The organism is Halorussus marinus (assembly GCF_004765795.1).
Lineage (GTDB): Archaea > Halobacteriota > Halobacteria > Halobacteriales > Haladaptataceae > Halorussus > Halorussus marinus.
Window position 1 is genome coordinate 56,099 of sequence record NZ_SBIV01000007.1, and the last position, 114,135, is coordinate 170,233.

Genomic DNA, 114,135 nt, shown 5'->3' on the forward strand with positions numbered 1-114,135 from the left:
GGCCGTCTGGTCGGGGAACGCGGCCCCGTTTGATCTCGTGATCGACGCGACGCAGGTGTTTACAGCCGCCCTCGGGTGAACGCTGCTGCCAGTCGGGACAGGTACACGACTCGTCGATGACGTCGACTTCGTACCGGTTCCCGGACGCGGACTGTACCTCATAGCGGCCACCTTTCGAAAGGAGCGAGACGTCCATCGCTTCGGCGACGGCACGCCTCGTGCGGGGCTCGAGTTCGTCCTTCGACTGTGCGTTCTCGTCGACGACCAGTCGGTCGCGAACGTCGCCCGTTCGGCCACCGTCGGGAGCGACGACTTCAGTAGGGCCACTGAGGCGCTCGTGGAGCACTTCCTCCACCGTATGGCCTTCCGGCCAGAGGTAGTGGATCTCACGGCGCTCGCGATGGTCGTAGGAGCCGCACGCGGCTGCGCATCCAGTCCAGACGCGCCAGGCCCCGAGCGCGGCCATCACGTCGACGATGTCGCGGGGAACCGTCTGGTGGTCGTCCGGGAAGAACACCCGGAAGCGGGTACACGCCTCCTGTGGCGGGACGGTCTCCCACCAGTCTTCGCTGGAGCCCCAGCTATCGAACATCGCCTCGTCGTTCCCGTAGCCGACGGTCACGCCGTCGATCGGTGTAAAGTCCGCCGGGAGGTGTTCTGCCTCGCCTTCGAGCACCCGGAGGACGGCGTATCGGAGGTACTCGTGGGCTTGGTTGTCTGTCGTTCGGGCGACCTGGTCGTGTTGCTCGGCAACGTGCTCGGCTTCCTCGAGGACCGTCGTGAGATAGGGTTCAGTCATGATTCGACGGAGGTCAGAACGCGCCTCCGCCCCTCCGCGGGCGTGAAAAACTTAACCAACAGAGCGGAAGGAATCAATCACTCTGTTGGTTAACTGGATTGGGACGAAAATTCGCTTTCGAGCACGTCGATGAGCTCTTCTGCTGTGGAACTGATCCGTCCGAGCCGATCGTGAACGACCTCGGACTCGTCCGACTCCCACGCAGCGAGGTAGAACGCCGACCCACTAGTGTCGAGCCCGCAGTACCGCCCGACGACGTACGCGACGGCTTCGGCCTCGACTTCGCGTTTCGAACGCTCCGTGTCGTCGTCGACGTCGAAGTGGAGCAGAGCGTGGGCGTACTCGTGAATTAGCGTCCGCGCGAGGTCCGCCTCGTTCGCCCGATCACGCACCTCGACGAGCGGTTGGACGTCGACGAGGCTCAGCTGCTCGCAGATGCCCTTCGCCTCGCCGTGGGTCCACTCCTCGGCTGGAACGATCCGCACCGTCACGCCGAGGTCGTCAGCGGCGTCAGTCAACTGTACGACGAGGTCGCCGGCGTCCCCATTCGCTTCCGTGTCCAGGTCGGGAAGCGGTTCGCCCTCGGTCTGGGAGACGTCGAACACCGGCGCGGGCTTGAACCCGACCAGCCCCTCGGACCACTCCTCGGGTGGCGTCTCATCGTAGTCACAGTCGCTGTCCTCGTGGTAGCTCGGGGAGTTCTCGCACTCCGGGCACTGTTTCGCGATGATTGGCGCCCAGATCCAGATGGCCGACTCACCCTCCGTGACGTGACGGTCGAACTCCTCCTGCCACGTCCGGTAGCCAGCCACGCGGGTTGCCTCGGGACACTGCCGCTTGATGAGGAGCGTGTTCCGATACGAGTAGTCGTGGAAGCGACTCTGGACGTCAAGCCACTCCTGGAACTCCGCGCTGGCCTGCGCGTCGTCGACGCCGGCGACGAGGTCGTCGATCCACTGTTCGATCGTACTGTTCATCTCGTCGGATCGCGTGTCGGTCTGGTCGAAGGAGACCGACGAATCACTGGTCGTAGCCATTGTGTTCACCGAATCAAGTTCACGGCAACTGCGTCTGCTCAGACCGCGCCGCACCCCTCAGGGGCGTTCAAAAAACCGCTCTGTCGGTCAGCGGAGCTCGTGGCGTTCCTCCGCAAAGCCAACCGAGACGAGGTACTCGAGGAACTCGTCGAACCGCTCGACGTCACTGGGCGTGTCGGTCGCAAGATGACGCGCCCACTCGATGGCCCACTGGAAGGCGGGATCCGTGCCGCCCTTGCCGTGAATGTACCACCACCGGGCCGCCTTGAGAACCACTATGGGATTCGTCGGCGGCTGCTCACCGGCGAGCCCACGGGTGATGGATTCGATTTCGTTGGGGATGTCGGCGGGATCGACCTCCGCTGATTGCGTGTTGTCGATATCGACGGGAATATTGTCGACCGAGACGTTGTCGGGACTCTGTTGTTGACTCACTGGAAGTCACCTCTGAGAGCTTTCGAAGGAGCCCTCGCCCCTCTCTGGGGGCACGAAAAACAGGTGGCGAAGTCACGTCGGCGGGAGGTAGACGCTCTGTTCGCCGGCAGATACCTTTGTGCTGAACGTGGGACTTCGCTTGTTAGTCAACTACTGGTTGGACTGGCAGCCGTTCGAGTCGGCGATGGCACGGGATACAGAGAGTCAGCAGGTTACTCGGTACATCTGCATCGTCGACCGACTGGTCTGGGTCGTTGTAGAACCGGCGTCGAGGAATCCGGTGGTGAACCGGGAGATCACGACCGAATTTCTCGCGGTGAGCTTCACGGCCCATACCGCAGCGCAGGCAGGACTCGTTGTCACGGGTGATGATCTCCTCACGAATCTGTGGCCAGTTCGAGCCAAACGGAACTATCTCAGTATCTGACTGACGGTAGTTTTCTAGATAGTCCGGGTCGGCCGCTTGAAGGGCCGTTCGCCACGTTCCGAATTCACGCTGATACGGATCGATGGTAAACTTCCCGTGTTCGTTCATTTCCGTTGTTGTCGGTGGGTGGCCCAGCTCATTCGCAACAGCCCGCAGTTCGGCTAATAACTCCTCCCGTGGAATTCGCCACCGCTCATTCGGCTCGAAGCCGGCAGCTCGGAGAGCTTCATTCCACGAACCGAATCGCTCCTGATAGACTGCTGCACTCCATTTCCCTTGGTTTCGCATTTCATCCTTCCGAGGGACATGGCCTAGCTCTTCGGCGAGACGGTTGAGTTCGGATATCAGATCCTCCTCGCTCACATCCCATACGGAGTGGACTTCCAACTCAGCCTGTCGAAGAGCACGATTCCAGGTTCCAAACGCTCGCTTGTACGAATCCGAGGTGTAGGGGCCACTCCGGTCCATTTCATCTGTTGTGGGCGGTCGACCCAGTTTCTCAGCGAACCCCTGTAAGGCAGTAATGAGTCTCTCTTCGGAGAGGTTCATTTCAACGTTCGGCTCAAAATCGGCCGCCCGTAGTGCTGCATTCCACCCTCCAAATCGCTTGCAGTATGTCTTCACCGAATACTTTCCGTGAGCACTGTATTCACGCTCTGACGGGGTTCCTCCCACGATGTCGGCAACCGATTTGAGATCAGTAAGGAGGTCCTCTTCGGACGTCGATGGTCGTCCGTCTGGATCATTCGTTCCGGTTTGAAGTCCGGCAGCCTCGAGTGCGTTATTCCACGACTCGAACCGATTCCCGTACGTCTTCGAAGCATGAGGTCCTGAATCGTCCATCTCACTCTGCGATGGGGGACGACCGAGTTCCTCAGCGAACTTCTGGAGCCGATTGAGGAGTTCATCGTCTGAGTACAGCTTCTTGCCCATGATTTCTGAGGGGATTGAGTCACTCAGTTTGGTCCCGACTCGGTATTTGAATGTCCGCACTCACTCATTCCGGATATTGATCGGAACGGCGACTCAAGGGGCGATCCTCGCGAGTCGTATGGCAGCCACCCCCACTTTTTGGAAGCGACGGCTCGCCGACTAGGATATACTGAAATTCAGTACTAAGACGTCTTATTCGACGGTTTATGGATAGGCAGTTCGACGACGAAGACTGAACCAGTTGGGTCGTTGTCCTCGACCCATACGTCACCACCGAATTGGTCCGTCAGGAGATGGACGAGATATAGACCAATCCCTGATCCTGGACTGTCCAATCCTTTCTCCCCTTTCCCGAAGATTTGTTCTTTCTGTTGGTCAGGAATGCCAGGTCCATTATCTGTAATCCGGTACCGGACAGTCTCTGAGTTCTCTTCACAGGAGACGGTGATCTCAGGGGTCTCTTTGTCGTTGTGTCGGACCGCATTCTCGAGGATATTCCGGAAAACCGAAGAAAGCATCTCGTTTGCCTGTACCGACACGTCGCAGAGTTCACCCGATACGTGAAACTGCGCGTTCGGGAACGAATCACGTACTGCAGCGAGCTCAGCGTCAAGAAGTGGCTGAAGCTGGATTTCTTCTAATTCAGCTGTTCCTTCTTCTGAGAGTGATTCAACGAACTCACGTGCGACCTCTGTGAACTGAATTACGTGCCGGGACTTCTGTAACACTCGGTCCAGAGCGTCTTCCCCATCTTCATCGATATGGTCTTTGAGGATCTCGGCCCATCCGAGAATCACGGTCATATCGTTCCGGATATCGTGTCGAACCACGCGATTTAACGCCTCGAGTTGTTCGGTTTTCTCTTCGAGTCGCTGTCGATATGACTCGCGTTCAGTTACGTCGGTAACCGTCACTAATTGGCCGGTCGTTACCTCACCTGCTAAGAATGGCGTGCTCGACACGTCATAATACCGTGTTTCACCTTCCTGCGTAATTGTCAGGATATCTTGTTTGGTGAGATGATCTGCGAGTGCGGTATTCACAGCCTCAAGCGGTTCGCCAAAGGAATCCTCAAGGGTTGGAAACAGTTTGCGAGCCGCTTGATTGTAATCCTGAATCCGGGTTTCTTGGTCGAGGAAGATTGCGGGTTTCTCTGACTCCCCGGTTAATCGGATTGCCTCAAACCGTTGTCTGTAGAAGAAGAGCGTTCCAACGGCGAAGAGGGCGACGCCAGGCGGCTCATACATTAATGGGAGCAGCCAGTCGACCTGGCCGCCAATAATCGTTGCAACAGCTGGGAGGCCTGAGAGTCCAACGAGCACGACGAGCGGACGGCTGTCACTCCCAGTATGATGGAACCGCTCCATCAGTACGAAGAATCCGACAGCGATGGCGGCATATGATAACCCCAAGACGATCCAGTAGAGCAGTTCGTGATGGATCACGAGGTGTGGGAATGGTTCTGTGATCCATTCCGTCGTAAAGTAGAGATTGTGGAGTGGATTCGTGACTTTGAGAGCGGTGAAAAAGAGGAACGTCCCGAGAATGAGGTTTCGGAATGGGGCGTGTCGAGGTGGCCGACCGGTATATGCAGCACAAAAGTACAGCCAGGCCCCAACGGCGACGAACGCAAAGATGAAGCCAAATATATAGAAAGCGAGTTTCCCGGCACGCGTCGGTGCGAGAAGATAGCCAATGTACCCTCCAGACCACAGAGCAACGGAACCGAGGAAGACGATCAGTCCTTCACGTGTCTCCGGATGCTGTATCTTCCGTGCTTGTGGAATAGTCGCCACGCAGGCAATCGCAGATAGTGCGAAAATTATGACGTGACCTAGAAGGAGGGGATTCATTATCCAGATAAAGGGTTGTTCTCGGGGTATTAAATAACGGTTTGGAACAGCCCTCTTTCAGGGGGATATCGGGCTTCTTCCGGCCACTAGGCATTCCTTCTCTCGGTCGATTCCCAGAGTTGGCGTCCAACTCATAAGGATCCAACAGTACTGGTACAGCGGATTAACCAACAAGGGGGAAATTCACGCGGAGTGTGTTGGTTAAGATTAGAGCTTACTCTTCGTTCTCACGCAGCTCTTCAGCCTTCCACTTGAGCCGGCGCAGAATTTGCGTTCGATTCTGGTGGGCGTTCTCGTAGGCAACGCACTCCTGGAGGGTTTCCATATCCGGAATCGTCGCGATTCCTGCCTTGATCAATCGGTAATTCGATGCTTCGAGACGTTTCCCAGGTGGGAATTCGTCGTCACTCCCGTCGCTGATCGTGGACTGTTCCATCTCTAAGGCCCTCCACCCCTTGAGGGCGAGAAAGACAGAACAGACGACTACGTCACCACGTGGCGTCAGGCCATCGCCTCTTCGAAGCACTCGCGAAGCCCATAATATCACTGACCAAACTGATTGGTTTTATTTGATGCCGGTGTTATCGAGTGGTTCCAGTCGTATAGTTGCGAACATTCGGTAACTCCCATCCATATCTGACTGCAATAAGTCGTGATCCCACTGTCATGGTCGCACATCCACCGGCTGCGAGCGCACCGGTTCCAAAATGAATCGACAGTAGCCAGTAGAGACCTCCACCAAGCACGGCACAGCTCGCATAAAAGTCCTGAAGTAGAATAAACGGGGGACGATCAAGAAGAATATCAGCGAATGCTCCTCCGCCAACGGCATTAATTGTCGCGACAGCAACTACGCCGAAGGGAGACACTCCGGCATGGGTCGCCACGATTGCTCCGGTGGTTGCGAACGCGCCAAGGCCGATTGCATCGGCAACCAGTGAGACCGGATGCCGATGCGGCTCATCGAGGAGCACCGAGAGTGCTGCGGCTAAAATCACTCCAAGCACTCCAAACCCGATATTTGAAAGTGTCTGGAGCGAAAGTGGGATTCGCAAGACGAGGAGATCCCGTGTTGTGCCGCCGCCAAATGCAGTAACGAGCCCAACCACACTGACGCCAAACGGATCAAATCCCTCTCGAATGGCTTTACTGGCACCAACGAGTGCAAATGCGACCAATCCGACTGCATTTGCAACCCAGAACAATGCGTTTTCCAACATCAATCACTACGAACTTCGTGGTCCGTATGTGCCGATGAATCTGTTTCTCGGAGGCTGACAATCGCTTGGCGCATTGTGGAACGACTGACAAGTGTGAACCCTGCAGCCACGGCCACAAACCCGACAACGGTTGTCATACTAATTGTTTGGCCAAGGAGTAGGACTGATACGACCGTTGCAGCTACTGGTTCCAGATACGCGACAAGTGTCGTTTCAGTCGCGCCAACCTCTCTTACCAACCGGAAGTACAATAGATACCCTCCGGCTCCAGCGACGAGAGTGATGTATACCAACGAGACAACTGCTACTGGGGAAAGCGACTGTACATCCGGCACCGATTCACCACGAAGAAAGCTACCACAAAACAGGAGTGTTGCCCCAACTAGCATTGCCCACCCTTGGAGTGCTTCCATAGGGAGCCCTTCGTCGAATAACTGGATTGTCACAGATCCAACTGCAAACAGTATCGTTCCGAGAAAGACCAAGCCGACACCGAGTGCCGTCGACGATAGTGATGTAGTACCCACTGATGGTTGTGAGAGAACTACAACGCCACTTATGCCGAGACAGAACCCAATCACGTCGGGAAGTCCACGGGATTCCCCGAGGATGGGGACTGCAACAAGAGCTGCGACGACTGGCGACATCGTGGTGACGACGGATGCGACGGCGCCTGTAATGTGCTGTGTGCCCAAGTAGAGACCCGCTTGATAGCCACCAAACATGAACCCGCCAACGATGCTGATACTCAGGAGTTCGCGTGTCGTTTCTGGTCGCAACCGGTCCGTAGTCAATCGTGCATACCCGAGGACGATACAGCCAGAGACAGCATATCGAATCCCAGCAGCACCTAGTGGGGGAAGCTGTGAAACGACGATGTCAATTGCGGGGAACCCGGCTCCCCAGAGAAGACCCAACCCGATGATAGCTAAGCCTGCCGGAATGTGAAATCGGAATGTGTTTGGGGCCCCCATATTCTGTTGGTCGAGGGTATGTGGTAGATTGGGAATAAGTGAAGGAACGCGGCATTACTCCGAGCGTATTACGGTAAGTTCGTCATCTATTCGAAACTGAGGCCGCATTTAGTGAATAAGCTGAAGTAGCTACGAACTATGGCATGAGTCACAGCGTATGGACGAGAAAGATATCCAGATTTTGAAATCGTTAGAAGAACTCGAGACGACGAGTACCGAAGCGGTGAGTGACGCAACGGGGATTCCGTTATCGACCATTCATTACCGCCTCAACAATCTCCGTGATGCTGGGGTCATCACAAACGAACGATTAGACCTCGATCTCGACGAATTCGGACTTGGAGTAACAATCCTTGTACAGATATTTACGAAGGATGATCAATCCCATACCGAGAGTGGGCAAGCTATTGCGGGTATTGAAGGGGTAACAAAAGTCTTCTTCACGATGGGGAGTACTGACTTTATCGCGTTAGCACGGTTGCCAAACAGTGACAGCGTGGAGCGATTGATTTCCGATTTTGAAGCGCTTGACGAGGTTGCTCGTACTAACTCAACGTTTGTCATCGAACGGGAACTCGATAGTCACTACCCCCTCCAACAGTACAGCGAAGAGACTCTCGTTGAAGAAGTCGGGTAGTAGTTTAACTGACGCGGTCGTATCATCCAGATAGGGGAGTTGCGCGTTGCCACAAGACATTCAATTGTCGCTCGAATCTATAGACGATCTCTGCCTCTATCACACCTACTACACCAAACCAGAATTCGAAGTTTGTCGTATTCGCGGTTCCGCTCGCCGACGAGACTCGCCATCTCATGTCCACCGAGGAATTCGCCGCGATGCGCGACGACGCGATTCTGATCAACGTCGCGCGTAGCCCTGTGGTCGACCAGGCGGCGCTCGTCGACGCTCTCGAAGCTGGGGCGCTCGGTGGGGCTGCACTCGACGTCTTCGAGGCGGAACCGCTGCCCGAGGAGTCCCCCCTTTGGGAGTTCGAGGAGGTTCTCATCACTCCCCACTGCGCAGGATTCACTGAGGACTACTATCGGAACGTCGCGGATCTCGTCCGGGAGAACCTCGCCCACATTGACGCTGGCGAGGAACTCGTCAATCGGATTGTGTAGCCGAGTGGCTTGGGATTACGCAGATCGCACAGGCCGAACAGAGGCACACGATAGACTTCCACTATAGCTGTTCAGTGATATGTTCCTTGAGCAGCGTCCGGTGACAGCGTTTCTGGTCGGTGTTCTCGAAACAGACGAAGACGAGGTGTTCGTCGTCACGAAGCCGATCCGTGAGCTCAGCAACTGCCTCCTGAGCATCCGCTGCTTCGGTGAGATGTGTTCGGTACCGGTCCTCGAATCGGACCTCGTCCCAGGCAGCATTATGGGCGCCTTCGTCACACATCCCCTGCATTTTGAAATCCTCGTGGCGCTGTTTGAACTCGTCGAGGAAGTCTGGGGGTGGACCGAGTGCCGGGTAGTTCTCGTCGATCGTCGTTCTGAACCAGCCAGTTGGCCGTCGTACCACACCCACGAACGTAGCCTCCGGGGAGATGTCTACGAGATCATGCTGTAGCGCTGCGACGTACGTGTCCTCGAGGAGGTCAGAGGTGGTCACGATCTCTGTCTTTGCCGTTCGGCGCCCAGCGTAGTCAACCTCCCGGTGGATGTCTATGGCCCCTGCCCGCTGGGGGGTTTTGTGATCGTTCGCAGAGCGAGAATATGGCCGGGCTATGCTGTCGAGACTGTCCAGCGGGTAGGACGACCGACATTGATTCGGGCAGCGGATTGACGCATTACTGCCGGAGTACGGTTCAAATAGAGACTGCACGTCCAACAGGTATCGAATCGACGGCTGTCTGCCGATATCGAAAGCTATAGTCCGATTTGTGAGCAAGAGCTAGGGGAATGTCGTGGATCTTGCTCTTTGTAGCTGGCCTGTTCGAGATCGCTTGGGCAATTGGCTTAGAGTATTCTGACGGCCTCTCAGAACCAATCCCGACAGCGGGTACAGTCATCGCGCTCATCATCAGTATGGTGTTACTCGCGAAAGCGATACAAGACCTGCCGATCGGGACCGCGTATGCTGTGTGGACGGGGATCGGCGCCGTCGGAACCGCGACACTCGGCATCGTCTTGTTCGACGAGCCAGCGACGAGTGCCCGCCTCCTCTTCATCTCCGTGATCGTTTTCGGGATCGTCGGTCTTCACTTCGTCTCTGGAGGCCACTAACGACGACTCACCGAACGGAGTCCGGCGGTTACCAGCCGTACTCCTGGTGGACCTGGCGACCTTCTTCGTTCAACAGTGGTCCGACCACATCGCTGACGCCATCCAGAATTTCCGCGCACCGAACTGTTGGCTCGCTCCCCGTGAACGCCGCGATTTCATCACTCCCGACACTGTAGACGACGCGACCGAACCCAGCTGTGGCCATCCCGCCAGCACACATCGGACACGGCTCGGTGCTCGTATACATGACCATCGCAGCGCGCTCATCAGCGTCGTACTCTCGGCACGCGCGGTACGCGAGATGGAGCTCGGGGTGGCGGCGGATATCGTCCTCCGTACTCTCGCGATTCGAATCGCTCATGATGACAGTATCGTCGCGGACGAGCACGGAGCCGAACGGTTTGTCGCCACGAGCGGTAGCCTCGCGCGCTAACTCGAAGGTATCGCGCATATGTGCGTCATGATCGAACTCGTCGAAATTGGGAGCTGCCATAGCTGTATGGTAGTCTCTCTGGGTGAAGTACTTGGTTGGAACGGCGACTCAGGCTTCGTTTGGCCTGTGACGGTCCCTGTCGGTTGGTCTATCCTTCGGGAGGTGATGACGGTGATTTTTCACCCCGCTGCCAGCCTACCCTCTGACCTCCAGTATTCTAGATGTAGAGTGGTTAAGAGTCTGCAACGCGGACCTACCGACTGAGGAATGATTCTAAGTGACGGATAGAATGAAGGCTGTTCGCATGCACGAGTTCGGCTCACCGGATGTCCTCAGATACGAGGATGCGCCCCGTCCGGATCCGCTCGATGATGAGGTTCTCGTTCGGGTTCACGCAGCGGGTGTCAACCCAGTCGACTGGCGGATTCGTCAGGGAATGCAGCTGGTGTCGATGCTGCCCGAGAATCCGTTTCCCCTCATTCTCGGGATGGACGTTTCAGGCGTCGTCGAGGAGACCGGCGCGTCAGTCACTGAATTTGAGACGGGCGATGCAGTGTTCGGTGTCAACGGGTTCCCAGAGTTAGGTTCCTATGCGGAGTATTCGGCCACACCTGCCGAGCAACTAGCCCCGAAGCCCAAATCGCTCGATCACGGGGAGGCAGCTGGCGTGCCGGTCGTCACGCAGACCGCTTGGCAAGCGTTATTCGAGTATGCTGATTGCACGGCCGACCAGCGAGTTCTCATCCACGGTGCAGCAGGTGGTGTCGGACATATGGCCGTCCAGCTGGCGAAATGGAAGGGGGCCGACGTAATCGCCACAGCGTCGGGATACAGCGAAGACTATCTCCGGGAGTTAGGCGTCGATGAGTTCGTGAACTACCGCGAGGAGCGCTTCGAGTCAGTGATTGATGAGGTCGATATCGTGGTAGATACAGTCGGGGGTGAAACCCCAGCACGCTCAGTTGACGTGCTCAGGAAAAAGGGGGTGCTCGTTTCAGTCGTTGGACAACCATCCGGAGCGCTCACCACCAACCACGACATTGATGTACAGGTGGTAAGTGGGCGGTCGAATTCCCCATCGCTCCTAACAACGATTAGCGAACTGATTGACGCCGGAGAAGTGCGCCCCACGATCAGTGCCGAATTCCCACTCGAAAATACAGCTCAGGCACACGAAGTAGGTGAGACAGAACACGTACAAGGGAAACTCGTTCTCAGCGTAGCGTGATTCGACGTGTCGTACATTGAATTGAGATCCACAGTCAGTATCGAGTGGATCTCCCACTCCAATTCTTGTGACAATAGAATTAGAACTATTTCTCCAACACGGATTAGCGTGGCCACCGCCCTGTAGCGGATGACTTACGGGGAGCACTTACCGAGAGAGTAATAGAACGGATGGAATGGATACGGAAACTCCGGAATTCGCCAGCAGCGGCCGTGATTTTCGCGAGTACCCTCGTCGCTGTCATGGGTGTCTCACTCATCAGCCCTGTACTCCCAGCGGTCCAGGAGGCATGGAACATTTCGGAGGCACAGGCCAGCCTCTTGCTGTCGGCGTTCACGCTCCCCGGAATCTTTCTCACTCTCCCGATTGGACTGCTAACCGACCGCATCGGTCGAAAACCGATTCTAATCCCGGCGCTCGTTGTCTTCGGACTCAGTGGTGGCGGTATCATCTTCATTTCCGACTTCACCCTGATCTTGGTCCTGCGAGCCATCCAAGGGGCGGCGAGTAGTGCGATTGCGATGCTCACGGTCACGCTCCTCGGCGACCTCTATTCCGGTGAACAACGACGAGTGCTAATTGGGACCAACGCGGCGATTCTCGCGGTGGGTGCTGCTGGCTATCCGTTACTCGGCGGTGCGCTCGCGACAGTCGCTTGGTCGGCGCCCTTCGCGTGTTTTCTCCTCGCGCTGCTCGTCGCTGTACCCGGCATAACCTTGCTCGAGGAGCCACAGCGCGACGAGAACAATACGAATTCGAGTATCCGTGCATTCCTCACCGGGCCCACATCGATGACCCCCTTCGTCGTGCTCTATCTCGCAATCTTCGGTATTTTTGTCATCCTCTATGGTGCGCAGCTCACCGCCGTTCCGTTCCTACTCGCCAACGAATATCAGCTCTCTTCAGCCGGTATCGGCCTTCTCGTGGGATTACCAGCAATTTCAATGGGAGCGACAGCAATGCAAGGTGATCGCGTGCTTCGGTCGCTCACGAGCTTCCAATCGATCGCGCTCGGATTCGTGAGTTACGGGATCGGACTCGTCATTGTCGCCGTCGCGGACTCCATATACGTAGTTGCTGGTGCACTCCTTCTATTCGGACTTGGTCAAGGACTTGCAGAGCCGATTACGGATACGGCACTCAACGAACGAGCACCGGACGAATTCCGCGGGAGCATTATGAGTATTCGGACGAGTGTTCTCAGACTCGGCACGACGGTCGGTCCGCCGCTTAGTGTCGGGGCTGCAGCACTGTTCGGCTATCGTCAAACCCTGTTAGTGTCTGGTGCCGCTGCCTTCTTGATCGGAGTAACGTGGTTTACGGTGAGACGTCAGTGAACACTCAAAGTCAGCTAACAGATTGGAGACGGAATGTGTTCATTGGTGGGTATCCAGAATTCGACGTACGGTGACCTCGGCAAGCTGTGTGAAACCCACTGTATCCGGCATAACATCGACAGCGATCCCATGCTTGTCGACAGCACGTTTTGTTGGTGCTCCTATCGCTCCAACAATCGTCTCCTCTAGCTCGCGTTGGAGTGCAGCGACAGCGTCACGTTCAGTCGCAATTTGAACGAAGTACTCTACCGTCTTTGGCGAGGTGAACAGTATACCGTCCAGCTTACCGTCTACCGCAAGTGAAACCGACTGTCCCGCAGTCTCCGGTCGTTCCAAGCGATATAAGGATGTTTCGCTGACAATTGCACCAGCTGCTTCCAGTCCTTCAACAAGTACTTCGCTGCCGTGTGCACTCCGAGCAAGTTCAACGGTTTGGCCCTCGACATCAGTAGATAACTCGTCGACGAGTCCTGTGGATGTGAACGTCGATGGAACGATATCGACTGAATAGCCCCGATTGCATAATGCGGTTGCAGTCTGATCTCCGACAGCACAAACAGTGGTTCCTCGTTGTTTCCATCCTGCTGTCGCAGCTAGATCGACACCGGTCTCGCTTGTGAAGATACAGTAATCCGCATGTTGGGGAACCTGACCGGTCGGTGTGATTGCCAGCATCGGGTCTGGAATCGGGGATACATCGAGTGACTGGAGATACTCGACCGCCTCAACGATACGGCTGTCGTCGGGTCGGAGAACAGCCACCGTCGGCTGGGACATATTGAACAGTTAGCCGATGCTGGACTTGTGTGTATCGAGAATCGGCGACCAGTCTCGAACGATTCAAACCGGCATCCTGCTAATTGCCGGTATGGACGAGGAGTCTCACGACCACGTTGTTCCCGGAAGTGATGAAGAGTTGACCACGCCAGACGTGCAGGGCTACGACTTCCGTGGCGAATTCGATTTTCAGGAGATGCTGGAAGCGTATGCAACGACGGGCTTTCAGGCGACGCAACTCGCAGAGGCCATCGACATCGCCGAGCAAATGCAAGACGCCGATGCCACGATCTATCTCACATGCACGTCGAATATCATTTCGTCGGGATTGCGTGAAGTCGTCGCCTACCTCGTTCGTGAAGGGTACGTCGACGTGCTTATCACGACCGCGGGATCGCTGGCGGAGGATGTTATCAAAACGGCGAAGCCGTTCAAAATGGGAGAGTGGGATGCGGACGAGGCCGCGCTCCGAGAACAGGGAATCAACCGTCTTGGGAATCTCTTTGTTCCTTCCGACCGATACGTCTGGTTGGAGGAGTACCTGTACGACTTCTTCGAGGAGTTCTTCGCCGACGAAAAGGTCCGGACGCCGACGGCGTTTGCCCGCGAGTTAGGGGAGACACTCGACGATCCCGATTCGGTCCTGAAGCAAGCGGCGGACAACGACGTTCCCGTGTACTGTCCAGCGCTGACGGACGCCGAAGTTGGGAACTTTCTCTACTATTACAGACAGGGATACGACTCGGAAGTCGGCATCGAAATCCTCGACGATTATGACTCGCTTATCGAGGACGGGATGCTTGCTGACACGACAGGTCTGATCGCAGTTGGAGGGGGCGTCCCGAAACACCACGCGATTATGACAAATCTGTTCCGTGGCGGGGCGGATTACGTCGTCTACATCTCGACTGGTATGGAAGGGGATGGCTCACTCTCTGGAGCGCCCCCGAACGAGGCAGTATCGTGGGGGAAGATCAAAGACGATGAGCGGACGAATTACACGCAGGTTGAAGCAGAAGCAACGCTCGTCTTCCCACTGCTTGTAGCGGGTGCTTTCAGCGAGTGAGTGCGATCTGCTGATTAAACTGGCGCTGTAGCAGACTGTAGCTAGAAAGCGTAGTAGGGTGGTTACAGTTGATGCTTGGCGGTCAACCGTTCAGTCCGAGTGTGCGGGAGATCCAAGTTGATCGTTGCCTTCGCTAGAGTCGGTTGCAGCCACCTGATCACCGTTCGCCGAGAGCAGGTGGCGCTTCGAGTTGAAGACGACGATGAGACTACTGACCGCCATCATAACGGCGGCGATCAACGGCGTGATCACGCCAGTCATTGCCAGTGGAAGCGCGATCGCGTTGTAGCCAGCCGCCCAGAGCAGGTTCTGTTTGATTCGGCCTCGTGTTTCACTCGCCAGCTCGAAGACCTCAGGAACGGCGTCGAGACGGTCGTCCAGTACTACCGCGTCGGCCGCCTCGATCGCCAGATCGGTGCCGCTCGAGACCGCGATCCCGAGGTCTGCGCTCGCGAGGGCGGGCGCGTCGTTCGTTCCATCGCCGATCATTGTCGTCGTCCCGCGCTCCCGGAGACCCTGGACGATCGCTTCCTTGGACTCGGGGCGCACGCCTGCAAATACGTGATCGATCGCTGGATGGTTTGCAAATGTTTCGGTCATCCGTTCGTCGTCGCCGGTCAGCACGACGATTTCCCGGTCCGCATCCGTGAGATCGGAAACCACGCGTTCCCAGTTCTCACGCGGCGTATCTCGGACCGAGACGATCCCCTGGACGACACCCTCCCAGGCAATCGCCGTCGGATGATTGCCCGATTCGTAGGCGTCCGTGACGGCTGTCTCGATCTCTGCAGGTATCGTCCACTCGTCGGCGTCAAAGGAGTCTGGATGGCCGATAACCACGCGGGTATCGTCGACGAGGGCTGACACGGTACGGTCGGCGCTCTCGAAACGCGACACAGAGCGTGTGGTCGGCGGGGCGGCATCGTCGATCGCAGCGGCGATGGGGTGGCTCGACCGGCGTTCGACGGCGGCCGCCATCGCAAGCACTTCGTCAGGATCGTCGCCAGCGACGTCCACAAGCTCCATCTCCCCCGTGGTGAGCGTCCCAGTCTTGTCGAACACGACGACCGCGGAGTCGTCGATCCGCTCGAGCACTGTCTCGTTGAGAACGAGTATGCGATTATCGGTGGCATCGCGGGTGGCCGCCGCGAGTGCAAGCGGGGTCGCGATCCCGAGCGAGCACGGACACGAGACCACTAACACAGAGACACCGACCATTATAGCTGTATTCGGGTCGTTGCCGAGGACGAACCAGCCAGTGGCAGTTAGCACGGCAAGCCCGAGTACGAACGGAACGAACAGTACCGCAAAGCGGTTGACAATATGCTGGACACCCGTCGCAGAACTCTTGACGTTCCAGAGGAGTTCGACGAGGCGATCCATCGTGCTGGTGTTTTCTGGACCAACTTCGACGACAACCGCATTGTCTGTGGGGATCGACCCGCCGAGTACAGTGTCCCCGACGGATTTCCGTTGCGGGAGAGATTCACCTGTGACGAGTGCCTCGTCGATCGCGGCAGTCCCGTCGACAATCTGGCCGTCGACTGGGACCCGTTCGCCAGGTTTGACTAACAGGTGATCGCCAGGCTCACACGCTTCAATGTCGATGGTTTCGGTGGCCTCGCTGTCGTCGTCGAGCCGGCGGGCGTCATCGACGCGTGAATCTGTGAGGTCAGCGCGATTGCCGAGTGCAGCGCGTTTGACCCGTGACTCAATATGGTTGCCGATAGTGACGATCGCGAGCACCATCACTGCGACGTCGAAGTACGGGTCGCGCCCGCCCGTGAGGTAGGTGGCCAGCGAGTAGAGGTACGCTGCGAGCACCGCGATGGCGATCAACACGTCCATGTTCGGGCGACCGACTTTCAGGCTCACATAGGCCCCACGGAAGATCGGATATCCCAACCCGATGACGATGAGCGTACTCCAGACAGCGAGGGGCGCGAACACCATCGCCTCAACGGTACTCCCGTAGAGAAAGCTCTCGGGATAGATGCCGAGGTATACCGGATAGATGAACAGGACGTAGAGAATCAACACGGGCATCATCAGTACCGCCGCGAGCACTGCACGGTATTTGCCGAACTCGACGCGCGAACGCAGCGAGTCGTTTTCCTCGTCAGGACCGTGGGCCTGATAGCCCAGTCGACTGAGTGCAGCGGAGATCGCGTTACGGTCGATCTGGGCAGGATCGTACACCACCTGCGCCATTTCAGTGGCGTAGCTCGCACGCGCCTCGTGAACACCGTCCTCTTCCTCGGCAAGGAGTTCGATGAATCCTTCGCAGGTCTGACAGTGCATTCCGTCGATCGAGAGGTAAGCCGTTTCGGCATCCTCGGGGACATCCGGTCGAGAATCCTCAGCCTCGACGCGGTCACGGACGGCCGCAATCGAGAGGTCGACGTCCTCACCGTTGTCAACCAGGCGTGCGACCTCTAGACAGCCCCCACAGCAGAATTCGCCGTCGATGGCCTCGTCGATGATTGGGTCTTCGGCGGGGAGGTCACAGAGTGTGCAGGTGGACATGTTACGCAACCGCCTCCGAGCCGGAGATTGGTTGATAGTACGGGATGTCGGGCAACGGGAGCACGACGCCAAACCGCATGAGCCCCATCGCTAACAGGACGTATCCGAGCCCAATGAACAACACACCGAGTCCATAGTGGACCACCTGTCGCTGGCGGGCGCTTACTGACTGGATCACCGTTCCGTAGAGGAACACACTAGGAATCGTCCCGAGCCCAAGCGCGGCGAGCGAGAGGAGACCATATACAGGCGAGCCCTGTGCGAACGCATACAGGAATGCGGGATAGAGAAGCATACACGGCAACAACCCATGAAGCGCGCCAAGCCCGACGATGCCGATGCCGTTGACCCAGCGGTCGATCCGTGTCGAGATCACTGTGTAGGTTCGCGCGAATACTGATCCGATACCAGTATCGGCAATCACACCTTCGACGGCTCCTTGTTGGTAGCCGGCCAATCGGGTGATCCCCATCCCGAGGATTGCCACGCCGATGCAGATGCCGACGACACCTTGGACTGGCCCGAGAATCCCGGCGAGCCCGATCGTCCCATAGAGCAGCGCGCCAGCAGCCCCGAAGACAGCCCCGATGAGGGCGTAGCTCATCGTCCGGCCGAGGTTGAACAGCGCGTGCTGCCGCACTTCATAGAGAGTGAGTGCGCCAGACCAGCGGTCGTCGGTTTCCATACGCTCGGCGTAGGTTGCAACGAGCGGGCCGCACATTCCAATACAGTGTGCACCGCCGAGGAGACCAATCAGAAAAAACACCACCAGTCCGTAGCCACTCGCGATGCCGATCTCACTCAGTTGTACTAGGACTGCCGAGATCATACTCACGGCTGGCAAAGCCAGCATAGATTAGAGTATACCACCCGTCCTGTGTAGTTGGTTTCGGTTCGGGCCGTGACTTCGAAGGTCACTGATGAGAGTGAATGTTACCCCGCGCACGGTGGCGCGGGGAATCCTGCTCTCACGAGGGCAGGCTTCCTGTTTCGATGACGTGACGTGCAGACACAAACTCAAACTGAGTCGTGTCCGTAGCGGTCACAGTCTCCACAGGCGTGTCTTCGGGCCATCCCAGCCCTAGTTCAGCAAAGCCGCGTTGGAGGATGTTCATTGCCGCGTTCGCATCTCTGTCCGTCTCGAACCCACAACTCGGACAGGAGTGTTCCCGAACCCAGATTGGCTTCAGCGTCGCCACATCACATCGGGCGCACTCCTTCGTGGTTCCCTTCGTCTCGACCTGCACGACGTGTGTGCCGTACAAGTTTGCTTTGTATTCAAGAATCTGGATGAACTGTCGCCATGCCGCATCCTGCTTGTTGCGAGCGTTGCCGTCGCCCTGAAGCATCCTCTTTACGTCGAGGTCTTCCACGAACACGGCGTCGTACTCGTTGACGAGCCACGTCGTAAGTTTGTGCTGATAGTCCAGTACTTTCCGGCGAATCCGGTACTTCACTTTGGCGACCTTCTGGCGTTGCTTCTCGTAGTTGCGACTCCCGTGGTCTTTCCGCGAGAGTTTTCGTTGCTCGCGCCGCAGACACTCGTAGTCGTCTTCGAGATCGAGCCAATCCACGGTTTTGCCATCGCTGGTATGGATGTAGTTCAGGATACCGAGGTCAATCCCGACGCTATTGCTCGCATCCAGCGAGTCAACGTCGGGCTTCTCGGGGAGGTCGGCGTCTTCGGTTTCCAGCCCGAAGGAGACGAACCACTCGCCAGTCGTCTCTTTTTTGAATGTGACTTCTTTGATGGTGGCGTGGTCTGGAATCGATCGGGAGTATCGGATTTTCACCCAGCCGATTTTACTGAAGCGGACGTATGCGTACTTGTCGTGGCCCCTCTTTTCATCGAGGTCGAAACCAGACTGATTGTACGTCACGCTTCGATATTCGGCGGGTGCTTGCCGTTTGAGACGACCGACGCTGTACCCCTTTTCTTTGAGTTCACTCAGGACGGTGAGATTGTGATGGAAGCGGGCGACGGTGGCTTGTGCGGCCTTCGAGTGTAGTTCACCGAACACCGGCCACCGTTGCTTCCACTCAGGGAGTTTGTTGTTCTGGTCGTACTCACTCGGCCTGTCGTCTTCGGGACTGTTCTCGTAGTCCCAGCGGACGTGGTTGTAGAGTTGGCGATGAACATCGAGATGGTGTTCCAGTCGTTCCGCTACCTCTTGTGTCGGATAGGCGTGGTAGCGGTGACTGTATTCCATTGACGTCTGTTGATTACCGATGTGTTCACTTAATGGTTTGTACCACGAGTTGTCGGCTTCATCCCCGACCACGGCGGGTCGGGGTATTCGCCTCGCTGACCAGTATAAATAGGAACACACAGCCCGAATGTTCATTAGATATGCCCGAATTCATGCAGCGATCGGCACGGGAACTTGCGTCTGAAATCCGTACTGGACGTCTATCTGCCCTTGCCCTCCTCGAGTCAACCCTAGAGCGTATCGGAGCAATCGATGATTTGAACGCGTTCATCACGATCACTGAGAAATCGGCACGGGAGCGTGCTCACGCGGCCGACGCTGCAGCGGCCCGTGGAGAAGACCTCGGCCCACTTCACGGTGTGCCAGTCGCAATCAAAGATCTTCGGAGCCGGAAAGAGGGTGTCAGGAATACAATGGGACTCGCACCATTGGCCGATAACGTGGCCGACGAGGATTCCATCACAGTCGAACGACTAGAAGCTGCCGGTGCCGTCATCGTCGGTACGACCAACACACCGGCACTCGGTCACACTATTAAGACAGAGAATCGGCTTGTTGGAGCGACCCCGACCCCGTTCGACCCCGATCATTCCGCTGGCGGCTCATCTGGTGGCTCGGCAGCGGCGCTTGCGGCGGGTATAGTACCGCTTGCCACCGGGTCGGATATCGGTGGCTCGCTCCGGGTTCCGGCCTCCTGTTGTAACGTCATCGGGCTGAAACCGACGTTCGGGCTTGTTCCCGAACGTATCCCATTCGACGGATTCGGCACCCACTCTCCATTTTTTGTGGGTGGGCCGATGGCACGAACAGTTGAGGACACAGCTCTCTTACTCGATGTCCTCGCAGGCTATGACGACCGAGACCCATTTAGTGTGCCCCGTTCAGAGACGGAATACGTCGAGGCCACTAACCGGCCGACTTCTGAGCTATCGGTTGCGTACAGTCCGAATCTGGATTTACAACCAGTTGCATCGGCAGTGCGTGAAACAGTTGATGCTGCCGTCACGGACCTAGCGGCCGGCGGTGCGACAGTCGATACTGTAGACGTCTCGCTCCCGTCGTATGAAGAGCTCTCGATGGCATACGTCACGCAGGTTGGCGCCTTCTTCAGTGCATTCGCTCAACAAATCGAAGACCGGTACGACATCGACTTCGAGACGGCAGATGTCGAAGACACGGTTCGATCGACGATCGCATTAGGAACAGAGACCGACGCTGCCGACAATCGATTACAGAACGCGCCACGGACTGATGCATACGATGGCATTCAGGACGCGCTGACTGGCTACGACGTTCTCGTGACACCCACTCTTACCGTCCCACCGTTCAGCAAGCATCTCACCGACGGCTATCCAACGGAAATCAACGGTCAATCCGTGATTGGTGTCCCGACAGACGTGATGTTGACATGGGTGTTCAATATGACTGGCCACCCTGTGGCGTCAGTTCCTGCTGGGATTACCGACAACGGGCTTCCAGTTGGATTACAGATTGTTGGCCGGCGGTTTGCTGAAGCAGATATTTTGAGCGTCGCTGCAGCGCTTGAACGATGCCGGCCGTGGATGGATCAGTATCCTGTACGGTGAACTGACCAGTCATCGGTGGCTGACACAGCGTCTGAATCTCTTGAGCAGTTCCCGAGATCAAACACAGTAACTGGTTTTCTCATTGTGCGAAATTATTTTTCATTCCTATAGAAGACTGCTTACTATATCAGCGAGATATACTTGGACAGCCCCAAATGTGACTCGCATAGTAGCGGCCCCAAATCCAAGAGCGATGAAACTCATAATGACAACGAAATTGGCCTTCGAATCGTTGGGGCTAAGCAGGAGCGTGAGTACAGCAAGCGTTCCCGCCATCGTACTGATGAAGAATCCTGCCAGAAATGACAAACCCGTGAAAAATGGGTCAGTGAAATCCATCACGGAGTACGCTGGATCATAGATCCCGACGACGGATAAGCTAAAGCCGATGACGACGTATCCAACAAAGCAGATAGTAACGAGGAAAGCCCCGGGGCTAGCAAGTTGATACAGTCGAAATAGTCCTCGTTCAAGCGGGGTGGTTGGCTGTCGAATCCGTCTGAATGGTCGATGATCCATCTCCCTACGGCCAGAGCCCCCGCGCCTCGTGGGCTTCAGCGATTCGTGAGAGTGCGACAATATAGGCAGCATCGCGCCACGTGACGTCGCGGTTCTCGTATTCGTCTTTGACTGCTCGCCAGGCAGCCTGCATCTCCGCTTCGAGTTCATCGTTGACTCGTTCGAGCGACCACGCTCGCCGATTAATGTCCTGGAGCCACTCGAAATAACTCACCGTGACACCGCCTGCGTTGGCGAGAATATCGGGAATCACGGCGACATCCCGGTCGGCGAGAATCGAATCAGCCGTAGACGTCGTCGGGCCGTTCGCGCCCTCGACGACGAGATCGGCGGCGATTGCTTCCGCGTTCTCTTTCGTGATCACGTTCCCCAGGGCGGCCGGAATGAGGACATCGACGTCGAGGGTGAGAAGCTCCTCGTTCGAAATCACGGTGTCCGCGTACGTGGTGACGGCTTCCGGCTCTTCGTCGTGGGACGGAACTGAAGCTGTATCGATTCCGTCCGGCTCGTACATCGCTCCATTCACATCGCTGATCGCGACGATGGTCGCGCCCCACTTGTCGAGGAGTCGGGCCGCATTCGCTCCGACGCTCCCGTACCCCTGAACTGCCACAGTGGTCTCATCGAGCGGCTGGTCGTAGTACTCGCAGACCAACTGTGTGATGATCGCAACGCTCCGTCCGGGGGCTTCTTCACGCCCTTCGCTGCCGCCGACCACTGGCGGTTTTCCGGTGACGACGCCCGGTGTTGTCTCGCCTTCCTGCATCGAGTACGCGTCCATCAACCACGCCATCGTCTGCGGATCCGTCCCCATATCCGGAGCGGGGATATCTTGGTTGGGCCCGATAACGTCGCGAATTTCTTGTGTGAACCGACGGGTGAGCCGCTCCTTCTCTTCCGGACTCAGCTCCTTCGGGTTGACCGCGACACCACCCTTGGCTCCGCCGAACGGGAGGTCCATGACGGCGCATTTCCAGGTCATCCACATGCCGAGGCCAACACACTCGTCTCTGGTCACGTCGGGGTGGTATCGCAACCCGCCCTTGTATGGCCCTCTGACGCTGTCGTGCTGCGCGCGGTAGCCCGTGAACACCTCGACCGTGCCGTCATCCCGTTCGATGGGGATCGTCACCTCGTGGACCTTTTTGGGATATTTGAGCCGTTCGACGATGTTCTGGTCGATATCGAGATAGCTGGCAGCATGGTACAACTGGCGGCGGGCGGTTTCGAGTGCCGATTCGGGTTCGGTCGAATCTGCCGCCTCGTCGCCTGACTCGTCGTGGGTGCTATCAGATTTCGATGCCATGGTCATTCGAGCGGCATTCGACGGTTTCGCATCGGGCCGCTACAGTCGGGACACTGGCCCGGGCTATCCTCCGCGATGATGATTTTGCCACATTCGAAGCACTCGTAGGGGGTTTCTTCGTCTGATTCAGGGTCGACATCTTTCATTGTGAGTTCACGAGTGCCGCCAGGCGGAGTGGCGCACTCTATAAGGTGTAATAAGTGTATAAGGAAATACTCGGCAGTTGATTACCAAACAGCACTCCAACCAGTGGATTTGTTATTGAACTGTCTCCGCTTGGGCCGCCACCGGGAGATTGTTCTCTTCGAAGAGTGCAGCAAACAGTTTCCGTTGGACGGTCCGCGCGTGTTGATAGAACGCGGGTGGGGAGATGCCGAGTGTCTCCGCTACGTCTTCGCCCGTGCTCTCACGGGGCGACTCGAAGAACCCACTGTAGTACGCCGTCTGGATCACCTCCAGTTGCCGCTCCGTCACTGAATCGAGGAACTTCGAGTAGAGATTGTGTTCTGCGGTCTGATCGAGCGTCTGCTTGGCACGGAGTTCAGCGCCAGCGAACGTCTCACGGACGAGCTGCGTGATCGTTCGGACGTCGATGCTGTCCGGGATATCGATGACGAGCGTCGTCGTGGTTGGATCAGCGGTCGCTTCGCGGAAGACGGCACCGTGATCGGCCAGCTCCAAGGCGAGGAACGGTTGTGTGAGCCGGAGCCGTAGAACACCCCCCTCGCCGTCCGCGCTGATCTGCTGCACGTCGTCGATACCGACCAGTTGCGAGGCCGCGTCTGCCACGTCAGTTACCGCCCGGTCTTCGACGGTCACGAACACGTAGCTGCCTTCCGTGGACTGCTGGACGCCACCCTGATACGAGAGGGTGCACTCCGCCTCCGCTGCGAGCCGTGAGAGGACAAACTTCGGGTCCTCGATGGTGAACTCGACACATGTCATCGACGTCGTGAGCAACGCATTCTTCCGTTCGATCGCACTGAGAGCGGACGCGATGGTTTCGCCGAGTTCTCCCAGGACGGCCTTCGCCGTCTCGTCGAACGCATCCTGGGTCGGTGCGTACACCGTCAACACACCGTGGGTAAGGTCGTTGTACACGAGCGGGATGCTCAATACGGACAGGTAGTCCCGGGAGATGGCGTCTTTCCGCCACGCCTCGTCACGGAGACCAGCAGCGACGTTCGTCACCATCGTCACGTCGCCAGTGGCTGCGGTTTGTCCGGCCGGTTCTGCACCCGATGCCTGGACGGCGAACGACTGACTATCCAAGTACCCCTGTTCGGTCCCGGCCCAGGCACGAGGCTCCAAGGTGTCGGTCGTCGGATCGATCGTCCCGATCCAGGCGAACCGGAACCGGTCGTCGGCGGTCAGCAGTTCACAGACCGTGTGATCGATTTCCTCGCGCGTCTCCGCCTGTACGAGAGCCTGATCGATTTCCCGTATCGTCTCGTTGATGCGGTTCAGGGCGGTCAATTGCTCGTTTTGCGTCTGGAGTGTTCGGTCCTGTTCCCGGAGTCGTGATTCCCGTGTGACGCGGTCGAGGGCTGCTTCGGCAGTAGCCGCGAGCAGATCGGCCAACTCTCGCGTCACCTCATCGAATGCACCGACCTGGTTCGAGCCCGCAACGAACACCCCGTGGTTGCCGAGCGGGATGTAGGCCGCAGTTCGGAGGTCAGTTGCTCGATTTTCGAGCCGATCTGCGTCGTGAACGTCGTCGAAGAACAACGCTTCGTCTTCAACGAAACTGTAGCTCGGGAGCGTTTCCCCGTCGGCGTGCACGGTCGGGAGTGGGCCGTTCAGCTCGGTCATCGTCGCCGAGTGGGCTGCGGGTCGAAGATTGTTGGCCTCACCGTCGAAGAGGTAGACCGCACTCGCATCGAGAGTGAGCACACCAGGTGTGTCGTCGACGACGTGCTGGGCGATTTCTTGGTGAGTTTCGGCGTAGAGGAAATCGCGGGCCGTCTCGTGGAGCGTGGCGAGTGCCTCTTCGCGTTGCTTGCGTTTCGTGATGTCCCGACAGCTGAAGAGGAGAGTCCCGTCCTGGATCGAGACTTCGCGCACGTTGACGAGGAGCGTGTGCTCGCGCCCGGCTTTATCGGTCGCCGTCGTCTCAATGTTCTTGAGGACGCCGTCTTCCGCGAGTTCCTCCCGGTCGAAGAGGTCGTCGCCGAGGAGGTCATTGATCGTTCCGAGATTCCGGATCTCGTCGACGGTGTAGCCGAAGATGAAGTGGACGTTGGGACAAACGTAGGTGTACTCGCCGGCTTCGTCCGTGATGAGGACGGTATCGGTCATGTTGTTGAGCGTGACCCGGTGCAGTTCTTCGGACTCTCTGAGATTCCGTTCGAGATCGACGCGCTCGGTGATGTCGACGCCTTCGACGACGATAGAGACGAGATCGCCGCGCTCGTTTTCGACCGGGCGCACGGAGAGATCGATAACGCGCGGATCATCGACGTCTGGCAGCTGTGGGACGACCGCGTTGCCGAACGTCCCGTCGAGTGCTTTCTCCACGAGTTTTTGGACATCCGTGTTCGTTGTACCAGCTTGTGACCACCACGGAAGCGTCCAGAACGGTTCGCCGACGAGCGTGTCGATGGCTTCATCGACCATCTCTCGTGCTGTTTCATTCACACGGGCAAGTGCACCATCCGGGTCGAGCACCCACGTCGCAGTTCGCGAATCGTTGAAGATCGCGTCGAACTGTCTGGCCCGGTCCCGTCGCGTGGCCGACCGCTGTGCGGCCCGGATCGCACGCTCGGTTCGTTCGATGAGTCCGTCGGTCATCTGTGCTGGCGGGTCCGAGAGCGCGATGTAATCGGTGACACCGGCTTTGATGGCCTCGCTGGCGATGGCTTCGCTCCCGGCAGTAGTCCCGAGGAGGACCGGGAGCGCAGGCGATTCCTCGCGGATTTCTCGGAGGAGGTCGAGTCCGGTTGTCTCTTCGAGTGCGTACTCGGTAATGAGGCAGTCCGTAGGGTGCGTCCGGATGATGTCGATTGCCTCCGTCTTGGTTCGAACGTGGTGTACGCTGGCATCAGTCCGTTTCTCGAGCGTCGTGGCGAATTGTGTGAGCCAGTCGTCTGTCCCGACGAGCAACACCGTCGACGCATCCAGAATGGGTGGGGTAGCGGTCATTATTCGACCATTGAGGGACGGCGAATGGTCCTCTCGGTGCCGATGCGAACTCGCCTCCAGCTCCGGTACTGGCCCGGATCGGAATGTACGTCCATTGCTAGTTAACTATCTAACCGCCCCGCGCCAAAGACGTTTGTTGTTTAACCCCTTGCGATAGGGGGCGCGCTACGGAATATGAAAACGCGATTATCGGGACTTTTCGCGGTCGACCGACTCTTCCCGATTTCAGCGTTCCGCTATCCAACCAGACTCTCGAGGAATGACTACCCGACCTCCCACCACCCAGCCCGAAGACGCCACGAGCAAGGAACCGCAACAGCAGCGCCAGTCGGCGTGGAGACTCGTCGCTGGAGCGAGTCTCATCTCGACGGGGCTCGCTGCCTATGAGATCGTCCCGGCGAGTGTTACCCCGCTCATTCGCGACGCACTGAATATTGGGCCGACGATCGCAGGGTTCCTGGTCGGGGTCATGTTCGGCACCGCGGTGATCGCAAGCCTCCCAGCTGGAGCGGTGCTCGACCGGACGGATTCCAGGACTGCGATGGCACTCGCAGTGCTGACACTCGTTGTCGCCGGGACGTGGGGATGGATCGCTGGGCGGCGAGGGGACTATCGATCTGTGATCGCGTCACGAGCGCTTGGTGGGGTCGCCTACGTCGTCGTCTGGAACGCTGGCATCGACATCGTGAGTCGGGCAGCGACCAGCGAGAATCGAGCGACTGCTGTCGGCATCTTCACTGCGAGTGGCCCGATCGGATTCGCGCTCGGTCAGGGGACCGGGCCACTGATTGCGCATCGGTTCGGGTGGCCCGCCATCTTTGTCGCATTCACCGGCCTCACGGTCGTCGGCCTCGTCCTGTTCTGGCCGGCCAGTCGCGGACTCGGAACGAGCCAGGGGGACGCTCCCTCAATTCAAGAGTTCGGTGCGGTCCTCCGGAACCGGAGTGTCTGGTCGGTCGGGCTGCTCGGCTTTCTCGGCTATTCATTATACCTATTCGTGAATAGCTGGGGTGCGTCGTATCTCACCGCCGAACTTGGCCTGTCACTCGCAGTGAGTGGCCTCTTGGTGGCAGTATTCCCCGCAATCGGGGTGGTCTCCCGGATCAGTAGTGGTCTCCTGTCTGATCGTGTCTTCGGTGGCCGTCGCCAACCCATCGTCCTCGGATCCTTCGCAGTTGCGGCTCCGCTCGTGCTCGTCTTTACGCGGTTTCGGTCGCTGCCCCTACTCGTCGCGCTCCTCCTCCTCACTGGATTTGCGGTCCAGTTGACGCTCGGCCTGTCCTTTACGTACGTCCGGGAGGTGGTTGATTCGCGGGTCGCCGCGACAGCGGTCGCGTTCCAGACGAGTATTGGGTTGGCAGGCGCGTTCCTTGCCCCGATTGCAGGCGGGGTTGTTGTCGATCTGGCCGGCTTCGATACGGCGTTCCTCCTCGCTGGACTTCTCGCTCTCTGCGGGATCGCAGTCGCGTGGCGAGCACCTGAGCCAGCGCGTTTGTAGCAAAAACTTCGCTATCGAACGGGGTCGACACCTGAGAGCACAATCACAGCTACGACGACGTGACCCGGTCGCTGCTGAGTCTCACCTGGGACGCTCATCACGGCCGCGAATCACTCGTTGAGGCCACCTTCTCGGTGTCTGGATGCTTGAGAAGTCCTTTCCAGTCGCTACTGAGGCATACGACTCCTGCCAATCCTTGAGATTAACCATCGGCCTGCCGGTGCCGGCGTACCTGCTCTGGATTCGGCACCCACGGATGGGCATCCCAGCAGTGGAGGGCGTGCTCTCGTGGTGTTTCGAACAGCGCCTCGCATGACCCACACACGTAGGTGGTTTCGGGCCAGCGTTCGGTGACGAACATCGCGGTCACCGTCGTTCTGACCGGGTCTGGGGCGGTCGCCCGCCGAACGTAGTTGTACCCGATCGTCGTCCGTCGACGAATAGCTGACCGCACCAGCCGTTCGGGCGATCTCGGTTGGCTTGTCCTCGGGGAGATACACCCAGCGAACGAAGTCGTCGACCGATTTCTTGGCTGAGGGCTGGAGGATGAACCATCGCTCGTGGTCATCTCGGAATAGGTAGCGTTCGGTCCCCCTGTTTTGGAGGTATATTGGGTCACCCCTGCCCGGTACGAGCCGTAGTCCGAGCGACGGCGATACCGGTTTCAAAAGCTGGTCGACGACCGATGGGCCGTCATCTGTCTGGCTGTCCGAATCAGCCTCCGCTACGAATTCATCGAGACTGGCATTCGTGGTCACGGGGACCACCTCCCGAGTGAGGCCTGTTCCCGGTCGGACTCAGCTGGAACTTCGCAGAGAAACCGCCACTTTGGCTGCTCTCGGATCTGCTTATCGGGGCGATTTCCCGCTTGGCCGGGGTCCGTTTTACCGGCACAGTGCCAGCCCTTGTCTCTGAGCGCTTTGATCATCGAGCCGTCGAAGTCGGCTCGCACGAACGTCAGCAGGAGCCGAACGCCTCGTCGCCGACCGTGCCGACGCACGAATCGTTCCATCGACCGGGCGAGGGCGGCAGAGGCGAGATTGGGGAAATCGACGCCGATGCAAATCCGTGCTGCCTCGACGATTTCGTCACCCTCGAATCGCGTCCCGTCGTACTCCAGCGAGCGAATCAGCGGATAGCGCCACGTAATCGCACCTAGTAGCTGGTCCTGGTAACAGAGTCCGTGATGGACGAGATTCGTCCGGGGGATATCGTCCATATAGGAGTGATGCGCTTCGTAGATCGCGCCGGCGACGTGGCGCGGGATCGATTCGATATGGACGCGCTCTGCGAACCCCAAACCGAGCGGCGCCGTGACCGGCTGGCCTTCCCGATGGATGGGACACGAACACCCATCGGGGGTAGGCGTATACTGGAAGCCGGTACTCCGTATTTGGTCTAGAGAGTGAGTTTCGGTCACGAGTCGGTGTCGTCGGTGCGCTCCTGTCGGTCGTTGTATCGCTCCAGTTCGCGCCCGATATTCTCGAGCGCCTCGACACCTCGTTCGAGGAGCTGGTGGGTGGCTCGCGCCAGTCGAAGCGTCTCCATCAGTGCTTCCTCTCCGGGGGTTCGATGAGGTCGTTGCTCTCTTCGGCGAGTTCCCGGATTACCTGTTCCACGTCAGCCTCTTCGGCAACCGTCCGATGTGCGAGCGGGGCAGGATATGCACGGTCGCCCTGACTGCAGAGCACGACCAGCCACTCGTCGCTTCCATCCCCGAGTACGATGTAGTGGTCGCGATCAGCGCGCTGGAAGACCCGCCGGTCCGGACGGGAGACGGTTCGCCAGTTCTCGGGGAGCGTCGGCGACGGCCGTCCGCCGTCGGGGAGGTCGACGACATCGTCGGGAGGGTCGCCATCGCGGCGTCGAGCTCCTCGCCGGTTCGGGGCCGCCTCGCGTGGGTCTCGACGAGGAATGTCGAACTTCTGCATCCACTTCGAGACCGTCTGTTGTGTACAGCCTAGTTCATCCGCGATCTTGACCGTGCTCAGCTCCTGTTTCCAGTAGAGTTCGTGGAGGAGCGATTCGTCTCGCCAGGGGTGATGTGCATCTGTCATAGCTGTGTTCGAAAGTGTCCGTTAAGGGACTCCCGCCCCCTTCAAGGGGGAAATAAACCTCTCTGCCGCAGTAATGGCGGCTGTTCAAGCGGCTCTTTGACTCTCCAGAAAGCGTTTATCAGCCGCTTGAAAACAGGGAACTATGCGCCGCCGCACTGTCCTCGCAAGTCTCACTGCCGGCATCGGATCACTTGCCGGGTGTAGTACAACGCTCGGCGGGACAACGGAGACACCGACTACGACACCAACCGAACAGCCAACTGAATCACCGACACCGACCTCCAATGATCCCAGTGAAAACGAGGAATGGGAGCTCGGGGCCGCGAGCATCATCGACCTGACGACAGCCAACCGTACCTATGCACTTGCGCCTCTCCGCTATCGCTCCGACGATGGCGCAAGCATCAGGATGCGGTTCTCGTCGACGGCGACATCGGAGGGACCTGCGACGGTCGAAGCAACGCTCACCAACGAGAACCCCTTCGAGAACACATTTCGGTTGGACTGGACGCCCCCTTTCGGGCGACTCTTTAGCGATATCCCCCATCCGATGGGAGAACGGAGTGGCGACTTTACGTATCGTGTCGGGTTGATATTTGCTCCGACGGCGAACCACGATCTCGTCGAGGATCCGCCTGACATCCAGCGTGCCGACGATGGCTACTGGCGACTTGCCTCTGATACAACCCCGGAACTCCCCGAGCGAGTTCGCCTTTCGCCGGGTGAAACTATCCATGGAGAGTACGCTCTGGTCGGTCGCGCCGAAGGGGTGGGACGTGGACGGCCACCAGGCGTCTACGAGTTCTCCCGAGCGGGCGAGCGGCCGCTTCGAGTGGCTGTTTGGCCGACCGACTCGCCCGGCCCAGCCACCGACTCGCAGTTCGCAGGCATGTCGGTTCCTGCGCTTCCGGGTGACAGCGATACGGCATGGTTCCACAACGCTGACGCGAGTTCACCGACGTTCGTCCGCCCAAGCACCGAGCAGACGAGTTTACCAGCCCGTATCGAGTTCACGTTCATTAATCGGGCTCGGGAGGCGGTGGGGTGTGGCCACTGGAACGTCTACAAACTTCAGGGTGGAGAATGGTTCCACCTCGGTCCGTACGTTCAGGATGCTGTCTGCCATCGCCTCTCACCCGGACATGCAGAAACCTGGGCTCTGCGGGCTGCGACTTCCGAGATGGCTCCGTGTGAGGCGCAGAGCTATCCGTTCCTCGGCGGCGGACGTTACGCCGCCGTCGCGGGCTACGGCCACGCGACAGCCCAAAGTGGAGCCCTCGTCGAGATTGACGCGCCACCAGTGACTGTCGTCCCGACCGATGATGTCACGACCCAGCGTGACAGCGGAACAGTGACGGCGACCTCGGATCGCTGGCGAACGGCTCCCGACTCTGAGGGACGTTCACGCGTGTCCCTTGTGCTCGAACCGGTAGGCAATGCTAACCGACGGCTTATCGCCGAACAGGTGATGCGCCGCCGCTATCGCGGGTATCGGAATACCCTCGCGTTTGTTGCCTCGGACGTGGAGCGTGTCGTCCTTCGCACAGACGACCGAACGGCTGACTGGACCGCTGGTTACGACGATGGGACAGCCCAGTTCCGATACGAAGAGCAAGCGTACCGCATTACGAAGCGTACACCCTGACTATTGTATCCGTTTCAGGGTTCGTATACCGGCTAGAATCAGCTCGATTTCGGGGTCAGAATCGGCGACACATTCTCGCGCCGGTTCAAATGCAAGTTATGGTGGGAGGTGACGGTCGTAGATATTCCGGCGATGCCCAACCGCCTCAACGATCAGGACATCCTCATCCCGGTCCCAGGTGATGATCGCACGATAGTCGCCAGCACGAAGCTTGTAGTATGGATACCCGGTGAGCTTTTCGAGACGATGAGAGGTCCAGTCCTTTGCTTCGTCGAGTTTCTTCACCAACCGCTCTTGGGCTTCCGATTCGAGCCCCTCCAGCAAATCGAGTGCTTTTGGCGTCCACTCGACCTCAGTCATCGATGCCCAGCCGGTCCTTCACGTCGTCCTGCGACACCGTCTCGCCCTGCTCCCGCTGTTTGCGGCTCTCGGCCAGATGATCCAGGGCTTCCTCGGACAGCTGCGTTGGCGGATTGACGGCGTCCCGAAGCGCGTCGCGGATGAACTCGGATTTGTTCGCGTAGCCACGCTCCTCCCAGACGTCGTCGACCTGTGCCAGCAGCGACTGTGGCACGCGGACGTTGATCTTCTCCATCTCACCGTCGCCGCCGGCATCGCTGTCAGTGCTCATATGCTGTGATACGCCTGTATCACGTAAGTAGCTTCGGTTGGATACGCGAACTGTGGTTAACGAGGTCGAGACTGCGTGCGAGGGAGAGCCGCCGATGCTCCGAGAAGTTCAGGACGACGGCTTGGCCGTCGACGCGGAAGCCGACGTATTCGACTGCGTCTCGGTGAGCCTGACCTGGCGATGCGACTGGAACCGATTCCGAACTGGCCATAGGTACATTCCCGTTCATTCGTTGCTCGCGGGCGGTTCGGTGACCCCCGCACCCCTCTCGGGGGCAATAAACACCACCAGCCCAGAATTGTCCTTGAGTTACAACGGATCCGCTGATTTGCTCTACGAGGGTGGAGCTGCTCAGACCATTTCCTGTTGGAGTAATTCCTGTAAACACGGGAGTCCCGAACGTTAACTACCGGGGAAGCATAGGTCTATGTATGACAATTACGACTGAGTTTTCCCTCAGTTCACCGTCTCTCCCGCTGGTCAGTATCACTGAGAGACTCCCACCGGACCAAATTGAGTGCGTCCATGGGCTCTGTTTCGAACAGGACGCCCGGATGTTCATCGTCAAAATCGATTCCGATGTCAACGTTTCAGAAGCCGACTTGGAATCGCTGGACGAAGTCCAAGAGGCGACAACGATCGGCTACGCGGGCGAGCAAACCGTCCACAACCTTACGATAGACCTCGCCGACGCGATCTCGGAAGTATTCAGTGGTGGCAGTTCCGTAGCGGCCAAACTCGAGCCGACCGTCGTCACACCGGACGGATGGTACGAAAGGAAAGTGTACAAGGACCGTGATGCGTTCATGGAGTCCCGGATCCGCTGTGAGAACTACGGGATCTCGCTCGACCTCATCTCGATGACCTCCACTTCCGCTGCATCGGACGATGCTATCCCGTTTGGGTTGACTGAACGGCAATACGAGGCGCTGACACTCGCACTCTCTCGTGGCTACTACGAGAGCCCACGACAGACCTCGACTGAGGAGCTCGCTACGGAACTCGGCATCTCACAACCCTCGCTCTCGAGACTCCTCAGGCGGGGTGAGCGTCAGCTACTCTCTTCGGCACTCCAAACACAGGAGCACTTAAACACGGTTTCCAATTAGCACCGTCGCTATCTGGCCGTAGTCCCTCTGATTTTGTAGACAGAGACCTACTATGAAGACAGTTGAACTCAACAACGGTGTGGAGATGCCGATTCTCGGATTCGGCACGTATCAAATCGAGGACCTCGACGAGTGCGAACGAAGTGTCTCGGAAGCACTCGATACGGGGTATCGACTCATTGATACCGCGGCGGCGTATGGGAACGAGAAGGCGGTTGGGCGGGCAATCGAGAAGAGCGACGTGCCGCGAGACGAGGTGTTCGTTACGTCAAAACTCTGGGTGCAGGACACCGGCTACGAGGCTACGTTGGACGCGTTCGAGCGATCGTTGGACCGACTGGGCCTCGACTACCTCGACCTGTTTCTGATTCATCAGCCCTACGGCGACGTCCACTGTTCGTGGCAGGCTATGGAAGACCTCTACGAGGACGGCAAAATCAGGGCCATTGGGGTCAGCAACTTCCACCCCGACCGGGTGATGGACCTCATGGTCCACAACGACGTCGTCCCGGCAGTGAATCAGATCGAGACGCATCCCTTCTACCAGCGAACCGAGGATGCAGCATTCCTCGAGGAACAGGACATCCAACACGAGTCGTGGGGGCCGTTCGCCGAAGGCCAGAACAACATCTTCGAGCACGACGTGTTGACCACGATCGGAGGCCGCCACGGCAAATCCGCTGCACAGGTAGTGCTTCGATGGCTCATCCAGCGCGAAATCGTCGCCATTCCGAAATCGGTTCACGCCGACCGGATCGCCGAGAACTTCGAGGTCTTCGACTTTGAACTCACCGACGAGGAGATGGAGACGGTCGCCGAACTAAACGAGGGTGAAAGCCAGTTCTTCGACCACCGAGACCCGGGAATGGTGAAGTGGCTGGGGGAAGCTGAGCGCGAGACCTAAATCTCGATTACAGAGCGCTCCCTTCGGCCAGCACTCAATGTGACTGCGGTACGCATCGCTTACGGATACTTAAACGCGGTATCTCGTTAGCATCACGCCCAAGCGATTCACGTCCTTTGTTCAAACCGAGCACGACGATGGAATACACGACTCTTGCTTCGACCGGAATGGAGGTCAGCCGCATCTGTCTCGGCGGGATGAGTTTCGGCGTGAGCGACTTCCACGACTGGACGCTCGACGAGGAGGGCTCGCGCGAAATTATCGAACGCGCGATTGACCTCGGTATCAACTTCTTCGACACGGCCAACGCGTACTCAAATGGAGAGTCCGAGGAGATCATTGGGAATGTTCTCGGAGAGTACGACCGCGACGAACACGTCGTCGCCACGAAATGCTACTTCCCCACGAACCTCTTCTCCGATGCAGACGAACCGCACCCGAACGCGTCGGGACTCTCCCGGAAGACTGTCGAGCAAGAACTGGAGAATTCGCTAGACCGACTGGGGATGGATACCATCGACCTCTACCAGATCCACCGGTGGGACTACGAGACACCCATCGAGCAAACGCTGCGTACCCTTGATGACGCAGTTCGACGCGGGAAGGTTCGATACATCGGCGCGTCGTCGATGTGGACTCACCAGTTCGCCGAGGCACTGTACACCAGCGAGCACCTAGATCTTGAACAGTTCATGACGATGCAGGACCACTACAACCTCGTCTACCGCGAAGGCGAGCGGGAGATGTTCCCCTTCTGCGAGAAAGAAGACATCGGCGTCATCCCGTGGAGTCCGCTCGCACAAGGATACCTCACCCGCCCCCACGAAGAGATGACGGCGACGACCCGCGGCGAAGAGCTCACCGAGACGCACGAGGAATACCGGATGGGCGGCGGACCGGCCGTCAACGAGCGCGTCGAGGAACTCGCTGCGGAGAAGGGGGTGACGATGGCACAGCTCTCGCTGGCGTGGTTACTCTACCAGGACGTCGTTGATGCACCGATCGTCGGCACCACGAGCGTCGAACATCTCGAACAAGCCGTCGACGCACTCGATATCGACCTGACGGATTCAGAGCTAGAGTACTTGGAAGAACCGTACGAGCCCCTGCCGATTGCCGGCACTCCTGTCCCTGGGTCGGAAGCCAACTAGAGCTCGATGATCTGTGGCTTCAGTCACTCCATAATGAGAGAGAATACCCTACGTACTTCGGACGATTCGGAGATCGATAGAACGAGTCGGCGTAAACTGCTAGGGGCAGCTGCAGTGGCAGGAGGTGGCTTCCTTGCGGGATGTATACACCAGAGCGGGTCCGAGACGGAAGAGCAGAATACCCCCTCCCAAACTGCGGATGAGGACAGCGTACTGATCGTGTTTTTCTCTCGTACGGAAAACACCCAAGCTGTCGCTGAAATCATTCAGCAAGAAGTGGGTGGAGAGCTGTTCGAAGTGTTGCCGGCAGACCCGTACCCCGTCGATTACGACACGCTCGTCTCACAGGTAGACCAAGAAAACGAAGAGGGCTACACCCCGCCTCTCCAATGTAACGTGGAGAATATCGAGGCGTATGACACCGTATTTTTCGGTGCCCCGACGTGGGATATGCAGTTGCCACCGCCGATGAAGACCTTTCTGAGTGAACACGATTTGGGCGGGAAGACTGTGGTCCCGTTCAATACGAATGGTGGGTATGGCGTCGGGAGTAGCTTTCAAACGATAGAAGACCGCTGTCCAGATGCCGATGTACGGGAGGGCTTCTCCACGAGGGGTGGGTTGGAGAGAGATGGTGTGTACCTGGCAATCAAAGACGATCGGCGGGAGGAAGTCAGGGCGGAAGTGACTGAGTGGTTACAGAGGATTCAGATGTAACCTCAGCCTTGCCGGTGCCGCGGCCGCACCCCTCTCATGGAATTGTTGCGTCACCGAAGTCGAACCGTTTCACCATCATACTCGAGAATATCCTTCGTGACCAGTCGCTCAATCGCGTCATTGACGGCGTCCTCTTGATCGCCAGAAAGCGCCCGCACATTCGAAAGGGCCCGCTCTTGAATTGCTTCGACGCCGTTGATGCCCTCGTCAACAGCTTTCAATATGGTGTACTCGATCTCGAATGCTGTCGCGAACGTTTCGATGCGGTCGATGAACGCATCCGGGAGCCCGGACAATGAGTTCACCGCTATTTCGATTGCGAATAGCGGGTGGGAGCGGTCACGGATCTGTCGTGCTTCAGTGGAGCCAGTATTGAACGGTCGCTGATCGTCAATCTCCGTCAGAATCACCTCATAGTCTAACCCACGCTGGGCATACGTTCGCATATCTTCGATGTCGCGGCGTCGGCCACTCCCCAGATCTCCGCCGGAGACCGCTTTTAGCAGAAACATATCCTCATCGGAGAGAATGTGTGCTGTTGCGTGACGGCCGGTCCAGAACTCTTCAGCCCGGTCGTGCATTCGGTCGGTGATCCACACTTTCCCGACGACCTGCCGTTCGAAGAGGTCAATCTGGAGTCCACGCTCTGCGTGATGCAGTTCGACGGTTTTCCCGACGCCCTCAAACGACTCTGTTGGCTCGCCGACCACTGAGAATCCCTTGGATGTGAGCGTCTGATAGACGTGTTCGAACTCAGAGACCACACCAAGCGCGAGGTCGATATCCTCCGTCTGGTCTTTCAACCCGTGAACTGTCATCGCCGATCCCCCAAGGAGATACACAGTTACGGACTCTGACAGCCAGCTGTCGAACTCTTCGAGAAACGCCCTGATTGCCTCGCTACCACTAAATACAGTCATGCGACTCCGTACTGCTCTTTGAGTGCCCTGAATTCTGCTTCACTCGGGAGGACGACAGGAAGGTCCTCAGCGATGTCGAACTCTCCTTGGAGTGACCGATACATCGCAGTCACCGTAGACTCTAGACCATACCACTGCGAAGTCCTTGTCAGCGTCTCTTGGCCGATGTCCGATGTCTCGATCAAGAGCATTGCATAACTGACACGGCGGGACCCGCTATCGAGGACGAGCGTGTGGCACACTACGTCGGCAGGTGTGAGTTCCATGTCTGGAGCATACCAGAACGCGGGTTCGCCAGCGAGGAAAAATTGCAGGCCGTACTCGGCAAACCGAGCAAGCCCGGTCAGTTGCCAGTCGGTGGCGCCCTCGAGTGCCTCCGTATCCTCGGCTGTCTGCACGCGGACGAGTGCTCGCTTCGGATCACACCATTCGACGGTCGCACTCGGTGCAAGTCTTCGGACGCGCGACCGGTGCTCGTGCCGGACGACTGCACGAGCGAACGTCAGCAGCGGCGAGAGGTCCTCACTCAACGCGTACTCCGGGCCGGAGGGGGATAGCATCGAGCGATGTTTGAGCGGTGACAGCGCCTTGTGGGCGCCTTGCCGAGTAATCTTGAGTCGCTCAGCAATCTCAGACACACGTCGGGGCTCGTCGAGATACCAGCATACCCGGAGTGTAGCCGGCGAGAGAAGGTCGGGCCATTCGACGTGTCCAAGTTCGGATCGAAGGGCCCGGTACGCTTCGACGACTGGGTGGTCTGTGAGGGAGACCTCCCGCTGGTTGTTTGCCCCACGGTGTTCGGCGAGCAACCCCGATTCGAGTAGCTTGTCGAGTACGTCGTAGAGATGAGTCTGCGAATATTCGGTTTCCATCGCGAGATCAGCTGCTGTGGCTTCCCGGCCGGTGCTCAACGCGTCGATGACGGCGAGTCCAGCCTTAGTGAGCATCTGTGTCTACTGTAAGAACCATACCTATAAATACGTTTGCTGATTTAGGTTGACGACAATCGATTCAACAACGATTCGTCAATGCGATCTGCGAGCGCAGTCTCCAATGATCTGTTGAGTTACTATCTGAATGGGGAGCGAACATCGCTAAGCCAGATGTGACACCTCATCTGGTTCCTCCACATCGTCGAATTCGCCACGTTCGACCGGCTCCCAGTCCTCATTTGGCTTCGGACTCCACCAGTCGACCTCATAGTCGTCTGGGGCACCGAGGACCTTCACCCGTGCCGACCCATCGGGTAGGTCGCGACGGAGCTTCTCGTCGACGTGGAGGTTCCACGTCGAGTGGGTGTCGAAGCAGGCGAGGACGGCCTCCTCGTAGCCGCGTGTCTCTCGGGATTCTTGGAGTTCGACCTGCGTGTTGCAGTTCTTGCAGAACACACCCTCGAACAGAATGTGACTGAATACCTCGTGCCCGCAGACGGGACACCAGAGGAACTCGAACAGTGCTTCGCTGTGACGGTCGATAACTTCCAGACTCATCTGTGAACCTGGCCCGATTGAGACGGGCCACCCCTCTCGGCCCAAAAATAAACGCCCTCGCAGATGCACCCTTATCAATCAGCGCTCGGCGCCGTACACGATTCTCGAGGATGCTTCGTACCCACAGCTCCGACACTCAAACCAGCGCTGAACTTTCGCGCCGTCAGCCGTTTTCCCACCGATTGCCACGTCGCTACTCGGACACTCGGGACAGCTCAGCTCGGGCGCTGGCCGGTCACGGAGCTCGTCACGGAACGATTTCGCGTCTTTCGTCTCGTACCCCCGCGACCACACCGGGTAGCCGTCGACGAGGATTGCGCCACGCCACTTGTAGCGGTACGAGTCCGGGGCTCGGTGTAGGACAGCCCGAGCGCCGGTCTCCGTATTCCGGTATGCGAGTGTGGGCGTGCGGCTCTCGCGCTTCCAATTTGTGATCCGGGACATCTGTTAGAAGTGGACGTCGGCGGGCACGATCCAGAGCTCCTCGCTCACCTCCAGCACTCGATCCAGGTGGTCACGGTGACGGATCCCGTTCGCGTATTCGTTGTACAGGAAGATCGTCGGACCATCGTACGCACCGACCTTGTGGAAGGCGTGCCGGGCGAGGTCCTCGTCGCGCATGATCTCCTCGTCGGAGAGCTCGTCGATGGCCTCCTTCACCCGGCTGAGATTCCGCTCGAACTCCTCTTTCGTCGCCTCCCAGCCACGCTCAAGCAGGTCTTGGCCGTCATCGGAGTCGATGGGGGCTGCAGTCGGCAACTCACCCCATCGCGCCTTCCCCGCAACGGACGTATCCTCCTCATCGAACGTGATGTAGTAATCGAAGACGGCGCCGGCGTGTGGGTCCGCGCCGACCAGGCGGTCGAACACCGTCTTTCCGGTGGCCAGTGCGTCGTCGTGGGTCGATTCTTCTACCAGAGCGTAAATTACCATGTGCATCTCGAACACCTCGAAACGCCGACGCACCGGGAGTGATTGCTCGCTCGCTCCTGCTGCGCCGGCACCCATCGCCGGCGCTCGAAAAACTCTCCTCGTGACGGAGGATTCTCAGGCCTCGTCCGCTCGTCCGACAGTGATGGTCAGGTCGCCCGACGCGTAGTCAGCCTCGAAGTCGACCACGAACGCGTCCGCCTCGTAGGCGGCGTGGTAGGCGCGGTGGCGTTGGAGTGAGCCTGTCGCCTTGAAGTGGAAGAACGCGGCCGCCGTGTAGGGCTTGCTCTGTGTTTCGACCTGCGACTCGACGGATGCGGGGCGCGCGATCTGGGGCGTCTCCGTGTCGATACTCGCAGCGAACTCCTTCGCTTCCTCGACGGTTGCTTGCGAATGTGCCGGTGTCTCGCCGGTGAGCACGTTCACCGGGGTTTCCGTCTCGTCGGTGAACAGGACGTCTTCGAAGGTATGTGTCCCGAGGACCGCCTCGGGATCCAACTCGCGGTCGTGAAACGGGTCGTCATCTGAGGTCATCGAATCACGAGCCTATGGCGGGGCTCACCCATTCCCGCCCCTGAAAAACAGCAGCTGCCACGAAGCAAATCATCTCTGTAGCTTCCGCTCCTCGAAGATGGAGGAGACGACTACCGGCGTCTGATCGTCATCATATGTGACTACTGGAGCTGACTTCCGAAAAATACCGATCGTGAACAGTGTTTTCTGTTCTTCGACGCGATTCAGGCGTCGAAGAACCGGTCGGGCGTCATCCGCGATAGGCGCATCGCGTTCCCGGTGACGCCGAGGCTCATCCCCATGTCGCCGACGATGACCGCGACCGCGACGCTCACCAGTCCCAGCGGGACGCCGAGTGCAAGCAGGGCTTTCACGCCGAGGCTCGACCAGATATTCTGGCGGATCACGCCGTTCGCCGTGTGCGACAGCCCGTAGAGATACGGCAGCTTGCCGATGTCGTCGCCCATCAGCGCGATGTCGGCGGTCTCGATTGCGGTGTCCGTTCCGGCCGCGCCCATCGCGATGCCGACCTCAGCGGTCGCCAGCGCGGGCGCGTCGTTGATGCCGTCGCCGACCATCGCCACGTCGCCGTACTCCGCCTGTAACGCCTCCACGGCATCGACCTTCTCGTCGGGCAATAGTTCTGCACGATACTCGTCGACGCCGACCTGTTCGGCGATCGCACGGGCCGTCCCCTCGTTGTCGCCGGTCAGCATCACGACATGCGCGACGCCGAGTTCGTGTAGCCGTGCGACCGCCCGTTCGGCGGCCGGCCGTACCTCGTCGGCGATGGCGATAATGCCGATCAATTCGGTATCCGTGCCGACGAGGACGACCGTCTTCCCCTCATTCTCGAACCGCGAGATCGCGCCGTCCTCGAGGTCGGCACAGTCCTCGCGTTCGCACTGTTCGTGGGCCACTTCGGCGACTGCGCCGCCGTCGGCACGGAGGTGGGCGTGCGACAGGTCGAAGCCCAACTCCTCGAAGAGGGCGGGCTTGCCTGCATAGTACGTCTCGCCGTCGATGTCTGCGCTGATCCCCTTTCCGGTGATGCTCTCGAATTTCTCGATACTCGGCACGTCATCGCCGGCATCCTTTTCGGCGCGTTCGAGTATCGCCTCGGCGATTGGGTGTTCGCTTCGCTGCTCGAGTGCAGCCGCGTGCTGGAGTACCGTCTCGTCGTTCGTACCGCCAAGCGCTACGACGTCCGTGACCGCGAGTTCGCCCTTGGTGAGGGTACCAGTCTTGTCGAGGGCGATGGCGTCCACCTCGCCCATCGCTTCGAGGTGGTTGCCGCCTTTGATGAGGACACCGTTCTTCGCGGCACTGGTGATCCCCGACACCACGGAGACTGGCGTCGAGATGACAAACGCACACGGGCAGGCGATCACCAGCAGAGTAAGCCCCCGAATGAACCACGCCTGCCAGTTACCAGTGAAGGTATGTGAAAAGCCGGCGAGACCGAGGGTTGCGCCCCCGTTGATGAGCAGCGGCGGGAGCGCGGCGGTCAGAATCGCAAAGGCGACGACTACCGGCGTGTAGTAGCCAGCGAACCGGTCGACGAACTGCTCCTTCTCGGTCTTTTGCTCCTGTGCGCCCTGCACCATTTCGATGATCTGTGAGAGCGTCGATTCCGAGGCGGGGGCAGTAGCCTCAAATTCGAGGTAGCCCTCTTCGTTGATGCTGCCGGCATATACCTCGTCGCCGACGGTCTTGTCGACGGGGACGCTCTCGCCCGTGATCGGTGACTCGTCGACCGCACTTCCGCCGTCGACGACGGTGCCGTCGAGCGGAATCTTGTCGCCGGGGCGGACGATGACGGTCTCGCCGACGTCGACCTCGTCGGCGGGGACGGCGACCTCCTCCCCGTCGCGGCGGACTGTCGCCTCGTCGGGCGACAGCTCCATCAGCTCGCGCAGGGAGTTCCGTGCCCTGTCCATCGCGTAGTTCTCGAGGATTTCGGCAGTGCTGAACAAAACAGCCAGCGTCGCCGCCTCGACAAAGTAGCCGATGCCGGTCGCGGCGATGATCGCCGTCCCCATCAGCAGGTCGATATCGAGACTCAGGTTCTTCGCCGAGTAGTACCCGCCGCGAACAACCGGGACACCGCTGGCGACGGTTGCCACGAGGAAGAGTACGTCCGCAATGTGAAGCGGGTAGTTGAGGACACTTGCGATGGCGATGTTCTGTCCTGCGAGGAGGAACTCGAAGAGGAGCCCGACGGTGAGGAACGCCGCTCCAATCCACGTCTTCTTCGCTCGCGGGCTCGTCCACACCTCTGACGGGGGAGCAATCTCCATCCCGCCCTCCGATGTCTCTTCGGTGTTGTGTCCACCGTTGACGACCTCGTAGCCTGCGTTCTCGATTGCCTGAATAACCTCCGCCTCGGTCGTGCGGTCGGAATCGTAGGTGACGCTGGCTGTCCCGGTTGTCGGTTGGAGCGTGGCGTCGACGACACCGTCGACGCGCTGGAGGCTCTTGTCGACCTTTTGGGCACACGAGGGACAGTCCATTTCGGGGACGGTGAGGCGGGCGGTCAGCTCCCGTCGCTGTCCGCCGCCGCTCGCTGGCCCCGTTGTATCCGCATCCGGGTTCTCTGTCATCACCTTACGGTAGGAGCGGGAGTTCGATATGTCTTTGTTGGAATATTCCAAACCCGTGCGTTAGCGCGATGCCAGCCGTTCTTCCGTGACCCGCTCGCCGGCAACATGTTGCTTCGCCAAATGTTCTTCCGCCCGACGGAGTCGGTAGGTGAGTGTTGACCGCGGCACGTCGAGATGCTCGGCGAGCTCGCCGACGTCGACCTCGCGGGGCGACTCGTAGTAGCCGTGTTCGACCGCGGCCTGAAGCGCGGCCTCCTGGGCTGGCGGGAGGCCGCTCGGTGTCCCGTCGCGTCCCCCAGCTGCTGTCGTCGTGTCCGCTGTGCGAAGCATCTCCATCTGGGCGCACTCCCCGACGGCGACCTCAAGCGCGTCGAAGAACGCCGCCACGTCGCCATCGCCGGAGTGGATGAGTCGCCACGTGTAGTGGCGACCCTCGTGACGAGTCTCGAACAGCACGCCGTCGCCGAGGTGGTCGCGAGCGATGTGGGGGACTGAGGCGCAGGTAGGGGTGCGCTCCCAATCTGAGTAGAGGATGAGCGCGTCGTCCGTGCGGTCGAGGACGCGGGTGGTCTGTGTGGCGTTGCAGTCCTCGGTGGCGAGACAGTCAGCGTAGTAGTCGCCGTTGAGAAAGGCGTCCTCGATGGCGTTGAGCGCCTCAGGCGTACCGGTGGCATGGTCGACCCGCCAGAGACGCTCGGCAGTGGCGTGCAGCGAGAGCGAGCGAACGCGAGCGTCGGGGTGGTCGGCGAGAGCGTCCGCCACCCTGTTGCAGCCGGGCTCGTATTCGAGAGCGAAGACGAGTTCGCGCATACCCCGTCTAAGGTCTGCTACGACATAACCCATGGCCTGCAGCGTTGTCGACCAGTAGACCTCAGATTACGTCGTCAGGGTCGTGAACTTCCTGCATTCGCTGTGCTTCGGCCGCGTATTGCTCTTGGAGGTCGGGGTCATCGACCATGCCAAGATTGCCGGGTTCAGCATCGACTGCTGCTGTCGTGTCTCGGACGTCGGTGAAGGACGTGAGTGCGCGTTCCTTCCGATAGTACTGTTCTCCATCGGGCGTCGCGTAGGTGAGGATGATCAGGTTCTGTTCGTCATCGGAGTACGTTCGTTCGACAAGCCAGACACGAAGACCGTCTTCAGATTGATTTGACATACTTGTGTGTTCCCCGGTATCCACTAAGGGATTGGTGTTACGGCTTGCCGAGACTCGCTGTCTCGAAGGGTGATTCTTCGGTCGGAATGAGCAGCTCCTGTCGGTCTCCGACTCGCTCAGCGAGCTTCCGTTTCAGGTACTGTCTCGCCGTCGACGGCGTGAAGACGCCCTTGTCGAGCATATCGCCGACGACGTCTTTGAGGGCCGCGAACTGGCCCTGCAGGTGGCCGTCGCCGACCGGCTCGCCGTCGTACCAACGCACCGTCGCAAGCGCGCCGTTCCCGACTGTTTCTCCCTGTTCGACCGTCTCCGAGTCGTACTGGAGGCCGAACCACAGCGTCCGATAGGCGGCCACCTCGAACGTCGTCGACACCACGAAGAACGCCTCGTGGTGGAGGTAGTCGAGGTGGTCAGCGACGATCTCCTCAAGGGTGAGCCCGGTGGCGCGGGGCTTCAGCTCGACGACCGTCGACGGTCGATCCTCGTCAGCGAGGTAGCCGTCGATCGCATCTGCCTCAAGGCCATCGGCCAGTTCAGCCAGCAGCTGTTTCGCCCACTTGGAGTCGGTGTCGTCGCCACCGAACGGCGACTCAGCCGAAATTCGGTGCTTGAGCTTGAGATTCGCTGCACCCCAATGAGAGTAGTGGAGCGTGTACTGTCCGTCAGTTCGTTCGTACGCAACGAGTGCGCGGTGGCCCATTGAACAATCACCTCGCAGGACGACCCACGACTGGATCGCCCCGCACCCCTCCCGGGGGACGAACAACGCTACTCGTCGATCAGGTCGGGGGAACTGAGGTCCGCGTACAGCACCTCACCGTCGCGGACGACGTACCGTTTCGCCAGCACGGGAAATCGGCACTTGGTAAATCCGGCTGTCTGGATGTCGAATTCTTCGTCCGGTTCGAGATACTCCGCGAGCGACCGGAGGAACTCGTGGGTGACGATGCCACCGTCGTAATCAGGAAGACCGTTCTCACGAGCCTCGTACACTTCGAAGCTGTCGTAGCCCCAGATGATCAGTTCGCCGTCGTCATCCACCTCCCAGTTGAGCGTCCCGAAGCAGTGGTTCTCACAGAGTTCGCGGACTTCCTGTGGATCCGATACGAGCGCGCCGGTCGATGTCGTTGCGGCTTGGAGTGTTGCCATGGGTTGTTCTCGGGAGCGGTCTCGCGCCCCCGCACCCCTTCAGGGGGGGCGAACAACCACTCACGCTGTGACGGCCACAGGACGCTGCGTTGCCGACGCGTCGTGCTGTCAGGATTCTTCGTTGGCGTCACCGTCCGCCGTCGTATCCGGTCGGGTGAGGAGCTCTACCTGCTCTAGAAGCGTCGTTGCTGTGCTGATCCGCTCTCGATCGACGGACTCCAATTGCTCGCCGTCGATACTGGTGAGATTGTTGAGCGCGCGGTGCAGCCGGTAGCCGGGTGTGTCGCGTGGGTCCATATGTGCGCCTCCGCCAATTCTCGGCGCCGAAAAACACCGGCGGGTAGTCAGCAGGTGTGGTATCGTCGGGTGGTCGCGAGCTGGCTTCTGTTAACCAACAACTTCGAGCCGACACCAGAATTGTTGGTTAATTTGACGTCATCTTTACTGACCGGCTTCGGGTTCGGGTCCATAGCGGGGCGTGCCGCACCGCTGACAGCCCCACATTGGCTGCCCGGTCCACTCGTCATCGGGGATAGCCTCGAATTCGCGGAATCGATGCTTAGTCTCCCGATCACACTCTCGACACTCGAGGTGGGTTCTGTTTGGACGCTCGCGTCGTGGCTGTTCGGTATCGGTCTTGTCAACGGATTCCTGGAGCGCAATCGCTGGCACCAGCCAGAGGTCGTCTGCGTCCTCACGTAGGCTTGCAAGACGATCTTCGGAGCGAACCCCACCCCCGGTTTCCTCGTAGAGAAACGTCGCGTGCTCACCGTCGTGACGGGGCTGCGTCGTCTCTGTCCACGGTGTCCGGTTGCGAGCGGACGCGAGCAGCTGATTACCACATTCAGACGTGACCCGTGTCGCCGAGGGGAGCGAGGGCCACTGATCAACAAGCTGTGGGGCCGGTTCCTCGTCGAGATCGTAGATTAGCTTGCAGTCATCGACTACTGGGTCATCATCTGCCTTCGCGAGGAGGGTCGCCGCAGCAGATCCCTTCCCGACGGCGGCGTAGAACGTTGACGCCTCGACGAGCAGCTGGATGACGTGGAGGAGAGTCCGTTCGGCATTCGCTGTGTCCTGGCCGTCGGCTCCTTCGAGATGGTTCGTGAGACAGAATCGGCACTTCGACTGGCCAGCGGGGATCGACGCTCCACAGGAAGCGCACTCGGTCTCATCTGCTGTCGGGCCATCTGGATAGTCCGTGTCGACGCCACCAGAGCGTTGCCGCCGGGGCTCGCCACTACTACTGGCGAGTTGATCGTCGGGAACGTGGGTCGCTTCACCGAGCGGTCGGAGGGCTTCGTAGTCGGCGTACTGGTCGGTCATAGAGTATTCTGGCCGTATCATGCTTCGTCTTCGGGTTTAAACAATAGCTCTCACATCAATCATCCTACAGGTACACAATCGAAAATCAGCAGTGTGGGCCTTAGACAGCCAGTTCGTCCAGCGCGTCGCGGTGGGTCCGCACGGTGACCACCGAGACGTTCGCAACGTCAGCGACGTCCGATTGGGTGAGCCACCGTCCGTCTTCGCGTCCGGCCTTGTACAGACAGGCTGCGGCGAATCCGGATGGCCGAACCCCCGTGGTTGTTCCGGTCGATTCGGATGCTTCCGCCAACTGCCGAGCCCGCTGCCGGATCTGATCGGAGACGTCGAGCTCCGATGCCAACCGTGGAATGAACGCACTGGGCGTCACGGGTTGGGCCGGCAGGCCAAGTTCCGTGTTCAGCGTCGTGTATGCGTTCGTCACCCGCGATTGCTCGACGCGCGCCGACTCGGTGATGTCGTCGAGCGTTCGCGGCCGCCCGTTACACCGACACGCGCCGTAGACACTCGCGGCGGCCATCGCCTCGATCGACCGGCCCTGCAGGAGGTCCTCGTTCTGAGCGCTGCGGAAGAGCTGGCAGGCCTGGTCACGGATCGTCTCGGATAGTTCGAGCGCACTACTGATCCGGCGGACTTCACTAAGCCCGTGTGCGAGGTTGCGTTCGGCTTTCGACTGAAACCGCCCACGCGTCTGTTCACGGCGCATCCGAGCGAGCCGCCGTCGCTTCTGTCCTGAGAGTTCGTTCCCGTTCGCATCGGTCCCGTGGCCGATCTCCGTCGACAACCCACGATCGTGCCGCGCCGCTGTCAACGGAGCACCCGTGCGCTCCCGTTCGTCTTCGTCGAACCCTCGCCACTCTGGCCCGTGGTCGATCCGCTGCTCGTCGACGACGAGTCCACAGTCCTCGCAGACGGTTTCAACCGCGTTGGTTGTAACTTGCCCGTTACACTCGGGACACTGCGTAGCATTCGAGTCGGTCTGGACGTCTTCGTCGAACGTCGTTTCGTAGATCTCTCTGGTTGCCATGGATACTCACGAGGGGACTCACGCGGATCGCGTCTCTCGGAGTGCCCCTCACCCATCAGGGGCACATACACACCACACGGAACAGCGCTGACACTGGAGGGCTGCGGTGGCGAAAGCCCGGCCGCGAAACGGCGCGTGAGCGCCGTGAGCAGCCCGGACCGTGGAGGTGGTGGGAGGTGGCGGTGACCGCGTACACACCAGCAAAAAAGGGGTGCGCCGACCGGCTATTCCCACCACCGACCGCGCTCAGGGAACATAATGGTGCTCCACCCAGTGACAGCCAGTGAGACGCGCCCCTCGTACCAGTTCCGGGCTACCTTGTGAATACGCACCTGCTCGCCCTCTTCAATCCACGGCGCATCTGATTTCTCCCAGATCGTCACCTTCGTTTTTCCACTGTCGTCTGCGATCAGCCCGACTTGAGCGATGGCCGGCGAGTCCGCATCCCAGAGTACTTCGACTCGACCCTCGATGCTCACCTCTTTGCGATTGACGTCCTCGAGCTTCCCAATGGGGATCACCGTCCCAGGCGCCGTCTGCAACTCCTCGAACACCCCGACGACTGCACTCGTTAGGTCTTTCCCACCGACGACGGCTTCACCCAACCGCCGGCCAATCGCTGCTCGCGACCAGCCATCCAGTTTTTCCGCCAACCGCATCGACTGCTTGTTCACCGCCGCCAACTGCTCCTGCGTGAGCTCTGCACGAGGATCGTCTCGCTCCGGGTCAGCCATCGGATTCACGCTCGCTGCCCGCTTCTGGAACTTCACACGCCGCTCAGCGCTTCGCTTCGCTGCGATGTCTCGCGTCCGCTTCGCACGCCCCTCCTGCTGACTGAGTTCTGCCTGGGCACTGATGTGTTCCAACTCGGCCTCTCGTGCCTTGATGCGCTCTTCCTGTTCGAGGGTCTTCCCGAACAGGTGATCCGGGCCTTCCTCGACGCGCGCGTCTGGGTGGTTGGAATCGACTTTGGCCTGGACTTCCATGTCGACCGTCGCCCGGAACTCCGGGGTCTCGTCGACGACTTCGAAGCCATCCTCGTCGACCTCGCCTTCATCGTGTTTCTCGAAAGCCTGTTCATCGACCGAAACTACATCCGTGGTGACGTTGTTACTAGACATTGGAATCTACCCTGATTCCTGAAGGCGCTCAGCGCCCGACACCGCGATGCTACAACATCGCGGATTTCCTCGACGACAACGACCGACAGACTCGTCTGCGCGCTCTCGCTCGCGCCTTCGCGAGCGCCCCTTGGGGCGCGAGCGAGAGCGCGCCATAGGGAGGCCACTCAACCAGCACCGCGCGCCGACCCGCCCGGAGCGAGCGGCCAGCGGGATATGCCCGCTCGTGTCCGGCCCGATGTGCGGGTCCGTGTCCAGGGCGACTGTCGCCGAGAACGCGCGCCGCGGTGTGGCGCGCGACAGCGCAGGCGGCACCAAGCGCTGGAACGCGAAAGCCCGCAAGGGGCGCAACCGACGGGGATACCCGCTGGCGCCGAGGGCACATGCATTTTAGCCCGGAACGGGCGCGGGCGGTGCGGAGAGCGCCCGCACGCCCGGAATGGTCGGTCGCGAGCGACGCGGAGGGCGGAACGCGGCGAGCGGTGCGGGCCATAACGGACACACCTGTCCACCCAGCCGCGACACTCAGCGACCCAACTACTGCCCTGGCGGACTCAGAAAGGGCGAGGCCGTCTCGGTCACCGGGAAAGCAGGCTCTCCCGAGCTAACGGGCGGCGCGCCGCCCGTGAACGGCCGAGGGCCTTCATCGTGTTGCTCACCCAGCAACCTCAGCTGAGTCAGTCATACTCGTTGCGAGATAGCGAAGTTATTTAAATATCGGTTCGTATCTACGCAACAGATGCTTACCGAAGGCGAGGTTCGCGCGCTCACCGTCCTTCACGGTGAGCAGACAGTCTCCGAATTTGCGACCCAGCTGGACCGCAGTCTCAGCTACACGTCTGAACTTGTCGATCGTCTCGAAGCGACCGGACTCGTCGAGACGCGTCGACAAGGGAAAACAAAGCAGATCCGGCCATCGGACGCGAAAGCACTCGAACTCCTCGCAGACATCACCCAAGAGTATTCGCACATCGACTGGCCTGAACTGTTGTCGGGTGCGACGCTCCGCGTTCTCTACTATCTTGAAACACCGCGGGTCGTAATGGAGCTCGCACGCCGGGCCAACATTCACAGGAGTACCGTCCATCGCGCCCTCGATCCACTTCAGCATCGAGGGATCATCTACGAAACTGACGAGGATGCATATGTGCTGAACGAGGGATTCGAACAACTGAGTACGCTTGCTCGGGAACTCGTTCACCACGACCATCGCCAGACCGTCGAACAACACACCGACACCTACACGATTCTCTGGGAGTCACTCGACGAGTTCCTCGTCCAGACCGCAGATGAGATTACCGCCGAGGACTTCCTTTCGACGGGGCCAGAGCGTTTCCAGACCTACGACCTGCCCCTTCTGGCCCGCGACCGTCGGTACTATTTCCATTCAGAGACGATGAATGATCTCTCGCCGGCGATGCTGTGCTGTCATATGCTCGTAATCGATTCGGGCGCACGTACCCAGTCATACTGTCTGCTCCTGCTCAGCCACGTTGACGTCGACCGTGACGAACTGCGTGACCAGGCCACAAAGTACGGCGTCGACGATCTCGTCGAGGACTTGCTCACGTATCTCGACACGAGTGGCGAGGAGCGGGCATCTCGACTTCCCGAGTGGGAAGAGTTCCAAGAATTGGCTGCGGACTACGGGGTGTCAGCATGAGGGCGCGATTCGACAGTTCGTACATTCGGTCGGAACTCGAGCGCATCGGCGAGCAGCTAGACGATCCACTCACTGTCTTCTTGATCGGCGGTGGGGCAATGGCGTTCCAGGATCTCAAGACCACTACCAAGGATATCGATCTCATCGTCGCATCCGGTGATGACCTCGGGCAGCTCCAAGCAGTACTGCTCGAACTTGGTTACGATATCGTTCGGGAACCGGACGAAGAATACGAAGCGCTCGGTGCTCAGCGAATCCTCGAGAACGATGATGGGTGTCGAATCGACATCTTTCACCAGCAGGTAATCGATAAACTGGTTCTTTCTGACGGGATTCGGAAGCGTAGCGAGCGGTACCTCAACCCCAGCAACTTGGTGGTCGAACTCGTGAGCCCAGAGGACATCTTCCTATTCAAGGCGGTCGCCGGACGGGTGGACGATATCGAAGATATGTTTTCGCTGCTGCAGACTGACCTCGATTTCGACGTCGTCGAAGCAGAACTCGCCGCGCAGATCGACCTCTTGGATCAAGAGCTATTCGTAACATACGTGAACGAGGCGTTGGCCGATCTCACCGAGCAACACAACGTGAGGACACCCCTGCATGAGCCGGTCGCGGAGATTACAGAGCGCGTATACGAGGAACTCGAAGTGCTTCACGCCCTCGACGAACCGAAATCTATGCCTGCCCTCCAGCAGGAACTCGATTACACCACGGTTGAATTACAGGATATCGTGAGTCGTCTCGAGGAGAAAGACGCAGTCAAGGGAACCGCTGATCGCATCGAGCGTCTTTCGACGACGATCTGACGGCGAGGGATACCGGAATCTATGGCGTAATGCCAAGCGGTGCGGCTTATTGGATACTTTCCCTATCCATGGATAGGGAGACTCCCCATTAGTCGCGGTCAAGCGCGACGTCGACTTCGTCAACGAGGTCCTCCATGGAAACGGTGTAAGCGTCGGCAACATGTCTCACTCAACGAGATGCTCATCGAGGTCGTGCGTCCAGTACGTCGCGGGCCCGCCAGGACTACATCGCGCACACAGCTGCAGCGGCCCCTCGAGATGGCCGAGTTCCACACGGAAGCGCGTGAGCGCCGCGAGAGCGTCGACGACGAGCCCACAGCCATCGCAGGCGTCGCGATCGCGCTCGTCGGGATCCGGCTCCATCTGGATCGCGCAGTCGACGCAGATAGGGTGGGTGACCCGCTCATCTTCCCCCCAGGTGTGGGCCTCGCCAGTCTCGGTGCTGGGCGGAGCGTCGCAGAACGCACACCCTGTAAGCGTCTGCTGCATTACTCCGCCTCCGCGTCGGCGTCGCGGCCGGCCGTCCAGCCACGGTGGAAGACGGCCAATTGCGTCGTCGAGTCGAAGGTAGTAACACTCGGCTCGTGAACGAGAACGCGATCCTCGGGAACGGGTGTGACGACGTCCGCGTCGATGAGGTCGTCGACTAGGCTGCGGGCCGTTGCGTCGTCGACGTCCGCGGTCGCGACGCTCGCGGCGTCACGGTCCTGTGCGAGGAGTTCGGTTTCGAGCTGTTCGTGGTCGGCACTCGTGTCGTCGTGAGGATCGGGACCAGCCATGGTGAATCACGCCGCGCACGCTCTCGCGCGCTGCACGCCTCCCGGCGCCGATAAACAGCCCAGTCGGAGGGCGTCAGTCCGACCCTGGGTCGCGATACTCGAAAACGGCAACGTCGCGGAGGGATAGGGCGGTGGGCGGGGGTTGAGGGCATGAATTCTGGCAACGTCGTTAACCAACACTTCGACAGAACTGGTCCCGAGTGTTGGTTAAGAGTGTGGCCTATGGAGTCCGGAGTTCCTGAACCGGCTTCACGTTGAACGTGTCCGGCTCGCTGGCTGCTGCTTCTCGTGTGCGTTCCGCTTGTGAGGCTGCCGACCGGGTGAGCTGGGTGACGAGTTCGTCGCGAACGATCTCCCGAGGAACGGTTGTCTCGTGCCAGCCCAGCCGGGCGTCGAAGTGCCGCTTTTGGAACTGCTCGCTGACGTCGTCGACGGCGACGTACTGCGTGCGGTTTGTCCCCCGGACCTGGTGGGTGACGACGACTGCCCCCACGTGCTCGTGCGTCAGCTCGATTAGGGCACACTCCACGAGCGCGACGAGCGACGCGTGATCGCGGTCGTTCGGGATCGCCACCTCGAGGTCTGCCCACGGAGCCTCCCCGTCGGAGTTGGTTGCTGCTTGCTGTACCGTCTGCGTTTGGGTCGTACGTTCCGAAGCCATCGTCTATCGGGGGCACGTGATGTACCCCGCCGCCCCCTGGCGGGGGTGACAGACGTGCCGCTGCGGTCGCAACGCTACTTGGACCGACCGCCGAATAACCGACCCAACAGTGAGGATGACTCTGACTCACTACTGTTCTCACTCGTAGTAGCGGCGTGCTCGCCCTGGCACTCCTCCTCCTGGCCACGGGTGGCGAGTTCGTCAGTGAGTCGCTTGACCTCCGCTTCGAGAGCGTCGATGCGCTCGGTTTTCTCCGTGAGTGTCGCCTCGAGCTCGTCGACGCGGTCGCTCAAGATCTGGTTCTTCTCGGCGAGATACGCGCGACTCCGCTCCGAGTCAGCAGCGCCGACGTCTGGCGACGATGTGGCGGGGATCTCGTCCGCGGTATCGTCGCCGGCGTCCGGGTCGTAGAACTCCGAAGTAGTCGCAATTGCTCGCTCGATGGTCTTCTCCCCATACGTCGACCCATCAGCGTAGTGGACCTCGTCCCACTTCTCCCGAAGCAATCCTGACTGGCGAAACAGGTGATCCATCTGCGTCCGGTCGCCGCCGGTCCAGAACGCCAGCAGACAGCACAGCGCCATGTCGGCCTCGGACTGGCTGTCGTAGCCGGCTGTGTTCCCGTTCCAGAGCCGCTCGAACTTCTCGCCGTTCGATGCATTCCGCGCTTTCTCGAGGAGGTCCTCGTCTTCGAGGTCGACGTCAACGCCGGCTGCACCGGTCGTCGGTGACTCGTCGTCAGCGCTACCACGCTGTTCGGACTCTGCTGCCGTGTCACGCTCTGTCTCCTGAACGTACTCACGGTGAATCGCTCTGAGCGCGTCCTGTCGACGTGCGACGCACGTTGGTGTCCGCTCGACGTGATCGCCAGTGACGGTGAAAAATCGTGCCGTGTCGTACAGTTCGATGCTCCCGCGACGGTTCCGCCCCTCGGGAAGTTCGCCCCTGATGAGGACGTGATAGCCGGTGCCGGACGGTGACACCTCCGTATAGGAGTCGAGGCGCTCGATGATGTCTAGTGCCGCGTCGTCGACGTCGCCGGTTTCAGGATCACGGCAGTCGTCCAGGTCGACACCGACGATGGGATCGTCGTCGGTAAACACGAACCCAACGCCATCGGCGTGTGCCGTCTCGGTGTAGTCGAGCGCTGTCTCGAAGCTCGCCCAGGTCTCCGACTCTGTTGATGACGCGAACCCCCCACCTCCCGGCGTCACCGGAATCTTCGTCGACTTGCCGTCCCGCTCCTCTTCGCGCCAGCACACCCACTGGTCCCGTTCGCGTAGCGTCTCCGGAATCGCCTCCGATTCGTCGATACTACTCTCACTCATCCTCACATAGCACCTCGCATGGCTCTCACTGGCTCTGAGCCAGCACAGACTTCACGCTGCTCTGCGTGTCGATCCAATCCCTTGGTCCCAACGGGGAACCCCCGTTCTATCCTAGTTGGTTTTTGCCGTAACAGATCATTCAAATCAGTGAAATCCTGGGTCTGAGGCTCCCGATACGTGCATACAGCAAAATCTCTCCAGAATGCTTGTGTTACGGCATTTCGGTTGGTTGCCGTAACCCCTCTCCGTCTGCTGATTTCGGTGCTGCGGAGACGATATGCCTCGATGTTTCCGTAACGCGAGAGGCATTTCCTGTTATGCAAACTCAAATTTACATTTACGATATATTTGGCGCTGAGTGTGGATTGCATTGTATTCCCCTCCAGATCTATTCTGATTTGAGTGCAAGCCCCTCGTAGTATCGAACAGAGTCGCCGTTCTCATTGTCTGTGTTCCGCTCGAACGTGACATAGTTCCCGAGGCGACGGCCGAACCAGGGTTTGCTATCTGTATCAATCCCGTGAGCCTCAGCCCACTGCTCGTAGATTTCGTAGACATCTCCGGCGGCTACTCTGCTTTCCGGATCTTCGACGAGGTGTGTCTCTGCGAATCGCTCAACAACCGCCTCTGGATCCTCAGCAATATCGTCAATCGATGGCTGAGGCGCCTGCTGAATATGGTCTGCCTGTTCTCCTGTCGTTTCTTCGCACCCACTTGTGGTGACGGTATCGAGTAAGGTGTCCATCGAGTACGTACCGTCAGTATCGTACACGACCGGGTTGCCTTCTTCAGGGAGAATGACGATAGCGTACGACGTGGGGCTATAATCGGGTGTCTGGAGTTCGGCTTCGGGGACGAATGGCTTCTTGATACGCACCCAGTCGCCCTCGAACGCCGATTTCGTCTCGTAGATGTGTTGCTCACCGTGCTCGTATACGACGTACTCGTCGGCAGCGTGGTCGTAGCTGTAGATAGCTGGAACACGATCTTTCGAGAGTTTTCCAAGCGACTCGAGGCGGATATGTTCCGTCCCGCTGGCATCACGAAGGACGATCTCGTCGCCATCACGCTGCCAGATGTTCTGAGTCCCGTTCTCGTCGTCGGTCGCCGGTCGGACGGCCGTCACTCCACCTTCTTCGGTCGCTCCACCGTTGAACGTGAGATTCGAGTCAGTCGTGTAGAACCGTGTCTCACCATTCTGGAGTGTGCGAACGGGTGGTGTGAGAATGCCGTCGACACGCTCGGCCCACTCAGTTTCGTCGTTTCCTGGTCGAACGACAAACAGCGGGATATCCCCTGCTTCTTGGGCTTTCCGGAGATTCGTGAGCACCTTCGCGGGATTCTCGGGTGTCGTCGTTTCGACTTCGATGGCGAATCGGTCGGAAACGTCGGGGTGGCTCGCCCTCGCGTCAGGTTTCTCGCTGCCATCCTGTGCGAGGATCGAGACGGTGAAACCGAGTGCAGTGAGTTCTTCTTCGATCTGAAGGAGTGCTGCGTCGTGGGCACTCCCACCGGCGGCCTGCACGCCACCAGTATCGGGTGTCGCGACCTTTTCTCCGGCGTCAGTGAGCCGGATGCGGAGCTCGTCGGCGTCGATATCGACGGTCGTATCGAGGTATCGTGATCGTTCGCGAATGTCCGCGAGTGCATCATACGATGGCGGCTCGGCGTCGACGTCGTCAAAGAGGCGTCTGAGTTCGTCGTCAACCGCTTCAACGGCCACCCAACCGTTCTCCTCACGGCATCCTTCTCGAAGCTGGAGACTCCGGACCACCGTCGCAATCGCGACGTCCAGGTCGTCGCTCGCGATATCGAGCACTCCGTGTCCGTCGGTCGGTGTTCTCGTTGTTGAGGCGTCTGTTGCAGCCGGCACGCCGTGTTCCTCGCTGATGTTCTCGTGCATCGAGGAGAGTGTCTCAGTGAACTGCTCCTCTTCACGCTCTGTGAGCGGAGATTCGCTCTCGGGGTGGCCCGGTGGAATCGGGAGTGGTTCGAGACTGAACGGATACGGCCCCGTTTCACCGAACGTCGGGCTTGGCAGGCTGGCGATCCACTCCCCTCGTGGCAACGAACGAATCCGATTGGCGAAATCCGCGGGGTCCATCTCTTCGTGGGCCATCGCTCGCGCCAGTTCCCGGTCGACGTTGATTTTCCCGATGAGTGAACTGCCGATGTTGTTCAGAGCATTCAGGTAGATCTTCCGCCCACCTTCAGCCTCCATCTGTTCGGGGAACTGCATCGACAGGCCAACAGAGAGCCGGAATCCCCGGCCTTTCTCGAGGAGATCATTCATGATGTCGGAGACTACGACCGACGCTGCCTCGTCGACGAGCAAGTTCACGACGTAGTCGTCCGAGTGCTGGGAGAGGGCCTGTTTGCGGTCCTTGAGAGCTGCATCGAGATTGGTCAGGATCACACCAGTCATGATCCGGGCAGCGTCGTCGCGGAGATCTCCGAGGTCGAAGAGGATGACCGTATCCTCGTCGAGGACATCCCGAAAGTCGAACTGGTTCTCGGTATTGTTGAAGATCTGCCGCAGGTGCGTATCCTGTGAAATGTACGCAAGGCGGTTTCCGACACCCCCCATCACGTTCGCGAAGGTGTTCGAATCTAACTGGAGTTGCCGTCGAATCGTCCGCGTGACTTCCTCGTCGCTCGACCGTGGGGCGTCGCCGATGTTCTCGTTCGGTGGCCCGGCCTCCCAGAGCTGGTCGACGACGTGTTCGAGCTGTCGGTGGGCAAAGTAATCCGTCGACGCTCGGTAGAGCCCGTTCTCACGCCCGTATTCCTCGTCGAACAGTGCCTTGATGAGTGTCTTGATGAGAGTTGGAGCCACAGTCGCCCGCTCGTAGCGGTCGGTTCCCATCACGAGCTTCAAAATCTCTTCGTAGTGGTCGGCCTTCCGTTGGACGGCGTCTTCGCGGCGCCGTCCGCTCTCCATCGACGGTTCGAGATCGAAAAACGAGAACCCGGGGAGGACGTCCGGAATCGGGAAGTGGACGACGTTCTCTTCGAGGTCGGTCATTCCGAACCGACGCGCGTGAGCCCGCATGTAATTCTGGGCCATATCGTCGTTTTTCGGGATGATGAGGATCGTCGGCCCCTCGGTGTTGTCGTACAGCGACAGCATATCGTTGATGAGGGCTTTCGACTTCCCAGAGCCGGTTGTTCCGAACCGGCCGTAATGAGTGGGCAGCAGTCCGGGTGGAATGTGTGTCGGCTCGTCTTCGGCCTCGCCGGTGTCGTCGAGGGCATACCCGATTGCCATCCCGTCTCGGAACTCACTCATGAGGTCTTGGTGCGGACGGGGCAACGGATTCCGACTCTGCTGTTCCGCACGCGTCCCCCGTGTCCCCTCGACAGTAAGCTGTTCCGAGGAGGGGACGAGTACGAAGTGCGCGAGTTCTCGGCCGCTCAGGACGAACTCCGGTCGGGTCTTTCCACGGCCAGTCGTGATCTCACGATCCAAGAGCCGCTGCAGCGCCGCTCGGGCGTTTCGTTCTTTCGTGGCTGCCCGGAAGCCGCTGTTGCGTACCCGTTCGGCCGCAACCTGGTAGTACGGTCCATCAAGCGGGTCGAATACCGGGACAAGTGATTGCATCCGCTCATCGAGTTCACCGCGACCGTCGTCACCGGATGGAATCCCGATTGCTCGGACATTCGCAGTGAACGACCGCTTCGGATTTTTCGCCTCAATCGCCTCGACACGTTTTGCAACCGCATCGCTCAGCTGGTTTCTGTCCCGGCTCTCCGACTGATCGTCGAGTTCGAAAAGGGAGCCAATAATTTCCTGAGCGAGTGTGTCTCGTCCGTCGATGACGTCCTCCTTGCGAAGGTCGGCATCGGACTGCCAGCTCTCGCGTCGTTGGAAGACGACCTGGAACGCTACTGGTGCTGTCGCCTCCATCAGATGGTCGACGAGTGACGCGAGCGCACCTCCTGGCTGATCGACGGCTGGGAGTTCTGCTTCGTCGTCGGCAGTAACTGGCAAGAGTGAGGTCATCCAGTCTTGCTTCCGAGTCGCCGACCCTTGCCACCGTACGCCGAGTGGGGAGACGGATTCGGTCGCTGGCCGTGCGAGTATCGTCCCCTCCGATGTTACCGTTGGTTTGGCAAGCGTGGTGAGTGGCTCATCCTCAGGAATCGCATCTGGTGGGGCGAGTTCGAGGGCAGTATCACCAATCTCGATGAAGTGGTCGGCAGACTGGTCACCGACTGTTCCTCCATCCGCGACTGATTCGGCGTCTGCTGGCCCCGCTTGTTTGTTGTCGTCAGTGCCACGTTCGTATTGCTCGTCAGGGCCGAACTCATACCTGAGCCCGCCCGAGTTATACTGCTCGACGAATGTCTCTCGGTCGAATTCGACAGGCTGCACGAGTCGGGATGCGACGTCGACCTCGGTACGCTCGATGTCGAACGTCTCGGGATAGACCGACTGGAGCCGCTTCTCAAGGGTATCTAGATGGTCGTCGGCACCGTAGTAGAATTCGACGGGGTCATCTGCCCCCTCGCTCAGCGCGAGAAATTCGAATTGTATCGGTGTGTCGCTATGTAGCGGATTGAGTTTGTCAACTAGCCCTGTCGAGTCCGTTGAGGTCAGTTTGTGGAGGCTCTCCAGTGCCTGCGGCAGACGCTCCGGATTGAGGCGTTCGGAGGTTGGCGTCACGCGAAGATACTCACGCATCGTCGCCACCTCCCGTTTCGCCGCCATCAGTCTCTGTTGGCGTCCGCTCAGATTGGAGTTGTCCGTTGTCAGTCCTTCGGCGTTCAATCTCGTCTTGGAACGCCTGCACGTCCGCGTCCACGGCGTTCTCACCAGTCCCGGGGAGTGAGGATCGCCGTTGCTCGGTTGGCTCGAAGTCGATGACTTGCTTCTCTTTGGGCATCGCTTTGACCTGGATGCCGCGCCACTCGCCGTCGACGCCCACCAGCGCCTCGGAGAAGCCGGCGTCCTCGTTGCCCGGCACGGCGTCCTGGACGAACCGCATCTGTGCGTAGTTCAGGCCGAACTCGTCGGCCCACTCCTCGTCCATCCCGTCGAGGCGGTGGAACTGCTTGACCGCACACTGGTCCAGAATCGCCTCGGATTCGGCGTGCTCGAAGAACTCGTCGACCGTCTGCGTGACCAGCCGGATCGAGAGGTCGTGATGCCGGTGATGGCGGAATACCGTTTCGAGGAACGCCAGGCTCGCGGCGTCCTGCATAATGTAGCGCGCCTCGTCGATGTAGAACACGACCTCCTTCTCCGAGACTTTCGCCCGCTCATACACCAGCGAGATCAGGAGCTGCATCGTCAGCGCCGTGCTGCTGTCGACGCTGCCCTCCTGCTGAGCGAGGTCGAGGTAGATGACCTTCTCGTCCCGGATGTCGAAGTCGGACTCTTGGCCGAGGTTGGCGTGCCGCCCGTCGTCCTCGAAGGGGCGGAGCTGGTCGAGGAGCCACGTCGCGTCCTCCTTGATCTTCCCCGCCTCCTCGTCGGACCGGACGACGAACTCCTCGGGGTCGTTGACCATCTCCTCGAAGACGTCCATCATATCCTGAATCGTCGGGCTCGGGTTGCCGTGCGTGGAGATGTCGTCGGTAATCCCGTTGCGCTTGTACGCCCGCTTGAGCCCGAGTTCCAGCGTCGTCCGGCGGTCACCCAGCGAGATGCCCCGCAGCGCGAAGAAGTTCGTGAGGAAGCTCATCGCGTCGTCGAGCTTCTCGTTGAATGGGCTCGCGTCCTCGCCCATCGCCCGCTGGACATGCTCGGGCGTCTCGCGGATCTCCAGGGGGTTCAGCCCGAGCGTCCCGCCGACAGTGATGCGTTTGGCGTCGAGGGCTTCGGCGACGCCGGCCCAGTTGTTCAGCGGTTCGAGGATGATGCCGATACGGTCCTTGCTCTGCTCGATCGACCGGATGAAGTTCTGCTTCGAACTGAACGACTTCCCCGACCCCGTGTCGCCGACGGTGAACATCGCGTAGCCGTTGTCCCGCGCGAACGGGTCGATGACCACGGGACTCTGGTTGTCCTTGTGAATCCCGAATTCGACGCCGCCCTCCTCGAGGATCGTCGCGTTGTGCGGCGAAGACAGTAACGCGCCGACGGCGCCGCCGAGCGCAATCGACGTCCGCCCGAACTCGTTGTCGCCGATGGGCGCGGCGGACTGGAGGGCGAGGTCCTGCCGGCAGATCGCCGTTTTCGGCGTGAGGTTCGCCGGATCGTCGCGGAGTGCGCTCTTGACCTTCTGGACGGCGTCCCTGAGTTCCTCCTTCTCGTCGGCTCTGACCGTGATGAACATCCCCTGGTCGAAGACATTCGCGCCGTTCTCGACGGCCTTGTACGTCGCTGCGGCCTCGTTGGCACGTTCCTGTAGGTAGGCACTCCGGACGCTCTGTTCGAGGTCAGCGTCCACCTGGAGGTCGTCAGCGATGTCCTGCAGTTCGTTCCGGGCCCGCTCCTGGTTCTTCGGCGTGATGTGGGCCGTCAGGTCGAACTGCACGTCGGTCATCTCGAAGAGCTCGGAGAGGTAGCCGTCGTTGGGGTAGTCCGGGTAGTCAGCGATGTACAGCGTCGTCGTCCACTGCTCGCCGACCCGTGCCGCGCGCGTCTCCCACTCGATCGCCGCCGGCGCCGTCACCATCTTGTGTGACTCAGCGATGTCGTCGAGGAGTTGGCGTTCGGCCGCGCCCTGTTCGATGGTCTCCTCGTCGAGCAAATCCGAGAACTCGACCTCTTCCTCGTCGTCTTCGGTGTACCAGTCCCAGAGGAGTTTCCCGCCGATCCCGACCAGTACCGCGAGCAGGATGTAGAGAGCCGCACCTTCCGCTGAGGTTGGGTTCGTGAGCCACTCCGTGAGCTGGCCGACAGCTCCGCTGTCCGTCTGGAGGATGAGGTTACGCATCGTGGTCATCCTCCCGGCGCGAATGGCCGATGATGGGTCGTTCGCGAACGACGCTCTCTGCGTCGTCGTACTCGTGTTCGCGGCCGTTCCAGAAGTCCATATTCAACACGAAGAGTTCGACCGTGCTGAGCCGGCGTGCGGACCAGCCAGACGCCTGCTGGATGAACTCCGAGCGCACGTCGTTGACCCGGCTATCCAGCTTCTCGAACATCTGTGCGCGGCGCTCGACGTCGGTGAGGTCCTCGCGGCGGGTGACGAACGGGTTGAACAGGAACCCGATGACGGGGAACTGCGTCAGCTTCTCGGCCGGCGTCCCCTCGTCTCGGAAGCGGTCGTAGACCTCCAGCGGGGTGACTTGGACGCCGATGTAGTACCGCATCTGCTGGATGCCCCGTTCGCGCATCTCCTTCGGCCGGGTCTCTCGGTATTCCTCGAGGAGTTCTCGGAAGATGGGGTTTTCTTTGACGTCCTCGTCGTTCAGGCGGTCTTCGATGTTCTCGGTGATCTGTTCGACTGGGAACGAGCGGGTCGTGGCGTGGAGTTTGAGCTTCGAGTCCAGTTCCTTGTTGGCGAACTCCTCGCCGGCGTCCTGGAGCTGTGCCCAGTCGTCGGACATCGCGAAGTCCATGTTGCCGGGGTCGATCTCGATGAACGCCTCCATCGTGCCGTCCGCGCGCTGGATCGCGCCAGCGCCCGGCCACGCCCGTTCGATGTTCGTGAGGACCTGTGTCCGCTCGTCGGGCTTGAACGGCGTGTAGTTCGCGAGCCCGCCCTCGTTGCGCTCTGTCTCGTTGGTACTACTGTCGGCCTCCTCCGGGGCACTGAACGTGATCTGGGGGCGCTTGACGTAGCGATAGACGTCTTTCGTCCACGTCCACGCGTTGAGGTGGTCGGGCGAGACGTAGACGATCGCGACGCCGAACCCGAAGCCACCTGCGACGAACGGCAGGGCGAGTGATTCGATGCCGGTGAGGCCAGCGATGAACAGGCCGACGATCGGGAAAGCGATCAGGACGCTGACGTCGCCTTCCTCGATGTTGAGGTAGGGGATGCGACTCTCCTCACCGAACTGGTCCATGATGCGCCGTGCGGCTGCGTCTTCGTCGATGGCCATGGATTGTTAGTAACCTCCAGGGTCGTTCTCGGTCCGCCGGTACGACGGCGTCCCGCTGTCTTCGTCGCTGTTCGCGCCCCGGGCTGCAGCTTTCTGCGCCACAGCGTGTCCCGCTGCGGCCTTCGGTCCCCATCGGGCCGCTGTTGTCGCGACGCCGGCGCCGCCGATGTAGGCTCCAGCGGCGACACCGCCGATGAGGGCCGCTCCTTTCGTCGCACCACCGAGAACCTTCGCCGTCAGTGGGGTTGCGTATTTGAACGTCTTCCAGGTTCAGTACCTCACAAAGCTCGCAAGTTGAAGGAGTCCGCTTGCTGAGTTGTGTCCAAGCAAGCAAAGCAAGCGGACAATGAAATCCACGAGGACCAGCTCCTTAACTTCCTCGTCAACTGCCTTGACGAGGAAGTTTCTCTCAACCTCGCCAACAACGCTGAAATCGGTGCAGAGGACATCTACGAGGTCCTCGTCGGCGCGACCGCCGACGGGACCTCGATCTCGACGCTGTGCAACTCCAGTGAAGACTCGCCATCGGCGAACACAGTTCTCTATCATCTACGGACGAAGTTCGAGCCCGAACGGCTCGAACGAGTCGCTAACACGCTTCTTCGCCGAGACATCGTCGAACTGCTTCCCGAGCAGGTGGAGGTCTGCGCAGACCTCCACCTGCGGCCCTACTACGGTGATGAAGACGACACGGAGAACCTCTATCACTCGGAAGCCAAGCGTGGAACCACCGCATTCCACGCCTACGCCACACTCTACGCGCGTGTGAAGAACAAACGCTACACGCTGGCGGTGCGCCGTCTCGAAGACGGCGACACCGCCAGCAGCGTCCTCGCTGAGTTCCTTGGTGTACTCGACGGCCTTGACACCGAGGTCAAGGCCGTCTACCTTGATCGCGGATTCTACGACAGCAAGTGTCTCACGCTGCTTCAGGCGCACAACTACGCCTACGTGGTCCCAATCATTCAGTGGGGTGAGGCGATTCAGCAGGAACTCTCGGAAGGATGGAGTCGCATTATTCAACACAACCTGACAGGGAAACTCGACGGTCACAGCTGGACCGTCGAGTTTCCCGTCTACATCGACTGTACGTACCTGAACGGACGATATGACGAGAACGGTGTAGCGCGTCACGGCTACGCCGCTGACGCGCCGTTCATCGAGACGCCACGCGAAGCGCGATACCACTACAGCAAACGCTTCGGTATCGAATCGAGCTATCGCTTGTCCGAGCAAGCGATAGCGACGACAACGACACGAGACGCGACGGTGAGACTGCTGTACGTCGTAGTGAGTCTGCTGCTACAGAATGTTTGGCGGTATCTCCACTACGAATACGTGGCGACGCCGCGCCGAGGCGGGCGTCGCCTCTGGTGGTGGCCGTACAAGGAGTTCGTGAATATGGTTCGACGGGCTGCGTGGACGGCCCTTGCGGTGCGTCGGGCCGTCCCCGCGAACCGACCACCTGACGACCGATTCCACCGCTAACCACTGACCGGGACAGCCCCCGCACTGAGTGGCGACGCTGTCGCGTCGGCGGCTAAGCGCCGCCGACAGCGACAGCTTCCCGTCGATCTGTGAGGAGATCGCGGTCGGTCACTGCACTCCGCAACAGAAATCAGACCTCAGACTGACTCAACTGAGGACGCTTTGTGAGGTACTGAAATTGAATGTGCCCTCGACGCCAGCGGGAAAGCGCGGGGGGTTGCGCGGCGTGGCTGCTCACCCCCCACGCTTTCTCCGCTGGTCGCTCGCTCCGGGCGGGTCGGCGCGCGGCGCTGGTTGTATCCCTCCGTGCGGGCGCGCTCTCGCTCGCGCCCGGTAGGGCGCTCGCGAAGGCGCGAGCGAGAGCGCGCAGACGGCTCTGTCGGTCGTGACGTCGAGGAAATCCCCGTGCTGGAACACGGGGTGTCGGGCGCTGTGGTGAGCGCCTTCGGGTTACCGCAATGTCGAGTAACAACGCGAGCGAAAAGACGGTTTCGGACGTACAGAATACGACCACCGAAGAACGCGGTCACGAGCCGACGGTCGAACACGAGCCGTCGGGGCGATCCACCTGTCCGGAGTGTGAGGGCCAGGTAATCACCGAAGACGAGCAGTCGTTCTGCACGGACTGCGGGCTGATCGTCGCCGACGAGTGGGTTGACCTGAGCCCGACGCTGAACGACCTGGGCCTGGCCGGAGACGCCGACCAGAGCATCGAGACAGTGGACCCGCTGCGGACGGACAAGGGCCTGCACACGAAGATTGGGAGGAACACCGACGGTCGCGGTAATCCCCTGAGCAACAAGCAGTGGGAGAAGGTCCAAAGCCTCCGGAAGTGGCACAAGCGGATGCAGTTCGGTGAGAAGCGCAAGCGGACGAAGCGGCTCAACGAGGGGCTGCGGGACGTCGAGATGATCGGCGGCAACCTGAGCTTGCCGGACCACGTCGTCAAGCAAGCAGCGCAACACCTCCGGAGCGCCTCGGAAGCGCGGTTGCCGGGCAGGCGGATGGCCTGGGAGGCACTCGCCGGCGGCGCCGTCCTCCTGGCCGCGCGGGCCTCATCGGTCGACCGAGACGAGATCGATATCGCGGTCGCGACGCACACCAAAGCGCCCCACGAGCGGGTGTGCGCTGCGGCACGGAAGATCCGGTGTGAATGCGGGTTCGACGCGCCGCTCATCAGGCCCAACGCCGTGATGGCGGTCGTCGACGCGCTCGATGACGATGCCATCCCCGGGGCGCGAGCGGTGCGGACGTGGCGACTGGCCCAACACCTGATGAAACTCGGCGACCAGGTGCCGATCGGGCCGGGAACGCCACGGTGCACCGTCGCGGCGTCAGCGCTGTACGCGGCGGATCGCTTGCTCTCGCGCAAGCATCTCACCCAGGAGCGGGTCGCTGCGGCGGCGAGCACGATTGTGCCGACGTCCCGAAACCGGATCGCGCGGTACAGTCGGGAGCTTGTCGACGCCTACGAAGCCGAACACAGCACTGACGACCCGGGTGTCGGGCTCGAAGAGGAACGGGACACCCTCCGCTGAGCGGGGCACTCCCCCGTTTTTTAGTGGCGACCACCGCCCGTGGACGCCCCTCCGCCCCACCCACCGCTCCGTGCTCGCTCCCTGCGGTCGCTGCGCGCGCAGCCACAACCTCACTAACACCGGTATGGAGTCTCATCAACGGGGATGGAGACGGTGTGTGGTTTGTCGCATCCAAGAGGAACGGAGTGAGAAACGAATGAACGCTGTCCCATCATACACAGTCGATAGAGAGACTGCAGCGACGCTCCGAGAATGGTTGTTCGAGAACGCTGTCGAGAAACACGGGGAGTCCGAGATCTCCGAGCCACTCGCGGAACTGGCGGCTGCCATCGACGGCGTGCTCTACGAGGAGGCAGAGGCCGTCGAACTCGGTGCGTGGGCACGGGCGGGTCCTCTGGGCCACCGAGATGCGTCACACGTCGACGGGAGCCCAGTCGATGAATCCCGATCAGATGACGCATGCGAACCAGCTGGGCCTGATGCTCTCGATATTGGTAGCAGCAAGTCAGATCGCATCTCCGACACGCTTCCCGATTCGGCCTGGCAGCTCGATCACGAGCAGTCCATGACGAACCAAGAGCGATCCCCGACAGCAGCGTCTCACGGCAAGACGACAGCGGGATCGAACCCCCGCACACGACGGCAACACCACCGTCCGTCAGTCCGGTACCGCACAGCGTACGAGTGTTCCGTGTGCGGGAGCGTTCGTGAGTTAGAAACCTCGCTTCGAGTCTGTGCGTTCGTCGACGAGTGTCCCAGCTGCGGAGCAGTCGCTCGTTTTACCGCAGGCGGGATTCCTACGCCACTTAGAAAGGACTGATCGCAGCGCGGCGGTTACAGATCGCGCGGTTGGACCGTCTTCCGGTCATTCGCCTCAGCCCGTCGTGCGGCGTCGTCAAGCAGGTCGGCGACTTAGTCGTCCAGCGCCTCGTAGAAGTCTGCGGAGACGTTGGTGTCATCGAGTGCGTCCTTCACGGCCGATTTGACGATCAAGTCTGCCATACGCCCCAGTTCAGCCATCGCTCACATAAACGTAGATATTCTTCCTCGGATTGTCGTCGCTCTTCGGCAATTACGAACAACAAGAAGCCGAATACGGCTCGTATCTTACCAAACACTGGAGGATGATACTGCGCAGCAATGTATGGTAAGGTTTCTCGAAAGGATCGAATGGTTATTCTCGTGAGGACGGTCGTTTACGGCGGACGAAGATCTCGCCATCGGACATCAACTTCCGTGTCATCACCCACCTGCACACGGTACAGCACAGTATCACGAATGTCTCCTGTGACCTCGCCGGCGTCGTCATCCAGGATCGCAGTGATCTCGCCCCGACTGCCGTGGAGACGGTCATGATCTGGATCCGTCTCATCAGGGATGTCGATCCGGACACAGTCTCCCACGTCGAACCGACCTTTCATCGTAGTCGCCCTCCCCAATACGTATCTGCCCTAAATCGATAAGCTGCAAGTCCAGATCTTTCTCTAAACAAGACGCCCATCCTACGTGAGGTTCCTAATCCTCCCAAGCATCCTCCTAAACTCTTCCACATCGCTCTCGGTGACTTCCCGATTATTTGTCAATCTATCTTGGATCTCACGAGCCACCATAACTTTGTCCAAATCACCTCTATTTCGGTCCTCTAAAGCGTTCTCTACTCGATTTACTATTTTCCGACCTTTGTATTCCCGATCATCAATAGACCATACTTCGTCCTCAATTCCAATCTCGATTGGATCGAAATCATCGAACTGCTCCTGATAAGCAGCGTTGACACTATCTATGTAGAATTCTGGGTCAAACAGATCCTCTATTTCGATGTTGAAATTCCGCTCATCATCGTCTTTTTCGAGTAGAACAATACGCTCTGGATTGATTTCATGATGCTGTTCTTCGATCTCCTGCTCTACCTCTTTGCCCTTGCTATCATTATCTAATAGCAACACGTATGAGAACTCCTCTGAAGCCACCCATTTCGCTGCTTGAACCATATTATTCCCACCATTTGTTGGCATAATCGTGATCTCATCCCACGATAAGATGTCTTCTTCAAGATGATCTCGATAATAGTTTGCCAGACCCGTCAGAATATCGTAGTCACTAACACCCTCTACGAGTATTTTCCTCTTCGAGACAAAAGGTGAATCACCTAACCCTATCCCCAGAGCATTTCTGAGAGGTTCCAATGTCATCGCATCTGACTTGTGAAAGTCTTCTGTGACGACTGTCCCATCGTCTTCCCGATCTTCTACAACCCGGATTCTATTCGGGTACTCTTTCCTGATGAGAAACGGGGAGTGAGACGAATATATGATCTGTGCGGACTCAGACAGTTGTTCAATCGCTCTGAGCCAGTTCTTTTTCCCTTCTGGATGAAGGAATACCGCTGGATCGTCGAGGAGGATTATCTGGTTAGGTGATTCTTCGTTATCCGTTTCGGCCCTCAAATTAATGTAAAACGACAAGAACCACTGGAATCCCTTGCTACGTTCAGATGGTCGTTTGAGAGAACGGCTTACGTCCTGCTCCTCTCCATCTTCAGAATCTAAATGAGCAAGGGCGGTATCCTTGATACCTACTGTAAACCGATTATTCCGATAGTTGATTTCTACATCGACTTCTTTCTGCTCCCACAGCTCGTTTACCTGACCACGTATCGTACCACTTGCCGATTCAAGGACTCGGTTCTGTTCATGGAGCCCCAAATTATCGAAATTCTCATAATCAAGCTCAACTATTCCTAATAGATTTCTAAACGTTCGATGTTCGTCAGAATCAACTGAATTCACTTGTACATCGTCACTAATCGTATCGAACCCGCCGTGATAGACTATTGGGGGGAGTAGATATCGAGGATCATTTTCTTCATCAATATGTTTGATGACATTATTGAGATCTTCAATTTCAGTACGCCATTTCTCCTTAGCATCTCTGATATCATCATTTTCTGCGGGTATATTTTCTAAAGCGTCCAGAAGATTACGTACCCAAGACTCCACCTGAGATAAGTCGGGGTTTTCGTTATTTCGTATTCTGTTTGCAGGGTTCTTTATATTATTATCAAAGTGATTGCGGTAATTCCCTGAGTTCTCATTCCGAAGTGAATTCAGCTCTTGCCACATTTCCTCTACCGTCTCTTGAGCATTCTTTACGGGATCAACATACTCACCGAGTTCCCTACCCTGCGGCGTGGAGAGTTCCCGAGTTCCGTCTGAATATTTTGTCGCTATTATTTCGTCGCCTTGTTCGAGGTCTCGAAACTCAGAAAATCTATCAGCGGCTTCACCACTAAGTTCAATCCTTAGACTTGTTATTGGGGCGTGATGATTCTCGGAATACTCCTTTCCGTCATTCAGTTCACGATCTTGGATTTCTCGGTCCTGGTCAAAGTACCGTATTGCTTCTAAGAAGGATGTCTTTCCACTCTCGTTTCGACCTAGAAGTGTTGTTATATCGTCTTCAATCGGAACCCATTCTGTATCCACGATTGATTTATAATTCTGAATTCGAACCTGAGTGAGACGCATTTCTACTTAAACGCGAATACCACGCAAGATTGGTAAAGGTTCCTGTGCTTAAATCGATACAGTCGGTTTCTACGTATTTCATCTTCACAAATACTCAGTAAATCGAGGGCAGGACCACAGATCAGCACTTTCGTGGAGACAACCGAATCAGAGGATCTTACCAAACAATAGCAATCTTCACACCTATTCGTTAGGTAAGACATCGTCTCGAAACATCATATCACCACGTTCTCCCCGTTAGTCAGCCAAAAGACCGAAGTTAGGATTGCTAAACTCAAATGGGAAATGTGTTTCTAGCACCCAAACTACTATGTGGTCGTAGTGTGCCAAACAAATTATGCGCCTCACGGAGGCTCGTGAAGGGAAAACCAGAACCCAGGTCCTTGCGGCCGTCGCAGACTTACAGCGGAGCGATGGCCCGCCGATCCAGAAGGACCTCGTTGAGAAGCTCCCGATGACGAAGGGTGCCGTCTCACAGAACTGCAGTCGACTCGTCGAGGAGTCACTACTGCAAGAACACGATGGCCGGTATCGCGTCGATACAGGCCGTCTCCTCGATGATTATCGAGAGCACTTCGAGGAATACCTGCGACGCGCACCACAGAGTGAGCTCTACGAGCAGGAGGTAGCAGATACCAACGAAACCCGCACGCGGACCAAGCGCTCGGCGACTGAGTACTTCGAAGCCGACCTCCTCGAAGACATCCTCCTCACGTCGCTCGTGAGCTCGCTCGGAAAGAACAATATCCAGACCCTCCGGGAGGTGTTCCTGTACACGGACGATATGCTCTACCACGTCGCCTACCGTGCTGTGAGCGCGGAGACCGACGTGCCAGCAGAACTGAAGCCGATCCTCAGGCTGGCGGCGTGTCTGGACACCAGTCCTGACCTGGTAGAAGAACTCGCGAACAGACACGGTCTCCACGCCGAACTCGCTGGCCAGTCGCCGGCGACCGAGATCGCCAAACACGCCTACGGAGGAGCCTAACTATGTCAAAGATCACCTCGTATACTGACTCGATCACGCTGGAAGAGCTCGAAAACCACCTGTTCGAATGTGCGGACATCATCCGCAACACCGTCGACAAGACCGACTACAAGGACTACATTCTCCCGATGGTCTTCTACAAGACGCTCAGCGACACGTACGAAGACCAGCGGGAGGACGTCCTCGAGGAGTTCGGCGACGAGGAAATCGCCGACGACCCGAGTTTCTACGACTTCCCGATTCCCGAAGGCTACCGGTGGGCCGAGCTCCTCGATACGAACAAGAACGTCGACGAGTTCCTGAACGAGGCGTTCGAGGCGATCGAACGGGAGAACCCGGAGCTGCAGGATGCGTTCCGGGCCGACTACGTGAGCGCCGACGCACTGGACGACGACCGCCTCAAGGACCTCGCCCACCATCTCGACACGTACAATCTGAGCGCCGAACGCGTCCCGCCGGACATGCTCGGCGAGGCGTATATGGACCTCGTGAAGCACTTCGCCAGCGAGGAGGGGAAGGAGGGCGGCGAGTTCTTCACCCCGCCGAATATCGTGAACATGATGGTCCGGCTTCTCGCACCCTTCGAGCCGGGCGATTCGTTCCACGACCCGACCTGTGGCTCCGCCGGGATGCTTGTCGAGGCGGCCCGGAACTTCCGGGAGGAGCAAGACGGCGATCCTACGAAGCTCCGGCTCACGGGCCAGGAGATGAATCCCGACGTCGCCGCTATCGCGAAGATGAACCTATTCATCCACCGGTACGAGGGCGAGGTCGCACGGGAGGACTCGCTTCGCAATCCGCAGTTCACGACCGGCGACGCCGACCTCGAGACCTTCGACTACGTCCTCGCCAATTTCCCGTTCTCGGCTGATTGGGCGAAAGACCAGCTGCAAGAGGACAAGTTCGGGCGCTTCGACTGGGCCAATAAGCTCCCCCGTGCGGATCGTGGCGACTATTCCTTCATCATGCACATGGAGGAACAGCTCAACGAGACAGGGCAGGCGGCGATTGTTGTCCCGCACGGCGTGCTGTTCCGAAAGCACGAGCAGCGGTATCGAGAGCCGATGATCGACCGCGACATCGTTGAAGCGGTGATCGGCTTACCCGAGAACCTGTTCCAAAACAACTCGATTCCGTCGGCGATTCTAGTGCTCAATGAGAACAAGCCCGAAGAGCGAGAGGACGAAGTGCTCTTCGTTCACGCTGCGGACGAGGCTTTCTATCGGGAGCTCTCGAATCAAAACGAGCTTACAAACGAGGGGCTGGACCACGTTGTCGAGAACTTCGACGCGTGGAAAACAGAAGAGCGGGTGAGCCGTGCTGTCCCGCATGAGGAAATCCGTGAGAACGACTATAATCTCAACCTCGCGTTGTATGTCGACACAACCGAGCCCGAGGAAGAGATTGATATAAGTCAAGAAGTGGAAAAGTTACACGAATTACGTGCTGAACGGGATCGGATAGAGAGTCGTATGGATGAGCACGTGGAGGTGTTGGGATATGAGTGACGACGCAAGTCAACAGACAAGTCTGGACGAGATCGTGGGAGAGTACAATAGAGAGACAGAGGACGAAGCAGTAGATGCTGGTAAACTCCAAGAAATAGATGAATCTCCCGTAGAGGGATGGGAATTGTGTCGGTTGGGAGAAATATTTTCCTTAGAGTACGGGGAAAACCTCACAGAAGACGCACGGGACGGCGGTCAATATCCCGTTTACGGATCTAATGGACTGGTAGGTAGTCACTCGGAAGCTTATGTTGATTGTCCTGGAATAATTGTTGGGAGAAAGGGATCGATAGGAGAAGCCGAGTTTTCCGAAGGCCCATTCCACCCAATCGATACGACATATTATATCAGCGAATATGAGACGGATGAAAATCTTCGATTTGTACATTATCTCCTTGAGAATATACAGTTAAGTAGGTTAAATGCAGCATCAGCAATTCCAGGGCTAAATCGAAATGATGCTTATAGCCTGAAAGGCCTCCTTCCCCCTCTCCAAGAGCAACGTAAAATAGCGAGTGTGATCTATAACGTTGATAAAGCGATACAGAAGACAGAAGAAATCATTCAACAAACAGAGCGATTACATACCGGGCTAAGGAGAGAGTTAGTGATAGCGGGGATTGATCATACTGAATTTCAAGAGATGCGGGTAGGTCCATTCACCTTAGAAATCCCAGCAAGTTGGGATATTGTTTCTATTGATGAAGCTTGTAAAAACTTAGACAGAGACAGAATACCCGTTAAACAAGCAAAAAGGGAAGAAATGCAAGGAGATATCCCTTATTACGGAGCATCAGGTATCATTGATTATGTTGATGACTACCTCTTTGATGATGATCTAATTCTCCTAGCTGAGGACGGCGAAAATCTACTCTCGCGAAATCTACCAATCTCCTTTAAGATATCTGGCAAAGCATGGGTGAATAACCATGCTCACGTACTCAAACCGAGAGAAGGGTTTGATATTGATTATCTAGTGGAATATTTCGAACGATTGAATTATGAGCCGTTTGTGACTGGATCTGCCCAACCCAAATTAACACAGACCAATATGGATATGTTGTCAGTACCCAAGCCTCCTGAAGAAGAGCAGACCGAGATCTCGTCAAAACTGACCTCCGTTTCTGATCACAAGAATAGAAGTGAGCAATATAAACAACAACTACAGCGATTAAAAAAAGGTCTTATGCAAGACCTCCTCTCGGGCAAGGTTCGAACTCACAGCAAGGACATCGAAGTACTCCCAGAGGTGGAAAAACATGATTAGACATCGTATGCTAACCGATGGTGGTTCTAACGCTCTAGTCAATGCCTTTGAAGAATGTATAAATGAGATGGAATCTGACGATGGAATAGATAAGACGGAATACAGAGAGTTCCTGCTTCCTCTCGTCTTCTATAAGACCGCCAACGATACATACCAAGACGAGTACGAGAACGCCGTCGCCGATTTTGGAGAAGAAATTGCAGGTGAGGATCCTGCTTTCTATCGGCTTCAGATACCGGATGGTCTTTTTTGGGAAGATCTAATGTCTACTAATAAGCGGGTTGATGAGACCCTGAATGAAGCTCTTGAATCATTTGAGGAATTAAATTATGATCTCAAAATATCCTTTGAAGTTGATTATCTATCATTCGATATTAACGAATCGACGCTTAAGACTCTGCTCCAAGAGTTAGATACAATCAATCTGAGTGTCGAGAGTGCTGATTACCAAGCAGTCTCGGAGGCATACATGGGCCTAATACGGAGATTTGCGGAGGAAGAAAACAGGGACGCTGGGGAGTTCTACCAACCGGAGGAGGTGATAGAGATGGTTGTTCGGATGTTAGCCCCTTTCGAAGATGGTGACTCATTCTATGATCCAACTGCTGGCTCTGGGGACATGCTGGTCGGCGTTGCGAGCCATTATCGAAAGGAAGGCAGAGATCCAAATAAACTGACGCTCGTCGGACAAGAATCGATTAAAGGACTGACAGAAGCTGCCAATCTCAATTTCTTTTTGAACGATCTTGAGGCAGAAATCGAGGCTGCAGATCCCCTAAATGATCCGATGCAAACGAGCGATGGATCACTGCGGGAGTTTGATTACGTCCTTACCAACTTCCCCTACTCCGAGGATTGGAACAAATCCGGGTTGAAGGATGACGCCAGATTCGGGCACGTCGACAAAGATCCCCGCAAAAATCGCGCTGATTACGCCTACATCCTACATATGTACAGTAGTCTGAACGAGACAGGGCAATTAGCCACCTTGGCACCCCAAGGAGTCCTTTTCAGAGACAACGAGTCTCCGTTCCGGGAATTCCTGATCGACGAGGACCTTGTCGAGGCGGTTATCAATCTACCAAAGAAGCTGTTCGGTGAAGACACGGGGATTGCCCCTGCAATCTTGTTCCTCAATAAGGACAAGCCCGAAGAGCGCGAAGGGGAAGTGCTATTCCTCAACGCCGCACACGAGGACTTCTACCGAGAGCTCGATAACGAAAATCAGCTGACTCCGGAAGGCGTCGATAGAGCAGTTGAGATATTTAACGAGCGGGTATCAAAAGAACGCAAGTCGAGAGTGGTCGAGGTTGAGGAGATAGAAGAGACGGACTATAATCTCAATCTCGCACTCTACGTCGACACCACTGAACCCGAAGAGGATATAAATACGATAGTCGAGGCACAGGAGTTAGCCAAGCTCGAAACCGAACTCTCGGAGATACGTGACCGGATGAAACACGATCTCCGAGAGCTGTATGGCGAGGGAGTAAACCAGTATGAGTGACACCAGTCCCGAACCTGTCGAAACGCCCAGCGAAACCGGCGTCGAGATCGATGTCCTCCAGTGGCTCGATGAGATGGGCTGGGAGACGTACGGGAAAGACGGCGGCTACGGCGCGACCGTCATAGACCAGCAGTATGACCGCGATCTCTCTGAGGTCGTCTACTGGGAGATCCTCAAAGAGCAGCTCATCGCGCTGAACGAGAAGTTGGACGAGCGGGAGGCCGACCGGTTTCTCAACTCGTTGCAGCGGGAACTTCGGACCGAGAACCTCGTCGCGGCCAACGAGAAGTTCACCCAGCTCCTCAGAAACGGAAAGAAGCACACCTACGACGACGGCGAGACCGAATACGTCACCCTCGTCGATTTCGAGGAGCTCGACGAAAATCGGTGGATAGCAGCCAACCAGTTCCGCGTTCATCGGGAGAAGGCGATCCGGCCCGACGTCGTCTGTTTCGTCAACGGCATCCCGCTCGTCGTCTGGGAACTCAAGTCGGCTACCCAGGGAAACACCTACCAAGATGCGATCACGGACCTCGTCTCGTATCAGGACGATGTGCCCCGGCTCTTCGTCCCGGTGCTGTTCAACGTCGCTGCCGACGACCTCGAGTTCAGGTATGGCTCCGTGAACGCGCCGGCGGAGCACTACTACCCCTGGCGCGATGACGACACGGACCTCGGCAACGACCTCAAAGAGGCGGTCGTCGCGCTCTTCCAGAAGCAGGTGCTGGCGGATCTCCTCGACAGGTACGTCTTCTACGAGGAGGCGGCCGGCGGCGATCTCAAGATCGTGCCGCGATACATGCAGTACTACGCGACCGAGGCGATCCTCGACCGCGTCGAGGATCCGGACAATAATAGCGGGCTCGTCTGGCACACCCAAGGGAGCGGAAAGTCGTATACGATGGTCTTCGCGGCCTGGAACCTGCTGGAGCGGAGCTTCCTCGACAATCCGCAGGTCCTGCTCGTCGTCGACACCGACAAGCTCAGGACCCAAATGGAGAACACTCTCTCCAACATCGAGTTCCCGCGGTTCGAGGTCGCGGAGAGTATGGATCACCTGCAGGAGCTGCTCGAAGAGGGCAGCAGCAAGCTCGTGCTCACCACGATCCAGATGTTTGAGGACGTCGACGCCGAGGTCCAGACGAACGATGAAACCGTCGTGTTCGTCGACGAGGCCCACCGGTATATGGAGAAAGACCTCGGGATAAGCCTCCAGGCGGCCATCCCCGACGCCCAGCACTTCGGCTTCACTGGTACGCCCGTCCGAGAAGAGGAGAGAGACACCTTCGACAACTATTCGCCAGAAGGAGAGGAGACGCTTCACCAGTATTCGATCAAGGACGGGATCGACGACGGCGTCGTTCTCCCGGTGCATTTCGACGTGCGACAGCAGGAGTGGGAGATCGACGAATCCGCGCTCGACGAAGAGTTCGAACGCTCCTTCGCTGATCTCGACGTCGAGGAGAAAAGCGAGATCATCCGCAAGCACGTCACGCGCTCCGAACTCGCAGAGCTACGGCCGCGCGTCGAGAACGTCGTACTCGATATCGTTGACCACTACGAGGAGAAGGTCGAGCCCAACGGCTGGAAATCGATGGTCGTCACACCCACCCGTCGCGCGGCGGCGCTGTACGGCGAGGAACTCCAGAAACTCCGCGACCCCGAGGATATCGAGGTCCTCGTGACCTCGCAGGGTGACGACGAGAAGCTCATTCAGAAGTTCCACACGACGAAAGAGCAGCGGGAGTCGATCGTCCAGCGGTTCAAGAACCCGGACGAATACGAGGACGACCCGAAGATCCTCGTCGTCTGTGATATGCTCCTCACGGGCTTCGACGCCCCACTCCTGAAGACGATGTATCTCGACCGGAATCTCAAGAATCACAATCTCCTCCAAGCGATCGCCCGCACCAATCGGCCCGCCGACGGCAAGGTGAACGGCGAGATCGTCGATTACGCGGGCGTCTTTGCGAGCGGCAACATCGAGGACGCACTCGAGTACGACGCCGAAACGCGCAACCACGCAGCGAAGGACGTCGACGAACTCCTCGACGACTTCGAGGACCTCCTCGCAGAGACGATGAATCTCTTCGAGGAGGTCGAGAAGGTCGACAGCCAGGAGGCAGTGAACAACGCCGTTGCGCTCGCGAACGAACATAGGGCGGAATTCGAAGACAACTACGCCCGATTGCAGGACATGTACGAGTCGATCGCCCCCGACAAACGGCTGGAGACACGGGGACTGCGGGACCCGTACCAGTGGCTCAACCGGATCCACCTTGCCTATCGGCGGAGTCAGCGCGACCCGGACCCCGAAGAGGACGTGCGGGAGAAGACGCTGGAGATCATCGAAGAGAACGTCGACGTCGGCGAAATCAAGAACAATACGCCGATCTACAAGATCAGCGAAGAGCACCTCGAGAAGGTCCAGGACCTGGAGCCGAAGGCGAAGGCCACCGAGATCGCCCATGCCACGCAGGACCACCTGCAGGGCCGCCGAACCACGAACCCCCGGTACCAGCGCATCAGTCAGCGCGTTGAGCAGCTGGTGAACGATTGGCGGTCGGGTGAGCTGGAGGCACCGGAAGTCGCAGAAGAACTCGAAGAGGCCGAGAAAGAGGCTCTCGCTGTTGGTGAGCAACGGGACGAACTCGATATGTCCGAGACGGAGTATGCAGTCTACTCCGCTCTCACGGACAGCTACGATGTTGCGGATGATGAAGCCGCTGCGATTGCTGCGGACATCCTCGACGGCTTCGAGGAGATCGATACCGGCTTCGACGGCTGGCATATGAGTGACCGCGTCCGGAAGGAGATCCGTCAGACGGTGATTCGCACACTGGTGGGCGAGCACGACCGGAAGGACCTCTACGACAAAGAAGGGCTAGTCAGAGAGATTGTCGAGTACCTGATCCGCAACGAACAGGCCGAGCCCGACGAGTCTGCACCAGCGGGAGGGTAACATGGGTGTGGGCAATACGAGGGCCACAGCCGAAATCGAGATCGCCGGCGAACAGATTGAGTATCGGGTGGTCGAGAGCGCTGACGCGACCCAACCCCGGATCGACGTCGACATTCACGAGGTCAAAGTGGTCATCCCGGAGGATGGCGCCGTCGACCCGCACGAATTCGTTCGCGAGAACACTGACTGGCTCGCTCGGAAATGGCGCAAGTACGACGAGTACCGTGAGCGAGCCCCGGACAGGAGGTTTGAACCCGGCGAGACGTTCCCGTACCAAGGTGACGACCACACTCTTCGCGTCCGGGACGTGGATGAACACGAAATCACCGACGGGGAGATCGTTCTGGCCAAATATGCCGTCGAGGAGTCATCCATCCAAGACGAGTTAGAGGCGCTCTTTCGAGAGCAGGCCCGGACGCTCTTCGAGGAAGTAGCAGCGGAGCACGCCGACGAAATGGGTGTTGAGTACGAGGGGCTCGCCGTACGGAACCAGCGAACGCGATGGGGGAGCTGCTCCCCAAAACAGAACCTGAGCTTCAATTGGCGACTCATTATGGCGCCGCCAGAGATCGCAGAGTACGTCGTCGTCCACGAACTCGCCCACCTACGGGAGCAGAATCACACCAACCGCTTCTGGCGTATCGTCCGCGAGCAGCTCCCGGATTACCGCGAACGGGCCAACTGGTTAGAAGAGCACAGCGTGGAGCTCATCTTTACCGAGGACGATCTGTAGTCCTAGTGGCGCTGAAAGGTCACTTGTTGAGGCTCAATATCGGCGTGCGGCGCCGACTGAATTGCGTTTTTCACTTCAGTCAGGTCACCGTTGAAGGGTTGCAACGTAGGAGGGACGCGAATAGGTTTGTCTCCTGGGTAATGGTCCTCGAAATCCTGATGGTGGACGGGTTTACTCCATGGTTTTGGGACGACATCCCGGTAGTAGTAATGGACTTCATCGGTAAGCTGGATGGGGTTCGGATCGTACTCAGCCTCCCCACTGACCGTAAACACGCCTACGACAACCTCCGTAGGTTTCGGGGCATAAACGATTACGTCATCGCCGATCTGGATGTTCTTGTCTTCATCCTCGTGTACTCCGAGGAATTTGAGCACCGGCATCCGATCATCTCCTGACGGGTTGTCTTCCCGCATCTCGCTGGCGCTGTATTTTCGAAAGTCCCGGTATCTGTCGTCTGACAGGTCGCCAACCGACCATCCAATTGATATTTTGTTCTTGATGAGGTAATCTCGCATCAATTCACCATCCCGCCCCGCGTTGAGTATGAGTGCTACTGGCGTCTCAGCCATATCCAAGCAGTGACAACCGTCCCCCTTGATATTATGTGATTATGTAGGCCCCGAAAATTGGCGCGTTTGCTATTCTGACTCACCACCATATTTAAAATGGTGAATACTTCTACGGGAAAGTGAGAAACGATACTCAAGTACCGGATTTTAGCCGAGGTGCGCCCTGAGATGGTCGATTGCCTCTCGCGCCGTCGCTTCAGACATCGTTCCGCCGATGATGATCTTTCCGCTGGAGAATACAAGGAGCGTGACGTCAAGTTCTGGCGGTCGGTAAATCAGGGCAGGGAACTGTTCCGGTTCGTATTCAGTTTGCTCGAGGCCGAGCTTGAGTACTAGCCGTTCCAAATCGAGGCTCCGATCTAACGTCTCCATGAAGACGGCCGTTCGTTGCTCAAAGGAGTAATCAGGAACCCCCAGCCCCAATCTCATCCAGCAGGTCAAGTAACCGACTCTGTGCTGCCTCAAGATCTGCTTCGGTCTTTGCCCCTCTGATTTGGATAGTGCCAGTCCGATAGAACTGATACGCAGCGCCATCCGGATCAAGCCGGACCGTAACCATTCCAGACCCGCTGAAATTTGCTGTGACATCGTGGTCCACAGCCTCCTGTAGAGCGTCGACGAACACATCGAGATCCAGCTCGCGACCGAGCGAGCCCGAGCCCATCGTACTAACAATCTCCATCAGTCAGGTTGTCACCTACTTCCCCCACCGACTGCTTATCTATTGTTGAATCGCGAGGTAGCCCCTGAAGACAGAAACGGCACAGCCGTGACTCTTTCTTACCTAACATTAGTCGTTGTCCCGGATACAATTGTTTGGTAAGACAGTCAGTGAAGAGCCGATCCACATCGCATTTCGACAGGGGCCATTCAGACGACGGCTTGAATCCGCCCTCCAAAATCGTCGACCGCTTCGGAGACAGCCTCCAGATCGGTGAGTCCAGTACAAAGGAGTTTCCCGCTCGCGAAGACGAGGATCACGTGGTCCGCTCCACGATACATCAGCGCTGGGAACTGCTCGGGCTCGTACTCGACGGCGTCCATCCCCAGCTCAAGGGTGAGCAGTTCCAGCGGAATCGGCGAGCCGAGGTCGCTCGTCGCCACGATATTGCTGATTTCAGCCGCCGGCTCGTACTCGAAGTCCAGCAGCTCACGCATAACCGCATTCACACGGTCGACCATCGTTTCGAAGTGCTCGATGGACCGACAGCCAGCGATCGAACAGCGCCCGGTCCGATAGAAGGCGACGTACGTGTCGTCGGGGGCAAAGCGCGTCTGTAACCAGTGGTTATCGGCCGGTTCGTAGGTGACGTCCGTAATTTCGTCCCGCTCGTCGAACGTCTCAGCAAGCGCCGCGAGGTCGAGTTCCTGCTGATAGGTGATCATCCCGACGACGTTGGCGACCTCGAGCTCCGTCACTACCTCGTCGTAGACCGCACCAGGGGAAAAGTCCGACTGATGACGCTCGTACGAACGAATTCACCGGGACGACTGCGAAACCCGAGTGAGACGCCGAGGCTGCAACGAATCAATCCCCCTCATTCATGAATTCCTCGAAGGTTTCGGGAACCTCCTCGTCCTCGGTCTGTTCTTCGTAGTCAAGCGAGTCGGCTTCGAGAATTCCCAGAAAGACCGGCCCTTCATCGGTGACGGTGATCATGTGGTCGGCATCATTGATGATGATGCGACCGCCGCCGCGGAGGCGGTGGACGTACTCGGCAACCTCCTCGACTTCCGGAGTCGTGATATACTGACGGCCATCGGCTGTGTCACGAAACGGACGTCCCTGAGTGTCGACGCTCACAGTCCGCCCACGACGAGGCCCCTCATATGGATCCCCACGTACGAGGTCGGCCGGATCGGGAATCTCCGGTTGTTGATACGCAGAGACGTCCGGTTCGTGCTCCTTCGAAGGGCCCTCCAGTTCGCCTTTGATGATTTCGTCGCTGGTCTCCCACTTGTAGTAGTGATGGGTGCCGCCGATTTCGGCCTCCCAGTCGACTTCCTCGAAGATTCGTTCGTCAACTGTATCCTGGGCATAGAGCACGTACAGCGTCGAGGGCTTGTCCGGATCGTGGCCGGTTCGCAGGATGCGCCCGAGTGTCTGGATGCGATCACGGACGTTTCCAGACGAGACACGAATGATCCCAACGTCTGCCGAGGGGACGTCAACCCCTTCCTTGAGAGCCTGGACACTCAGCATCACGTTCGCAAACCCTTCGTCCCGGAACCATTCGATTCCCCACTCGTTCCACTCCGAATTGCGGTGCCCGGAGTGGTACATCACGGGTGCGTAATCGCGACGGAAAAACAGGTTTTCGAGGTCGCGATTGATATCGTCGAGTTCGTCCTCGTACTGTTGGTAGAGACTCGCCCGTTCGCTCTCCTTCGAGCCATACTTGCCCGTTTGGGTCTTCTCATCCCGCTGATCATACGGGGCGACCATCTGCTCCAGGTGTTTGATTCGTTCCTGGAATACGATCGTCTTCTTGTCCTCTTCGATTGCGTCCTCGAGGAGACGGTGTGTGATCGCTTGTCGGGAAACCGCCTCGGCGATCAGCTCACGCCGCCGTTTCGTGTACTCGAAGAAGTCGGCAATCGCCGGCGTCGGCGAGTCCGTCGACTCGCGAATCGTCTGTAGATTCTGTGAATAGTTTCCCCGCAATTCGGCGAGTCGGTGGCCGTGGCGCGCTTCAATATCCCGAACAGCGGATGACACCTTCTTCGAGAACTGTTCGTAGGTGTGACGTTCGGCCGGCGTTAGCTCGAAGCCGACGTAGTTGATGGTGAACTCGGAGATGAGGCCGCGGTCAGCTCCCTCGTCGTAACTCAGCCTGTAGAAAAGCGAGCCCAAGTTCTCGAGAAGGAACTCGTCGTCATCGGTGAGTTCGTCGTTCTCCGGATCGATCGTCGACAGCGGTGTCGCAGACAGCCCCATCGTCGCAGTGTTGGGATATTCGAGGACTTTCGAGTGGACATCTCCCGTATACCGGTGGCACTCATCGGCGACCAAGAGGTGCTCATCAGTATCGGCAGCGTCGAGCGACTGGGCCAGGAAATCGTCCTTGACAGCGGAGTTGACGATGCTCACGATGATGCGACGGTCACTATGATCGTCTTTGTGGCCTCCTCCCGCCCAGCCGATCTCCGACGGAGGGACGTTCAATTTCTCGAGGAACTCGCGGAGCCACTGGTGCATCAACACCTTCGTCGGCACAACAACCGTGACGACGCCGTCGGGATGCTTGTCCAGCCACTCGTCGATGGCACCAAGCGCCATCACCGTTTTACCGGCCCCCGTCACCACCTGCGCGATACCGCGTTCAGATGGGCTGGCCTCGTTGTCGAACCACGTGTCAATCGCTTCAGACTGCCAGTCGTAAAGCGAAAATCCAGCAGGGAACGTGTACGGTTCTCTCTCCTCGTCAAACGCATTTCTGACGTCCCGGCGGGAGATACCGGGGCTCGCCGCTGAGAGGAGGTCCTTGGCTTCCGCCTCGGTCTCGGCAGCGAGGATGTCCTCGAGTGTCTCGGCATAGAGTCCAGCGAGATCGCGGCCGTCGATATCATCGAATTTCGCTTTGATTTGTTCGCTGAGGGTGTCTCGAATGCGTTCATCCTCCTGGTATTCTTCGGACAGATGAATCTGGGGATGAGCCACGTCGCTCTCACGCGACGTCTCACGAACATAGTCGTCGAGGAAGCGGTTGTACAGGCTGCGGTGCCGTCCCCACCCACCGGACTCCCGGTACATGTAGTACTTTACGAGCGCCTGTTTGATGTCAGCAGCTGGGACATCGAACGTCGGGCCCCGATGATGGATCCACCGTTCGAGGTTGTGGAAGATGTCGACATCCCGCCACCGACCCTCGTAGGTGCTCGATCTAGGGCCAGGAACGTAGCCGTCGTCGGTTTCCCGGAGCGCACCGAGCTGAGTCAACAGTTCCGGATAGCCGCGTATCCCAGCATCGTTGTACTCGTATCCAAACTCGTCGGTCAGCCGTTCACGAATCTCTCCCGCTTGTAACGGCCGATCAGCGTGTCGAACGACGTAATGCGCATCTCGGAGCCCTTCAATTCCTTCCGGATAATTGCCTTGGAGAACCCAGCTCTGTTTGATGCCACGCCAGAGGAACTCCGCATACTCGATGTCGCTGTCGTGGAACCGGCGCGCGAACTCCCAGACGGTGATCTTATCGTCGCGTTCTCTGAGGACACCCATCTGGATGAACGTGGACAGTGTTCGTTCGATATAACTCGGCGAATACCGGCTGCCGTCGGGTTTGCGCAAGCGCTCACGACAGCGCTCCTCGAACTGATCTCGAGTGAATTCGTTGTCGTTCTCGATAGCGATCTCTACCAGTGTCGGAACCCATTCCGGTCCGCGTTCAATCCCGAAGATCGGTGTTGGAAAACGCCGTCCCATGATGTTAGTCGACAGTCATTATTTGAGGGTGCGCTACTGATCCGGGTCCATCGCACTGTCTCCGAAGTAGCTGTTGTCAGTGACCACTGGTTTCGGAACGATCCCTCCGTCGAACTGTGAAATATGACCGAGATACACGGGAAGGAGACCGTTCGCAGCGGCCTCACTCTCAGTACGGTTCAGTCGACGAGTTACAAGTCGGCGTTCAGCATTCGACGCCGTTCGTTCCCACTCGTCGAAAGCGTCGCGGATCCGTCCCCGTTCGCTTGAGGGGACTGTATCGCGATCGACATTCCCCCAGATGTGACCGTGTTCGTTGATATAGATCCGCCCGCCCTCTGGACGGAGAGATTTGTACGCCGCAACAAGTTCCGGATGATCAAAGGCCGATTCAAAGCGGTAGTCCTGCCAGCTCCATCGGAGCACATCATCTGTACAAACCGCCCAAGTCTCGCCGTGATTGAACGGGAGGCCCGTCCAGATTTCCACGGCGTTCGTGTTGCTGGGCGGCGTAGGGTCGTTGGAGATCTCCTCGAAATCAAAGTCGCCATCGAGCTTGCCGACATAAACGGGGATATGACCACGGTTAGCACGGGCCTGCGAAGTCCGTTGATACTGGTCAGCTGGGACTTTTGTCAGTACTTCCCCGGTAGCGGTCAGCCGAAAGCTCCCACGCCCGTTGGTTTTCCCGAGTTCGGTGAGGGCAGTTTTGAGTCTGCCCGGCCGTTCGGTCATCGCCTGGATGTCGCCCATGTGGCTCCACTGGGCCACATCACCGAACTTCCGGGACGAAACGATACTGTATTTCGAACCGCGATATGCAGAGGGCCACGGATGTCCCGGTTCAACCGTCAGCTGTCGCCGGTTGACGGTCGGGACCTGGGTCGGCTCCTGCCTGAGCGACCCGTTTCCCTCAGCGCTCATCGTGACCCCTCCCCCCGATCGTCGCGGCGGTGATCGTCTTCCGAGAGATCGCTCTCTTCGTAGGACCCCATCGCGGCGACCCAGGCCTCTAACGAGGCTTCCTCTTGCTCAGAGAGCGGATCGGTCAGCCGGGTCGGCTCTTCGACTTCGATCGGCCGCTCGTCAGCGGAGAGATGGCCAACGTAGACGGGGACCATATCGACGTTGCCGCGGTCGCGCCGAAGCTGGAGGAACCGTTTCACCGGGCGAGACAGCTCCCGGAATTGCGCTCGGATATCGGGAGGCGTTTTCTCGTTGGGGATCTGCGTGACGACGTCACCACAGGGCGTGATCACGAACCGACCGCCGTTCATCCGAAGCCGTTTCAGCTCGTCGGTGATCTCTCGGGGCAACGTATCGGCAAATGAGTGCCGAAGCTTCGTTTCGCCGTCCTGCCACCAGAACCGCTCGCCACTGAACGAGTACGTCGCTCCATCATAGACGCTCTTCCAGAGGTCGCCGGGATCGAGTCCGTTCGGACTGATCGGGACGGCGTGCCCCGGCTCATCACGGGGGACGAGCCGGCCGTCGAGGTCCATTTGACCGACGTACACGGTCTTGTACGCGTCTGAACTGCCGTCTCCGGTCTCGATTCGCGTGATAACGGCTCCGCCTTCGGTAACACGGAGAGCGCCACCGCTCCGTTTCAGCTCAAGCAACTCAGTGACGAGGCCGGATGGTACCGGCTCCAGGTCGAAACGGTCGGTTCCGTTATACGCCTGCCACCAGATGTCGCCGTCCTGGTTTATGCTCAGCCCGTAGCCACGATAGTGGAACGGCCACTCATCACCAGGACTCAGCGCGTCGATCGTCGATTCGGGAGTGGATGTCTCGTTATCGGCCATTGGTGTTAGTCTATTGAGGTTATGTGGATTCCGTGTCGTTGGATCGGAACGTCTCGCCGGCAGCTGTTAGTTCATAGGCAATACCTCGCTGACCGACCTGGCTCCGGTCGACCAGCCCCAGCTCGTACATTCGACTCGTGAGGCCAGAGCGAACCGTCTCAGCCTGCGAATTCGACCACTCCGGATTCAGATAAGCCACCCGCTCGGTCAGCGACGTTGGCCGGTTGTCTCCCTCTTCGATTGCTTGAGCGACCTTTTGCATCGCCGTGTATTCTTCTTCTCGCACGCCCCGTACGTGCGAGATGTAGAACTCCTGCTCCTCCTGTGAGAGAGACGTGTCGGCGTCAACGCCGTCATCGAGAAGTGGGTTCGAGAGGCTTGCAAATTCCTGGCCAGCGTCCGTGAGCCCGATCTGCGGGGGGCTTTCTCGAACGATGTCGACGAAGGACAGGTGCGGTAGTGCCCCGGTTAATTCATCGTCGTGCTCGACGCGTCCAATGAAATGCGTCTCGAATCGATCCATCGATTTGTCGGGATCATCGCCCGTGGGCAACGCGGCAGCGAGTTTCTCACCTCGTTTGCGCCCCGCTCGCTCGTCGTGTGTTGCGATTTCAGTCCCGATCTCTCGAGCCGTCCTCGCGGCGCGGCGCTGAAACGGCTGGAGATCAAGCCACGGACCGTCGGGGAGCCCCTCCTCGGACGAGTCCAGCAAAGCATTCGCTAATCCCCGAACGACCAGCTTGACGGGGAAAATACGATTGTACTGTCCCCAGAGAGGACCTTTGTCCAACCGCGACTCGTCGGGCGGTGCAACCGTCGGAATGTCGTCGTACTGGCGTCGAGCCAGCGACAGCGTTGTCTCGTTCGTCCGATCAGCCGGCGGAGCATCGTCAGACTGTCGCTCTTGCACCTGTTCGTGAGCCGAATCGTCGGGCTGGGTGCCCTCAGGCGCTGCTTCTATTTCCGACTCTGGGTCTACAGAATTGAGGGCTTCGTCGAGTGATTTGACCTCCTGGGAAATCTCCTCCTCTTCGAGCTGGATTTGATTCTCGATCGCCGTCCGAACGAACTCCTGTGGGTCATCGTAGCTGCCTGCAGCGACAGCGCGTTTCATCCGGCCGACGAGTGAATCGGGCACGTCTATTACGATATTCACCCTTTGTATCCCCTCGTACCCATTACCATACTCTATGAGTATTTATATTTTTCGTGGGTCTGTATGGGTTTGTGTGAGTACGTAAGAGAGCCCTTGATACGACCATTCCGGTGTTCCAGATGCTTTGCTACCTCTACCATTTCCGAGGCTTCTCCTGGAAATCCACCCGTTTCTTACCAAACATTAGCGGCGAGTACTGATCAGTAGTTTGGTAAGACACACCCAAAACCAGATAGTCGAGGCCAAGCAATTAGAATGTGAATTGAAACTCCCCGCTGTCCATTATCGAATCGATAGCGTCTTCTCGAAGGTTGTCTCCAGCCCCTGTGATGCGTCGAGCACCCGGCGGGAACTCCCAGCCATTGCGCTTGTAGACGGCTAAGTAGTCAATCTCATCAGAACTGAAGGTTTTCGAGTTCGCATATTGAGTACCAGGACGCCGGAGTTGAACCGTCGTTTGCCGAGTTCGTTGCTGGACGTAGTGGAGAAGTCGCTCCGGGGACTCAAGGACCTCGACAAGTACCTGCAGGTCATAGATATCGCAGACGTACGGAACAGGCGTAATATCAAGTATTTTCGCGAAGTCGCGAGTCGCGATTGACCCATACGATTCTCCAAGTACAAGCCACCGATGTGCATCCTCAAGAGTGGAGGGTTCCAAGCAGATCGTCGTCCCATCCGACGTGTCGATCTCAGTAATCTGGCCGGATTGAACACCCGTCACCAGTCGATCAGCCTGGTGGTACGCGTCACCGATCCCTCGTTCGGTGTCCTCCTTGATCGGGTCGATGCCCCCGAAGTTTCCTTTCCGAGTCTCGGCGCGGAGCTTCTTCCCCTTACATTCGATTACAACGGGTTCATCGTCGTCGTGGAGGATCAGTATATCACCCTCCACTTCCTCTCCGTCGTACTCATAGGTGTAGTTCCGAATGATATCATCTTCCGAGAAGACCTTCAAGAGACAGTCCTCAGTCCATTCCTCGAGCCAGTCACCGAACCGCAGCTGAAATTCGCCCTGATACTCCGAACCGATCAAATCGTAGTAGAAGGTGTTGGCGAGAGCATAGAGAACGGTACGGGGAAGCGGAAGCAAGTACTCATCACCAGTTCGAATGAACGGCGCTCGCTCTAGTGGATTCACATCTACCGGCGTGCGAAATCCGGAAGCAGTACCCGGTTCGACGGTTAGTCGTTCGAGAAAATTCTGAAAACGTGGGCTGTCGTCGCACCAGTCCACAAGAGTCTCGTCGGGCACCCACACCGCCTCGTCCGTGAGATCAATCGCTTTCTGAGAGAAATCTAGCAATGACGGCGACCACCTCGCGACCTCCGTATCCTGTCCCTCTAATCTCGGTGTAATCCAATCCGTGAGTTCACGGGTATAGTAGACGGCATCCTCGATGGAAAAGCCGAGAAGTTCCTCCATCTCCTGCTCCCAGGGTTTGTATGCCCGGTATGCTTTTTCGAGCATCTGAAAACCATCTGCGTGACGCAGGGTCGTGAGTTCACGCCACACCATCCCGAAGTACGGATCCGCCATCGGTGAGTCGAGCGGAAGGTGTGAGCTACCCTGCCGAGCGTACCAGTTCTTGAGTTCGAGGAGATATGTCGCAATCTGCTCGAACGACTGTGGATCGGTCGTTTCAGTATCCGTCTGGAGGGTAATTCCGACGCCGAACTGGACGAGTCGCGGTGGGAGACCAGGATCTTGCTCCGGTGAGAGCTCTAGGCCAGTCGGATTCGATGGTGCGCGACTTTGATCTCCGTGCCGCAATAGACTCATTCGAAGGAGATTGTGGACATAGAACTGTGTTAGCGTCCGGCGAGTCCCATTCGTGCGAATCGTCTGAAGGAGAGAAGAGAGAATCTCATCGTGGTCGGAGTGGGCGAGGGAGTGATTCCCGCGTTGGAGTTTCTCATCTCGGCGATGGACTTCAGAGGGGTCGAGATGTTCAGGAGAATTCACAAAGGGAGGGTCCTCATTCACGTCCATTATCGACTGATTGAGATGGTAATCCGATAAACCAACGCTTCCTGCTCTTACCAAACAATTTGTGCTATTTTGTTCCCAACATTTGGTAAGATATCGAGAGAACCTCGTCAGCCCAAGGATTGAGCAACAGGATTATGGCTGGGAGAGGTTCTCAAGCCGCTCGATGCCGTTGATTCCCCACTCAGATTTGTGCCCGTCTTCCTTCTTTTCCGCTCGGAGCGGAGTGACGAATGAATCCTTGGTAGCGGGTGTGATAAGCTCAAAAAAGTAGGTGTCAGCTTTCTGGTCGCCAGCTGGTGGTTGAACATCAATTCGAGTCGTCGGGTTCTCTGTTTCGCTGTCAGGGAGAGACAACGATAGCGAGACTTCAGTTTCAAACGGAGAGTTTGGTTGATACTGGTGCGTACTGAAGCTCCCGTCAAAATGGAATCGTACCTTGTCACCGGTTTCAATATCGCGAGCCACGGCAGCAGGGTCCGTTGAATTCGACATTTTGCTTGTGTAATGGTTCGCTGTGCGTAATTAAATCATCCTCTGTAGAAGCGCCGTGAAGACGAGATCCATGCTCGAACGAATAGAATGACGTTCTGACTGAAGCCCCATCGGCCTACAGGTCATCTCAGTCCGGCTTCTGCTCGTTGAGCCAGACACCAAAGTAAGACGCGCCAGTCGTCTCCGGGGATGGGGATCTCGCTTATGGGGAGACGAAACAAGTTATCGACGTCGAGCAGTACTGACTGACTCAGATTATTCTTCTGCGAAAGCCTTCTATCCAGCCAAATTGCGGATGAGCAATGTTGAAGCCCCGCTCGTTTTCATAGTCTATGTCCAAAGTGCAGGGATGAACGACTCACAAGACACGCAAAATATACGACAGGGACTGTCCACCCGTGAAAGCCGACTTCTCTCACGACTCGCCGGCGCGGGCAACCAGATCATCTCCGTCGACGACATCGAGACGACCCTAGAGGTCGCCCCGAACACCGCCCGAGAGATCGCCTCCCGGCTCACTGAGAAAGGATGGCTGGACCGACTGTTCCCCGGTCGGTACCTCATCATCCCGCTCGCGGCCGGTGAAGAGGGTCTGTATACGACGCACGAGTATCTCATCGCCTCGCACGTCGCCGAGCCGATGTACGTCGGCTACTACAGCGCCCTCAACCACCACGGGCTGACCGAACAAGTGCCCCGGACGGTGTACGTCGTCACCCCCTCCCGGGCACAGAGTCGGGAGATCCACGGCGTCCCCTATCGCGTCGTGACGGTCACCGAGCGCAAATTCTTCGGGTACGAGCCGACGGCCATCGAGGGTACCGCCGTGGACGTCGCAGACATAGAGAAGACGCTCGTTGACTGTGCCGACCATCCCGAGTTTGGTGGTGGCATCCGCGAACTCGCACAGGCGATGGTCGCCGCGGACGATCGGGACTGTTCGTGGACGACGGTCGGTGAGTACCTCCAGCGACTCGACAATGGCGCTGCGACCAAGCGGATCGTCTACCTGGCAGACCAGCTGGGTATCGACCTCCCGACGCGTGAGACGCTCCTCGAGTCATTCACAAGTGGGTACTCGCTGCTCGACCCAACGCGAGGCAAGCAGGGAAGTTACGACAGTGAGTATCGCCTCCGAATCAACGTCGACTGGGAGAGACTCGATTCGATGGAATCCTGATGCCAGGTCGGTCCGAAAGGTAGCGTGAATTAAGATGCTCCCCCAAGTACAGCGAATCAAGTAGATGGGTCACGTCTATTATCACCATCCGGGCGACAATCAGTTCTCTCTTGATTTTGTCCACGAGGCTCCATCAGAGATCGTTGCCAGGATTGTCGAGTACGACGATGACGTGGCGGTGAAGGTTCGCAAGTACGATCTTGACAGCGAGTTCTTCGGTATCTATACGTCTCGCGTCGATGGTGGGGACGTCGGGGATCTCGAATTCGATCTTGGCGAGGCACTCTCAGAGATGGGTGCTGATAACGGTACCATCGTTGCTCGGCTCCTCGAGATCTATCAAGCGCTCATAGCCCAGAACGAGGAAGAAGAAGGAGTTCCCGTTGAAGCGTACAAGAACATCGACATCGATGCACTCCCAGACGCGCTCAACCGGGTGTCGTGGGAGGGCAACGCGACTGATGTTGCAGGCCGTCTCGCCTCAAATCTCATTCTCAAACACGCGCTTCCGAATGCGAACCATCGGACTGCTGTTGCCCTGATTCAGTTCTACCTCCGTCGGATTGCTCCCGATTTCTCGATGCCAGAGACCTCCGTGGAAATCGACTCAGAGACATACGACTGGCGGGAGTGGGTAAACGAGTATATTAACGAGTCAAAGCGTCTCTTGACGGTTCGTCGGAAGAATGTGCTCCTCAAGCATCTCTCTGACTTCGGAGCGACAACGCTTGAGCGGAAACACGAGGTCCAGATCGACCTGACGGCATACGATCTGGATATGTATCCCGCAGAAGCGAAGACAGTCTACGCAACAGCGCACGAGGAGCTCTGGGTCGAATTCGTCGAAGAGGCGGTTGAGCGCACCGACAACCCCAAGCTGATGGAAACCCCCGGACTATCTAAAGCGGAGTTCGCAGAGAAAATCCGGAATCTCGAGTAAGCGGCGTACGTTAGTCCTGGAGCGTCGCGACCGTGCGGCCGGTTTCTTCGGCCTCTTCGCTCCGCGACATCCCGTATGTTGCGAGAGCTTCTTCAACAGCGTCGTCCAGACTCATTGGTCAAACAAATCTTGGCTCTGCCGAGGTATAAAGTCTCGCACGATTTGCGTATCTGCCTAGGTACGCTCGGTTTCACGGTAGGCAACGTCAAGATCGAGGTCCTCGTACATCCGGTCGAGCATCGCCAGCCCCGACTGGAACTGGGCGTAGTTCTCGCGCATATACTCGATTGTCTCTGCTCTCGGGATCACCGGGTAGCCCTCGACGTCCTTGATGTCGAGTGACGCGCGTGGCCGGAGGACGATCTGCAGAGGTTCGTCCAGTTCGTCTCCGGGCTGTCGCTCGAATGCAGTGGGGAGGCCGAACGACTCGAAAAACACCTCCCAAGCGTCGACGTCCTGCTCACGAACAGCGAGGAACAGTGGATAGTCATCCGGATTCCGTCCAACTTGGTAGCCGCCTTGGGTCCACACGTAGACGGCGTCGATCCGCGTGAACGCAAACGGCCAGTCACCGAACTGTGGGATGACGTACGTTTCCTCGATGGAGGGAGGACTGACGCCGGCGCTGGCAGCGACGAGCTCTCGTGCTGCGTCGCGTACGCGCTCGTCGACGACTGAGAGGCCGTCGTCATAGGAGACGTAGCCTGCGTCTTCGAGTCGGTTGACGGCCTGTCTCACCGTCTCGTATGGTGTGTGGAGGTGTTGGGCGACACGGCGGATGGAGTCACCACTCTCGATGACGAGGATAGTTTGTGCCGCCGTGTCGTCGAGCACCTCATACATTTGGTAGTTACCAATAATCCGGTAACAGTTAAAAGTATTACTCGAACCGGTGTTTCGAGTACGACGCAATCATCGCTGCCCATGGCTTCACTCCAAGCCCGGGACGACACTCCTCACTGACCGCCGTCTCGATATTGCTGCCTCACGCCGCAGTTCTCCCCCATCACTTACCCGTCTCGGGCAGGAACTGAAGCCTGTCAGTAGATGAATCCCGGAGACTCGCCGCCCTATGACCCAGAGGAACCCCCGGAGCTGCCGCCGATGCAGTGTGACGCCTGCGAAGGAGCCCTCCAGTCGCCGGAACGCGACATGCTGTCGTTTCTGTTGCTCGACCAGCTTACAGCCCCCATCATCGGGTGTGACGACCACTTCCAGCAGTTCGCCTCGATCTGTGGCTACACGACGGACACGACTGCTGACCTCCTCGACCATCGACCTGCCGGCGGCGTTCCCTGTCCCAGTTGTGGCCTTGCAGCACATACGCCGCATCAACCGCTCGTCCAGGTTGCCGGCGGTGCTGTCGCGATTCTCGCCTGTCCCGAGCATCAATCCGAGCTCATCACCCGATTCCGAACCGGCCTCGACACACAGCACCAGCTGACAACCCAACTGGACACAGCTGGAACTCGCGACGTGCTGTAACGCCGTTGCCATTCAACCAGGAGCAGCCGTAGGTTCTCGCAATCGCCTTCATTGCGAGCTCCATCGCTTCGACCATCCCCGTAACCCCCTGACACACCGAAATATTGGGGCGTGTTTAGACGCTAGTAGTTTTGCCTAATTGTCGGGATTACTAGGAAGTGAAGCGGGAAGGAATCGAGTGTGTCAACGAAACTTTCCCGCTTCACGCGGAAGGTTGTATCTCTCGCTAAAAAGGCCGTCGGTGGCGACCCAGACCCAGCCGTCGAGAAGGGTGACGGTGGCTACGCCGACTGGGTAATCGTGGGATTGCACGGGCTTCGAGAGTATCTCGGGCATCCCTACCGCCGACTGCTGGACGTCCTACACGAGATGCCCGAGATTGTCGCGGAATTCGGTCTCTCGGTGGCTGAATTACCCGATTTCACCACAGTCTGCACGCGAAAACAAGCCCTAGAGATGCAGATTTGGCGCGTCCTCTTGCGATTATCGGCACAGCTGCAGGAAACCGGGGATGTTCAGGCGATCGACGCAACCGGCTTCGATCGCATCAGCGCAAGCCAGCACTACGCAAATCGCACGAACTACACCTTCAGCTCGGTGAAGACAACCGCTCTCGTTGACTGTCAAACGAGTCTGATTCTAGATATACATTGTTCGATGAAACAACCGCACGATACACAGATTGGCTGGCAGGTGTTGAAACGAAACCTCCACCGGGTCGAAACGATCACTGCGGACAAAGGATACGATTGGGACGAATTCCGCCACAATCTCCGCGAAGAAGGCGTGAGACCGGTAATCAAACATCGAGAATTTTCCTCGCTTGACGCCGCACATAACGCTCGAATCGACGACGAAACCTACCATCGACGATCAGTCGTCGAATCCGTCTTCGCCTCACTTCGGCGTCGCTTCGACGACACAATCCGAGCGAGAACCTGGTTCGGTCAGTTTCGGGAAATCGTCCTCAAAGCCGCCGTCAAAAATATCGAAGCCGCCATCAACCTCTGAAACCGCTGAAATCAAGCCTCTAAACACACCCAAATATTGTGTTCTGGTTTTCCGAAACGACACCCCTCATTAAGGCGCGTTCTTACCAGCCTGAATTAGAGTGAAACTGCCGGTCAGTAGGTGTGCAAACTGAGCGGTGGGCTTTGAAGAGGTGCGCCGACCACTGTCGAAGTCGAAGTAGACCCGGACGAGATAGGGGCAAAACCTACTACTCAGGAAGTTCACCCGTTGGATAATGGGTAATAGTGAGATAGTTGAGGAATTGTTTGATTATGTCGTTACTGTTCCCGACGGCACGGCGATTGATATCGACCCCCATATTGAGAGTGGTGTGTCTGATGAGTTTTACTATAAATTAAATATATACTTTGACGAATGTTGCGCTTTAGATGTTCGTGAAGACCGTATATCAGCAGCCCATGCGTCGTCGGAGCTACGAGATATCTTATTAGATGTGACCAGCTCGGACAATCGAGTGGAAGAGTTCGAAAGGCGGGTGAAAGACTGGGTGTCAGAAATCAAGCAATCTGGATGGTATTCATACGAGGTTGCTTTTCCCCTCAACATGGTGGATAGCCCCAAGATGCCTGAGAATTTCTCAGTCACCGGCACCCAAATCAACAACATTACGCGGGACCAGTGGGTCGAGAATTACTTGAACCCCGCCCGTCAGGAAAACGATAGTCTCAGTAATTACTTCAGCCGAATACCAAATGACCCATCAGACCGCGACTATACGTATTGGGTTCTAAAGTGTGAAGCCACAGATGGGGGATTTGCAACCCATACCGCGTTCGACTACCTGAGGACATTATTGGCTAGAATAACATTTGCGGACTGTCTTTGGCGTCACAGACCGTCGAGCAGTAAGATACCACGAGTGCGTTGGTCCAGACTCCGAGAGCCATTTATGATTCTGGTTTTTGAAGATAGTTCATTCCACACACTCCAAATTCGAGACTACGACAACAGACGACCAGAGTCAATCCGGTGGCACGATGAAGAAATGCGGGAAGTGTTCGATTCAATTCCCGATTTCTCAGAACCTCTATCCGAACTAGAATCAGACGTGAATGATGCTTTACGAGCGTATTTGGCGGGGATCACCGAACTCGATGTCAACGAATCATTCTTCGCGTTCTGGAGAGGGATTGAGATTCTGTCCCAGAAGGGCCGAGGTGATAATGCAGAAGTCGCTAAGAAGAGAGCTGATTTCGCACGAGAGTTTGTTGCCCCCGAGATGATTCGGGAAGATGTCTACAACGACGTTATTTCGGATTTTGAGGATATTCGTAATGAAATTGCTCACGAAGGGTATTCTAGAACAACAGAGTATCACCAGATATACGCCAAGATTTTATTGGATAGTCTTCTGCGACTATATTTCGAGTATATGGACGACCTTGATAAACAAGAACTGGAGTTCTTACTCGATTACGGAGCAGCTTCAGACGATGGCAAAGGGGAGCTGCGAACCCGAAATGAGAAACTTCGAAGGGTAATTGATTTTATCTCTGAAGAGACGGCGTAATAACCGCACTCGGACACTTGATGGGCTTTGACAAGATTTAGGCCCGTCGAGTTTTTGGAACTCCAGAAGGTGGTACTTCTCACACCCTCAATCGCTCAGCAGACAGACTGTAGTGGCTGGGCATTTAATCTTCTGTACTTACCGACCGAAGCCCAGAATCCGTCCGCAGTTGACGGGTTCAACAGAGCAACTCGTGCGCGTTCTACGGAACACTTGGAACGCGTCCAACCGTTACTCTGTCTACCGCAGCGTCTGCTCAGCCATTGCTGTCACTCCTCGAAGGTCATGCCGTAGCCCCACTCTTCGAGATGGCCTTCGACCTCGTCGAGATGGTCCAACCCGGCCTTCATCAGCGCCTCTCGAAGGTCGGTAAGCGAGACGTCGTCGTCGAAGCGGTCCTCAAGCTCTCGCTGGGCGTCACGTTCCGCGCTTTTGGTTTCGCCCTGCAGGAACAATGGGACGCGCTCGCGGCCATCCTGGACCCCATCACGCCGGAATTTGTACGGGATCTGCATCGACCGCTGCTGCCGAGCCGACTGCGGTGACTCCGTCTCCGCCGGTTCGGACTCTGTCGCGGTCGTCTCAGTCGCTGTCGATTCCTCCACCTCAGTACTGTCATCGTTCGCTGCGAAGGGGTCCTCGCCGGCGCCTTCTTTCATGCCCGTCATGCCGATAGCACCTCGTGGTCAAGATCGCCGGGTTCCGGTGGATTCGGGGCCTCGAGGCCGACCTGCTCCTCCAAGTGGCGAGCGATCCGATCGAACTGGGCGAGCGTCTCGATTTCGTAGTCCCGCCGGCGATCTCGATGTTCCCGGACGTACTCGAACGCCGAACACTGCTGCATCCAACAGCCCTCCATCAGCGACGCCCGTTCCCCGATAATCTCGGGAATCGGGTAGTCGATTTCGTCGAGAATCGTCCGCTGGTCGCGCGTATCCTTGAACCCAATTGGGACCGCCGCAAGCACGCCGACCTCGACGTCGAGCTGGTCCTCGAGGCCGCCGACAAGTGACTCGAGGCCTTCGACGGCCGCGCGCCCCTTTGCGCTCGGTTCGACGGGGATAACGAGCGAGCGCGTGGCGTGTATCGCGTTGTAGAGATGCGGGCCCTCGGTTGCCGGTGGGTCACAGATGAGGACGTCATACTCGTCGGGCACGCCGGCGTCGCGGAGCACGCGGAGTAACTGGGCGTGCATGCCGAACGCTTCCCCCATTGCTTCTGCCTGGTCTTTCTCGCGCTGCAGGTATTCGGCGAGATCCGAGAGCATGTTGTGTTCCGGGATGATGTCGACGCCTTCGACGGTTCGGACGAGGTCGTCGAAATCGCCGTTCGGGCGGCGAATCATGTGCCGGACGAGATTGTCAACGGACTCGGTGCGGTCCGTGTCGACGCCGAAGAGCCGGGAGAGGTCGCCATCCTGTGGGTCGAGGGGGACGACGAGCGGGTTCAGGCCTGCTCGGGCGTGTGCGACTGCCAAATTCGCGGCGGTCGTCGTTTTGCCAACCCCGCCGGCTTCGCTGTACGTCGAGTACGCTAACATGCTCACCCCATGGACACCATTCATCTTGAAAGTTCGGTGTGTTCATTCATTACTGTAGTTCGTTATGTGGTATGGTTGGGTCCAGTAGCGAACCCAACGAGTGAACATAGTGAATGAATAAGGCTAGTGAACACAAACAATGAATTGGTGGGGTGGATGTCGTTAATGAATGTGTGTGCTGATAATGGGTAATGGAGTGGATTAATGAATCATGTTCATGGTGTTTACCACCGAATCCGATGACAGCGACGGGGTGGCGGGGTCGCTATCGGGCTTCGGGTTCGTGCAACAACTCCGCAAAGGCGACGGATTCCTTCACGTCGGTAATCTCAACGTCGGCCTGATCACCGGGCTGGGTCCCAGGCACGATAACAATAAACCCTCGTTCGACCTTCGCAATCCCGTCCCCCTGGTCGCCCAATGTCTCGATCGTCACCGACCGCACATCCCCCACTTCAACAGGTGGATCCCCATTCTCGGGCTGTTCCGGACTCTGACCGCCTTCTAGAGCCGATTCCGCGGGGGCTGCTGCTTGCGTGTCGGGTTGGGCCGCAAGCAGAGCAACCCGGTACACATCATCGGTGGTTAGTGAGCTGTCGTCGACGACCGCGTTCGGGACCGGAATCACGTATCGATCGTCGTGCTTTTCGAGTTGAGTTTCGTAGAGGAGTCGGAGCGAATCGGAAATCTCTGCCATTAGGGGCTGTTAGGCGGGCTGACTAAAGGAAATTTGGTTCCGCTGCGAATCAACCACCCTCCGAACAGTAGTTGAGACTGGCTGTCTCAATGCATATGGCTCCGATCGGCTTTGTAGCCATAGCCGGAGTAACTCCTTCAATATTTTCGTAGCTTTCACACCTAACACTCTTTGCAGTGGATGACGTATCTCTGCTCTACGATGTCCATCGACCGAGATACCTTCGAGAACACGAGCGAGGACGAACTCGCGGATCTCTCCGTCCCCGATCAAGTCCTCGGGTTTCTCGTCGCTAATGAGGATCGCGCGTTCAAGGCCCGCGAAATCGCGTCCCAGATCGGCGTCGACGAGGGTGCGGTCAGTACGGGGCTCTCACGGTTGAAGAACCGAGACCTCGTGGAACACAAGGCAACGTATTGGGCGGTGACCGACGACGAGGAACGTCTTGACGGGTACAGCGGCTACGAACGAGCGACCGCACTGTTCAACGAGCAGCTCGGTACAGAGGATGAAGAGTCCTGGCGTGAACACGCGCCAAGTGAGCCGCACCCCAGCGTCGAGGACGAACAGTGACCAACGAAGAGACCCCAATTTTCGAGCGTAGCGACGTCGTCTACGGGGATGATCCGTTCAAAATCGTGGAGGACGCTCGTCCCTGGCTCATTCTCTCGAACCATGATGGCCGTCCGTTCCACGGCGAGCAGTATATCGCGGTGACGCTCACAACGAAATCATGGATGGACGGCTTGATCGAGATTCCAGCGGGGAGCTGGCATCGTGGTGGAACCCCGGATGAAAGTCGAATCGTTCCGTGGGGTGTCCAATCAATCGACCACGAAGATATCGACTTCTGGCAAGGCCGGCTTGCCAGCGATCTCGTCGACGAGGCCGTTGCCGCTCTAGTCGAAGAACTTCAGTAGCTTGACTCTGGTATTTTGTTCGGCTGGTATTCTGGTAAAACAGCCGTTAGGTAGAGATGCGATGGAAGTCCGTCTCTGTGATTATTTTGGGAAAATCCAAATACACTTATTCGGGAACTAACTCTCGTGAGTTAATAGAGTGCGACGAGTGGGGCAGGAGAGACGCCACACCAACGAAGATTGAATATGTGGTTGAAGAAACCGAAACGATCCCCCTTTGTGACGATTGTCGGGACGAATTCAAGGACGGCGGATTCGTTCAGGATGTTTCTCCAGTCGAGCAATAGGCTATCTGTACGTAACACTCAACGTCGGTATCCCGAGCGAGCGAGATCGGGAGACACACCGTATACCGAGCGAAATATCGGCTTCTTTCAGCGGAAACGGTGGTGTGGAATAGGTGTTAAGCAGGTCGTTTTATGGCAGATGTGGCACTACCAGATTGAGGTCGATTTGAGAGCTTCGATCGGTGGCTGGTTCTGGAGTGCTTAGTGACTGCGGTGGTGATTGTAGTAACCGTGTAGCAGTCAGCCGGCGCTCCGCGCTGATCTGACTGCCGTTCCACGTCTCGTGAAAGCGTGCAATCTGCATCGTGAGCGTCTGAAAGAGCATCTCAACGAGGTTTCGCTCAGAGTAGTCAAGGTGTCCATCGAGGTTCGTCCGTGCAAGAGCAATGAGATAGTCCATTCCGTCAACAAGAAACTCCACGTCCTCGACGCGGTGTTTCTCTTTCAATTCATCAAGGAACTTTTCAGTTGGGTCATGGCCGCGATTCGTCGAAAGTCGTGCGTGGAGCACGACTTTCGACTCAACATCAATCGCGGCATAGAGCTACACTTTCTCTTTGTTTGCCAGCTGGATCTGCTTTTTCATCGACTGCAACGCGATCTGGATCAGCTGTGAACTCCTGCTCATAGTAGTCAGCGTAGGCTTGGTACCGATGACGGATGATGGCTCGGCGTCGTTCGACGCCGAACCACTTGCAGAGGTCACGACACTCTGCTAACGACGCCGAATCAGCATGAGTGGCGCACGCCAGCCTGATCAGCCAGGCTGACGTGCGCGTCTGATCTTCGTCAAAAAACTCCACGTCCGTCGAGTCCGTTCCTCTATCTGGAGTACTTCGGGTATGTCCCACTTTCTCGAAGAACTCCGCTTACTTCAGCCTCAATCTAGCAGTGCCGTAAATTCGAATCGTGCGCCGCCATGTTTTGAGTCTGTTATCGAGAGGGTCCACCCGTGGGAGTCAGCAATATCTGAAACGATGCTCAGGCCTAATCCAGTTCCGTCGTCAGTGGTTGTGTGAAGCGGCTCGAGGACTTCTTCACGCTGTTCTTCAGGGATTCCGGTGCCATCGTCTTCGAAGTAGAACCCATCGGGGAGAGACCCGATCTCAATCGTCACATCGTCTCCAGCGTGTTCGAGACTATTCCGAAGGAGATTTTCTAGTAACTCTTTGAGCCGGGACGGGTTCGCCTTTACCGTTTTATCAGTCTCACAAACGAGTTCTGCATCCCCTGTATTAAAATATTTCCAACACGATTTGCTTGCGTTGCTCAGCGAGACTGGTTCAGTCTCAATATTGTCCTCTTGTTGCCGCGCACGAGTCAATAGATCCTCGATAAGCGCCTCCATTCGATCATGTGCATCGGCAACGGCGTCCAAGTGTTCACTCTCGTGTTCGTCCCGAATGAGTTCGAGTCGTCCTTCGGCGACGTTGAGCGGATTCCGTAAGTCGTGCCCAAGAACCTCCGCAAACTCTTCGAGGCGGTCGTTCTTCTGCTCCAGTGTTGAGCGAGCCTGCTCCCGCTCAATCTCGAATCCGATCCATTCCGACGCGAACCGGAGAAACGTTCGTTCCTCCTGGCTGAATTCCATCTCACGGGATTCAGAGCCTGCAAAACAGAGCGTTCCGTACAACTCTCCGTTAACAATGACCTTACTTCCGATGTAGCTCCCCAATTGGAACGTCTCATACGCGGGGTCATCAACCCATCCCGATTCAATTGCATCTTCAATCGCCAGAAGATCGTCCGTTTGGATTGTCTTCCGGCAATACGCTTTCGAGAGCGGACAGGTCTCTCCCGGTTGAAGGAGTTCATGTGGCCCAACTGCTTCAACGATCGTCTGAGCTCCTTCACCAGTGCTATGCTCTTGTGTGTCATGAGGCCAGTGTGCCGAACAATGCAGGTCAAGCACGGCACACGAGTCCGTATCGACCAGGGCCGTCGTTTTGAGCGTCCGTATGTGGCGATCCGAGCGATCGACGTAGTGGTTGGATGCCGCTTGTCGGTCGAAGAACGTGGCATCCATGGCGCCGTGGTTGCCGGGATCGCAGGCGGCCGCAGATCGGTCGAGCAGTTGGCGCCAGACACGGGTGGGCACCCGCTCGAACGACCGCCACAGCGTCGAGGGTGCCGGGAACTCGATACGGGCCAACTGCAAGATGGCGCGCACTCGATCCATCTCGCTCGCCCAATCGACGATTTCGCGGTAGGTGGCTCCCATGTGAACCCGCAGGAAATGCAGCGTCAGATGCTTCCAGTCAGCAAATCCGTGGCCAGCCGGGTCGCTCACCACCGCCGTGGGGCTGGCAGCACAGCGCTTTTGAGCCAGCGATGCTGCTTGTTTAACGAAGCGGAAGAGGACTTCAGGCACATTCACCCTCTCCGCTTCGCTTCCACCTTCAGAGCGACGCTATCCTGCCGCTGTCAGCGGATTCAACAGAGCACTCTTAACTAAACACGACCGTTGACTAGGGGCTATCGTTTAAATACGAAGACGAGGCAGTACTACATTACTTGATGACTCAGCGGGACTCGGACCACCAAGAACTTCGGCCACTCGGCGAAGCAACGCATATTCCCGACAACAAACTCTCCAATAGTAGCGTCGAGGAGTCTCGCCAACAGCGACTAGATGCAGTCGCTACAAGAGATCCAAACGAAACGACAGCAACGGAGAGCGAGTGTTCCTCCTGTGGAGCATCAATTCCTGCGGGGCGGACAAAGTGCAGGTTCTGTCTCGTGAACCACCTCGATAGCTCCGAAGAGGAACAGTCGAGGTCCGATACTGACAGGACACTGCTTCACGTTATTCATTTCGTCGTGGAAGCATCGACGTTCGACAGCGCCGTTGCGAAGGGTATTGCAGCTGCGGGCCTCCTCGTGAAGGCCGACAGAGACTCCGCAGTCAACGACTGCCAGCTGATCTACGAGTTCGACGAAGAGCCTGCATCACAACTTGCCAGCAAATGGCCTTCGCTTCCCGAAGCAGTACGGATTACGTCCGGCTTGGGGAGACAGTTGCTCGAAACTGCCCGTGAACGAACCGAGTGGCAGGACACAACGCAGTCACGTCACGATGTCGAACATGCGACGTTCCTCTACGACGAAAGCGGACGTGGCGTTCATGATGAAAATCGTCTTATGACGCTTCTTGAGGACGCAGACGACGTGTGGCTGGTGCCTGCGATTGCATTCCAGCAATCTATCGAGGAGACCAGGACTGATAGCCACCAACGCGAGCGACCGAACAGGAGACACCTTGAGTGTCGTGGATGCGACCGCGATACGAGGCACCGATTCCTCGACTTCGAGAACGTCCCTGACGACAAGTGGAGTGGCCAACCGATGTGGGAGTGCCGGGTATGTAGGATGCCCCGATACGGGCCGAACCCCCGAGCAGACCGGTAAGCTGGAAATCAGGTTATTCAATAGTCAGAGAGGGCGTCAGCGAACGGTTCCTACGCCGGAAAGAAAATCAACTACGGAGGGGAGATGCCGCACGATCTCGCCCTGAACGCTATTCACACGTCGTACGCGTGGGCTTTGAGCGTCTCCAAGTCCACGGCATCTAATACTGCCTCGTTGGTCGCTTCGAGAACTACAGGCGGGACAGTCGTCTCGGGGAGGCGTTCGGCCCGCGTGGCTTCGAGCGCTTCGACCCACCGTCCGAGACAGAGACACCAGCGATCGCCTGGGCTGAGTCCGGGAAACTGTAATGCCGGACGCGGCGTCACGAGGTCGTTCCCCTGTTCTTTGCTGAACGTTAGAAACTCCTCGGTCATCACCGCACAGAATTCGTGTCTCCCCCGATCGTTGGGATGCGTTCCACAACAGCCGTCGCGCTCGTAGCCAGTCGTCGGATCAGTACTACAGGGAGCAAGTTCCCCGCCGAGAACGTTCTGTTCGGACATACTGGTCGGTCGTGTTGTGTAAGTAAAAATCTCTTCGTGTGACTGCTTTGATGACGCCCTCAACAAGTCGAGGGTTGTCTCGTGAATTGGTGGTTAATTATGGGCAAGTCACAACTCCCGGTTGGTTGATTGTCGACCGCGTTTTTTCTGCGCCGGCAATGGGTGCCGGCGCACCAAGCAGTAGCGCGGCGTGTAGTCGCGTGCGTCGGCAGATCGAAGTGAGAACCAATGCATATGTTGATTTACTCGCTGGTAGAGGCATCGACACGAGACGAAGCACTCGCGACTGGAAAGACGGTGTTCGACCGACTTGTCGGGGCCAGCCCACACGCAGATGCTGTGTTCGACTATTACGTGACGTTCGACGAGGCAGACACATCAGTCGCTGGGAAGGCCCGGTGGGGCGACCTGCCAGTAGCAATGCCTGTCGAATCCGACGATGGGCAAGAACTGCTGGAACGGGGGTGGGACGCGACGAAAAGCGAGTTCAATCGGAATCTTGACCGCGTCCGAGAGGTGCTTGAGGAACTGAGCGACGAGGAGATTATGCGCGACGACGGGCTCGCTCGGCATGCGTTCCACCAAGTCGGCGCATACGACGGTCCCACCATCTTCCTGTATGACGAACACGGCAGCGGTATTCGGCATCGAAACCAGCTTGACCGCATCCTCGACGAGGGCGAAAATCTCTGGATCATCCCCGCTGACGTTCACTACTAAGCGGAGCGACAAGCTCCGCTACATCGAGCAGAAATAATTCAGCTTGCGTTAGATATATGACCGAGACTCTCGAACGGTTAGGAAACAGGAGGATAGTGATGGATTTGACTGACACCCCTGAGGACGTTCGAGATCCGGGCGAGGAACCACCAGATTTCACCGAGTGGGATGCACCCGAAGAGGTCCTGAAAGGTGGTCCAACGAGGGAACGACTGCTCGGTGTTATCCTGCAACTCCGTACACCAACCAAAGTCGCTGAAATCGCAGACCAAGCAGACTGCGATACCGAGACTGCGCGTGACTATCTCGAATGGTTCACCTCGATGGGGATGACGCGAGAGATTCCGGGGCGGCCGGTGAGATACGAGCGAAACGAGTCGTATTTGCGGTGGCGCAGAATCGAACAGATTCGGGAACAGTACTCCGAGAGTGAAATCGTCGAGGAACTCACAGAGACGATGGCGCAGCTTGAGGAGTACCGGGCGCGATTCGACGCTGACAGTCCGGATGACGTGTCGCTCGTAGACGATACTGGAGCGTCGGCGGTCGAAGAAATGTGGGAAGCGGTGAGTGAGTGGAAAACACTAGAGCGACGGGCAGAGCTGTTAGATACGGCGCGGCAGAACGGTCATCCGTCGAGTGGTGGTGCCAGAGTCGATGCCTGACGACCGGCCGGGTGACGACGAGGATGTCGCGGATGTTGGTGGCATTGATACCGAGATTCTCGAACAAATCGGTCAACACCTCGAACGAAGCCAACGGTTCTCGGAGGTCGTGTTCCAGACAGACTACGCGCCAAGTTCCGTTGTGGCAGAATACGACATGGGATACTTTCCGGCGGCCATCGACCGAGCTTATCTCCAGATTCGATGGTACGAGACGGACGATTTCAGCGTCCACTACTCCGAGCAGTACACCGATGACGACCAATGGGAGTGTCGATGGGACCGCCATCCGAACAGCCACAACACTCGCTCGCACTTTCACCCACCGCCAGATGCAACGACGCCCGGTGACGATGCAGAGTACACCAGCGACTGGCGAGATATACTCTCAAGCGTTCTTGAGGACTTAGACGATCGAATCGAAGCGTTCTGGGAGTGAGTGTCAAAAGTCGTCTTCTCTTCTCGTAGGGTTCAGAACAGCTACTCAGTTAGTGGATCCGTGACGGAGTGACCGCGTGAGTTTTTCACCCCCTAAGGGGTGCGGGGGCACTCGAAGTAGTCCCTCGAATCAAACCATGAGTGGAACAACCGACTCGCAATCACTCGAACAGACACGGCCAAACCAGAAACAGGATATCGTCTACGTCGGCTACCGGCGACGCGGACGCGCTGTCGTAGAAAAACAACCCGGTCAAGAGCGGGTGACACCAGAGCCGAGTCTCAGTACCTCACAAAGCCGGTTAGTTAGAACGTCTGCTTGCTGAAGATGTGTCCAAGCACCAGCAGCAAGCAGACAGTGAAATCCACGAAGACCAGCTCCTTAACTTCCTCGTCAAGCCGGTTGACGAGGAAGTTTCCCTGAACCTCGCCAACAACGCTGAAATCGATGCAGAGGACATCTACGAGGTTCTCGTCGGCGCAACCGCCGACGGAACCTCGATCTCGACGCTCTGCAACTCCAGTGACGACTCGCCATCGGCGAACACGATCCTCTACCATCTCCGGACGAAGTTCGAGCCCGAACGGCTCGAACAAGTCGCTAACACACTCCTTCGGCAGGATGTCGTCGAACTGCTTCCCGAGCAGGTGGAAGTCTGCGCAGACCTCCACCTGCGGCCCTACTACGATGACGAAGACGACACAGACGCCCTCTACCACTCGGAAGCGAAGCGGGGAACCACCGCATTCCACGCGTACACGACGCTCTACGCACGCGTGAAGAACAAGCGCTATACGCTGGCGGTGCGCCGTCTCGAAGACGGCGACACCGCCAGCAGTGTCCTCGCTGAGTTCCTTGGTGTTCTCGACGGCCTTGACACCGAGGTCAAGGCCGTCTTCCTCGATCGTGGATTCTACGACAGCAAGTGTCTCACGTTGCTTCAAGCGCACAACTACGCGTACGTTGTCCCGATCATCCGGTGGGGTGAGGCGATTCAGCAAGAACTCTCGGAAGGGTGGAGGCGCGTCATCGAACACGATCTGACAGGGAAACTCGACGGTCACAGCTGGACCGTCGAGTTTCCCGTCTACATCGACTGTACGTACCTGAACGGGAAGTACGACGACCACGGCGTGGCGCGTCACGGCTACGCCGCTGACGCGCCGTTCATCGAGACTCCACGCGACGCTCGATACCACTACTCGAAACGCTTCGGTATCGAGTCAAGCTATCGCTTGTCCGAGCAAGCGATAGCGACGACAACGACGCGAGACGCAACGGTGAAACTGCTGTACGTCGTGGTGAGCCTGCTGTTGCAGAACACGTGGCGGTATCTGCACTACGAATATGTGGCGACGCCTCGCCGAGGCGGGCGTCGCCTCTGGTGGTGGCCGTACAAGGAGTTCGTGAATATGGTTCGGCGGGCTGCGTGGACGGCCCTCGCGGTGCGTCGGGCCGTCCCCGCGAACCGGCCGCCTGACGACCGGTTCTACCGGTAGTCACTGATCGAGCAAGCTCCCTTCACGAGTGGCAACGTTGTCGCGTCGGCGGCTGACCGCCGCCGACAGCGACAACTCCCTCTTCGATCAGCGTTGCTTGACCAGTAGCGACGACTCATCCCAACAGAACAGGTGTCTCAGGTCAGGCTAACTGGCGATGCTTTGTGAGGTACTGAACCTCGACCGCGTGAGAGACGCGCTTGAGGACCTGAGCGACGAGGAGATCATGCGCGACGACGGGCTTGCCCGGCATGCGTTCCACCAAGTTGGCGCGTACGAGGGCCCCACCATCTTTCTGTACGACGAACATGGTAGTGGCATTCGGCATCAAGACCACCTCGACCGCATCCTTGAGGAGAACGAGAATCTTTGGATTGTCCTAGCAGACGTTCACTACTGAGTCCCCGAGCTAGCCAGGGAACGTGACGGAGTGACCACGGTGAGTTTTTCGTTCTCCCGAAGGAGTGCATGAAGTCCGAGTTACTGTAGAGCGACCAACGGTTCGTCATTCGAGTATCGGTGGCTGGAACGAACTCCGAAATCGCTGTTTGTAAAGTAAAGCTGAAGACCCTTATATATCGCTTTAGTATTGTTTGTCAAATAGCTACCACCGACTCGGTACGTTCCAGTCCAACACTAGTATAAAATTATCCGTAATTTTCCGTTAGCGGTTAGTGCGTTCTATCAGTTCGGTGAACACGCCGTTCAAAATGGAGATGGGATTGCCGTATCTTGAAATAAAACTCGACGATCCAGTCAATAGCAGTCCAGATAAAGATGATGGATAAGACGGTTGAATTCGTAGTGCCTTCGAGTCAGCTGAACGGGTTATCGGACGTATACAGCCGTGTCAGGCCGTTAATCGTGTCAAAGTCGTCATCAAAAGAGTAGAGGTATTCAATATCTTCCCGTTCCAGATACGCCACGAGAGTCGCATCCACGAAGGAGAGTTCATTGTACCGCCGGAAAAGGGCCTGTGCGGCGTTGAAATCCGCCTTCGGAGCGTGGACTATCTCGAAGTGCGCACCCTCGATAAGCCGGTCCAGCATCTGATTTGCCGGGCCTGCACCGAGTTTTTCACGTGAAAGGTTCAGCGTCTCCGCGACCACGTAGTTCGTGATGAGAGCGTCTGGGAGCTCACCGTGGTCGATTCCGCGGACGATCTCCCGGGCGCGGTCGTGGTACTCATCGCGGGCACTGGCACTAGCGAAGAGAACGTTCGTGTCTAGGAGAGCAACTGCCATTACTCGGTCCCGAACTCGGCCTCAGCTTCAACCGCGTTCGTCTCCCCAGCGTCTACGGGTTCGAAGTCGTCAAAAACGCCCTCTCGCTGATGGACGATTTCGACCGAGAGACCTCCCTCTTCGTCAGTGGTCCACCGGAGCTTATCGCCCGGCTCAATGTCGAGATACCGGCGGAGGTCCGCCGGGATTGTGACCATTCCGCGGTCGCTGACTTTCGTTTCCTCGGGCCCTTCTTCAGCTGCCATACGTGGACGTACCCTCTCCACGCCTATACATGTTTCTCCACATGTGGGTTGGAGTGCATCGTCTACTCACTACACCCTCAGTCGACTCTGCCCGGGACGGCTCAGTGGCGTTGTTGTCGTCCAACCCCTCCAACGGACATTATCCGTTCAGGTATCTGCTTAAAGCTGGAGAAGAAGTGTTCGAGCGGGCAAGTGGCAGTTCCACAGGTCGCTGAACTTCACTCTCACAGCACCGTCGCTGACCCGCATGAGAGCACAGCCGTTCTAGATGATGCCGCCGATGATGAGCAGGCCGACGATGACCAGTAGCGTCGCGCCCATACCGCTGGCCAGCAGCTTGTTCTCCAATGCTTTCTCGTGAAGCGGCATTTCAGCATATTCCTCACGGAACGTTTCGAGGTTCTCTTCGTCTAGAAGTACTTCGTCTTCAGCGCGAACCGCTCAGTGACCGCACAGCCTGTACAGACCGGCTCTTGTTCCAGCCGCTCGGTCTTGGTGTGGCGACCACAGGCAATCGCTCCACAGTTCGGACAGTACGTGTAAATCCGATTGAGACCTGCGATTACGATGTATTTTTCAACCCCAGAAAGGGTGCGGGGACAACATTCCCTGTCCGAGAAACATGGCAACACTCCAAGCAGCAACAACGTCGAACGGTGTCACCGTCACCAATGCACAGGCAGTTCGGGAACTCTGCGAATCATACTGTTTCGGAATGCTCGAATGGGAGGTCGACGACGACGACCGACTCTCGATTTGGGGCTACGACGCATTCGAGGTCTACGGGCGTCGAGAAAACGGCCTGCCAGACTACGAAGCAGGACAGCAGACCCACGAGTTCCTTCGAGCACTCGCAACGTACGTCGAAGAGGACGACGAACTCGATATTCAAACGGCTGGGTTCACGAAGTGTCGGTTCTCAGTACTTGCCGCTCGATACGTCGTCCGGCGTGGCGACGTCCTGCGAGCAGACCTTCGGACTCTTGAGCCGATTGAGGATTGAATGGTGGCGCGTCCTATCAGGACGGATGTTGTCGCTGAACCCGGTTTCAGGGAGTGTCAGAAGAGGTTTCGTGAGTGACCCAAATACTGATTCAACTTCGGTGGCAAGTCGACGAGGATGTCGCGCCACGTTCGGCTTAATGACGACCTCTACCAGCGCATCGAAGCAAATAAACACGAGGGCGAGTCGTTTAGTGAGACTATCGAGCGCCTCATCGACAACCGTTCGCTCCGTGACCTTCAGGATGTCTTCGACAGCGAGCAAGTGGACGAGATGCGAGACGCGATCAAGCTACTAGAGGAAGAAGATGCTGCCGAGGTCCGTGAACTTGACGAGCGTTTCGACTAATCGGCAACACAACTATATTATGCGGGACGATGAACACGTACGTATGGTGCATACAGACGACTCCGCGGTCGAACGCGTCGAACTCGACCGACTGCGGTCATATCTCGACCAAGAGCGAGTCGTCTTTGCGATTCTCTTCGGTTCGCACGCACGCGGAACTGCTGAACCGGACTCAGACGTGGACATCGCACTCCGGTTCCCCGAGATGTTGGACGCTCGGGAACGATTTCAGTTGCGTAACCAGATCGATGCGGACCTCCAGCAGTATGCCGAGGAGTTTGTGGACGTAAGCGATATCGAACAGCTCCCGACAGCTGTCGCACACGCCGCTCTCCAAGATGGTCTCCTGCTCACTGGCGACGAGCAGGTTGTCGAGACCTACCACGAGCAAATCAAAGACGAGTATGAGTCAACGGTCGACGAGCGAAAGCGCCAACAGCGTGAATTCATCGACCGATTAGCAAGCGGAGACGTATAGATGGTCAACGAAGACGTGTTCGTTGACAAACTCCGCCATATCAACCAATACATTGAGGACCTCAAACAGATGCGAGGTCTCTCGAAAGCCGAGTACGTCGACGATATAGTGACCCAGCGAGCAGTCGAGCGGACGTTGATGAATCTTATTCAGGCGTGTATCGACCTCGCTCAGCACGTTCGGTCGACAGAGAATCTCTCCCCGAGCGGAACCGCCAAACAGGAGATACAGGCGCTTGGGGAAGCAGACATCATCTCGAACGAGACGCAGGCGAAACTCGAAGAAGCAGTCGGGTTTCGAAATATTCTCGCGCACAGATACGGCGACGTCGACCACGACGTTGTGTACGACGTGCTCCACGATGACTTGCAGTGGTTCACTCGCTTCCAACAGGAACTCGCTCAGTGGTTCCAACAACTCGATTGAATAACGACCCACCCAGATGCAGATAAGAAGCAGTTCTCGTCCACAAAGAGAGTCGCTCCATACGTTTCAGAACGAGATAGATACGTCGCTTCAATGGACGAGTTAGAGCCGTTCGGTTAGTTTTTCTGCCCCCAAAGGGTGCGGGGCACTCCACTTCTCAGTGCCTCACGAACACAATGACGACACCACTTGCAAGACTCAAGACGACGAGTAGCGTCCGGAAACGCGCCCAGTACGAAGCCCTCGAATTCGAACTCCAAAACGGTGATGTGCGTGTTCGGAACGGGAGCTACGCCGACCCAGAGAATCACGAGTACACCGTCCGAATCGAGGACGACCTGCCGACAGCGTGTACGTGCCCGGCAGACGCGAAATACAGCGGGGAGTGCAAACACCGCGTCGCTGTTGCACTCCGCCGACCCATTCTCGACGCTGTCCGCCATCACCAACTTCTCGCCGACGGTGGCGAGACTGTTCAACCCTCAAACCAAGTGCGTGACCACGAGGGGAACTCCGAAGAACAAGCGGAGGCCGACGAGCCAGACTGCGACTGTGCGGACCTCTCTAGCGATTTCCCGTGCTGGGAGTGCTACCGGACTGGACGACGTGACCTCCCTGAATAGCACTCTGTACGTCAAGACGACCCCTGTACGTTCTGCCACGCGGTATAGTTGCCTTTGTGATGAGAACAGCCGCTTGGAGAGCCATCTGGGGCAGTTCCCGCTGACCGAATCGGCCGGATTCACGCATTACAGCCCCGATAAACCCGCCGTAGTCTCAACTTCCACGGCCTGACAGTAGTTGAGATCGGCCGTCTCAATGCATACGATTTGAGCCATAGATTGTCTATCCCGATACTACGAAGATCCTCCTTCGATTGCCGTCACCCTGTAGCGGTCTCCTTGGAATGCGTACGTGCGAGTATCTTGAAGTCTGAATGGCGGTATCGAACGGCTGAACTCTTTTAGATGTACCTGACTGGCATCGTGTTTTTTGCTTAGAGCGATGGCGTCACGCAGTTGTTCATTGCGAACGACCTGCTCAATGATTATCTGCTCTGCGTCAGTCGTGGAGTCGTCAATTCGTTCGAGAATGTATGTATCCCGTTGGTCAGTTTCCCCATCGGGTTCGCCGCACGTCGAACGTGCGATGAGCGTATCGCCGTCCCATTCCGTCTCTGTGACTGCCTCCGTCGGCACTAACTGAAGCGGGTCGGCGTTCAACTCGAATCCTGACGCGAGCGCGATACTCTCCTTGTGGGAGCTGGTCGCGAACCATCCGTCAGTCCCGAACGCGTAGTGACCGCCGCCAAGGCCGGTAATCGTCAGTGATTCTGTTCCCTCTACACGTTTGATATCGTCGCCGTCACTGACGCGACCGGTTTCTATCGTTACGGTCCAAGTGTGCTCGTCGCCAGACTCCAGCGGCGTTAGTGGTTCCGGCCAGAACTGGGGCGCGGTATAGTACCAGTCGCCGTCGACGCGTTTGTACAGTTGCCAGTGATAGAAATTGGTCTCGAACCGCTGTTCGCTCTGGTTTCTGAGTGTGAATTCGCTCGGCTGATCCGGTTGAACTGTTTGGACATCTGGAACGAGTACAATTGGCACCTCCTCGGGATCAACTGCCTCGTAACAGACGACCTGTTCGGTGCCATCGAACGGTGGGCACGCGTCTGAGGTGGTATCCTCGGGAAGGTCCGGAACCGATTGGTTCGTTCCAGAGGGCGTCGTTTCACCATCTCCTGTCGTCGTTGTGTCGGTTTCGTTCGTATCATTCGATTCTTTTGGCCCGGACGTACAACCAGCGAGGAGGGCACCACCACCTGCATAGAGGGCCGAGATAACCTGTCTTCGGGAGGGCTGTTCCATATTTTTGCCCCCCAATGGTAGTGGTATATGTCTTCTGTTGATGCTCTGTACTCAACAGTTAGAGGGATTCTTGAGCATGTCACGGCCAGTATCTGGTAGTGACTACGGATCGCGAGTCTCGCCGCGCTGTCTTCCAACAGATTGCTCAACAGTCGTATGTCGACTGGCCAGCGTACGATTCTACGCCGCTGTTCGATCGCACCTCACTCCCGGCGCTAGAATCGGATGTGCGCGTCGTCGCAGAAGCGTGGTTCAAGCGGGACGAACACGAAGCAATCGAATCATTCGTCCACTCGTTACCGCTTGCTACGTCCGGTTTGATGCCCACGACTACTACGCAGGTTCAACAAGCTACGAGATGGAGACGCTGTTTCGCCTGTTCCTGCTGAAAGAAATCTACGGTTGGGACCACGAAACCGCACTCGTCGAGTACCTCATCCAACACCCAAATCTCAGCGAACAGATGGGCTTGGAGTCGGTGCCGAACCAGTCAACACTGTGGCGCAGCTGGCACCAGCGTTTCACAGATTATCTCTGCGACACGGTCGAGACCGCAGCTCGAACGATTCTCATCAAAGCCCAGAACGCCGGGGTCGCAGTGCCGCGCGAGCCAGAACGACAGAGCCGCAACCACGGTGACAGGAGTAAGGGACCGGACCCTAGCGATCAGACCGTGCTAAAACAGGCGGAGACGGTCACTGAACACGTGGGCCACGTTGCTTTCCGGCGTTCTCACTGGACCGTGGCGAGGGCTGTGAGATCCACGAGAACGCCTACTGGGCCCTCCAGACGTATCTGGGGCTCCGCGAGAATCTCGCCGTCAACGAGGGCGCTCGCAGTTTCATCCACGAGTCCAATAGGGAGCGGACACCGCTCGGCCACGCGCATCGCGAGCATATCCGTGATCTCTCAACCGAACAGATTCGAGAGATGTATCGACAGGTGGTGGGACGACTGCTGGACCGGGTGGCAGAGACTGAAGAGTTCTTCCGAGCTGGTATCGTAGCCATCGATATTACCGAGTCCGACCCGTTCACCGGCGATCGAGTCGGCCACGAAGACGAGATTATTGGGACGAAGGAGAAAACCGACGAGTATGCCTACCAGTGGGCGACAGTCCAACTGGTCGGGAATGCTGTTCCAATCGTGTTAGACGCGCGGCCAGTGCGCAAAGGAGATACGCGCAAGGAAATCGTCGAGGACCTCTTGGATTCGGCAGAGGCGGCTGTTCATGTCGATAACGTGCTGATGGACCGGGAGTTCGACAGTCAGCACGTCTTGGAGATGCTCAGCCAGCGTGGCCTGTCGTATGTCGTTCCCAAGCGGATGCAGACCAGCGAGAAAGCCCAGGCCAAACGATTGCTTCGACGTGATCAAGACCGCTACGAAACCGACCGGAAGCTCCACCTCGGCAAGAACGAATGGCACGAGACGACGCTGATCTACCGTCGGAAAGAAGATTCCGAGCACGACGACCACCGGCAGTACTCGGTGTTCATGACGAATTGCGGGAGTGGGCACCTTACTGAGTACGGGTATCGATGGGAGATCGAGAGCGGCTACAGGTCGATAAAGCGGTTCATGGGGGCGACGACGTCGAAGAATTTCGGGTTGCGGTTCTTCTACTTCGCGTTCGCATGTCTGCTCTACTCGATTTGGCGAGCGGTCGATCTGCTTGTGCAGGTCGAACTGAACGGCGAGTACGAGCACGTGCCGGTCGTGACGGCCGATAACACACTGACGCTGCTGAAGAAGGAGACAGGTATCGGATAGTAGGGTCCTCGGTCTGGGTCAGCGCAGATTTCTGAGTGGCAACGCTATCGAGAGTCTCAGAAAACCACGATCTAGTCGATAGTTCGACAGGAAGACGCACACGAGAGGAGATTTGAAGCAGTTCCCGCTCCCTAATTCGTCAGAAACAACGCATCACAGCCGCGCTAAACCGCCTATAGTCTCAACTTCCCAACGACCGAGATTTTGTATAGCGATATACGATATACAATATACTGAAGTGCGGAGTTCCGGCGCTAAGAGACTCTAGACCCCCGAATTCTCCCGATGGCTCGAAAACAACAAGTGGTCCTGATTATGCCCGTAATCACGACCACTTTGAAGTACCCCGCCGCCGTCGGTGAAGCACGAATGCTGCAACCGCCTCACGACGGCGCTTCCCCCGGGGTAGAGGCACCGAGACCGGGCCCGCAGGACGGTGGAGGGCCGGTGAATGCCTGACCGAGCGCTTTCGACGCCGCTCGACGACAGCTACGAGCGCTACCTCCAAGACAAGGGGAAAGGCCGCGGCGGCGACGGTGGGAACTATCGACGTAACGCTGCACGCGAGCTCGAACGGTTCGCCGAGTGGGCCGCCGGCGACCGCGGCGCCGACGACTGGACCGGGATCGTCCCCGACGACGTCGACCGGGAGCCGACCTTCGACGATCTCGACGAACGCGTGTTCCGGGAGTATGCCCGGCATCTCGGTGGAGATCGGGGACTCAAGCAGAACACGGTACAAACCTATTACCGCTATATCTCTGCGTGGTGTGGCTGGTGCGTCAACGAGGGATATCTTGAGGCCCACTACGCGCAGCGAGCGAGTGCGATGGCGCCGCTGCCGGAGGACGACGGTCGCAAGCCCGGCGACCAGCAGGCCTGGACGTCCGAACAGCGCCACGCCCTCACCCGTCACGTCGACGAACGGGCCCGCGACGCCGTCGAGGCGTACACGACACTCCCGGAGGATACTGATCCCCTCGACAAGCAGCGAGCACGCTACGCGGCGTTGAAGGCGGCTCGTGACCGGGCGCTGGTGTTTGTCCTCGCGTACACCGCCGTCCGCGTTGGCGAACTCCTCCGCGATCCGAACGACCCGCGCCGGCGCGGCGTCCGCTGGGAGGACCTCTCCGTCGACGACGGGAGTATGGACGTCTACCGGAAGAAACAGCAATGGGATGCCGCGAGCCTTCCCGATCCGGTGATCTCGCCGTTGCGAAGCTATCGCCAGTTGATGGACCCACCAACGGAGCGCTGGCCGGTGTTTCCGACGTTCGACCAACGGACGCTCGCAGGGCTCGTCCGGGAAAACCTCGCCGAACGAGGGGAACGCCCAGAAGCAATCATTGAACGCCGTGCGGAGTACGCTCGCGACCTGCTGCTGGCGCTCGATGTGGACATTCGGCCGCCGTCGATCACGACGGACGGCGCACGGTCGATTCTCCAACGACTCTCGGAGGCCGCGGAGATCGACATCGACCATCCGAAACACGATTATCTTGCTCCGCACGGTGGCCGTCGTGGCATGGGCGAGGTTCTGGTCCGGGCATTCGGATATACTGTGGCGGCCCGATATCTCGATAATTCTGAGGAGATGGTTCGTGAGCGGTACTCGCATATCGAGGCTGGTGAGTTAGGTGATGTCGCTACTGAGGCCCTTGAGGAGATCGATAGTGTACCGCAGTAACTTATTTCGAGTGAGAGGGGTAGACCGTCGCGTTCACACCGCGTCGACGGTGAACAGCGAGTCGTCGCTGAGGACGACCTGTACCCGGCGGTGCCAGGCGTCAGCGAAAGCCTCTCGTTGCTGGTCAGTTGCCGATTCGTCGAGAATCCCTTGGAGGTTCCCGATTGCGGGTCCACCGTCAGGAACGTCGCTGACGTGGTAGGTCACTTCGACGGTCTCGTCCGTGTCGGTTCGCCGGAACCGGAACGTCGGGTCCGCCGTGTCCGGGTCGAACGCGTCGAAGCGCAGGAGGTCGCGGCGGCCGCCATAGCCGCCGGCGAGCCCGCTGAATCCGTCATCGCCGGTCGCGCCAGTCACGTACGAGATGATGCGGCTCATCACGCCGTACGCGGCATCGTCCTGCGGGCCGGCCGTCTGGACCTCGATTTCGCTCCGGACTGGATAGTCGTCGGGATACAGGGCGTCGAGCCCGAGCTGGACGATCCGATAGGCACCCGAGGCTGTCGGACAGGAGTGTCCGGCTTCTTTCACCGCGTCCCGGTAGGTGACGACGAACGGCTCGCCCGGTTTGAGGACGCCGAGGGCCTCCGCGACGGGGTCGCGGATTTCGATCGGGTCGGCGTCGTAGTCGACCTGCCAATTGGTTCTCGTCTGGGTCGTGTCAGTCGCAGTCGAATTCGATGTCATGAGTTGTGGTTGTGATCGTGTCTCGTGGTCAGTAGCGGAGCAGTCGCATCCCGTTGAGGATGACGAGGAGGACGCTGGCCTCGTGGACCAGCATTCCCGACGCGAGGGTGACGTAGCTGGTGAGCACGCCCGCGAGGAGGACGGTCACGGTCAGCACCGCGAGCCCGACGTTCTCGAGGACGTTCCAGCGCGTCGCCTTGCTGAGTTTGACCGCGTACGGGATGCGTTCGAGGTCGTCGGCCATCAACGCCATGTCAGCCGTTTCGATAGCGGTGTCCGTTCCCGCAGCACCCATCGCGATGCCGACATCGGCAGTGGCCAGCGATGGCGCGTCGTTGATGCCGTCGCCGACCATCGCGACG

Annotated in this window: 107 protein-coding genes and 9 pseudogenes (2 of these 116 only partly in view); 44 read left to right on the top strand and 72 right to left on the bottom strand. The window is 57.9% G+C overall.

The features are described from left to right. The 8 genes from EPY72_RS14110 to EPY72_RS14145 all read right to left on the bottom strand — a co-directional run. On the bottom strand, positions 1–799 hold the 5' portion of the coding sequence (locus EPY72_RS14110; RefSeq protein WP_135806846.1) for a hypothetical protein. 17 nt of this gene lie to the left of the window's left edge; the window shows 799 of its 816 coding nt (coding positions 1–799); its start codon is at positions 797–799; its stop codon lies off the left edge, out of view. A gap of 89 nt (positions 800–888) precedes the next feature. After that, positions 889–1,836, bottom strand: a complete 948-nt coding sequence (locus EPY72_RS14115) for an ArdC-like ssDNA-binding domain-containing protein (RefSeq protein ID WP_135806847.1) — start codon at positions 1,834–1,836, stop codon at positions 889–891. A gap of 87 nt (positions 1,837–1,923) precedes the next feature. Beyond that, a complete protein-coding gene (locus tag EPY72_RS14120; RefSeq protein WP_135806848.1) occupies positions 1,924–2,271 on the bottom strand; it encodes a DUF8013 domain-containing protein in 348 nt (115 codons plus the stop codon). A 142-nt stretch (positions 2,272–2,413) separates the two neighbouring features. After that, complete coding sequence (locus EPY72_RS14125) at positions 2,414–3,631, bottom strand: homing endonuclease associated repeat-containing protein (protein ID WP_135806849.1); 1,218 nt, start codon at positions 3,629–3,631, stop codon at positions 2,414–2,416. Positions 3,632–3,813: 182 nt separating this feature from the next. After that, complete coding sequence (locus EPY72_RS14130; protein ID WP_168216050.1) at positions 3,814–5,484, bottom strand: sensor histidine kinase; 1,671 nt, start codon at positions 5,482–5,484, stop codon at positions 3,814–3,816. Between the two features lie 214 nt (positions 5,485–5,698). Beyond that, positions 5,699–5,920, bottom strand: coding sequence for a DUF8129 domain-containing protein (locus EPY72_RS14135; protein WP_135806851.1), 222 nt, complete (start codon positions 5,918–5,920; stop codon positions 5,699–5,701). A 145-nt stretch (positions 5,921–6,065) separates the two neighbouring features. Then, positions 6,066–6,704 carry a trimeric intracellular cation channel family protein gene (locus tag EPY72_RS14140; protein WP_135806852.1) on the bottom strand — a complete coding sequence of 213 codons (639 nt, stop codon included), beginning with the start codon at positions 6,702–6,704 and terminating at the stop codon, positions 6,066–6,068. Beyond that, the gene (locus EPY72_RS14145; RefSeq protein ID WP_135806853.1) at positions 6,704–7,678 is read right to left on the bottom strand and encodes a DMT family transporter; all 975 of its coding nucleotides are present in this window, start codon (positions 7,676–7,678) and stop codon (positions 6,704–6,706) included. The genes EPY72_RS14140 and EPY72_RS14145 overlap by 1 nt, the downstream gene beginning before the upstream one ends. 157 nt (positions 7,679–7,835) lie before the next feature. Here EPY72_RS14145 and EPY72_RS14150 point away from each other — a divergent pair, with 157 nt between their 5' ends. Next, complete coding sequence (locus EPY72_RS14150; RefSeq protein ID WP_135806854.1) at positions 7,836–8,315, top strand: Lrp/AsnC family transcriptional regulator; 480 nt, start codon at positions 7,836–7,838, stop codon at positions 8,313–8,315. A 110-nt stretch (positions 8,316–8,425) separates the two neighbouring features. Then, a pseudogene (locus EPY72_RS14155) lies at positions 8,426–8,800 on the top strand (NAD(P)-dependent oxidoreductase); the annotation flags it as partial. A 61-nt stretch (positions 8,801–8,861) separates the two neighbouring features. Here EPY72_RS14155 and EPY72_RS14160 read toward each other — a convergent pair. Continuing rightward, the gene (locus tag EPY72_RS14160) at positions 8,862–9,296 is read right to left on the bottom strand and encodes a DUF488 family protein, N3 subclade (protein ID WP_135806855.1); all 435 of its coding nucleotides are present in this window, start codon (positions 9,294–9,296) and stop codon (positions 8,862–8,864) included. Positions 9,297–9,586: 290 nt separating this feature from the next. Between EPY72_RS14160 and EPY72_RS14165 the strand changes: the two genes are divergently transcribed. Continuing rightward, positions 9,587–9,910: a DMT family transporter gene (locus tag EPY72_RS14165; protein WP_135806856.1), complete on the top strand. Its 324-nt coding sequence runs from the start codon at positions 9,587–9,589 to the stop codon at positions 9,908–9,910. A gap of 28 nt (positions 9,911–9,938) precedes the next feature. Here the strand turns inward: EPY72_RS14165 and EPY72_RS14170 are convergent, their stop codons facing one another. Continuing rightward, positions 9,939–10,403, bottom strand: coding sequence for a nucleoside deaminase (locus EPY72_RS14170; RefSeq protein ID WP_135806857.1), 465 nt, complete (start codon positions 10,401–10,403; stop codon positions 9,939–9,941). Positions 10,404–10,647: 244 nt separating this feature from the next. Between EPY72_RS14170 and EPY72_RS14175 the strand changes: the two genes are divergently transcribed. Both EPY72_RS14175 and EPY72_RS14180 read left to right on the top strand, forming a co-directional pair. Beyond that, the gene (locus EPY72_RS14175; protein ID WP_244605584.1) at positions 10,648–11,571 is read left to right on the top strand and encodes an NADP-dependent oxidoreductase; all 924 of its coding nucleotides are present in this window, start codon (positions 10,648–10,650) and stop codon (positions 11,569–11,571) included. Between the two features lie 170 nt (positions 11,572–11,741). After that, positions 11,742–12,908 carry an MFS transporter gene (locus EPY72_RS14180; RefSeq protein WP_135806859.1) on the top strand — a complete coding sequence of 389 codons (1,167 nt, stop codon included), beginning with the start codon at positions 11,742–11,744 and terminating at the stop codon, positions 12,906–12,908. Between the two features lie 39 nt (positions 12,909–12,947). Here the strand turns inward: EPY72_RS14180 and EPY72_RS14185 are convergent, their stop codons facing one another. Then, positions 12,948–13,685, bottom strand: coding sequence for a uroporphyrinogen-III synthase (locus tag EPY72_RS14185; protein ID WP_135806860.1), 738 nt, complete (start codon positions 13,683–13,685; stop codon positions 12,948–12,950). A 91-nt stretch (positions 13,686–13,776) separates the two neighbouring features. On the opposite strand from EPY72_RS14185, the gene EPY72_RS14190 reads away from it, so the two are divergent. Next, positions 13,777–14,751: a deoxyhypusine synthase gene (locus EPY72_RS14190; RefSeq protein WP_135806861.1), complete on the top strand. Its 975-nt coding sequence runs from the start codon at positions 13,777–13,779 to the stop codon at positions 14,749–14,751. Positions 14,752–14,841: 90 nt separating this feature from the next. On the opposite strand, the gene EPY72_RS14195 is transcribed toward EPY72_RS14190, so the two are convergent. The 3 genes from EPY72_RS14195 to EPY72_RS14205 form a co-directional block, all read right to left on the bottom strand. After that, complete coding sequence (locus EPY72_RS14195; protein WP_135806862.1) at positions 14,842–17,277, bottom strand: heavy metal translocating P-type ATPase; 2,436 nt, start codon at positions 17,275–17,277, stop codon at positions 14,842–14,844. 1 nt (position 17,278) lies between these two features. Then, on the bottom strand, positions 17,279–18,130 hold the full coding sequence (locus EPY72_RS14200) for a sulfite exporter TauE/SafE family protein (RefSeq protein ID WP_079980352.1): 852 nt from the start codon (positions 18,128–18,130) through the stop codon (positions 17,279–17,281). A 115-nt stretch (positions 18,131–18,245) separates the two neighbouring features. Further along, positions 18,246–19,487 carry an RNA-guided endonuclease InsQ/TnpB family protein gene (locus EPY72_RS14205; RefSeq protein ID WP_135806863.1) on the bottom strand — a complete coding sequence of 414 codons (1,242 nt, stop codon included), beginning with the start codon at positions 19,485–19,487 and terminating at the stop codon, positions 18,246–18,248. Between the two features lie 140 nt (positions 19,488–19,627). Between EPY72_RS14205 and EPY72_RS14210 the strand changes: the two genes are divergently transcribed. After that, positions 19,628–21,073: an amidase gene (locus tag EPY72_RS14210; RefSeq protein ID WP_135806864.1), complete on the top strand. Its 1,446-nt coding sequence runs from the start codon at positions 19,628–19,630 to the stop codon at positions 21,071–21,073. Between the two features lie 523 nt (positions 21,074–21,596). On the opposite strand, the gene gdhB is transcribed toward EPY72_RS14210, so the two are convergent. From gdhB to EPY72_RS14230, 3 genes are all read right to left on the bottom strand, one after another. Continuing rightward, a complete protein-coding gene (gene gdhB / locus EPY72_RS14220; RefSeq protein ID WP_202614594.1) occupies positions 21,597–22,898 on the bottom strand; it encodes a glutamate dehydrogenase GdhB in 1,302 nt (433 codons plus the stop codon). Between the two features lie 2 nt (positions 22,899–22,900). Beyond that, positions 22,901–23,044, bottom strand: a complete 144-nt coding sequence (locus tag EPY72_RS14225; protein WP_135806867.1) for a rubrerythrin-like domain-containing protein — start codon at positions 23,042–23,044, stop codon at positions 22,901–22,903. 112 nt (positions 23,045–23,156) lie between these two features. Next, complete coding sequence (locus tag EPY72_RS14230; RefSeq protein ID WP_135806868.1) at positions 23,157–26,039, bottom strand: bacterio-opsin activator domain-containing protein; 2,883 nt, start codon at positions 26,037–26,039, stop codon at positions 23,157–23,159. A 259-nt stretch (positions 26,040–26,298) separates the two neighbouring features. Between EPY72_RS14230 and EPY72_RS14235 the strand changes: the two genes are divergently transcribed. Further along, positions 26,299–27,537, top strand: coding sequence for an MFS transporter (locus tag EPY72_RS14235; protein ID WP_135806869.1), 1,239 nt, complete (start codon positions 26,299–26,301; stop codon positions 27,535–27,537). Between the two features lie 754 nt (positions 27,538–28,291). Here the strand turns inward: EPY72_RS14235 and EPY72_RS14245 are convergent. The 3 genes and pseudogenes from EPY72_RS14245 to EPY72_RS14250 all read right to left on the bottom strand — a co-directional run. Continuing rightward, positions 28,292–28,837 (bottom strand): hypothetical protein, encoded by a 546-nt coding sequence (locus EPY72_RS14245; protein WP_229774172.1) that lies wholly within the window; start codon positions 28,835–28,837, stop codon positions 28,292–28,294. 116 nt (positions 28,838–28,953) lie between these two features. Beyond that, entirely contained in the window at positions 28,954–29,085 is a 132-nt protein-coding gene (locus EPY72_RS19995; protein ID WP_259370036.1) for a hypothetical protein, read from the bottom strand. Beyond that, positions 29,085–29,419 (bottom strand): annotated as a pseudogene (locus tag EPY72_RS14250) (DUF6166 domain-containing protein); the annotation flags it as partial. The gene EPY72_RS19995 and the pseudogene EPY72_RS14250, both read right to left, overlap by 1 nt. 317 nt (positions 29,420–29,736) lie before the next feature. Between EPY72_RS14250 and EPY72_RS14260 the strand changes: the two are divergent. Continuing rightward, positions 29,737–31,239, top strand: a complete 1,503-nt coding sequence (locus EPY72_RS14260) for a hypothetical protein (protein ID WP_135806870.1) — start codon at positions 29,737–29,739, stop codon at positions 31,237–31,239. A 96-nt stretch (positions 31,240–31,335) separates the two neighbouring features. Here the strand turns inward: EPY72_RS14260 and EPY72_RS14265 are convergent, their stop codons facing one another. Both EPY72_RS14265 and EPY72_RS14270 read right to left on the bottom strand, forming a co-directional pair. After that, positions 31,336–31,599 carry a type II toxin-antitoxin system RelE family toxin gene (locus EPY72_RS14265; RefSeq protein ID WP_058984726.1) on the bottom strand — a complete coding sequence of 88 codons (264 nt, stop codon included), beginning with the start codon at positions 31,597–31,599 and terminating at the stop codon, positions 31,336–31,338. After that, complete coding sequence (locus tag EPY72_RS14270) at positions 31,592–31,870, bottom strand: ribbon-helix-helix domain-containing protein (protein WP_135806871.1); 279 nt, start codon at positions 31,868–31,870, stop codon at positions 31,592–31,594. Before EPY72_RS14270 ends, EPY72_RS14265 begins: the two co-directional genes overlap by 8 nt. Before the next feature lie 431 nt (positions 31,871–32,301). On the opposite strand from EPY72_RS14270, the gene EPY72_RS14280 reads away from it, so the two are divergent. From EPY72_RS14280 to EPY72_RS14295, 4 genes are all read left to right on the top strand, one after another. Then, positions 32,302–32,979, top strand: coding sequence for a helix-turn-helix domain-containing protein (locus EPY72_RS14280; RefSeq protein ID WP_230892496.1), 678 nt, complete (start codon positions 32,302–32,304; stop codon positions 32,977–32,979). Between the two features lie 52 nt (positions 32,980–33,031). Next, positions 33,032–33,883, top strand: coding sequence for an aldo/keto reductase (locus EPY72_RS14285; protein ID WP_135806873.1), 852 nt, complete (start codon positions 33,032–33,034; stop codon positions 33,881–33,883). 137 nt (positions 33,884–34,020) lie between these two features. Beyond that, complete coding sequence (locus EPY72_RS14290; protein ID WP_135806874.1) at positions 34,021–35,034, top strand: aldo/keto reductase; 1,014 nt, start codon at positions 34,021–34,023, stop codon at positions 35,032–35,034. Positions 35,035–35,067: 33 nt separating this feature from the next. Further along, complete coding sequence (locus tag EPY72_RS14295; protein WP_230892493.1) at positions 35,068–35,751, top strand: flavodoxin; 684 nt, start codon at positions 35,068–35,070, stop codon at positions 35,749–35,751. A gap of 50 nt (positions 35,752–35,801) precedes the next feature. Here the strand turns inward: EPY72_RS14295 and EPY72_RS14300 are convergent, their stop codons facing one another. The 15 genes from EPY72_RS14300 to EPY72_RS14375 form a co-directional block, all read right to left on the bottom strand. Then, positions 35,802–36,671, bottom strand: coding sequence for a hypothetical protein (locus EPY72_RS14300; RefSeq protein ID WP_135806875.1), 870 nt, complete (start codon positions 36,669–36,671; stop codon positions 35,802–35,804). Then, a complete protein-coding gene (locus EPY72_RS14305) occupies positions 36,668–37,618 on the bottom strand; it encodes a helix-turn-helix domain-containing protein (protein ID WP_135806876.1) in 951 nt (316 codons plus the stop codon). Before EPY72_RS14305 ends, EPY72_RS14300 begins: the two co-directional genes overlap by 4 nt. A 147-nt stretch (positions 37,619–37,765) precedes the next feature. Continuing rightward, positions 37,766–38,161 (bottom strand): DUF7567 family protein, encoded by a 396-nt coding sequence (locus EPY72_RS14310; protein WP_135806877.1) that lies wholly within the window; start codon positions 38,159–38,161, stop codon positions 37,766–37,768. 78 nt (positions 38,162–38,239) lie between these two features. After that, positions 38,240–38,605, bottom strand: coding sequence for a DUF7568 family protein (locus EPY72_RS14315; RefSeq protein ID WP_135806878.1), 366 nt, complete (start codon positions 38,603–38,605; stop codon positions 38,240–38,242). Between the two features lie 3 nt (positions 38,606–38,608). Beyond that, positions 38,609–39,100 (bottom strand): DUF7995 family protein, encoded by a 492-nt coding sequence (locus EPY72_RS14320; protein ID WP_135806952.1) that lies wholly within the window; start codon positions 39,098–39,100, stop codon positions 38,609–38,611. Between the two features lie 108 nt (positions 39,101–39,208). Continuing rightward, positions 39,209–39,625 (bottom strand): DUF8025 family protein, encoded by a 417-nt coding sequence (locus EPY72_RS14325; protein ID WP_135806879.1) that lies wholly within the window; start codon positions 39,623–39,625, stop codon positions 39,209–39,211. A 203-nt stretch (positions 39,626–39,828) separates the two neighbouring features. Beyond that, complete coding sequence (locus tag EPY72_RS14330) at positions 39,829–42,207, bottom strand: heavy metal translocating P-type ATPase (protein ID WP_135806880.1); 2,379 nt, start codon at positions 42,205–42,207, stop codon at positions 39,829–39,831. 60 nt (positions 42,208–42,267) lie between these two features. Further along, a complete protein-coding gene (locus EPY72_RS14335) occupies positions 42,268–43,017 on the bottom strand; it encodes a helix-turn-helix domain-containing protein (protein WP_135806881.1) in 750 nt (249 codons plus the stop codon). A gap of 61 nt (positions 43,018–43,078) precedes the next feature. Continuing rightward, the gene (locus tag EPY72_RS14340) at positions 43,079–43,363 is read right to left on the bottom strand and encodes a DUF7967 family protein (protein ID WP_049983734.1); all 285 of its coding nucleotides are present in this window, start codon (positions 43,361–43,363) and stop codon (positions 43,079–43,081) included. 37 nt (positions 43,364–43,400) lie between these two features. After that, complete coding sequence (locus EPY72_RS14345) at positions 43,401–44,063, bottom strand: DUF6735 family protein (RefSeq protein ID WP_135806882.1); 663 nt, start codon at positions 44,061–44,063, stop codon at positions 43,401–43,403. A gap of 68 nt (positions 44,064–44,131) precedes the next feature. Continuing rightward, a complete protein-coding gene (locus tag EPY72_RS14350) occupies positions 44,132–44,512 on the bottom strand; it encodes a hypothetical protein (RefSeq protein WP_135806883.1) in 381 nt (126 codons plus the stop codon). Between the two features lie 108 nt (positions 44,513–44,620). Beyond that, positions 44,621–44,809 (bottom strand): DUF8012 family protein, encoded by a 189-nt coding sequence (locus EPY72_RS14355; protein ID WP_135806884.1) that lies wholly within the window; start codon positions 44,807–44,809, stop codon positions 44,621–44,623. 144 nt (positions 44,810–44,953) lie between these two features. Then, the gene (locus EPY72_RS14360; protein WP_135806885.1) at positions 44,954–45,838 is read right to left on the bottom strand and encodes a biosurfactant protein 1; all 885 of its coding nucleotides are present in this window, start codon (positions 45,836–45,838) and stop codon (positions 44,954–44,956) included. 100 nt (positions 45,839–45,938) lie between these two features. Beyond that, a complete protein-coding gene (locus tag EPY72_RS14365; RefSeq protein WP_135806886.1) occupies positions 45,939–46,865 on the bottom strand; it encodes a transcription initiation factor IIB in 927 nt (308 codons plus the stop codon). Between the two features lie 224 nt (positions 46,866–47,089). Next, complete coding sequence (locus tag EPY72_RS14375; protein ID WP_049983729.1) at positions 47,090–47,986, bottom strand: DNA-binding protein; 897 nt, start codon at positions 47,984–47,986, stop codon at positions 47,090–47,092. Between the two features lie 739 nt (positions 47,987–48,725). Here EPY72_RS14375 and EPY72_RS14385 point away from each other — a divergent pair. After that, complete coding sequence (locus EPY72_RS14385; protein ID WP_049983728.1) at positions 48,726–49,649, top strand: winged helix-turn-helix domain-containing protein; 924 nt, start codon at positions 48,726–48,728, stop codon at positions 49,647–49,649. Continuing rightward, entirely contained in the window at positions 49,646–50,458 is an 813-nt protein-coding gene (locus tag EPY72_RS14390) for a DUF6036 family nucleotidyltransferase (protein ID WP_135806887.1), read from the top strand. Before EPY72_RS14385 ends, EPY72_RS14390 begins: the two co-directional genes overlap by 4 nt. 165 nt (positions 50,459–50,623) lie before the next feature. Here the strand turns inward: EPY72_RS14390 and EPY72_RS14395 are convergent, their stop codons facing one another. The 8 genes and pseudogenes from EPY72_RS14395 to EPY72_RS19845 all read right to left on the bottom strand — a co-directional run. Next, on the bottom strand, positions 50,624–50,947 hold the full coding sequence (locus EPY72_RS14395) for a DUF7558 family protein (RefSeq protein ID WP_135806888.1): 324 nt from the start codon (positions 50,945–50,947) through the stop codon (positions 50,624–50,626). Further along, positions 50,947–51,237, bottom strand: coding sequence for a DUF8069 family protein (locus tag EPY72_RS14400; protein WP_135806889.1), 291 nt, complete (start codon positions 51,235–51,237; stop codon positions 50,947–50,949). The genes EPY72_RS14395 and EPY72_RS14400 overlap by 1 nt, the downstream gene beginning before the upstream one ends. Positions 51,238–51,457: 220 nt before the next feature. Next, on the bottom strand, positions 51,458–51,898 hold the full coding sequence (locus EPY72_RS14405; protein WP_135806890.1) for a DUF8030 family protein: 441 nt from the start codon (positions 51,896–51,898) through the stop codon (positions 51,458–51,460). Between the two features lie 74 nt (positions 51,899–51,972). Further along, entirely contained in the window at positions 51,973–53,226 is a 1,254-nt protein-coding gene (locus EPY72_RS14410) for a phage NrS-1 polymerase family protein (RefSeq protein ID WP_135806891.1), read from the bottom strand. A gap of 388 nt (positions 53,227–53,614) precedes the next feature. Next, the gene (locus EPY72_RS14415; RefSeq protein WP_210423544.1) at positions 53,615–57,937 is read right to left on the bottom strand and encodes a type IV secretory system conjugative DNA transfer family protein; all 4,323 of its coding nucleotides are present in this window, start codon (positions 57,935–57,937) and stop codon (positions 53,615–53,617) included. Continuing rightward, positions 57,903–60,119, bottom strand: a complete 2,217-nt coding sequence (locus EPY72_RS14420) for a VirB4 family type IV secretion system protein (RefSeq protein ID WP_394346150.1) — start codon at positions 60,117–60,119, stop codon at positions 57,903–57,905. The genes EPY72_RS14415 and EPY72_RS14420 overlap by 35 nt, the downstream gene beginning before the upstream one ends. Next, a complete protein-coding gene (locus EPY72_RS14425; protein ID WP_135806893.1) occupies positions 60,103–61,224 on the bottom strand; it encodes a TraC-like domain-containing protein in 1,122 nt (373 codons plus the stop codon). Before EPY72_RS14425 ends, EPY72_RS14420 begins: the two co-directional genes overlap by 17 nt. Positions 61,225–61,230: 6 nt before the next feature. Further along, positions 61,231–61,494 (bottom strand): annotated as a pseudogene (locus EPY72_RS19845) (hypothetical protein); the annotation flags it as partial. A 48-nt stretch (positions 61,495–61,542) separates the two neighbouring features. Here EPY72_RS19845 and EPY72_RS14435 point away from each other — a divergent pair. From EPY72_RS14435 to EPY72_RS14445, 3 genes are all read left to right on the top strand, one after another. Then, the gene (locus tag EPY72_RS14435; protein ID WP_135806894.1) at positions 61,543–62,712 is read left to right on the top strand and encodes an ISH3-like element ISH27-3 family transposase; all 1,170 of its coding nucleotides are present in this window, start codon (positions 61,543–61,545) and stop codon (positions 62,710–62,712) included. 458 nt (positions 62,713–63,170) lie between these two features. Next, on the top strand, positions 63,171–64,250 hold the full coding sequence (locus EPY72_RS14440) for a transcription initiation factor IIB (RefSeq protein ID WP_135806895.1): 1,080 nt from the start codon (positions 63,171–63,173) through the stop codon (positions 64,248–64,250). A gap of 196 nt (positions 64,251–64,446) precedes the next feature. Further along, positions 64,447–65,070, top strand: a complete 624-nt coding sequence (locus EPY72_RS14445; protein WP_135806896.1) for a hypothetical protein — start codon at positions 64,447–64,449, stop codon at positions 65,068–65,070. 14 nt (positions 65,071–65,084) lie between these two features. Here EPY72_RS14445 and EPY72_RS14450 read toward each other — a convergent pair. The 3 genes and pseudogenes from EPY72_RS14450 to EPY72_RS14460 form a co-directional block, all read right to left on the bottom strand. Then, positions 65,085–65,252: pseudogene (locus EPY72_RS14450) on the bottom strand (DUF1931 domain-containing protein). Positions 65,253–65,446: 194 nt separating this feature from the next. Next, positions 65,447–65,671, bottom strand: coding sequence for a DUF8139 family protein (locus EPY72_RS14455; RefSeq protein ID WP_135806897.1), 225 nt, complete (start codon positions 65,669–65,671; stop codon positions 65,447–65,449). An 81-nt stretch (positions 65,672–65,752) separates the two neighbouring features. Continuing rightward, on the bottom strand, positions 65,753–67,777 hold the full coding sequence (locus tag EPY72_RS14460; RefSeq protein ID WP_135806898.1) for an ATP-dependent nuclease: 2,025 nt from the start codon (positions 67,775–67,777) through the stop codon (positions 65,753–65,755). Positions 67,778–68,114: 337 nt separating this feature from the next. Here EPY72_RS14460 and EPY72_RS14465 point away from each other — a divergent pair, with 337 nt between their 5' ends. The 6 genes from EPY72_RS14465 (at position 68,115) to EPY72_RS14490 (ending at position 76,742) form a co-directional block, all read left to right on the top strand. Next, entirely contained in the window at positions 68,115–68,765 is a 651-nt protein-coding gene (locus EPY72_RS14465) for a MarR family transcriptional regulator (RefSeq protein ID WP_135806899.1), read from the top strand. A gap of 2 nt (positions 68,766–68,767) precedes the next feature. Beyond that, the gene (locus EPY72_RS14470) at positions 68,768–70,273 is read left to right on the top strand and encodes a type I restriction-modification system subunit M (protein WP_135806900.1); all 1,506 of its coding nucleotides are present in this window, start codon (positions 68,768–68,770) and stop codon (positions 70,271–70,273) included. Then, entirely contained in the window at positions 70,266–71,540 is a 1,275-nt protein-coding gene (locus EPY72_RS14475) for a restriction endonuclease subunit S (RefSeq protein WP_168216052.1), read from the top strand. The genes EPY72_RS14470 and EPY72_RS14475 overlap by 8 nt, the downstream gene beginning before the upstream one ends. A 67-nt stretch (positions 71,541–71,607) precedes the next feature. Next, positions 71,608–73,047, top strand: coding sequence for a class I SAM-dependent DNA methyltransferase (locus EPY72_RS14480; RefSeq protein WP_168216053.1), 1,440 nt, complete (start codon positions 71,608–71,610; stop codon positions 73,045–73,047). Beyond that, positions 73,040–76,009 carry a type I restriction endonuclease subunit R gene (locus EPY72_RS14485; protein WP_135806903.1) on the top strand — a complete coding sequence of 990 codons (2,970 nt, stop codon included), beginning with the start codon at positions 73,040–73,042 and terminating at the stop codon, positions 76,007–76,009. The genes EPY72_RS14480 and EPY72_RS14485 overlap by 8 nt, the downstream gene beginning before the upstream one ends. Position 76,010: 1 nt before the next feature. Continuing rightward, positions 76,011–76,742: a M48 family metallopeptidase gene (locus EPY72_RS14490; RefSeq protein ID WP_135806904.1), complete on the top strand. Its 732-nt coding sequence runs from the start codon at positions 76,011–76,013 to the stop codon at positions 76,740–76,742. Between the two features lie 2 nt (positions 76,743–76,744). Here EPY72_RS14490 and EPY72_RS14495 read toward each other — a convergent pair whose 3' ends face one another. From EPY72_RS14495 to EPY72_RS14540, 10 genes are all read right to left on the bottom strand, one after another. Next, on the bottom strand, positions 76,745–77,314 hold the full coding sequence (locus EPY72_RS14495; protein ID WP_135806905.1) for a hypothetical protein: 570 nt from the start codon (positions 77,312–77,314) through the stop codon (positions 76,745–76,747). Positions 77,315–77,461: 147 nt separating this feature from the next. After that, positions 77,462–77,686, bottom strand: coding sequence for a TATA-box-binding protein (locus tag EPY72_RS19695; protein WP_210423545.1), 225 nt, complete (start codon positions 77,684–77,686; stop codon positions 77,462–77,464). Between the two features lie 31 nt (positions 77,687–77,717). Further along, the gene (locus tag EPY72_RS19700; protein ID WP_135806907.1) at positions 77,718–77,996 is read right to left on the bottom strand and encodes a TBP family protein; all 279 of its coding nucleotides are present in this window, start codon (positions 77,994–77,996) and stop codon (positions 77,718–77,720) included. Positions 77,997–78,184: 188 nt separating this feature from the next. Further along, positions 78,185–78,733: a TATA-box-binding protein gene (locus EPY72_RS14510; RefSeq protein ID WP_135806908.1), complete on the bottom strand. Its 549-nt coding sequence runs from the start codon at positions 78,731–78,733 to the stop codon at positions 78,185–78,187. A 109-nt stretch (positions 78,734–78,842) separates the two neighbouring features. Beyond that, positions 78,843–81,740, bottom strand: coding sequence for a DEAD/DEAH box helicase (locus tag EPY72_RS14515; RefSeq protein WP_210423546.1), 2,898 nt, complete (start codon positions 81,738–81,740; stop codon positions 78,843–78,845). A gap of 33 nt (positions 81,741–81,773) precedes the next feature. Further along, entirely contained in the window at positions 81,774–82,664 is an 891-nt protein-coding gene (locus EPY72_RS14520; RefSeq protein ID WP_135806909.1) for a hypothetical protein, read from the bottom strand. Beyond that, positions 82,661–83,548 (bottom strand): hypothetical protein, encoded by an 888-nt coding sequence (locus tag EPY72_RS14525; protein ID WP_210423547.1) that lies wholly within the window; start codon positions 83,546–83,548, stop codon positions 82,661–82,663. Before EPY72_RS14525 ends, EPY72_RS14520 begins: the two co-directional genes overlap by 4 nt. 19 nt (positions 83,549–83,567) lie before the next feature. Further along, complete coding sequence (locus EPY72_RS14530; protein ID WP_135806910.1) at positions 83,568–84,704, bottom strand: ribbon-helix-helix domain-containing protein; 1,137 nt, start codon at positions 84,702–84,704, stop codon at positions 83,568–83,570. 250 nt (positions 84,705–84,954) lie between these two features. Next, positions 84,955–86,697: a hypothetical protein gene (locus EPY72_RS14535; protein ID WP_135806911.1), complete on the bottom strand. Its 1,743-nt coding sequence runs from the start codon at positions 86,695–86,697 to the stop codon at positions 84,955–84,957. Positions 86,698–86,829: 132 nt separating this feature from the next. Continuing rightward, positions 86,830–87,189: a hypothetical protein gene (locus tag EPY72_RS14540; protein ID WP_135806912.1), complete on the bottom strand. Its 360-nt coding sequence runs from the start codon at positions 87,187–87,189 to the stop codon at positions 86,830–86,832. Positions 87,190–87,538: 349 nt separating this feature from the next. On the opposite strand from EPY72_RS14540, the gene EPY72_RS14545 reads away from it, so the two are divergent. After that, a complete protein-coding gene (locus EPY72_RS14545) occupies positions 87,539–88,369 on the top strand; it encodes a type IV toxin-antitoxin system AbiEi family antitoxin domain-containing protein (RefSeq protein ID WP_135806956.1) in 831 nt (276 codons plus the stop codon). A 64-nt stretch (positions 88,370–88,433) separates the two neighbouring features. Next, positions 88,434–89,309 (top strand): DUF8172 family protein, encoded by an 876-nt coding sequence (locus EPY72_RS14550; protein ID WP_135806913.1) that lies wholly within the window; start codon positions 88,434–88,436, stop codon positions 89,307–89,309. A 174-nt stretch (positions 89,310–89,483) separates the two neighbouring features. Here the strand turns inward: EPY72_RS14550 and EPY72_RS14555 are convergent, their stop codons facing one another. Continuing rightward, the gene (locus EPY72_RS14555) at positions 89,484–90,152 is read right to left on the bottom strand and encodes an RNA polymerase subunit sigma-70 (protein ID WP_135806914.1); all 669 of its coding nucleotides are present in this window, start codon (positions 90,150–90,152) and stop codon (positions 89,484–89,486) included. 204 nt (positions 90,153–90,356) lie between these two features. Between EPY72_RS14555 and EPY72_RS14560 the strand changes: the two genes are divergently transcribed. From EPY72_RS14560 to EPY72_RS14570, 3 genes are all read left to right on the top strand, one after another. Further along, positions 90,357–90,794 (top strand): hypothetical protein, encoded by a 438-nt coding sequence (locus EPY72_RS14560; RefSeq protein ID WP_135806915.1) that lies wholly within the window; start codon positions 90,357–90,359, stop codon positions 90,792–90,794. Between the two features lie 180 nt (positions 90,795–90,974). Beyond that, positions 90,975–91,805, top strand: a complete 831-nt coding sequence (locus tag EPY72_RS14565) for an IS5 family transposase (protein WP_135806916.1) — start codon at positions 90,975–90,977, stop codon at positions 91,803–91,805. A 235-nt stretch (positions 91,806–92,040) separates the two neighbouring features. After that, positions 92,041–93,336, top strand: coding sequence for a hypothetical protein (locus EPY72_RS14570; RefSeq protein WP_135806917.1), 1,296 nt, complete (start codon positions 92,041–92,043; stop codon positions 93,334–93,336). Between the two features lie 269 nt (positions 93,337–93,605). On the opposite strand, the gene EPY72_RS14575 is transcribed toward EPY72_RS14570, so the two are convergent. The 3 genes from EPY72_RS14575 to EPY72_RS14585 all read right to left on the bottom strand — a co-directional run bounded on the left by EPY72_RS14575 (position 93,606) and on the right by EPY72_RS14585 (position 95,573). Beyond that, the gene (locus EPY72_RS14575) at positions 93,606–94,004 is read right to left on the bottom strand and encodes a DUF7970 domain-containing protein (RefSeq protein ID WP_135806918.1); all 399 of its coding nucleotides are present in this window, start codon (positions 94,002–94,004) and stop codon (positions 93,606–93,608) included. Next, positions 94,001–94,876: a ParA family protein gene (locus tag EPY72_RS14580; protein ID WP_135806919.1), complete on the bottom strand. Its 876-nt coding sequence runs from the start codon at positions 94,874–94,876 to the stop codon at positions 94,001–94,003. Before EPY72_RS14580 ends, EPY72_RS14575 begins: the two co-directional genes overlap by 4 nt. A gap of 265 nt (positions 94,877–95,141) precedes the next feature. Further along, positions 95,142–95,573 carry a TRAM domain-containing protein gene (locus EPY72_RS14585; protein WP_135806920.1) on the bottom strand — a complete coding sequence of 144 codons (432 nt, stop codon included), beginning with the start codon at positions 95,571–95,573 and terminating at the stop codon, positions 95,142–95,144. A gap of 201 nt (positions 95,574–95,774) precedes the next feature. On the opposite strand from EPY72_RS14585, the gene EPY72_RS14590 reads away from it, so the two are divergent. Beyond that, positions 95,775–96,146, top strand: a complete 372-nt coding sequence (locus EPY72_RS14590) for a MarR family transcriptional regulator (protein WP_135806921.1) — start codon at positions 95,775–95,777, stop codon at positions 96,144–96,146. Then, complete coding sequence (locus tag EPY72_RS14595) at positions 96,143–96,493, top strand: type II toxin-antitoxin system PemK/MazF family toxin (protein ID WP_135806922.1); 351 nt, start codon at positions 96,143–96,145, stop codon at positions 96,491–96,493. The genes EPY72_RS14590 and EPY72_RS14595 overlap by 4 nt, the downstream gene beginning before the upstream one ends. Positions 96,494–96,981: 488 nt before the next feature. Here the strand turns inward: EPY72_RS14595 and EPY72_RS20185 are convergent. From EPY72_RS20185 to EPY72_RS19860, 3 genes and pseudogenes are all read right to left on the bottom strand, one after another. Beyond that, positions 96,982–97,631: pseudogene (locus EPY72_RS20185) on the bottom strand (IS6 family transposase). Positions 97,632–97,660: 29 nt separating this feature from the next. Further along, on the bottom strand, positions 97,661–98,320 hold the full coding sequence (locus tag EPY72_RS19855; protein WP_280178001.1) for a sensor histidine kinase: 660 nt from the start codon (positions 98,318–98,320) through the stop codon (positions 97,661–97,663). Continuing rightward, positions 98,318–99,157 (bottom strand): annotated as a pseudogene (locus EPY72_RS19860) (GAF domain-containing protein); the annotation flags it as partial. The gene EPY72_RS19855 and the pseudogene EPY72_RS19860, both read right to left, overlap by 3 nt. A gap of 140 nt (positions 99,158–99,297) precedes the next feature. Between EPY72_RS19860 and EPY72_RS14610 the strand changes: the two are divergent. After that, positions 99,298–100,188 (top strand): biosurfactant protein 1, encoded by an 891-nt coding sequence (locus tag EPY72_RS14610; RefSeq protein ID WP_135806924.1) that lies wholly within the window; start codon positions 99,298–99,300, stop codon positions 100,186–100,188. 113 nt (positions 100,189–100,301) lie between these two features. On the opposite strand, the gene EPY72_RS14615 is transcribed toward EPY72_RS14610, so the two are convergent. Next, positions 100,302–100,691, bottom strand: coding sequence for a DUF2237 family protein (locus EPY72_RS14615; protein WP_135806925.1), 390 nt, complete (start codon positions 100,689–100,691; stop codon positions 100,302–100,304). A 228-nt stretch (positions 100,692–100,919) separates the two neighbouring features. Here EPY72_RS14615 and EPY72_RS14620 point away from each other — a divergent pair, with 228 nt between their 5' ends. The 5 genes and pseudogenes from EPY72_RS14620 to EPY72_RS14645 all read left to right on the top strand — a co-directional run. Continuing rightward, positions 100,920–101,411: a DUF7995 family protein gene (locus tag EPY72_RS14620; RefSeq protein WP_135806926.1), complete on the top strand. Its 492-nt coding sequence runs from the start codon at positions 100,920–100,922 to the stop codon at positions 101,409–101,411. Positions 101,412–101,509: 98 nt separating this feature from the next. Beyond that, positions 101,510–102,076: a DUF7342 family protein gene (locus tag EPY72_RS14625; RefSeq protein ID WP_135806957.1), complete on the top strand. Its 567-nt coding sequence runs from the start codon at positions 101,510–101,512 to the stop codon at positions 102,074–102,076. After that, positions 102,069–102,515 carry a toxin-antitoxin system TumE family protein gene (locus EPY72_RS14630; protein WP_135806927.1) on the top strand — a complete coding sequence of 149 codons (447 nt, stop codon included), beginning with the start codon at positions 102,069–102,071 and terminating at the stop codon, positions 102,513–102,515. The genes EPY72_RS14625 and EPY72_RS14630 overlap by 8 nt, the downstream gene beginning before the upstream one ends. 329 nt (positions 102,516–102,844) lie before the next feature. After that, entirely contained in the window at positions 102,845–104,014 is a 1,170-nt protein-coding gene (locus EPY72_RS14640) for an ISH3 family transposase (protein ID WP_135806929.1), read from the top strand. Between the two features lie 175 nt (positions 104,015–104,189). Next, positions 104,190–104,414, top strand: a pseudogene (locus EPY72_RS14645) (hypothetical protein); the annotation flags it as partial. A gap of 415 nt (positions 104,415–104,829) precedes the next feature. On the opposite strand, the gene EPY72_RS14650 reads toward EPY72_RS14645, so the two are convergent. The 3 genes and pseudogenes from EPY72_RS14650 to EPY72_RS14660 form a co-directional block, all read right to left on the bottom strand. Next, complete coding sequence (locus EPY72_RS14650; RefSeq protein WP_135806930.1) at positions 104,830–105,258, bottom strand: type II toxin-antitoxin system VapC family toxin; 429 nt, start codon at positions 105,256–105,258, stop codon at positions 104,830–104,832. Then, complete coding sequence (locus tag EPY72_RS14655; protein ID WP_135806931.1) at positions 105,258–105,503, bottom strand: AbrB/MazE/SpoVT family DNA-binding domain-containing protein; 246 nt, start codon at positions 105,501–105,503, stop codon at positions 105,258–105,260. The genes EPY72_RS14650 and EPY72_RS14655 overlap by 1 nt, the downstream gene beginning before the upstream one ends. Before the next feature lie 264 nt (positions 105,504–105,767). After that, positions 105,768–106,051: pseudogene (locus tag EPY72_RS14660) on the bottom strand (restriction endonuclease); the annotation flags it as partial. A gap of 74 nt (positions 106,052–106,125) precedes the next feature. On the opposite strand from EPY72_RS14660, the gene EPY72_RS14665 reads away from it, so the two are divergent. The 5 genes from EPY72_RS14665 (at position 106,126) to EPY72_RS14685 (ending at position 108,381) form a co-directional block, all read left to right on the top strand. Beyond that, positions 106,126–106,506, top strand: coding sequence for a hypothetical protein (locus EPY72_RS14665; RefSeq protein ID WP_135806932.1), 381 nt, complete (start codon positions 106,126–106,128; stop codon positions 106,504–106,506). Positions 106,507–106,623: 117 nt separating this feature from the next. Further along, on the top strand, positions 106,624–106,854 hold the full coding sequence (locus EPY72_RS14670) for a DUF7557 family protein (RefSeq protein WP_135806933.1): 231 nt from the start codon (positions 106,624–106,626) through the stop codon (positions 106,852–106,854). 19 nt (positions 106,855–106,873) lie between these two features. Continuing rightward, a complete protein-coding gene (mntA, locus tag EPY72_RS14675) occupies positions 106,874–107,332 on the top strand; it encodes a type VII toxin-antitoxin system MntA family adenylyltransferase antitoxin (RefSeq protein WP_244605590.1) in 459 nt (152 codons plus the stop codon). Continuing rightward, entirely contained in the window at positions 107,333–107,758 is a 426-nt protein-coding gene (gene hepT, locus EPY72_RS14680; protein WP_135806934.1) for a type VII toxin-antitoxin system HepT family RNase toxin, read from the top strand. 176 nt (positions 107,759–107,934) lie between these two features. Further along, positions 107,935–108,381 carry an SWIM zinc finger family protein gene (locus EPY72_RS14685; RefSeq protein ID WP_135806935.1) on the top strand — a complete coding sequence of 149 codons (447 nt, stop codon included), beginning with the start codon at positions 107,935–107,937 and terminating at the stop codon, positions 108,379–108,381. Between the two features lie 234 nt (positions 108,382–108,615). Here EPY72_RS14685 and EPY72_RS14690 read toward each other — a convergent pair whose 3' ends face one another. After that, a complete protein-coding gene (locus tag EPY72_RS14690) occupies positions 108,616–109,626 on the bottom strand; it encodes a hypothetical protein (protein ID WP_135806936.1) in 1,011 nt (336 codons plus the stop codon). A gap of 98 nt (positions 109,627–109,724) precedes the next feature. On the opposite strand from EPY72_RS14690, the pseudogene EPY72_RS14695 reads away from it, so the two are divergent. Together EPY72_RS14695 and EPY72_RS14700 are read left to right on the top strand one after the other, a co-directional pair. Then, a pseudogene (locus tag EPY72_RS14695) lies at positions 109,725–111,399 on the top strand (transposase). Positions 111,400–111,850: 451 nt separating this feature from the next. Next, positions 111,851–113,086: a phage integrase SAM-like domain-containing protein gene (locus tag EPY72_RS14700; RefSeq protein ID WP_135806937.1), complete on the top strand. Its 1,236-nt coding sequence runs from the start codon at positions 111,851–111,853 to the stop codon at positions 113,084–113,086. A 33-nt stretch (positions 113,087–113,119) separates the two neighbouring features. Here EPY72_RS14700 and EPY72_RS14705 read toward each other — a convergent pair whose 3' ends face one another. Together EPY72_RS14705 and EPY72_RS14710 are read right to left on the bottom strand one after the other, a co-directional pair. After that, complete coding sequence (locus EPY72_RS14705) at positions 113,120–113,773, bottom strand: hypothetical protein (RefSeq protein ID WP_135806938.1); 654 nt, start codon at positions 113,771–113,773, stop codon at positions 113,120–113,122. Between the two features lie 28 nt (positions 113,774–113,801). Continuing rightward, on the bottom strand, positions 113,802–114,135 hold the 3' portion of the coding sequence (locus EPY72_RS14710) for a heavy metal translocating P-type ATPase (protein WP_004594624.1). 1,586 nt of this gene lie beyond the right edge of the window; 334 of the gene's 1,920 nt are visible here — the last part of the coding sequence; the start codon falls outside the window, past its right edge; its stop codon occupies positions 113,802–113,804.

Coding starts and splice junctions, on each gene's coding strand:
- EPY72_RS14115 (WP_135806847.1), bottom strand. CDS start 1,836: ATGGCTACGACCAGTGATTCGTCGGTCTCCTTCGACCAGACCGACACG.
- EPY72_RS14125 (WP_135806849.1), bottom strand. CDS start 3,631: ATGGGCAAGAAGCTGTACTCAGACGATGAACTCCTCAATCGGCTCCAG.
- EPY72_RS14130 (WP_168216050.1), bottom strand. CDS start 5,484: ATGAATCCCCTCCTTCTAGGTCACGTCATAATTTTCGCACTATCTGCG.
- EPY72_RS14135 (WP_135806851.1), bottom strand. CDS start 5,920: ATGGAACAGTCCACGATCAGCGACGGGAGTGACGACGAATTCCCACCT.
- EPY72_RS14140 (WP_135806852.1), bottom strand. CDS start 6,704: ATGTTGGAAAACGCATTGTTCTGGGTTGCAAATGCAGTCGGATTGGTC.
- EPY72_RS14145 (WP_135806853.1), bottom strand. CDS start 7,678: ATGGGGGCCCCAAACACATTCCGATTTCACATTCCGGCAGGCTTAGCT.
- EPY72_RS14150 (WP_135806854.1), top strand. CDS start 7,836: ATGGACGAGAAAGATATCCAGATTTTGAAATCGTTAGAAGAACTCGAG.
- EPY72_RS14165 (WP_135806856.1), top strand. CDS start 9,587: ATGTCGTGGATCTTGCTCTTTGTAGCTGGCCTGTTCGAGATCGCTTGG.
- EPY72_RS14170 (WP_135806857.1), bottom strand. CDS start 10,403: ATGGCAGCTCCCAATTTCGACGAGTTCGATCATGACGCACATATGCGC.
- EPY72_RS14175 (WP_244605584.1), top strand. CDS start 10,648: ATGCACGAGTTCGGCTCACCGGATGTCCTCAGATACGAGGATGCGCCC.
- EPY72_RS14180 (WP_135806859.1), top strand. CDS start 11,742: ATGGAATGGATACGGAAACTCCGGAATTCGCCAGCAGCGGCCGTGATT.
- EPY72_RS14185 (WP_135806860.1), bottom strand. CDS start 13,685: ATGTCCCAGCCGACGGTGGCTGTTCTCCGACCCGACGACAGCCGTATC.
- EPY72_RS14190 (WP_135806861.1), top strand. CDS start 13,777: ATGGACGAGGAGTCTCACGACCACGTTGTTCCCGGAAGTGATGAAGAG.
- EPY72_RS14195 (WP_135806862.1), bottom strand. CDS start 17,277: ATGTCCACCTGCACACTCTGTGACCTCCCCGCCGAAGACCCAATCATC.
- EPY72_RS14200 (WP_079980352.1), bottom strand. CDS start 18,130: ATGCTGGCTTTGCCAGCCGTGAGTATGATCTCGGCAGTCCTAGTACAA.
- EPY72_RS14205 (WP_135806863.1), bottom strand. CDS start 19,487: ATGGAATACAGTCACCGCTACCACGCCTATCCGACACAAGAGGTAGCG.
- EPY72_RS14210 (WP_135806864.1), top strand. CDS start 19,628: ATGCCCGAATTCATGCAGCGATCGGCACGGGAACTTGCGTCTGAAATC.
- gdhB (WP_202614594.1), bottom strand. CDS start 22,898: ATGGCATCGAAATCTGATAGCACCCACGACGAGTCAGGCGACGAGGCG.
- EPY72_RS14225 (WP_135806867.1), bottom strand. CDS start 23,044: ATGAAAGATGTCGACCCTGAATCAGACGAAGAAACCCCCTACGAGTGC.
- EPY72_RS14230 (WP_135806868.1), bottom strand. CDS start 26,039: ATGACCGCTACCCCACCCATTCTGGATGCGTCGACGGTGTTGCTCGTC.
- EPY72_RS14235 (WP_135806869.1), top strand. CDS start 26,299: ATGACTACCCGACCTCCCACCACCCAGCCCGAAGACGCCACGAGCAAG.
- EPY72_RS19995 (WP_259370036.1), bottom strand. CDS start 29,085: ATGGAGACGCTTCGACTGGCGCGAGCCACCCACCAGCTCCTCGAACGA.
- EPY72_RS14260 (WP_135806870.1), top strand. CDS start 29,737: ATGCGCCGCCGCACTGTCCTCGCAAGTCTCACTGCCGGCATCGGATCA.
- EPY72_RS14265 (WP_058984726.1), bottom strand. CDS start 31,599: ATGACTGAGGTCGAGTGGACGCCAAAAGCACTCGATTTGCTGGAGGGG.
- EPY72_RS14270 (WP_135806871.1), bottom strand. CDS start 31,870: ATGAGCACTGACAGCGATGCCGGCGGCGACGGTGAGATGGAGAAGATC.
- EPY72_RS14280 (WP_230892496.1), top strand. CDS start 32,302: ATGACAATTACGACTGAGTTTTCCCTCAGTTCACCGTCTCTCCCGCTG.
- EPY72_RS14285 (WP_135806873.1), top strand. CDS start 33,032: ATGAAGACAGTTGAACTCAACAACGGTGTGGAGATGCCGATTCTCGGA.
- EPY72_RS14290 (WP_135806874.1), top strand. CDS start 34,021: ATGGAATACACGACTCTTGCTTCGACCGGAATGGAGGTCAGCCGCATC.
- EPY72_RS14295 (WP_230892493.1), top strand. CDS start 35,068: ATGAGAGAGAATACCCTACGTACTTCGGACGATTCGGAGATCGATAGA.
- EPY72_RS14300 (WP_135806875.1), bottom strand. CDS start 36,671: ATGACTGTATTTAGTGGTAGCGAGGCAATCAGGGCGTTTCTCGAAGAG.
- EPY72_RS14305 (WP_135806876.1), bottom strand. CDS start 37,618: ATGCTCACTAAGGCTGGACTCGCCGTCATCGACGCGTTGAGCACCGGC.
- EPY72_RS14310 (WP_135806877.1), bottom strand. CDS start 38,161: ATGAGTCTGGAAGTTATCGACCGTCACAGCGAAGCACTGTTCGAGTTC.
- EPY72_RS14315 (WP_135806878.1), bottom strand. CDS start 38,605: ATGTCCCGGATCACAAATTGGAAGCGCGAGAGCCGCACGCCCACACTC.
- EPY72_RS14320 (WP_135806952.1), bottom strand. CDS start 39,100: ATGCACATGGTAATTTACGCTCTGGTAGAAGAATCGACCCACGACGAC.
- EPY72_RS14325 (WP_135806879.1), bottom strand. CDS start 39,625: ATGACCTCAGATGACGACCCGTTTCACGACCGCGAGTTGGATCCCGAG.
- EPY72_RS14330 (WP_135806880.1), bottom strand. CDS start 42,207: ATGACAGAGAACCCGGATGCGGATACAACGGGGCCAGCGAGCGGCGGC.
- EPY72_RS14335 (WP_135806881.1), bottom strand. CDS start 43,017: ATGCGCGAACTCGTCTTCGCTCTCGAATACGAGCCCGGCTGCAACAGG.
- EPY72_RS14340 (WP_049983734.1), bottom strand. CDS start 43,363: ATGTCAAATCAATCTGAAGACGGTCTTCGTGTCTGGCTTGTCGAACGA.
- EPY72_RS14345 (WP_135806882.1), bottom strand. CDS start 44,063: ATGGGCCACCGCGCACTCGTTGCGTACGAACGAACTGACGGACAGTAC.
- EPY72_RS14350 (WP_135806883.1), bottom strand. CDS start 44,512: ATGGCAACACTCCAAGCCGCAACGACATCGACCGGCGCGCTCGTATCG.
- EPY72_RS14355 (WP_135806884.1), bottom strand. CDS start 44,809: ATGGACCCACGCGACACACCCGGCTACCGGCTGCACCGCGCGCTCAAC.
- EPY72_RS14360 (WP_135806885.1), bottom strand. CDS start 45,838: ATGACCGACCAGTACGCCGACTACGAAGCCCTCCGACCGCTCGGTGAA.
- EPY72_RS14365 (WP_135806886.1), bottom strand. CDS start 46,865: ATGGCAACCAGAGAGATCTACGAAACGACGTTCGACGAAGACGTCCAG.
- EPY72_RS14375 (WP_049983729.1), bottom strand. CDS start 47,986: ATGTCTAGTAACAACGTCACCACGGATGTAGTTTCGGTCGATGAACAG.
- EPY72_RS14385 (WP_049983728.1), top strand. CDS start 48,726: ATGCTTACCGAAGGCGAGGTTCGCGCGCTCACCGTCCTTCACGGTGAG.
- EPY72_RS14390 (WP_135806887.1), top strand. CDS start 49,646: ATGAGGGCGCGATTCGACAGTTCGTACATTCGGTCGGAACTCGAGCGC.
- EPY72_RS14395 (WP_135806888.1), bottom strand. CDS start 50,947: ATGCAGCAGACGCTTACAGGGTGTGCGTTCTGCGACGCTCCGCCCAGC.
- EPY72_RS14400 (WP_135806889.1), bottom strand. CDS start 51,237: ATGGCTGGTCCCGATCCTCACGACGACACGAGTGCCGACCACGAACAG.
- EPY72_RS14405 (WP_135806890.1), bottom strand. CDS start 51,898: ATGGCTTCGGAACGTACGACCCAAACGCAGACGGTACAGCAAGCAGCA.
- EPY72_RS14410 (WP_135806891.1), bottom strand. CDS start 53,226: ATGAGTGAGAGTAGTATCGACGAATCGGAGGCGATTCCGGAGACGCTA.
- EPY72_RS14415 (WP_210423544.1), bottom strand. CDS start 57,937: ATGGCGGCGAAACGGGAGGTGGCGACGATGCGTGAGTATCTTCGCGTG.
- EPY72_RS14420 (WP_394346150.1), bottom strand. CDS start 60,119: ATGACCACGATGCGTAACCTCATCCTCCAGACGGACAGCGGAGCTGTC.
- EPY72_RS14425 (WP_135806893.1), bottom strand. CDS start 61,224: ATGGCCATCGACGAAGACGCAGCCGCACGGCGCATCATGGACCAGTTC.
- EPY72_RS14440 (WP_135806895.1), top strand. CDS start 63,171: ATGTCGAGTAACAACGCGAGCGAAAAGACGGTTTCGGACGTACAGAAT.
- EPY72_RS14445 (WP_135806896.1), top strand. CDS start 64,447: ATGAACGCTGTCCCATCATACACAGTCGATAGAGAGACTGCAGCGACG.
- EPY72_RS14455 (WP_135806897.1), bottom strand. CDS start 65,671: ATGAAAGGTCGGTTCGACGTGGGAGACTGTGTCCGGATCGACATCCCT.
- EPY72_RS14460 (WP_135806898.1), bottom strand. CDS start 67,777: ATGCGTCTCACTCAGGTTCGAATTCAGAATTATAAATCAATCGTGGAT.
- EPY72_RS14465 (WP_135806899.1), top strand. CDS start 68,115: ATGCGCCTCACGGAGGCTCGTGAAGGGAAAACCAGAACCCAGGTCCTT.
- EPY72_RS14470 (WP_135806900.1), top strand. CDS start 68,768: ATGTCAAAGATCACCTCGTATACTGACTCGATCACGCTGGAAGAGCTC.
- EPY72_RS14475 (WP_168216052.1), top strand. CDS start 70,266: ATGAGTGACGACGCAAGTCAACAGACAAGTCTGGACGAGATCGTGGGA.
- EPY72_RS14480 (WP_168216053.1), top strand. CDS start 71,608: ATGGAATCTGACGATGGAATAGATAAGACGGAATACAGAGAGTTCCTG.
- EPY72_RS14485 (WP_135806903.1), top strand. CDS start 73,040: ATGAGTGACACCAGTCCCGAACCTGTCGAAACGCCCAGCGAAACCGGC.
- EPY72_RS14490 (WP_135806904.1), top strand. CDS start 76,011: ATGGGTGTGGGCAATACGAGGGCCACAGCCGAAATCGAGATCGCCGGC.
- EPY72_RS14495 (WP_135806905.1), bottom strand. CDS start 77,314: ATGGCTGAGACGCCAGTAGCACTCATACTCAACGCGGGGCGGGATGGT.
- EPY72_RS19695 (WP_210423545.1), bottom strand. CDS start 77,686: ATGGAGACGTTAGATCGGAGCCTCGATTTGGAACGGCTAGTACTCAAG.
- EPY72_RS19700 (WP_135806907.1), bottom strand. CDS start 77,996: ATGGAGATTGTTAGTACGATGGGCTCGGGCTCGCTCGGTCGCGAGCTG.
- EPY72_RS14515 (WP_210423546.1), bottom strand. CDS start 81,740: ATGGGACGGCGTTTTCCAACACCGATCTTCGGGATTGAACGCGGACCG.
- EPY72_RS14520 (WP_135806909.1), bottom strand. CDS start 82,664: ATGAGCGCTGAGGGAAACGGGTCGCTCAGGCAGGAGCCGACCCAGGTC.
- EPY72_RS14525 (WP_210423547.1), bottom strand. CDS start 83,548: ATGGCCGATAACGAGACATCCACTCCCGAATCGACGATCGACGCGCTG.
- EPY72_RS14535 (WP_135806911.1), bottom strand. CDS start 86,697: ATGGACGTGAATGAGGACCCTCCCTTTGTGAATTCTCCTGAACATCTC.
- EPY72_RS14540 (WP_135806912.1), bottom strand. CDS start 87,189: ATGTCGAATTCAACGGACCCTGCTGCCGTGGCTCGCGATATTGAAACC.
- EPY72_RS14545 (WP_135806956.1), top strand. CDS start 87,539: ATGAACGACTCACAAGACACGCAAAATATACGACAGGGACTGTCCACC.
- EPY72_RS14550 (WP_135806913.1), top strand. CDS start 88,434: ATGGGTCACGTCTATTATCACCATCCGGGCGACAATCAGTTCTCTCTT.
- EPY72_RS14555 (WP_135806914.1), bottom strand. CDS start 90,152: ATGTATGAGGTGCTCGACGACACGGCGGCACAAACTATCCTCGTCATC.
- EPY72_RS14560 (WP_135806915.1), top strand. CDS start 90,357: ATGAATCCCGGAGACTCGCCGCCCTATGACCCAGAGGAACCCCCGGAG.
- EPY72_RS14570 (WP_135806917.1), top strand. CDS start 92,041: ATGGGTAATAGTGAGATAGTTGAGGAATTGTTTGATTATGTCGTTACT.
- EPY72_RS14575 (WP_135806918.1), bottom strand. CDS start 94,004: ATGACGGGCATGAAAGAAGGCGCCGGCGAGGACCCCTTCGCAGCGAAC.
- EPY72_RS14580 (WP_135806919.1), bottom strand. CDS start 94,876: ATGTTAGCGTACTCGACGTACAGCGAAGCCGGCGGGGTTGGCAAAACG.
- EPY72_RS14585 (WP_135806920.1), bottom strand. CDS start 95,573: ATGGCAGAGATTTCCGATTCGCTCCGACTCCTCTACGAAACTCAACTC.
- EPY72_RS14590 (WP_135806921.1), top strand. CDS start 95,775: ATGTCCATCGACCGAGATACCTTCGAGAACACGAGCGAGGACGAACTC.
- EPY72_RS14610 (WP_135806924.1), top strand. CDS start 99,298: ATGACTCAGCGGGACTCGGACCACCAAGAACTTCGGCCACTCGGCGAA.
- EPY72_RS14615 (WP_135806925.1), bottom strand. CDS start 100,691: ATGTCCGAACAGAACGTTCTCGGCGGGGAACTTGCTCCCTGTAGTACT.
- EPY72_RS14620 (WP_135806926.1), top strand. CDS start 100,920: ATGCATATGTTGATTTACTCGCTGGTAGAGGCATCGACACGAGACGAA.
- EPY72_RS14625 (WP_135806957.1), top strand. CDS start 101,510: ATGGATTTGACTGACACCCCTGAGGACGTTCGAGATCCGGGCGAGGAA.
- EPY72_RS14630 (WP_135806927.1), top strand. CDS start 102,069: ATGCCTGACGACCGGCCGGGTGACGACGAGGATGTCGCGGATGTTGGT.
- EPY72_RS14650 (WP_135806930.1), bottom strand. CDS start 105,258: ATGGCAGTTGCTCTCCTAGACACGAACGTTCTCTTCGCTAGTGCCAGT.
- EPY72_RS14655 (WP_135806931.1), bottom strand. CDS start 105,503: ATGGCAGCTGAAGAAGGGCCCGAGGAAACGAAAGTCAGCGACCGCGGA.
- EPY72_RS14665 (WP_135806932.1), top strand. CDS start 106,126: ATGGCAACACTCCAAGCAGCAACAACGTCGAACGGTGTCACCGTCACC.
- EPY72_RS14670 (WP_135806933.1), top strand. CDS start 106,624: ATGTCGCGCCACGTTCGGCTTAATGACGACCTCTACCAGCGCATCGAA.
- mntA (WP_244605590.1), top strand. CDS start 106,874: ATGCGGGACGATGAACACGTACGTATGGTGCATACAGACGACTCCGCG.
- hepT (WP_135806934.1), top strand. CDS start 107,333: ATGGTCAACGAAGACGTGTTCGTTGACAAACTCCGCCATATCAACCAA.
- EPY72_RS14685 (WP_135806935.1), top strand. CDS start 107,935: ATGACGACACCACTTGCAAGACTCAAGACGACGAGTAGCGTCCGGAAA.
- EPY72_RS14690 (WP_135806936.1), bottom strand. CDS start 109,626: ATGGAACAGCCCTCCCGAAGACAGGTTATCTCGGCCCTCTATGCAGGT.
- EPY72_RS14700 (WP_135806937.1), top strand. CDS start 111,851: ATGCCTGACCGAGCGCTTTCGACGCCGCTCGACGACAGCTACGAGCGC.
- EPY72_RS14705 (WP_135806938.1), bottom strand. CDS start 113,773: ATGACATCGAATTCGACTGCGACTGACACGACCCAGACGAGAACCAAT.